This is a genomic window from Mycobacterium sp. NGS34 (assembly GCF_059812845.1).
Map to the genome: position 1 here is coordinate 56,559 of NZ_JCALDM010000008.1, position 113,446 is coordinate 170,004.

At 69.5% G+C, this 113,446-nt stretch carries 109 protein-coding genes (2 of these 109 only partly in view); 37 read left to right on the top strand and 72 right to left on the bottom strand.

The features are described 5' to 3' along the window. The 5 genes in view from AC5Y7V_RS20370 to AC5Y7V_RS20390 are tightly spaced (at most 2 nt apart) and all read right to left on the bottom strand, a layout consistent with a single transcriptional unit that may run on beyond the window. On the bottom strand, positions 1–116 hold the 5' portion of the coding sequence (locus AC5Y7V_RS20370) for a cysteine desulfurase (protein ID WP_499881845.1). 1,120 nt of this gene lie to the left of the window's left edge; only the first 116 of its 1,236 coding nucleotides appear in the window; the start codon lies at positions 114–116; the stop codon falls past the left edge of the window. A gap of 2 nt (positions 117–118) precedes the next feature. After that, a complete protein-coding gene (sufC, locus tag AC5Y7V_RS20375) occupies positions 119–901 on the bottom strand; it encodes a Fe-S cluster assembly ATPase SufC (RefSeq protein WP_499881846.1) in 783 nt (260 codons plus the stop codon). Continuing rightward, entirely contained in the window at positions 898–2,052 is a 1,155-nt protein-coding gene (sufD, locus tag AC5Y7V_RS20380) for a Fe-S cluster assembly protein SufD (RefSeq protein ID WP_499881847.1), read from the bottom strand. The genes sufC and sufD overlap by 4 nt, the downstream gene beginning before the upstream one ends. Beyond that, positions 2,052–3,500: a Fe-S cluster assembly protein SufB gene (gene sufB / locus AC5Y7V_RS20385; protein WP_499881848.1), complete on the bottom strand. Its 1,449-nt coding sequence runs from the start codon at positions 3,498–3,500 to the stop codon at positions 2,052–2,054. Before sufB ends, sufD begins: the two co-directional genes overlap by 1 nt. Then, entirely contained in the window at positions 3,497–4,297 is an 801-nt protein-coding gene (locus AC5Y7V_RS20390) for a helix-turn-helix transcriptional regulator (protein WP_499881849.1), read from the bottom strand. The genes sufB and AC5Y7V_RS20390 overlap by 4 nt, the downstream gene beginning before the upstream one ends. Before the next feature lie 69 nt (positions 4,298–4,366). Between AC5Y7V_RS20390 and mptB the strand changes: the two genes are divergently transcribed. From mptB to AC5Y7V_RS20410, 4 genes are read left to right on the top strand one after another with little or no spacing between them, the layout of a single operon-like run. Next, a complete protein-coding gene (gene mptB, locus AC5Y7V_RS20395) occupies positions 4,367–6,055 on the top strand; it encodes a polyprenol phosphomannose-dependent alpha 1,6 mannosyltransferase MptB (protein WP_499881850.1) in 1,689 nt (562 codons plus the stop codon). Next, positions 6,052–6,996 carry an ABC transporter ATP-binding protein gene (locus AC5Y7V_RS20400; protein ID WP_499881851.1) on the top strand — a complete coding sequence of 315 codons (945 nt, stop codon included), beginning with the start codon at positions 6,052–6,054 and terminating at the stop codon, positions 6,994–6,996. Before mptB ends, AC5Y7V_RS20400 begins: the two co-directional genes overlap by 4 nt. Continuing rightward, a complete protein-coding gene (locus tag AC5Y7V_RS20405; protein ID WP_499881852.1) occupies positions 6,993–7,769 on the top strand; it encodes an ABC transporter permease in 777 nt (258 codons plus the stop codon). Before AC5Y7V_RS20400 ends, AC5Y7V_RS20405 begins: the two co-directional genes overlap by 4 nt. 46 nt (positions 7,770–7,815) lie before the next feature. Then, positions 7,816–8,769, top strand: coding sequence for a COX15/CtaA family protein (locus AC5Y7V_RS20410; RefSeq protein WP_499881853.1), 954 nt, complete (start codon positions 7,816–7,818; stop codon positions 8,767–8,769). On the opposite strand, the gene AC5Y7V_RS20415 is transcribed toward AC5Y7V_RS20410, so the two are convergent. Further along, positions 8,719–9,360, bottom strand: a complete 642-nt coding sequence (locus tag AC5Y7V_RS20415; protein WP_499881854.1) for a DcsG N-terminal domain-containing protein — start codon at positions 9,358–9,360, stop codon at positions 8,719–8,721. The two genes, AC5Y7V_RS20410 and AC5Y7V_RS20415, sit on opposite strands and share 51 nt — an antisense overlap. Before the next feature lie 19 nt (positions 9,361–9,379). Between AC5Y7V_RS20415 and AC5Y7V_RS20420 the strand changes: the two genes are divergently transcribed. After that, positions 9,380–10,357 (top strand): quinone oxidoreductase family protein, encoded by a 978-nt coding sequence (locus AC5Y7V_RS20420; RefSeq protein WP_499881855.1) that lies wholly within the window; start codon positions 9,380–9,382, stop codon positions 10,355–10,357. Positions 10,358–10,361: 4 nt separating this feature from the next. Here the strand turns inward: AC5Y7V_RS20420 and AC5Y7V_RS20425 are convergent, their stop codons facing one another. Then, entirely contained in the window at positions 10,362–11,288 is a 927-nt protein-coding gene (locus AC5Y7V_RS20425) for a heme o synthase (protein ID WP_499881856.1), read from the bottom strand. Between the two features lie 252 nt (positions 11,289–11,540). Here AC5Y7V_RS20425 and tkt point away from each other — a divergent pair, with 252 nt between their 5' ends. The 7 genes from tkt to AC5Y7V_RS20460 are packed head-to-tail and all read left to right on the top strand — an operon-like array spanning position 11,541 to position 19,775. Further along, positions 11,541–13,631, top strand: coding sequence for a transketolase (tkt, locus tag AC5Y7V_RS20430; protein WP_499881857.1), 2,091 nt, complete (start codon positions 11,541–11,543; stop codon positions 13,629–13,631). Positions 13,632–13,646: 15 nt separating this feature from the next. Then, complete coding sequence (gene tal / locus AC5Y7V_RS20435) at positions 13,647–14,765, top strand: transaldolase (RefSeq protein WP_499881858.1); 1,119 nt, start codon at positions 13,647–13,649, stop codon at positions 14,763–14,765. Beyond that, complete coding sequence (zwf, locus tag AC5Y7V_RS20440; RefSeq protein ID WP_499881859.1) at positions 14,762–16,327, top strand: glucose-6-phosphate dehydrogenase; 1,566 nt, start codon at positions 14,762–14,764, stop codon at positions 16,325–16,327. The genes tal and zwf overlap by 4 nt, the downstream gene beginning before the upstream one ends. Before the next feature lie 58 nt (positions 16,328–16,385). After that, positions 16,386–17,297 (top strand): glucose-6-phosphate dehydrogenase assembly protein OpcA, encoded by a 912-nt coding sequence (gene opcA, locus AC5Y7V_RS20445; protein ID WP_499881860.1) that lies wholly within the window; start codon positions 16,386–16,388, stop codon positions 17,295–17,297. Then, complete coding sequence (gene pgl, locus AC5Y7V_RS20450; RefSeq protein ID WP_499881861.1) at positions 17,294–18,037, top strand: 6-phosphogluconolactonase; 744 nt, start codon at positions 17,294–17,296, stop codon at positions 18,035–18,037. The genes opcA and pgl overlap by 4 nt, the downstream gene beginning before the upstream one ends. Before the next feature lie 16 nt (positions 18,038–18,053). After that, positions 18,054–18,452 carry an ATPase gene (locus AC5Y7V_RS20455; RefSeq protein ID WP_499882034.1) on the top strand — a complete coding sequence of 133 codons (399 nt, stop codon included), beginning with the start codon at positions 18,054–18,056 and terminating at the stop codon, positions 18,450–18,452. 21 nt (positions 18,453–18,473) lie between these two features. Next, positions 18,474–19,775, top strand: a complete 1,302-nt coding sequence (locus tag AC5Y7V_RS20460) for a cytochrome P450 family protein (protein WP_499881862.1) — start codon at positions 18,474–18,476, stop codon at positions 19,773–19,775. Here AC5Y7V_RS20460 and AC5Y7V_RS20465 read toward each other — a convergent pair. From AC5Y7V_RS20465 to gap, 7 genes are all read right to left on the bottom strand, one after another. Further along, entirely contained in the window at positions 19,742–20,524 is a 783-nt protein-coding gene (locus AC5Y7V_RS20465; protein ID WP_499881863.1) for a bestrophin-like domain, read from the bottom strand. The genes AC5Y7V_RS20460 and AC5Y7V_RS20465 overlap by 34 nt on opposite strands. A gap of 140 nt (positions 20,525–20,664) precedes the next feature. Then, on the bottom strand, positions 20,665–21,456 hold the full coding sequence (locus tag AC5Y7V_RS20470; RefSeq protein ID WP_499881864.1) for a DUF1206 domain-containing protein: 792 nt from the start codon (positions 21,454–21,456) through the stop codon (positions 20,665–20,667). Positions 21,457–21,472: 16 nt separating this feature from the next. Then, complete coding sequence (ppc, locus tag AC5Y7V_RS20475) at positions 21,473–24,280, bottom strand: phosphoenolpyruvate carboxylase (protein ID WP_499881865.1); 2,808 nt, start codon at positions 24,278–24,280, stop codon at positions 21,473–21,475. A 45-nt stretch (positions 24,281–24,325) separates the two neighbouring features. Beyond that, positions 24,326–24,559 carry a preprotein translocase subunit SecG gene (gene secG / locus AC5Y7V_RS20480; protein ID WP_066929551.1) on the bottom strand — a complete coding sequence of 78 codons (234 nt, stop codon included), beginning with the start codon at positions 24,557–24,559 and terminating at the stop codon, positions 24,326–24,328. 30 nt (positions 24,560–24,589) lie between these two features. Further along, complete coding sequence (tpiA, locus tag AC5Y7V_RS20485) at positions 24,590–25,375, bottom strand: triose-phosphate isomerase (RefSeq protein ID WP_499881866.1); 786 nt, start codon at positions 25,373–25,375, stop codon at positions 24,590–24,592. Continuing rightward, positions 25,372–26,607, bottom strand: a complete 1,236-nt coding sequence (locus AC5Y7V_RS20490) for a phosphoglycerate kinase (RefSeq protein ID WP_499881867.1) — start codon at positions 26,605–26,607, stop codon at positions 25,372–25,374. Before AC5Y7V_RS20490 ends, tpiA begins: the two co-directional genes overlap by 4 nt. A 2-nt stretch (positions 26,608–26,609) precedes the next feature. Then, positions 26,610–27,629: a type I glyceraldehyde-3-phosphate dehydrogenase gene (gap, locus tag AC5Y7V_RS20495; protein ID WP_499881868.1), complete on the bottom strand. Its 1,020-nt coding sequence runs from the start codon at positions 27,627–27,629 to the stop codon at positions 26,610–26,612. A 243-nt stretch (positions 27,630–27,872) separates the two neighbouring features. Here gap and AC5Y7V_RS20500 point away from each other — a divergent pair, with 243 nt between their 5' ends. Then, entirely contained in the window at positions 27,873–28,619 is a 747-nt protein-coding gene (locus tag AC5Y7V_RS20500) for a beta-xylosidase (protein WP_499881869.1), read from the top strand. Between the two features lie 76 nt (positions 28,620–28,695). Here the strand turns inward: AC5Y7V_RS20500 and AC5Y7V_RS20505 are convergent, their stop codons facing one another. The 3 genes from AC5Y7V_RS20505 to AC5Y7V_RS20515 form a co-directional block, all read right to left on the bottom strand. Further along, positions 28,696–29,571: a L,D-transpeptidase gene (locus AC5Y7V_RS20505; RefSeq protein WP_499881870.1), complete on the bottom strand. Its 876-nt coding sequence runs from the start codon at positions 29,569–29,571 to the stop codon at positions 28,696–28,698. Positions 29,572–29,673: 102 nt separating this feature from the next. Then, positions 29,674–31,401 carry a DUF3556 domain-containing protein gene (locus AC5Y7V_RS20510; protein ID WP_499881871.1) on the bottom strand — a complete coding sequence of 576 codons (1,728 nt, stop codon included), beginning with the start codon at positions 31,399–31,401 and terminating at the stop codon, positions 29,674–29,676. 65 nt (positions 31,402–31,466) lie between these two features. Then, positions 31,467–31,886: a hypothetical protein gene (locus AC5Y7V_RS20515; RefSeq protein WP_499881872.1), complete on the bottom strand. Its 420-nt coding sequence runs from the start codon at positions 31,884–31,886 to the stop codon at positions 31,467–31,469. Between the two features lie 191 nt (positions 31,887–32,077). Between AC5Y7V_RS20515 and AC5Y7V_RS20520 the strand changes: the two genes are divergently transcribed. From AC5Y7V_RS20520 to AC5Y7V_RS20535, 4 genes are all read left to right on the top strand, one after another. Beyond that, complete coding sequence (locus AC5Y7V_RS20520) at positions 32,078–32,887, top strand: 1-acyl-sn-glycerol-3-phosphate acyltransferase (RefSeq protein WP_499881873.1); 810 nt, start codon at positions 32,078–32,080, stop codon at positions 32,885–32,887. 3 nt (positions 32,888–32,890) lie between these two features. Next, positions 32,891–34,510: an acyl-CoA ligase FadD12 gene (fadD12, locus tag AC5Y7V_RS20525; protein ID WP_499881874.1), complete on the top strand. Its 1,620-nt coding sequence runs from the start codon at positions 32,891–32,893 to the stop codon at positions 34,508–34,510. After that, a complete protein-coding gene (locus AC5Y7V_RS20530; protein ID WP_499881875.1) occupies positions 34,510–35,790 on the top strand; it encodes an alpha/beta hydrolase in 1,281 nt (426 codons plus the stop codon). Before fadD12 ends, AC5Y7V_RS20530 begins: the two co-directional genes overlap by 1 nt. A gap of 112 nt (positions 35,791–35,902) precedes the next feature. Further along, positions 35,903–37,063: a 3-ketosteroid-9-alpha-monooxygenase, oxygenase component gene (locus AC5Y7V_RS20535; RefSeq protein WP_499881876.1), complete on the top strand. Its 1,161-nt coding sequence runs from the start codon at positions 35,903–35,905 to the stop codon at positions 37,061–37,063. On the opposite strand, the gene AC5Y7V_RS20540 is transcribed toward AC5Y7V_RS20535, so the two are convergent. The 3 genes from AC5Y7V_RS20540 to AC5Y7V_RS20550 all read right to left on the bottom strand — a co-directional run bounded on the left by AC5Y7V_RS20540 (position 37,026) and on the right by AC5Y7V_RS20550 (position 41,040). After that, positions 37,026–38,264, bottom strand: coding sequence for a cytochrome P450 (locus tag AC5Y7V_RS20540; RefSeq protein ID WP_499881877.1), 1,239 nt, complete (start codon positions 38,262–38,264; stop codon positions 37,026–37,028). The two genes, AC5Y7V_RS20535 and AC5Y7V_RS20540, sit on opposite strands and share 38 nt — an antisense overlap. Positions 38,265–38,282: 18 nt before the next feature. After that, a complete protein-coding gene (gene hsaA / locus AC5Y7V_RS20545) occupies positions 38,283–39,467 on the bottom strand; it encodes a 3-hydroxy-9,10-secoandrosta-1,3,5(10)-triene-9,17-dione monooxygenase oxygenase subunit (RefSeq protein WP_499881878.1) in 1,185 nt (394 codons plus the stop codon). Positions 39,468–39,651: 184 nt separating this feature from the next. Next, a complete protein-coding gene (locus AC5Y7V_RS20550) occupies positions 39,652–41,040 on the bottom strand; it encodes a WS/DGAT/MGAT family O-acyltransferase (protein ID WP_499881879.1) in 1,389 nt (462 codons plus the stop codon). A gap of 441 nt (positions 41,041–41,481) precedes the next feature. Here AC5Y7V_RS20550 and AC5Y7V_RS20555 point away from each other — a divergent pair, with 441 nt between their 5' ends. Continuing rightward, entirely contained in the window at positions 41,482–41,676 is a 195-nt protein-coding gene (locus tag AC5Y7V_RS20555) for a hypothetical protein (protein ID WP_499881880.1), read from the top strand. Position 41,677: 1 nt separating this feature from the next. On the opposite strand, the gene whiA is transcribed toward AC5Y7V_RS20555, so the two are convergent. From whiA to uvrC, 4 genes are read right to left on the bottom strand one after another with little or no spacing between them, the layout of a single operon-like run. Next, the gene (whiA, locus tag AC5Y7V_RS20560) at positions 41,678–42,655 is read right to left on the bottom strand and encodes a DNA-binding protein WhiA (protein ID WP_067014582.1); all 978 of its coding nucleotides are present in this window, start codon (positions 42,653–42,655) and stop codon (positions 41,678–41,680) included. Then, on the bottom strand, positions 42,652–43,677 hold the full coding sequence (locus AC5Y7V_RS20565; RefSeq protein ID WP_499881881.1) for a YvcK family protein: 1,026 nt from the start codon (positions 43,675–43,677) through the stop codon (positions 42,652–42,654). Before AC5Y7V_RS20565 ends, whiA begins: the two co-directional genes overlap by 4 nt. Beyond that, positions 43,674–44,549 carry an RNase adapter RapZ gene (rapZ, locus tag AC5Y7V_RS20570; protein WP_499881882.1) on the bottom strand — a complete coding sequence of 292 codons (876 nt, stop codon included), beginning with the start codon at positions 44,547–44,549 and terminating at the stop codon, positions 43,674–43,676. The genes AC5Y7V_RS20565 and rapZ overlap by 4 nt, the downstream gene beginning before the upstream one ends. Then, entirely contained in the window at positions 44,546–46,489 is a 1,944-nt protein-coding gene (gene uvrC, locus AC5Y7V_RS20575; RefSeq protein WP_499881883.1) for an excinuclease ABC subunit UvrC, read from the bottom strand. Before uvrC ends, rapZ begins: the two co-directional genes overlap by 4 nt. Before the next feature lie 98 nt (positions 46,490–46,587). On the opposite strand from uvrC, the gene AC5Y7V_RS20580 reads away from it, so the two are divergent. Continuing rightward, on the top strand, positions 46,588–47,373 hold the full coding sequence (locus AC5Y7V_RS20580) for an alpha/beta hydrolase (protein WP_499881884.1): 786 nt from the start codon (positions 46,588–46,590) through the stop codon (positions 47,371–47,373). Positions 47,374–47,401: 28 nt separating this feature from the next. Here AC5Y7V_RS20580 and AC5Y7V_RS20585 read toward each other — a convergent pair whose 3' ends face one another. Genes AC5Y7V_RS20585 through AC5Y7V_RS20605 form a run of 5 tightly spaced genes read right to left on the bottom strand, consistent with a single transcriptional unit; the run spans position 47,402 to position 51,864 of the window. Continuing rightward, positions 47,402–48,916, bottom strand: a complete 1,515-nt coding sequence (locus AC5Y7V_RS20585; protein WP_499881885.1) for an HNH endonuclease signature motif containing protein — start codon at positions 48,914–48,916, stop codon at positions 47,402–47,404. A 43-nt stretch (positions 48,917–48,959) separates the two neighbouring features. Continuing rightward, positions 48,960–49,628 carry a hypothetical protein gene (locus tag AC5Y7V_RS20590; protein WP_499881886.1) on the bottom strand — a complete coding sequence of 223 codons (669 nt, stop codon included), beginning with the start codon at positions 49,626–49,628 and terminating at the stop codon, positions 48,960–48,962. Positions 49,629–49,646: 18 nt separating this feature from the next. Further along, the gene (locus tag AC5Y7V_RS20595) at positions 49,647–50,057 is read right to left on the bottom strand and encodes a PH domain-containing protein (RefSeq protein ID WP_499882035.1); all 411 of its coding nucleotides are present in this window, start codon (positions 50,055–50,057) and stop codon (positions 49,647–49,649) included. Positions 50,058–50,107: 50 nt separating this feature from the next. Then, on the bottom strand, positions 50,108–50,590 hold the full coding sequence (gene ribH, locus AC5Y7V_RS20600) for a 6,7-dimethyl-8-ribityllumazine synthase (RefSeq protein ID WP_499881887.1): 483 nt from the start codon (positions 50,588–50,590) through the stop codon (positions 50,108–50,110). Beyond that, entirely contained in the window at positions 50,587–51,864 is a 1,278-nt protein-coding gene (locus AC5Y7V_RS20605) for a bifunctional 3,4-dihydroxy-2-butanone-4-phosphate synthase/GTP cyclohydrolase II (RefSeq protein ID WP_499881888.1), read from the bottom strand. Before AC5Y7V_RS20605 ends, ribH begins: the two co-directional genes overlap by 4 nt. Before the next feature lie 370 nt (positions 51,865–52,234). On the opposite strand from AC5Y7V_RS20605, the gene AC5Y7V_RS20610 reads away from it, so the two are divergent. Next, positions 52,235–52,603 (top strand): Mtp family mycobacterial-type pilin, encoded by a 369-nt coding sequence (locus AC5Y7V_RS20610; RefSeq protein ID WP_499881889.1) that lies wholly within the window; start codon positions 52,235–52,237, stop codon positions 52,601–52,603. 50 nt (positions 52,604–52,653) lie between these two features. Here the strand turns inward: AC5Y7V_RS20610 and AC5Y7V_RS20615 are convergent, their stop codons facing one another. Beyond that, positions 52,654–53,259 (bottom strand): riboflavin synthase, encoded by a 606-nt coding sequence (locus AC5Y7V_RS20615; RefSeq protein ID WP_499881890.1) that lies wholly within the window; start codon positions 53,257–53,259, stop codon positions 52,654–52,656. An 84-nt stretch (positions 53,260–53,343) separates the two neighbouring features. Here AC5Y7V_RS20615 and AC5Y7V_RS20620 point away from each other — a divergent pair, with 84 nt between their 5' ends. Further along, positions 53,344–54,051 (top strand): LppX_LprAFG lipoprotein, encoded by a 708-nt coding sequence (locus tag AC5Y7V_RS20620; protein WP_499881891.1) that lies wholly within the window; start codon positions 53,344–53,346, stop codon positions 54,049–54,051. Beyond that, positions 54,048–55,610 (top strand): MFS transporter, encoded by a 1,563-nt coding sequence (locus tag AC5Y7V_RS20625; protein WP_499881892.1) that lies wholly within the window; start codon positions 54,048–54,050, stop codon positions 55,608–55,610. Before AC5Y7V_RS20620 ends, AC5Y7V_RS20625 begins: the two co-directional genes overlap by 4 nt. A gap of 3 nt (positions 55,611–55,613) precedes the next feature. Here AC5Y7V_RS20625 and ribD read toward each other — a convergent pair whose 3' ends face one another. The 7 genes from ribD to AC5Y7V_RS20660 form a co-directional block, all read right to left on the bottom strand. Further along, positions 55,614–56,642, bottom strand: a complete 1,029-nt coding sequence (ribD, locus tag AC5Y7V_RS20630) for a bifunctional diaminohydroxyphosphoribosylaminopyrimidine deaminase/5-amino-6-(5-phosphoribosylamino)uracil reductase RibD (protein WP_499881893.1) — start codon at positions 56,640–56,642, stop codon at positions 55,614–55,616. Next, positions 56,639–57,328 (bottom strand): ribulose-phosphate 3-epimerase, encoded by a 690-nt coding sequence (gene rpe / locus AC5Y7V_RS20635; protein ID WP_499881894.1) that lies wholly within the window; start codon positions 57,326–57,328, stop codon positions 56,639–56,641. The genes ribD and rpe overlap by 4 nt, the downstream gene beginning before the upstream one ends. Positions 57,329–57,418: 90 nt before the next feature. Further along, complete coding sequence (locus AC5Y7V_RS20640) at positions 57,419–58,789, bottom strand: RsmB/NOP family class I SAM-dependent RNA methyltransferase (protein ID WP_499881895.1); 1,371 nt, start codon at positions 58,787–58,789, stop codon at positions 57,419–57,421. Beyond that, the gene (fmt, locus tag AC5Y7V_RS20645; protein ID WP_499881896.1) at positions 58,786–59,715 is read right to left on the bottom strand and encodes a methionyl-tRNA formyltransferase; all 930 of its coding nucleotides are present in this window, start codon (positions 59,713–59,715) and stop codon (positions 58,786–58,788) included. Before fmt ends, AC5Y7V_RS20640 begins: the two co-directional genes overlap by 4 nt. A 23-nt stretch (positions 59,716–59,738) precedes the next feature. Then, positions 59,739–60,227, bottom strand: a complete 489-nt coding sequence (locus tag AC5Y7V_RS20650; protein ID WP_499881897.1) for a MarR family transcriptional regulator — start codon at positions 60,225–60,227, stop codon at positions 59,739–59,741. 134 nt (positions 60,228–60,361) lie between these two features. Then, positions 60,362–62,314, bottom strand: a complete 1,953-nt coding sequence (locus tag AC5Y7V_RS20655; RefSeq protein WP_499882036.1) for a primosomal protein N' — start codon at positions 62,312–62,314, stop codon at positions 60,362–60,364. Positions 62,315–62,377: 63 nt separating this feature from the next. Beyond that, complete coding sequence (locus AC5Y7V_RS20660) at positions 62,378–63,148, bottom strand: lysoplasmalogenase (protein WP_499881898.1); 771 nt, start codon at positions 63,146–63,148, stop codon at positions 62,378–62,380. Here AC5Y7V_RS20660 and lipI point away from each other — a divergent pair. After that, positions 63,147–64,100 carry an esterase LipI gene (gene lipI, locus AC5Y7V_RS20665; RefSeq protein ID WP_499881899.1) on the top strand — a complete coding sequence of 318 codons (954 nt, stop codon included), beginning with the start codon at positions 63,147–63,149 and terminating at the stop codon, positions 64,098–64,100. The two genes, AC5Y7V_RS20660 and lipI, sit on opposite strands and share 2 nt — an antisense overlap. Before the next feature lie 25 nt (positions 64,101–64,125). Further along, entirely contained in the window at positions 64,126–65,088 is a 963-nt protein-coding gene (locus AC5Y7V_RS20670; protein ID WP_499881900.1) for an alpha/beta hydrolase, read from the top strand. 52 nt (positions 65,089–65,140) lie between these two features. Here AC5Y7V_RS20670 and AC5Y7V_RS20675 read toward each other — a convergent pair whose 3' ends face one another. Further along, the gene (locus tag AC5Y7V_RS20675) at positions 65,141–66,166 is read right to left on the bottom strand and encodes an AraC family transcriptional regulator (RefSeq protein ID WP_499881901.1); all 1,026 of its coding nucleotides are present in this window, start codon (positions 66,164–66,166) and stop codon (positions 65,141–65,143) included. Positions 66,167–66,241: 75 nt separating this feature from the next. On the opposite strand from AC5Y7V_RS20675, the gene AC5Y7V_RS20680 reads away from it, so the two are divergent. Together AC5Y7V_RS20680 and AC5Y7V_RS20685 are read left to right on the top strand one after the other, a co-directional pair. Further along, positions 66,242–67,627: a cytochrome P450 gene (locus AC5Y7V_RS20680; protein ID WP_499881902.1), complete on the top strand. Its 1,386-nt coding sequence runs from the start codon at positions 66,242–66,244 to the stop codon at positions 67,625–67,627. Further along, positions 67,624–69,102, top strand: a complete 1,479-nt coding sequence (locus tag AC5Y7V_RS20685; protein ID WP_499881903.1) for a flavin-containing monooxygenase — start codon at positions 67,624–67,626, stop codon at positions 69,100–69,102. Before AC5Y7V_RS20680 ends, AC5Y7V_RS20685 begins: the two co-directional genes overlap by 4 nt. On the opposite strand, the gene AC5Y7V_RS20690 is transcribed toward AC5Y7V_RS20685, so the two are convergent. Beyond that, positions 69,099–70,724 carry a GMC oxidoreductase gene (locus AC5Y7V_RS20690; RefSeq protein WP_499881904.1) on the bottom strand — a complete coding sequence of 542 codons (1,626 nt, stop codon included), beginning with the start codon at positions 70,722–70,724 and terminating at the stop codon, positions 69,099–69,101. The two genes, AC5Y7V_RS20685 and AC5Y7V_RS20690, sit on opposite strands and share 4 nt — an antisense overlap. Positions 70,725–70,830: 106 nt before the next feature. Between AC5Y7V_RS20690 and AC5Y7V_RS20695 the strand changes: the two genes are divergently transcribed. Genes AC5Y7V_RS20695 through AC5Y7V_RS20705 form a run of 3 tightly spaced genes read left to right on the top strand, consistent with a single transcriptional unit; the run spans position 70,831 to position 74,336 of the window. Then, a complete protein-coding gene (locus AC5Y7V_RS20695) occupies positions 70,831–72,072 on the top strand; it encodes an alkane 1-monooxygenase (protein ID WP_499881905.1) in 1,242 nt (413 codons plus the stop codon). Further along, positions 72,036–72,602 (top strand): pyridoxamine 5'-phosphate oxidase family protein, encoded by a 567-nt coding sequence (locus AC5Y7V_RS20700; protein WP_499881906.1) that lies wholly within the window; start codon positions 72,036–72,038, stop codon positions 72,600–72,602. The genes AC5Y7V_RS20695 and AC5Y7V_RS20700 overlap by 37 nt, the downstream gene beginning before the upstream one ends. Before the next feature lie 57 nt (positions 72,603–72,659). Then, positions 72,660–74,336: a PE domain-containing protein gene (locus AC5Y7V_RS20705; protein ID WP_499881907.1), complete on the top strand. Its 1,677-nt coding sequence runs from the start codon at positions 72,660–72,662 to the stop codon at positions 74,334–74,336. On the opposite strand, the gene metK is transcribed toward AC5Y7V_RS20705, so the two are convergent. From metK to mihF, 5 genes are all read right to left on the bottom strand, one after another. Beyond that, complete coding sequence (metK, locus tag AC5Y7V_RS20710) at positions 74,333–75,544, bottom strand: methionine adenosyltransferase (RefSeq protein WP_067008355.1); 1,212 nt, start codon at positions 75,542–75,544, stop codon at positions 74,333–74,335. The genes AC5Y7V_RS20705 and metK overlap by 4 nt on opposite strands. Positions 75,545–75,635: 91 nt before the next feature. Next, entirely contained in the window at positions 75,636–76,883 is a 1,248-nt protein-coding gene (gene coaBC, locus AC5Y7V_RS20715) for a bifunctional phosphopantothenoylcysteine decarboxylase/phosphopantothenate--cysteine ligase CoaBC (protein ID WP_499881908.1), read from the bottom strand. Between the two features lie 19 nt (positions 76,884–76,902). Then, positions 76,903–77,226: a DNA-directed RNA polymerase subunit omega gene (rpoZ, locus tag AC5Y7V_RS20720; RefSeq protein ID WP_067114083.1), complete on the bottom strand. Its 324-nt coding sequence runs from the start codon at positions 77,224–77,226 to the stop codon at positions 76,903–76,905. Positions 77,227–77,306: 80 nt separating this feature from the next. After that, positions 77,307–77,933, bottom strand: coding sequence for a guanylate kinase (gene gmk / locus AC5Y7V_RS20725; RefSeq protein WP_499881909.1), 627 nt, complete (start codon positions 77,931–77,933; stop codon positions 77,307–77,309). Positions 77,934–77,947: 14 nt separating this feature from the next. After that, the gene (gene mihF, locus AC5Y7V_RS20730) at positions 77,948–78,262 is read right to left on the bottom strand and encodes an integration host factor, actinobacterial type (protein ID WP_036355303.1); all 315 of its coding nucleotides are present in this window, start codon (positions 78,260–78,262) and stop codon (positions 77,948–77,950) included. Positions 78,263–78,720: 458 nt separating this feature from the next. On the opposite strand from mihF, the gene AC5Y7V_RS20735 reads away from it, so the two are divergent. Next, a complete protein-coding gene (locus tag AC5Y7V_RS20735) occupies positions 78,721–79,143 on the top strand; it encodes a TOBE domain-containing protein (RefSeq protein ID WP_499881910.1) in 423 nt (140 codons plus the stop codon). Between the two features lie 7 nt (positions 79,144–79,150). Here AC5Y7V_RS20735 and pyrF read toward each other — a convergent pair whose 3' ends face one another. The 8 genes from pyrF to AC5Y7V_RS20775 all read right to left on the bottom strand — a co-directional run bounded on the left by pyrF (position 79,151) and on the right by AC5Y7V_RS20775 (position 88,111). Beyond that, the gene (pyrF, locus tag AC5Y7V_RS20740) at positions 79,151–79,978 is read right to left on the bottom strand and encodes an orotidine-5'-phosphate decarboxylase (RefSeq protein ID WP_499881911.1); all 828 of its coding nucleotides are present in this window, start codon (positions 79,976–79,978) and stop codon (positions 79,151–79,153) included. Further along, entirely contained in the window at positions 79,975–83,328 is a 3,354-nt protein-coding gene (gene carB, locus AC5Y7V_RS20745) for a carbamoyl-phosphate synthase large subunit (protein WP_499881912.1), read from the bottom strand. The genes pyrF and carB overlap by 4 nt, the downstream gene beginning before the upstream one ends. Further along, complete coding sequence (gene carA, locus AC5Y7V_RS20750) at positions 83,328–84,461, bottom strand: glutamine-hydrolyzing carbamoyl-phosphate synthase small subunit (protein ID WP_499881913.1); 1,134 nt, start codon at positions 84,459–84,461, stop codon at positions 83,328–83,330. Before carA ends, carB begins: the two co-directional genes overlap by 1 nt. Continuing rightward, positions 84,458–84,955, bottom strand: a complete 498-nt coding sequence (locus tag AC5Y7V_RS20755) for a PH-like domain-containing protein (RefSeq protein ID WP_499881914.1) — start codon at positions 84,953–84,955, stop codon at positions 84,458–84,460. The genes carA and AC5Y7V_RS20755 overlap by 4 nt, the downstream gene beginning before the upstream one ends. Next, positions 84,952–86,244 carry a dihydroorotase gene (locus AC5Y7V_RS20760; RefSeq protein WP_499881915.1) on the bottom strand — a complete coding sequence of 431 codons (1,293 nt, stop codon included), beginning with the start codon at positions 86,242–86,244 and terminating at the stop codon, positions 84,952–84,954. Before AC5Y7V_RS20760 ends, AC5Y7V_RS20755 begins: the two co-directional genes overlap by 4 nt. After that, positions 86,241–87,185, bottom strand: coding sequence for an aspartate carbamoyltransferase catalytic subunit (locus AC5Y7V_RS20765; RefSeq protein ID WP_499881916.1), 945 nt, complete (start codon positions 87,183–87,185; stop codon positions 86,241–86,243). The genes AC5Y7V_RS20760 and AC5Y7V_RS20765 overlap by 4 nt, the downstream gene beginning before the upstream one ends. Continuing rightward, positions 87,182–87,739: a bifunctional pyr operon transcriptional regulator/uracil phosphoribosyltransferase PyrR gene (gene pyrR, locus AC5Y7V_RS20770; protein WP_499881917.1), complete on the bottom strand. Its 558-nt coding sequence runs from the start codon at positions 87,737–87,739 to the stop codon at positions 87,182–87,184. The genes AC5Y7V_RS20765 and pyrR overlap by 4 nt, the downstream gene beginning before the upstream one ends. A gap of 135 nt (positions 87,740–87,874) precedes the next feature. Further along, complete coding sequence (locus tag AC5Y7V_RS20775) at positions 87,875–88,111, bottom strand: hypothetical protein (protein ID WP_499881918.1); 237 nt, start codon at positions 88,109–88,111, stop codon at positions 87,875–87,877. A gap of 145 nt (positions 88,112–88,256) precedes the next feature. On the opposite strand from AC5Y7V_RS20775, the gene AC5Y7V_RS20780 reads away from it, so the two are divergent. The 4 genes from AC5Y7V_RS20780 to AC5Y7V_RS20795 all read left to right on the top strand — a co-directional run bounded on the left by AC5Y7V_RS20780 (position 88,257) and on the right by AC5Y7V_RS20795 (position 92,086). Then, the gene (locus AC5Y7V_RS20780) at positions 88,257–89,462 is read left to right on the top strand and encodes a serine hydrolase domain-containing protein (RefSeq protein WP_499881919.1); all 1,206 of its coding nucleotides are present in this window, start codon (positions 88,257–88,259) and stop codon (positions 89,460–89,462) included. 4 nt (positions 89,463–89,466) lie between these two features. Next, a complete protein-coding gene (locus AC5Y7V_RS20785; RefSeq protein WP_499881920.1) occupies positions 89,467–90,006 on the top strand; it encodes a GNAT family N-acetyltransferase in 540 nt (179 codons plus the stop codon). 105 nt (positions 90,007–90,111) lie between these two features. Continuing rightward, positions 90,112–91,074: an IS481 family transposase gene (locus AC5Y7V_RS20790; RefSeq protein ID WP_499881921.1), complete on the top strand. Its 963-nt coding sequence runs from the start codon at positions 90,112–90,114 to the stop codon at positions 91,072–91,074. A 127-nt stretch (positions 91,075–91,201) separates the two neighbouring features. Beyond that, positions 91,202–92,086: a S1C family serine protease gene (locus tag AC5Y7V_RS20795; protein ID WP_499881922.1), complete on the top strand. Its 885-nt coding sequence runs from the start codon at positions 91,202–91,204 to the stop codon at positions 92,084–92,086. A 7-nt stretch (positions 92,087–92,093) separates the two neighbouring features. Here AC5Y7V_RS20795 and AC5Y7V_RS20800 read toward each other — a convergent pair whose 3' ends face one another. From AC5Y7V_RS20800 to AC5Y7V_RS20830, 7 genes are all read right to left on the bottom strand, one after another. Continuing rightward, on the bottom strand, positions 92,094–94,775 hold the full coding sequence (locus AC5Y7V_RS20800) for a fumarate reductase/succinate dehydrogenase flavoprotein subunit (RefSeq protein ID WP_499881923.1): 2,682 nt from the start codon (positions 94,773–94,775) through the stop codon (positions 92,094–92,096). Further along, entirely contained in the window at positions 94,775–95,515 is a 741-nt protein-coding gene (locus tag AC5Y7V_RS20805; protein ID WP_499881924.1) for an ABC transporter ATP-binding protein, read from the bottom strand. The genes AC5Y7V_RS20800 and AC5Y7V_RS20805 overlap by 1 nt, the downstream gene beginning before the upstream one ends. Further along, the gene (locus tag AC5Y7V_RS20810; RefSeq protein WP_499881925.1) at positions 95,512–96,357 is read right to left on the bottom strand and encodes an ABC transporter permease; all 846 of its coding nucleotides are present in this window, start codon (positions 96,355–96,357) and stop codon (positions 95,512–95,514) included. The genes AC5Y7V_RS20805 and AC5Y7V_RS20810 overlap by 4 nt, the downstream gene beginning before the upstream one ends. Then, a complete protein-coding gene (locus AC5Y7V_RS20815; RefSeq protein WP_499881926.1) occupies positions 96,354–97,742 on the bottom strand; it encodes an ABC transporter substrate-binding protein in 1,389 nt (462 codons plus the stop codon). Before AC5Y7V_RS20815 ends, AC5Y7V_RS20810 begins: the two co-directional genes overlap by 4 nt. Further along, positions 97,742–97,969, bottom strand: coding sequence for a 4Fe-4S dicluster domain-containing protein (locus AC5Y7V_RS20820; RefSeq protein WP_076064768.1), 228 nt, complete (start codon positions 97,967–97,969; stop codon positions 97,742–97,744). Before AC5Y7V_RS20820 ends, AC5Y7V_RS20815 begins: the two co-directional genes overlap by 1 nt. Continuing rightward, on the bottom strand, positions 97,966–98,703 hold the full coding sequence (locus AC5Y7V_RS20825) for a GntR family transcriptional regulator (RefSeq protein WP_499881927.1): 738 nt from the start codon (positions 98,701–98,703) through the stop codon (positions 97,966–97,968). The genes AC5Y7V_RS20820 and AC5Y7V_RS20825 overlap by 4 nt, the downstream gene beginning before the upstream one ends. A gap of 176 nt (positions 98,704–98,879) precedes the next feature. Next, positions 98,880–100,088 carry an MFS transporter gene (locus tag AC5Y7V_RS20830; RefSeq protein ID WP_499881928.1) on the bottom strand — a complete coding sequence of 403 codons (1,209 nt, stop codon included), beginning with the start codon at positions 100,086–100,088 and terminating at the stop codon, positions 98,880–98,882. A gap of 151 nt (positions 100,089–100,239) precedes the next feature. Here AC5Y7V_RS20830 and AC5Y7V_RS20835 point away from each other — a divergent pair, with 151 nt between their 5' ends. Together AC5Y7V_RS20835 and AC5Y7V_RS20840 are read left to right on the top strand one after the other, a co-directional pair. Next, positions 100,240–101,034 (top strand): COG4705 family protein, encoded by a 795-nt coding sequence (locus AC5Y7V_RS20835; RefSeq protein WP_499881929.1) that lies wholly within the window; start codon positions 100,240–100,242, stop codon positions 101,032–101,034. 54 nt (positions 101,035–101,088) lie between these two features. Then, on the top strand, positions 101,089–101,313 hold the full coding sequence (locus AC5Y7V_RS20840; protein ID WP_499881930.1) for a hypothetical protein: 225 nt from the start codon (positions 101,089–101,091) through the stop codon (positions 101,311–101,313). 6 nt (positions 101,314–101,319) lie between these two features. Here the strand turns inward: AC5Y7V_RS20840 and AC5Y7V_RS20845 are convergent, their stop codons facing one another. The 9 genes from AC5Y7V_RS20845 to AC5Y7V_RS20885 form a co-directional block, all read right to left on the bottom strand. Then, positions 101,320–104,151, bottom strand: coding sequence for an aminotransferase class I/II-fold pyridoxal phosphate-dependent enzyme (locus AC5Y7V_RS20845; protein WP_499881931.1), 2,832 nt, complete (start codon positions 104,149–104,151; stop codon positions 101,320–101,322). A 136-nt stretch (positions 104,152–104,287) separates the two neighbouring features. After that, the gene (locus AC5Y7V_RS20850; protein ID WP_499881932.1) at positions 104,288–104,749 is read right to left on the bottom strand and encodes a GreA/GreB family elongation factor; all 462 of its coding nucleotides are present in this window, start codon (positions 104,747–104,749) and stop codon (positions 104,288–104,290) included. An 85-nt stretch (positions 104,750–104,834) separates the two neighbouring features. Further along, positions 104,835–105,437 (bottom strand): Rv1733c family protein, encoded by a 603-nt coding sequence (locus AC5Y7V_RS20855; RefSeq protein ID WP_499881933.1) that lies wholly within the window; start codon positions 105,435–105,437, stop codon positions 104,835–104,837. Between the two features lie 121 nt (positions 105,438–105,558). After that, positions 105,559–107,082 carry a PucR family transcriptional regulator gene (locus AC5Y7V_RS20860; protein ID WP_499881934.1) on the bottom strand — a complete coding sequence of 508 codons (1,524 nt, stop codon included), beginning with the start codon at positions 107,080–107,082 and terminating at the stop codon, positions 105,559–105,561. A gap of 15 nt (positions 107,083–107,097) precedes the next feature. Continuing rightward, complete coding sequence (locus tag AC5Y7V_RS20865) at positions 107,098–107,493, bottom strand: antitermination protein NusB (protein WP_499881935.1); 396 nt, start codon at positions 107,491–107,493, stop codon at positions 107,098–107,100. Then, positions 107,490–107,948, bottom strand: coding sequence for a transcription antitermination factor NusB (gene nusB, locus AC5Y7V_RS20870; RefSeq protein ID WP_499881936.1), 459 nt, complete (start codon positions 107,946–107,948; stop codon positions 107,490–107,492). Before nusB ends, AC5Y7V_RS20865 begins: the two co-directional genes overlap by 4 nt. Positions 107,949–107,957: 9 nt before the next feature. Beyond that, the gene (efp, locus tag AC5Y7V_RS20875) at positions 107,958–108,521 is read right to left on the bottom strand and encodes an elongation factor P (protein WP_066929672.1); all 564 of its coding nucleotides are present in this window, start codon (positions 108,519–108,521) and stop codon (positions 107,958–107,960) included. A 123-nt stretch (positions 108,522–108,644) separates the two neighbouring features. Further along, positions 108,645–109,169 (bottom strand): PE family protein, encoded by a 525-nt coding sequence (locus AC5Y7V_RS20880; protein ID WP_499881937.1) that lies wholly within the window; start codon positions 109,167–109,169, stop codon positions 108,645–108,647. Positions 109,170–109,277: 108 nt separating this feature from the next. Beyond that, positions 109,278–110,396, bottom strand: coding sequence for a M24 family metallopeptidase (locus AC5Y7V_RS20885; protein WP_499881938.1), 1,119 nt, complete (start codon positions 110,394–110,396; stop codon positions 109,278–109,280). Between the two features lie 33 nt (positions 110,397–110,429). Between AC5Y7V_RS20885 and AC5Y7V_RS20890 the strand changes: the two genes are divergently transcribed. Beyond that, positions 110,430–111,137 carry a B-4DMT family transporter gene (locus AC5Y7V_RS20890; protein ID WP_499881939.1) on the top strand — a complete coding sequence of 236 codons (708 nt, stop codon included), beginning with the start codon at positions 110,430–110,432 and terminating at the stop codon, positions 111,135–111,137. On the opposite strand, the gene aroQ is transcribed toward AC5Y7V_RS20890, so the two are convergent. The 4 genes in view from aroQ to aroC are tightly spaced (each overlapping or abutting the next) and all read right to left on the bottom strand, a layout consistent with a single transcriptional unit that may run on beyond the window. Further along, positions 111,134–111,574: a type II 3-dehydroquinate dehydratase gene (gene aroQ / locus AC5Y7V_RS20895; protein ID WP_499881940.1), complete on the bottom strand. Its 441-nt coding sequence runs from the start codon at positions 111,572–111,574 to the stop codon at positions 111,134–111,136. The genes AC5Y7V_RS20890 and aroQ overlap by 4 nt on opposite strands. Beyond that, entirely contained in the window at positions 111,571–112,653 is a 1,083-nt protein-coding gene (gene aroB, locus AC5Y7V_RS20900; RefSeq protein WP_499881941.1) for a 3-dehydroquinate synthase, read from the bottom strand. The genes aroQ and aroB overlap by 4 nt, the downstream gene beginning before the upstream one ends. Next, positions 112,650–113,174, bottom strand: coding sequence for a shikimate kinase (locus AC5Y7V_RS20905; protein WP_499881942.1), 525 nt, complete (start codon positions 113,172–113,174; stop codon positions 112,650–112,652). Before AC5Y7V_RS20905 ends, aroB begins: the two co-directional genes overlap by 4 nt. Next, positions 113,174–113,446: the 3' end of a chorismate synthase gene (gene aroC / locus AC5Y7V_RS20910; protein WP_499881943.1), read on the bottom strand. 933 nt of this gene lie beyond the right edge of the window; only the last 273 of its 1,206 coding nucleotides appear in the window; its start codon lies beyond the right edge, outside the window; the stop codon is at positions 113,174–113,176. Before aroC ends, AC5Y7V_RS20905 begins: the two co-directional genes overlap by 1 nt.

Consider the following 113,446-nt stretch of genomic DNA (forward strand, 5'->3'; position numbering starts at 1 on the left):
ACCTGCAGCGGACGCTGCGAGGTCGCGCCGGAATCCAAGTACGCCAACTGGTTTCCCCCGCGCATGATGCGCTTGAGGATCGGGAAGTCGGCACGGATGGCCGCGACGTCCAACATGCTCAGGCCCCGGTGGCCGCCGCTTGCGAGAAGCGCACGTACCCGTTCTGCTCCAGCTCGTCGGCGAGCTCCGGGCCACCGGACTCGGCGATGCGGCCGCCGACGAACACGTGCACGTACTCCGGATGGATGTAGCGCAGGATGCGGGTGTAGTGCGTGATCAACAGGATGCCGCCGTGTTCGGTTTCGGCGTAGCGGTTCACGCCCTCGCTGACCACCCGAAGCGCGTCGACGTCCAACCCGGAGTCGGTCTCGTCGAGGATCGCGATCTTGGGCTTGAGCAGTTCCAGCTGCAGGATCTCGTGGCGCTTCTTCTCCCCGCCGGAGAAACCCTCGTTGACGCTGCGCTCGGCGAAGACCGGGTCGATCTCGAGGGCCGTCATCGCCCCCTTGACCTCTTTGACCCAGTGGCGCAGCTTCGGGGCCTCGCCGCGCACGGCCGTGGCCGCCGAGCGCAGGAAGTTCGACACCGAGACGCCTGGCACCTCGACGGGGTACTGCATCGCCAGGAATATCCCGGCACGCGCGCGCTCGTCGACGCTCATCGCCAGCACGTCCTCGCCGTCCAGCGTGATCGACCCCGACGTGACCCGGTACTTGGGGTGACCGGCGATCGCGTAGGACAGCGTCGACTTGCCGGACCCGTTGGGGCCCATCAGGGCATGCGTCTCACCGGATTTCACGGTGAGGTCCACGCCCTTGAGGATCGGGATCTCGCGCTCCCCCTCGGGGGCGTTCGGGTCGTCGACGCTGACGTGCAGGTCTTTGATTTCGAGGGTCGTCATGAGGTCGTTGTCTTCTCCGTGATGGCCAGTTCGTGTTCAATGGCTGCGGTCAGGCGTTCGCGCACCTCGGGCACCGCGATCTGCGAGATGAGCTCCCCGAAGAACCCGCGGATTACCAGGCGGCGGGCCTGCTCCTCCGGGATGCCGCGCGAGCGCAGGTAAAACAGCTGTTCGTCGTCGAAACGCCCGGTGGCGCTGGCATGCCCGGCGCCGGCGATCTCCCCGGTCTCGATCTCGAGGTTGGGCACCGAGTCGGCGCGCGCCCCGTCGGTCAGCACGAGGTTGCGGTTCACCTCGAAGGTGTCGGTGCCGGTGGCCTCGGCGCGGATCAGCACGTCGCCCACCCAGACCGTGTGGGCGTCGGGCAGCGCCGAATCCGGATCCCCTTGCAGGGCACCCTTGTACAGCACGTTCGAGCGGCAGTCGGGGCGCGCGTGGTCCACCAGCAGCCGCGACTCGAGGTGCTGGCCGTCGTCGGCGAAGTACAGGCCCAGCAACTCGGCGTCCCCGCCGGGGCCGAAGAACCGCACGTTGGCCGACATCCGCACGACCTCGCCGCCCAGTGTGACGGCGACGTGGCGCAGCACCGCGTCCTTGCCCAGCCTGGCGTGATGCGCGCTCACGTGCACCATGTCGTCGGCCCAGTCGGCGATCCACACGACCGTCAGCCGGGCGGCGTCGTCGACGACGAATTCGAGGTTGTCGGCATAGGTTCCGCCGCCGCGCTGGTCGATGACCACCACCGCCTCGCCGAGCTCCTCGACGCGGATCTGCAGGTGCCCGTAGGCCACCGCGCCCTCGCCGGGCCCGGTGACGGTGACGTTGATCGGCTCGGCGATCCGGGTATCCCGGGCGACGGTGACCAAGGTCGCGGAGTTGAACGACGAAAACGCCTGGGCGGCAACCCGATCGGCGGGGGCACCGGCCTCACCGAGCCGCTCGTCGCCACGCCGGACGGTCTCGACCCGCACGCCGGTCCGCTCGGCCACCTCGATACCCGCCCGGCCGGTGGCCGTTGCGGAACCGTCGTGCAGCCCGCGCAGCCGGCGCAGCGGGGTGAACCGCCACAGCTCGTCGCGCCCGTGCGGCACCTCGAACGCGTCAACGTCAAAGGAGGCGAACAGCTCTCCCTTATTCAGAGCGGCAGTCACTACCCGACCGCGCCTTCCATCTGCAGCTCGATCAGCCGGTTGAGCTCCAGCGCGTATTCCATCGGCAACTCTTTGGCGATCGGCTCGACGAAGCCGCGCACCACCATCGCCATCGCCTCGTCCTCGGTCAGGCCGCGGCTCATCAGGTAGAACAGCTGGTTGTCGCTGACCTTCGAGACGGTGGCCTCGTGGCCCATCGTGACGTCGTCCTCGCGGATGTCGACGTAGGGGTAGGTGTCGCTGCGGCTGATCGTATCGACCAGCAGCGCATCGCATTTCACGCTCGAGCGCGACCCGTGCGCGCCCTTGTTCACCTGCACCAGGCCGCGGTAGGAGGTGCGGCCGCCGCCGCGGGCCACCGACTTGGACACGATGTTGCTCGACGTGTTGGGCGCCAGGTGCAGCATCTTGGCGCCGGTGTCCTGGTGCTGGTCTACGCCTGCGAACGCCACCGAGAGCACCTCGCCCTTGGCGTGCTCGCCGGTCATCCAGACCGCCGGGTACTTCATGGTCACCTTCGAGCCGATGTTGCCGTCGACCCACTCCATGGTGGCGCCGGCCTCGGCCCGCGCCCGCTTGGTGACCAGGTTGTAGACGTTGCCCGACCAGTTCTGGATGGTCGTGTAGCGAACGCGCGCATTGGGTTTCACGATTATCTCGACCACCGCCGAGTGCAGCGAGTCCGACTTGTAGATCGGGGCCGTGCAGCCCTCGACGTAGTGCACATAGGAGCCCTCGTCGGCGATGATCAGGGTCCGCTCGAACTGGCCCATGTTCTCGGTGTTGATCCGGAAGTAGGCCTGCAGCGGGATGTCGACGTGCACGCCCGGCGGCACGTAGATGAACGACCCGCCGCTCCACACCGCGGTGTTCAGCGCGGAGAACTTGTTGTCCCCCGCCGGGATCACGGTGCCGAAGTACTGCTTGAAGATGTCCGGATGCTCACGCAGCGCCGTGTCCGTGTCCAGGAAGATGACGCCCAACTTCTCCAGATCCTCACGGATGGAGTGGTAGACGACCTCCGACTCGTACTGCGCGGCGACACCGGAGACCAGCCGCTGCTTCTCGGCTTCCGGGATGCCCAGCCTGTCGTAAGTGTTCTTGATGTCTGCCGGCAGATCGTCCCAGGTCGCTGCCTGCTTCTCACTGGAGCGCACGAAGTATTTGATGTTGTCGAAGTCGATGCCCCCGAGGTTGGAGCCCCAGTTCGGCATCGGCTTGCGCTCGAAGATGCGCAGCGCCTTGAGCCGGGTCTGCAGCATCCACTCGGGCTCGTTCTTCTTGGCCGAGATGTCGCGCACCACCGCCTCGGACAGCCCGCGCTGCGCGCTGGCGCCCGCGACGTCGGAGTCGGACCAGCCGTAGCCGTACCGGCCCAGCGAGGCGATGGCCTCCTCCTGGGTCAACGGCGCGACTGCAGTCTTGCTGGCCTCGGGCGTGAGGGTCATAACGACGCTCCTTCGATGCTTGTCGTATCGCGGCGCGGGCTGGGCGCCTTGGAAACCGGAACAGTGAGTGGCACGTGGGTGGTGCAGGCGCAGTTTCCGTTGACGATGGTCGCCAACCGCTGCACGTGGGTTCCGAGCACCTCGGCCATGGCCTGCTGCTCGGCTTCACACAACTCGGGGAACTCCTCGGCGACGTGGGACACCGGGCAGTGGTGCTGGCAGATCTGCACCCCGTGGATCGGCCCGCCGACCCGGGTCGTGGTCGCGACGTAGCCGGCCTTGGTCAGCGCGCCGGCGACCCGCTCGGCCGCCGCCTCGACCGCGGCGTCGTCGGGGCTGTCGGCCGCCTCGACGCCGGCCAGGATCGTGTCGATGCGCCGCCGGGCGAAGGTGCGGACGGCGTCCTCGCCGCCGATCTCACGCAGCTGGCGCATGGCCGCCGCGGCCAGGTCGTCGTAGGCGTGGTCGAGCTTGGCCCGGCCGGCCCCGGTCAGCCGGAAGCGCTTGGCGGGCCGCCCACGACCCACCTGCTGCCACGGCTCGGCGGCCACCGACTCGGCGTCGCCCGCCTCGATCAGCGCGTCGAGGTGGCGCCGCACGCCGGCCGGAGTCAGGCCGAGCCGGTCCCCGACCTCGACCGCGGTGATCGATCCGGATTCCAGCAGCAGGCGCACGATGGCGCGGCGGGTGTGACCATCCGGCACCGCGGCGCCGACGGGAGCCGCGGGCGCCTCATCGAGGCGGGTTCGGATTTTCACAACACCAGTGTGACGCAATTCCGGGGATCGGTCTACCAAGGGTCCCCTCTATACGCGTTGCGCTGGTCACACCCGCGAGTCAGCCGGAGCGGCGGCTACGCTGCTCTGATGGCAGCCCGCCACCACACGCTGAGCTCGTCGATCGCCAGCCTGCACGGCGACGAGCAAGCAGTGGGTTCGCCGCTGAACGATACCGAGCTCACCGCGCTGCAGCGCACCCGCCTGTTCGGCGCCACCGGCACCGTCCTGATGGCGATCGGCGCGCTGGGCGCCGGGGCGCGGCCCGTCGTGCAGGACCCGACCTTCGGGGTCCGGCTGCTCAACCTGCCGTCGCGCATCCAGACGGTCTCGCTGACGATGACGACGACGGGCGCGGTGATGATGGCGCTGGCCTGGCTGATGCTGGGCCGGTTCGCGCTTGGCAATCGGCGGATGTCGCGCGGCGACCTGGACCGCACCCTGCTGCTGTGGACGCTGCCGCTGCTGATCGCGCCGCCGATGTACAGCAAGGACGTCTACTCCTACCTGGCGCAGAGCCAGATCTCGCTGGAGGGGCTCGACCCGTACAAGGTGGGCCCGGCGTCCGGGCTGGGTCTCGGCCACGTGTTCACGCTGTCGGTGCCCACCCTGTGGCGCGAGACCCCGGCGCCCTACGGCCCGTTGTTCCTGTGGATCGGGCGCGGCATCTCGGCGCTGACGGGCGAGAACATCGTCGCCGCCGTGCTGTGCCACCGGCTGGTGGTGCTAATCGGTGTGGGCCTGATCGTGTGGGCCACCCCGCGGCTGGCCCGGCGCTGCGGCGTCGCCGAGGTGAGCGCGCTGTGGCTGGGGGCCGCAAATCCGCTGCTGATCATGCACCTGGTCGCCGGCGTCCACAACGAGGCGCTGATGCTCGGGCTGATGCTGGCCGGCGCCGAGTTCGCGCTGCGCGGCATCGACTCTCCGCGACTGCTGCCCACCTCCTGGCGGCCGGGCGCGGATTGGGAACCGCTGGGGATGCTGCTCGCGGGCGCGATCCTGATCACCCTGTCTTCGCAGGTGAAGCTGCCGTCGCTGCTGGCACTGGGCTTCGTCACGATGGCGCTGGCCTACCGCTGCGGGGGCAACCTGCGCGCCCTGCTGCTGGCGGGCGGTGGGATGGCGGCACTGGCGCTGGCCGTGATGGCCCTCGTCGGCTGGGCCAGCGGGCTCGGGTTCGGGTGGATCTACACGTTGGGCACCGCCAACGTCGTGCGCAGCTGGATGTCGCCGCCGACGCTGCTGGCCCTCGGGACCGGCCAGGTCGGCATCCTGCTGGGCCTGGGCGATCACACCACCGCGGTGCTGGCGCTGACCCGTGGCATCGGCGTGCTGATCATCATGGTGTTGGTGGCCTGGTTGCTGGTGGCCGTGTTCCGCGGCCGGCTGCACCCGATCGGCGGCCTGGGCGTCGCGCTGGGTATCTGCGTGCTGCTGTTCCCGGTGGTGCAGCCGTGGTATCTGCTGTGGGCCATCATCCCGCTGGCCGCCTGGGCGACGCGCCCGGGCTTCCGGGTGGCGGTGATCGTCATCACCCTGGTCGTCGGCATCTTCGGCCCGACGGCCAACGGCGACCGCTTCGCCCTGTTCCAGATCGTGGACGCCACGCTGGCCAGCAGCCTCATCGTGGCGGTGCTCATCGCGGTGACCTACACCCGGTTGCCGTGGCGCCAACTGCGGCCGAACGGCCCAGAAGCCAACGGCGAGGCGGTGATCAAGCTGCCCGCCCCGGCTCCCGCCGAGACCCCGAAGCCCGACGCCTACGCTGATTCCACGTGAGCCGCGCCGTCCCCGATACGCCCGACACTGTCGTTCGGCTGCGCGGGGTCACCAAGCAATACGGCTCCACCACCGCGGTCTCGGATCTCGATCTGGAGGTGCACGCCGCCGAGGTGCTGGCCCTGCTCGGGCCCAACGGCGCCGGTAAGACCACGACGGTCGAGATGTGCGAGGGCTTCGTGCGCCCCGACGCCGGCACCATCCAGGTGCTCGGCCTGGACCCCATCGCAGACAACGCCCGCCTGCGCGCGCGCATCGGGGTGATGCTGCAGGGCGGCGGCGGCTATCCCGCGGCGCGGGCGGGCGAAATGCTCAACCTGGTGGCCGCCTACTCCGCCGACCCGCTCGACCCCGCGTGGCTGCTGGACACCCTCGGCCTCACCGACGCCGCCCGCACCACCTACCGGCGGCTCTCCGGCGGCCAGCAGCAGCGGCTCGCGCTGGCCTGCGCGCTGGTCGGCCGGCCCGAGCTGGTGTTCCTGGACGAGCCCACCGCCGGCATGGACGCCCACGCGCGGCTGCTGGTGTGGGAGCTGATCGACGCGCTGCGCCGCGACGGCGTGACCGTGGTGCTGACCACCCACCAACTCAAGGAGGCCGAGGAACTCGCCGATCGGCTGGTGATCATCGACCACGGGGTGACGGTGGCCTCGGGCACCCCGACCGAACTGATGCGGGCCGGCGCCAAGGACCAGCTGCGGTTCACCGCGCCCCCACGCCTCGACCTGTCGCTGCTGGCCGCCGCGCTGCCGGAGGACTACAAGGCCACCGAGGTGACGCCCGGCGAGTACCTGGTAGAGGGCCCCGTCGACCCGCAGGTGCTGGCGACCGTCACCGCGTGGTGCGCGCAGATCGACGTGCTGGCCACCGACATGCGCGTCGAGCAACGCAGCCTCGAGGACGTCTTCCTCGACCTCACCGGCAGGAAGCTACGGCCATGACCGAGTCGGTGTTCCCCGCGGGGACATTCACACCCGATCCGCGCCCCAGCGCCGTGCCGCGGATGCTCGCCGCGCAGTTCGGGCTGGAATTGAAGCTGCTGCTGCGCAACGGCGAGCAATTGCTGCTGACCATGTTCATCCCGATCACGCTGCTGGTCGGGCTGACGCTGCTGCCCTTCGGCGACTTCGGCCGCAACCGCGCCGCCACTTTCGTCCCGGTCATCATGGCCCTGGCGGTCATCTCGACGGCCTTCACCGGGCAGGCGATCGCCGTCGCGTTCGATCGCCGCTACGGCGCGCTCAAACGGCTCGGGGCCACCCCGCTGCCGGTCTGGGGCATCATCGCCGGAAAGTCCCTGGCCGTGGTCACGGTGGTGTTCCTGCAGGCAATCCTGTTGGGCGCCATCGGTTTTGCGCTGGGCTGGCGACCCGCGCCCGCGGCATTGCTGTTGGGCGCGGCGGTCATCGCGCTGGGGACGGCGGGCTTCGCGGCGCTGGGGCTGTTGCTCGGCGGGACGCTGCGCGCCGAGATCGTGCTCGCGGTCGCCAACCTGATGTGGTTCGTCTTCGCCGGCCTCGGCGCGCTGACCGTGGAGATGAAGGTGATCCCGACGGCGGTCAAGTGGGCGGCGCGGCTGACCCCGTCGGGCGCGCTGACCGAGGCGCTGTCGCAGGCGATGACGCTGTCGGTCGACTGGTTCGGGCTCGTCGTGCTGGCGGTGTGGGGCGCGCTGGCCGCGCTGGCCGCGCTGCGCTGGTTCCGCTTCACCTGACGAGGCCGCTTCTACTACGCGGCGTAGGAGCCCTTACGATCGGGCGGTGCTACGACGAACGCTGCGGCGGTTGGTGGACCTGCTCCCCGACCCCAGCCTGCGCGCCCAGCGGGCCGTCGCGGCGCTCGTCATCCTCACCCAGGGCGGCATCGCCGTCACCGGCGCGATCGTGCGCGTCACGGCCTCGGGCCTGGGCTGTCCCACCTGGCCGCAGTGCTTCCCCGGCAGCTTCACCCCGGTCGCGGTGGCCGAGGTGCCGCGGATCCACCAGGCCGTGGAGTTCGGGAACCGGATGATCACCTTCGCGGTGGTGATCGCCGCCGCGCTGGCGGTGCTGGTCGTCACCCGCGCGCGCCGGCGCACCGAGGTCCTGGTGTACGCGTGGCTGATGCCGGTGTCGACGGTTGTGCAGGCGGTGATCGGCGGCGTCACCGTGCGCACCGGGCTGCTGTGGTGGACCGTCGCGGTCCACCTGCTGACGTCGATGACGATGGTGTGGCTGTCGGTGTTGCTCTACGTCAAGGTCGGCGAGCCGGACGACGGCGTGGTCCACGACCGGGTGCCGCGGCCGCTGCGCGCGCTGACGGCGCTGAGTGCGGTGAACCTGGCGGCGGTGCTGGTCACCGGCACGCTGGTGACGGCCGCCGGCCCGCACGCGGGCGACCGCAGCCCCAGCCGGACGGTGCCCCGGCTGAAAGTCGAGATCACCACGCTGGTGCACGCGCATTCGTCGCTGCTGGTCTCGTACCTGACGCTGCTGGTCGGGCTGGGCTTCGGGCTGCTGGCCGCCGGTGCCGGCCGGGCGATCCGGCTGCGGCTGGGCGTGCTGGTGGCCCTCGTGTGCGCCCAGGCCGCCGTCGGCACCGCGCAGTACTACACCGGGGTGCCCGCCGCCCTGGTCGCGGTGCACGTGGCCGGCGCGGCGGCCTGCACGGCGGCGACGGCGGCGCTATGGGCGTCGATGCGAGAACGGACCGAGCCCCAGCCGCTCGCAGGCTGACTCCACCGCGAGAGCGAACTCGCGCTGGGCGCGCGCCCGGGTGTCGGCGTCAAGGTGCGACCAGCCCAGCGACGGCGCCACTAGGTCGAGCCCCACCAGCCGGTCCCCCGCCAGGTCGGCGCGCGCGTAAAGCAGGTCGCGCGAACCGATTCCGGCGCGTCCGGCGGCCGACGCGATGGCGGCGTAGCCGAGGTCCCACGCCTCGAACTCCGGCTCGACCGGCCAGGCGTGCGACCGTTCCCCGCCGAGAAAGATCAGCGCCGACTGCGCCGTCGCGCCCGCCGCCACGGGTACCCCGTCGTCCTCCAGGTCGCGCAGGTACCGCTCGCCGAGATTCCACTCGACGGCCTCCGGCGCGTTGAGCAGGTGGCGCACGCGGCGCATCCAGGCGAGGAAGTCGTCGCTGCGGTCTGGGGCGTCGCGCAGGATCACGAGGTCAGCCGCGACGGTTTGCGGGTCGTCCCAGGGCAGCCAGCTCGCGTGCAGCCCACGGGTTCGCAGCGCGGGCACCAGCCCCGCATCGTCGGGGTGCCGCGGACCTCCCGCCAGCAGGATGCGCGGATGGAAGACGTCCGGCCGGGCCAGCTTCATGCCCGGGCATGATATCGGCATGCACGCAATCGAAGTCAGCGAAACCGGTGGTCCCGAAGTCCTGCGCTACGTCGACGTCCCCGAGCCGACGCCCGGTCCCGGCGAGGTCCTGATCAAGGCCGAGGCAATCGGCGTCAACTACATCGACACCTACTTCCGCTCCGGGCAGTACCCGCGCAAGGTCCCGTTCGTCCTCGGCCAGGAGACGTCCGGCACCGTCGTCGCCGCGGGCGACGGCGTCGACGGGTTAAGCGCGGGCGACCGGGTGGGCACCGCCGCGGCGACATCCGGTGCATACGCCGAATTCGCCACCGCCCCAGCGGCTTTGACCGCGAAGGTGCCCGACGACGTGACGTCCGAGGTGGCGGCCTCGGTGATGCTGAAGGGCCTGACCGCGCACTACCTGCTCAAGTCGGTGTATCCGGTCAAGAGCGGCGACACCGTGCTGGTGCATGCGGGCGCCGGCGGCGTCGGGCTCATCCTGACGCAGTGGGCCACACTGCTCGGCGCGCGGGTGATCACCACGGTCTCCACGCCGGAGAAGGCGCGGCTGTCCAAGGACGCCGGCGCCGTCGAGGTGCTCTCCTACCCCGAGGACGCAGGCGAATTCGGCCAACAGATCCGCGAATTGACGGGGGGCGACGGGGTGGCCGCGGTGTACGACGGCGTGGGCGCGACGACCTTCGACGCCAGCCTCGCCAGCCTGGCCGTGCGCGGGACCCTGGCGCTGTTCGGGGCCGCCAGCGGCCCCGTCCCGCCGTTCGACCCGCAGCGCCTCAACGCGGCCGGGTCGGTGTTCCTGACCCGGCCGTCGCTGGCGCACTTCATCCGCACCGGCGACGAGTTCCATTGGCGCGCGGGCGAACTGTTCGACGCGATCGCCGGCGGCGGCATCACCATCGAGGTCGGCGGCCGCTACCCGCTCGCCGAAGCGGCGAGCGCGCACCGGGACCTGCAGGGCCGCAAGACGACGGGCTCGATCGTGCTGCTGCCGTGAGCGGCTAGAGCAGCGTCGGCAGCGCGATCACCGAGTCGACCGCCAGCGCGCAGAACACCACCGCCAGGTAGTTGTTCGACTGCAGGAACAGCCGCAGCGGCTTGACCGGCTCGCCGGCGCGCACGCCGGCGTACAGCTGATGGGCCATCGCCAGGAACCACACCCCGGCCAGCAGGGCGACCGCCGCGTACAGCCAGCCGGTGGCCAGCGCCAGCGCCAGCGTCGCGAGCACGGTCAGCCACGTGTAGATCAGGATCTGCTTGGTGACCTGACGCTCGGTCGCCACCGCGGGCAGCATCGGGACGCCGGCCGCCTTGTAGTCGTCCTTGTAACGCATCGCCAGGGCCCAGGTGTGCGGCGGCGTCCAGAAGAAGATGATCGCGAACATCACCAGCGCCGGCCAGCCGATGGTGCCGGTGATCGCGGACCAGCCGATCATCACCGGCATGCAGCCGGCCGCCCCGCCCCACACCACGTTCTGTGACGTGCGGCGCTTGAGGAACAGCGTGTAGACGAACACGTAGAACGCGACGGTCGCCATGGCCAGCAGCCCGGACAGCAGGTTCGTCGTCCACCAGAGCCAGAAGTACGAGGCGGCGGTGAGCACCAGCCCGAATACCAGGGCGTTGCGCGTTGGCACCGCGGCGCGGGCCAGCGGCCTGCGCGCGGTGCGCTTCATCACCTTGTCGATGTCGGCGTCGGCCACGCAGTTGAGCGTGTTGGCGCCCCCGGCGGCCAGCATCCCGCCGATCAGCGTGTTCAGGATCAGCAGCGGGTTCACGGTGCCACGGTGGGCCAGCAGCATCGCCGGTATCGCGGTGACCAGCAGCAGTTCGATCACCCGTGGCTTGGTGAGCGCCAGGTACGCCAAGACCGTGCCTTCTACCCGGCTCGGTACTCGACTCGGCGCGACGCGCCCGCGAACGCTCACGCAATAACTCCTCGGGTCGCAGCAGCGCGCAGCATCTACTACGCACGATGGTAGACCGCGGGCCGGCGGCCGCCTGCCCGGAGGGTCCGAAAGGGATTCTTCCGAGAATTCCGAACTGAATGCAAAGCCCAGGCAACGAGGGCGTAATTTTCACTGCGGCCGGCGTTGGGTACCCGAAACTCTGCACTGCAGGAGCCGGCACTCCCGCATTAGGGTAGGCAATATCAGCTTGATGACCCAAGGACTGAGGCTGTGACGACACTCGAAGAGATCTCCACGCTGACCCAACCGCACCTCCCCGACGACTGGACCGAGATCGATTCGGCTGCGGTCGACACGATCCGGGTGCTGGCCGCCGACGCGGTCCAAAAAGTCGGCAACGGCCATCCCGGAACGGCCATGAGCCTGGCCCCGCTGGCCTACACCCTGTTCCAGCGAGCGATGCGCCACGACCCCAGCGACACCTTCTGGCTGGGTCGCGACCGGTTCGTGCTGTCGGCCGGTCACAGCAGCCTGACGCTGTACCTGCAGCTGTACCTCGGCGGGTTCGGCCTGGAGCTCTCCGACATCGAGTCCTTGCGCACGTGGGGATCCAAGACGCCCGGGCACCCGGAGTTCCGGCACACCAAGGGCGTTGAGATCACCACCGGCCCGCTCGGCCAGGGCCTGGCCTCGTCGGTCGGGATGGCGATGGCGTCGCGCTACGAGCGCGGCCTGTTCGATCCGGACGCCGAGCCGGGCACCAGCCCGTTCGACCACTTCATTTTCGTGATCGCCTCCGACGGCGACATCGAGGAGGGCGTGACCTCCGAGGCGTCGTCGCTGGCCGCCGTGCAGCAGCTCGGCAACCTCATCGTGTTCTACGACCACAACCAGATCTCCATCGAGGACGACACCAACATCGCGCTGTGCGAGGACACCGCCGCGCGCTATGAGGCCTACGGCTGGCACGTGCAACGGGTGGAGGGCGGCGAGAACGTCGCCGGCATCGAGGAGGCCATCGCCAACGCCAAGGCCGTCACCGACCGGCCGTCGTTCATCGAGCTGCGCACCATCATCGGCTACCCGGCGCCCAAGCTGATGAACACCGGCAAGGCACACGGGGCGGCCCTCGGCGACGAGGAGGTCGCGGCCGTCAAGAAGATCCTGGGGTTCGATCCCGACAAGAACTTCGAGGTGCGCGACGAGGTCATCGCCCACACCCGCAAGCTGGTGGACCGTGGCAAAGAGGCGCACGAGAAGTGGCAGGCGGAGTTCGACGCGTGGGCGCAACGCGAACCCGACCGCAAGGCGCTGCTGGACCGGCTGACCGCGGAGAAGCTGCCCGACGGCTGGGACGCCGACGTCCCGACCTGGACAACGGAAGACAAGCCGCTGGCGACCCGCGCGGCGTCCGGCAAGGTGCTCAACGCGGTCGGCCCGAAGCTGCCCGAGCTGTGGGGCGGCTCGGCCGACCTGGCGGGCAGCAACAACACCACCATGGACAACGTCAAATCGTTTGGGCCCCCGTCGATTTCGACGAAGGACTACACCGCCGACTGGTACGGGCGCACGCTGCACTTCGGCGTCCGCGAACACGCGATGGGCGCCATCCTGTCCGGCATCGTGCTGCACGGGCCGACCCGCGCCTACGGCGGCACGTTCCTGCAGTTCTCCGATTACATGCGCGGGGCGGTGCGCCTGGCGTCGCTGATGAACATCGACACCATCTACGTGTGGACGCACGATTCGATCGGGCTGGGCGAGGACGGTCCGACGCACCAGCCGATTGAGCACCTGGCGGCGCTGCGGGCTATCCCCCACCTGTCGGTGGTGCGCCCGGCCGACGCCAACGAGACCGCCTACGCCTGGCGCACGGTCCTGGCCCGCGGCAACGGCAGCGGCCCGGTCGGCCTGATCCTGACCCGCCAGGGAGTGCCGATCCTGGAGGGCACCAGCTTCGAGGGCGTGGGCCGCGGCGGCTACATCCTCGGCGATGACGGCGGTGACGAGCCCGACGTCGTGCTGATCGCCACGGGCTCCGAGGTTCAGCTCGCCGTCGAGGCACGAAACCTGTTGGCGGACTCCGACATCGTCGCGCGAGTGGTGTCGATGCCGTGCGTGGAGTGGTTCGAGTCGCAGCCGGAGGAGTATCGCGACAGCGTGCTGCCGCCGTCCGTGTCGGCGCGGGTGGCCGTCGAGGCCGGGGTCGCGCAGTCCTGGCACAAGCTGGTCGGCGACACCGGCCGGATCGTGTCGATCGAGCACTACGGCGAATCCGCCGATTACAAGACTTTGTTCCGTGAGTTCGGCTTTACCGCCGAAGCCGTCGCGGCGGCAGCGGAGCAGGTAGTCGATAACTGAGAAAGGGTGATTCATATGGCCAGTCAGAACCCCAACCTCGCGGCGTTGAGCGCCGCCGGGGTGTCCGTTTGGCTGGATGACTTGTCGCGCGAGCGGCTGCAGTCGGGCAATCTGCAGGAGCTGATCGACACCAAAAGCGTTGTCGGCGTGACCACCAACCCCTCGATCTTCCAGAAGGCGTTCGCCGACAGCGACACGTACAACGGCCAGATCGCCGAGCTGGCCGAGCGCGGCGCCGACGTGGACGCCACCATTCGCACCGTCACCACCGACGACGTGCGCAACGCGTGCGACGTGCTGCGCCCGCAGTGGGAAGCCTCCGACGGCGTCGACGGCCGGGTCTCCATCGAGGTCGACCCGCGGCTGGCCGCCGAGACCGACAAGACCACCGCGCAGGCGGTCGAGTTGTGGAAGATCGTCGACCGGCCCAACTTGTTCATCAAGATCCCAGCGACCAAGGCCGGTATTCCTGCCATCACTTCCGTTCTGGCGGAAGGGATTTCGGTGAACGTCACGCTGATCTTCTCCGTCGAGCGGCACCGCGAGGTGATGGACGCCTACCTGGCCGGGCTTCAGAAGGCCCGCGAGGCCGGCCACGACCTGTCGAAGATCCATTCCGTCGCTTCGTTCTTCGTCTCCCGGGTCGACACCGAGGTCGACAAGCGGCTGGAAAAGATCGGCTCCGCCGACGCGCTCGGGTTGCGCGGCAAGGCCGGCGTCGCCAACGCCCGGCTAGCCTACGCCGCCTACGAGGAGGTCTTCGGCGGCGATCGCTACGAGGCGCTGAAGTCGGACGGCGCCCGGGTGCAGCGCCCGCTGTGGGCGTCGACGGGGGTCAAGAACCCCGACTACCCCGACACGCTCTACGTCACCGAGCTGGTCGCCCCGAACACGGTGAACACCATGCCGGAGAAGACGATTGACGCCGTCGCCGATCACGGCGATGTCAAGGGCGACACCGTCAGCGGCACTGCGTCGTCCGCCCAGGAGGTGTTCGACAAGCTGGCCGCGGTCGGCGTCGACCTCACCGACGTCTTCGTGGTGCTGGAAGAAGAGGGCGTGGACAAGTTCGTGGAGTCCTGGACCGAGCTGTTGGAAGAGACGCAGAAGCAACTCGATTCCCTCGGCAAATGAGCCCGTCGGGCTCCAAGGTGAGCTCCCGCGGCGGCGCCGCGCAATGGCGAAATCCGTTGCGGGACAAGCAGGACAAGCGGCTGCCCCGGATCGCCGGGCCGTGCGGCATGGTGATTTTCGGCGTCACCGGCGACCTGGCCCGCAAGAAGGTGATGCCGGCCATCTACGACCTGGCCAATCGCGGGCTGCTGCCGCCCACCTTCTCGCTGGTGGGCTTCGCCCGCCGGGACTGGCAGACGCAGGATTTCCGCAAGGTGGTCTATCAGGCCGTCAAGGAGCACTGCCGCACCCCGTTCCGGGAGGAGAACTGGGAGCGGCTGGCCGAGGGATTCCGCTTCGTGCCGGGCGCTTTCGATGACGACCAGGCGTTCGCCCGGCTGGCCGAGACCCTGGAGAAGCTCGACGCCGAGCGCGGCACCGGCGGCAACCATGCCTTCTACCTGGCGATCCCACCGAACGCGTTTCCGGTGGTGTGCGAGCAGCTGCACAAGTCCGGACTGGCCCGCCCGCAGGGCGACCGGTGGAGCCGGGTGGTCATCGAGAAACCCTTCGGGCACGACCTGCAAAGCGCCCGCGAGCTGAACAAAACCGTCAACGCCGTCTTCCCCGAGGAGGCGGTGTTCCGGATCGACCACTACCTCGGCAAGGAGACGGTCCGCAACATCCTGGCGCTGCGATTCGCCAACCAGTTGTTCGACCCGATCTGGAACGCCCACTACGTCGACCACGTGCAGATCACCATGGCCGAGGACATCGGGCTGGGCGGGCGGGCCGGCTATTACGACGGCATCGGCGCCGCCCGCGACGTCATCCAGAACCATCTCATGCAGCTGCTGGCGCTGACCGCGATGGAGGAACCGATCAGCTTCAATCCGGCGGCGCTGCAGACCGAGAAGATCAAGGTGCTCTCGGCGACACAGCTCGCCGAACCGCTCGACGAGACCACCAGCCGCGGCCAGTACGCCGGCGGCTGGCAGGGCGGCGAGAAGGTCGTCGGCCTGCTCGACGAGGAGGGGTTCGCCAAGGACTCCACCACCGAGACGTTCGCCGCCATCACGCTCGAGGTCGACACCCGCCGCTGGGCCGGTGTGCCGTTCTACCTGCGGACCGGTAAACGCCTGGGCCGCAGGGTGACCGAGATCGCCCTGGTCTTCAAGCGCGCACCGTTTCTGCCGTTCGACGCCACCATGACCGACGAGCTTGGCGCCAACGCGATGGTCATCCGGGTGCAGCCCGACGAGGGCATCACGCTGCGGTTCGGCTCCAAGGTGCCCGGCACCGCGATGGAGGTCCGCGACGTCAACATGGACTTCTCCTACGGGTCGGCGTTCGCCGAGGAATCGCCGGAGGCCTACGAAGCGCTCATCCTCGACGTGCTGCTCGGCGAGCCGTCCCTGTTCCCGGTCAACGAGGAGGTCGAATTGGCCTGGGAGATCCTCGATCCCGTCCTGGACAACTGGGCGGCACACGGTAAGCCCGACCCGTACGAGGCCGGCACCTGGGGTCCGGAGTCGGCATTCGAGATGCTGCGCCGCACCGGCCGGGAATGGCGGCGGCCATGATCCGCGCCGGCGACGATATGGCGCGTAGTGCCACAACTGGCGGAGCGGAGCGGCGCCAATGATCGTCGACCTACCCGACACGACCACCACCGCGGTCAACAAGAAACTCGACGAGCTGCGCGAGAAGACGGGCGCCGTAACCATGGGCCGGGTGCTGACGCTGCTCATCGCGCCCGACAACGAAGACGTGCTGGAGGAATCGCTCAAGGCCGCCAACGACGCCAGCCACGAGCACCCCAGCCGGATCATCGTGACGATGCGGGGCGACCCCTACGCCGACGAACCGCGCCTGGACGCGCAGCTGCACTCCGGCGGCGACACCGGCGCCGGCGAGGTGGTGATCCTGAAGCTGTCCGGGCCGCTGGCCGGCCACGCCGCCAGCGTGGTCGTTCCGTTTCTGCTGCCCGACATCCCGGTCGTGGCGTGGTGGCCCGACGTCGCCCCGGAGACGCCGGCGCAGGACCCGTTGGGCAAGTTGGCAATCCGGCGCATCACGGACGCCACCAACGGCATCGACCCGTTGTCGGCGATCAAGGGCCGCCTGCCCGGGTACACCGCCGGCGACACCGATCTGTGCTGGGCGCGCATCACCTACTGGCGGGCGCTGTTGACCTCCGCGGTCGACCAGCCGCCGCACGAACCTATCGAGTCGGCGGTGGTGTCCGGCCTGCAGACCGAGCCGGCCCTGGACATCCTGGCGGGCTGGCTGGCCAGCCGGATCGACGGTCCGGTGCGCCGGGCCGTCGGCGACCTCAAGGTCGAGCTGGCGCGCCAGAGCGAGACCATCGTCTTGAGCCGCCCGCAGGACGGCAGGACGGCCACGCTGAGCCGCACCGCCAAACCCGACGCGCTGGTTCCGTTGGCGCGCAGGGAAACCGGCGAATGCCTGGCCGAGGACTTGCGGCGGCTGGACGCCGACGAGATCTACCGAACGGCGCTGGAGGGCATCAAGAAGGTGCAGTACGTATGAGCCCCATCGTCGAAGTTTTCGAAGACGGCGACGCCCTCGTCGAGGCCGCGGGCGGACGGCTGATCAAGACCATCCAGGACGCCACCGCGGCCCGGGGCCGGGCGCTGATCGTGCTGACCGGCGGCGGCAACGGCATCGGGCTGCTGCGCTACCTCGGCAGCCGGCGTGAGCAGATCGAGTGGTCCAAGGTGCACCTGTTCTGGGGCGACGAGCGCTACGTCCCCGAGGACGACGCCGAGCGCAACGACAAACAGGCGCGGGAGGCGCTGCTCGATCACGTCGACATCCCGTCGAGCCAGGTGCACACGATGCCGGCCAGCGACGGCGAATTCGGTGCGGACCTCGCCGCCGCGGCGCTGGCCTACGAGCAGCTGCTGGCGGCCAACGCCGAGCCCGGCCAGCCGGCGCCGAATTTCGACGTCCACCTGCTGGGAATGGGGCCGGAGGGCCACATCAACTCCCTGTTCCCCGACACCCCCGCCGTGCTCGAGACCAGCCGCCTGGTGGTCGCCGTCGACGACTCCCCCAAGCCGCCGCCGCAGCGAATCACGTTGACGCTGCCCGCGATCCGGCGTTCCCGCGAGGTGTGGCTGATGGTGGCCGGGGCGGGCAAGGCCGAGGCGGCGGCCGCCGCCATCGGTGGCGCCTCGCCGGCGTCGGTGCCGGCCGCCGGGGCCGTCGGGCTCGAGACCACGTTGTGGCTGCTGGACCGAGAGGCCGCATCCAAGCTTCCCGCCTGACCGGTCCGAAGTCATAATTGCCGTCATGGCAGACAGAACCGCGCGCGGGGGGCCCGAGCGAAGCCGGATCAAGACCCTCACCCAGGCCGCGCTGAACGCCGACAAGACCGTCGAGCAGGTCGAGGACGTGCTCGACGGCCTGAGCACCACGATGAGGGAGCTGAACAGCTCGCTGACCAACCTGAACGCCACGGTCGAACGGATGGAGGCCGGGCTGGATCACCTGGACGGCACCCTGGGCAGCCTCGACGACCTGGCCAAGCGCCTGATCGTGCTGGTGGAGCCGGTGGAGGCCATCGTCGCGCGGATCGACGACCTGGTGAAGGTGGGCGAGACGATGATGTCGCCGCTGTCGGTCACCGAGCATGCCGTGCGCGGCGTGCTGGACCGGCTGCGCAACCGGACCGCGCACTAGCAGGTGCCCGGCGCCGGCCCGGTGCCCACTCCGCCGTACGCGGAGGGAACGGGCCTGCCCTGGGACGTGTCCGTCGACGACGCCGTCGCGACCATCGCCGCGGCCCGGGCACGATACGGCGACACGTTCGCCGTGCACAGCGGGCCGGACCGCTACCTGTTCACCTTCTCCCCCGTCGGGGTCGAGTCGTTCTACGCGCTCACCGAGGACACGGCCAGCAAGGGGGTCGCCGATTACCTGATGCTGCGGCGCAAACTTCCCGACGACATCTTCATCGGGCGTAAGACCTTGCCCAGCAACCTGTTTCGCCGCGACGATGTGGCCTCCTACCTCGCCAACCTGGAGCGGGCGCTCGAGCGGACCGGCGCGGAGCTGGGACCGGCCGGCCGGGTCGACGTCTTCGATCTCGCGCGACGGCTCGGCCACCGCATGGGGCTGGCCTCGTGGGCGGGTCCCGGGTCGGCCGACGGCCAGGCCTTCGAGCGCCTGGTGGGCGCCCTCGACACGCTCGACGGCTCCGAGGCGTTCGTCCACCCCGACCGGATGGCGGCGGTGGCGGCGACGGGCAAACGCGCCGAACGGGACGCGCTGGACGAGGTCGCCGACATCGTCGCCGCCGCGGTGCGCAGGTACGACGCCGGCGACGACGCCCTCAGGGGCGACCACGGCCTGTTCGGCAGGATCGTGGCCGAGTGGTCCACCGAGGCGCCGCAGCCCCGGCTGCGCGGCATCGCGCTCGACGTCGCGCTCATCCACATCGCGTCCATGTCGAACCTGGCGGCCGCGCTCGGCTGGGCGATGGTGGACCTGCTCGAGCACCCGGCCGAGCTGGCGCGGGTTCGCTCCGGCGACAACGACTTTGCGCAGCGGTGCGCGCTGGAATCGACGCGCCTGGCGCAGCGCTCGATCATGACCCGCGCCGTGCTTTCCCCGGTGCGCTTCGACACCGGGGACGTCACCTACGAGGTGCCGCCGGGCTGGACGATCGCCACGCTGCTGCCCTTACTCAACACGTCGGCGGCGCCGGGGCTGAGCGAGTGGGATCCCGATCGATGGAACCGCCACCGCCTGGTCGGACAGGAATCCCTGCCGTCGCCGATGCTGGTGACCGCTTTCGGGCACGGCCGGCATTCGTGCCCGGCCCAGCCGTTTTCGCTGGCCGCGATGACGACGGCCACCACGCGCCTGCTCGGCGAGTACGAGATGACGCCTTGCTGGGCCACGCATCCCGTACCGGTGCCGGCGCAGATCGGGGGCGTCGCGCGCGCCGACGGGCCGTGTCCGGTCGACTACTTCTCCAGGTCGATCGCGTCGAAAACCTGAAGCGCGTGCTGAAATGGCTCGGGTGTGATCCCCCGCTCACTGCCAAACGGATGGTCGAGCGAGAAGATGATGCACAACAGCAGGCCGAGTAGTACCGCGATCGTGCCGGACACCATGATGTGGCCGACGGTACTGCCAATGCGCAGGAATCCCGTGAGCGTCACCAGCACCGCCCCGCCGAAGATCAGCGCCGCGAAGAGCAGCGGCGGTATGCGCGGTTTGGCGTCGATCATTCGCGTCGCGCGGTCGGAGGCCAACGCGCTCAACTGGTTGAGGAATGCCCCGTTGATCGGGCTCGACGCCACGTCGGCCGGCTGACTACCGATGACCCGGTACATCCCGGTGATCGCGTTTCGTCCGCCGTCACCGGTGCCGCCGCCACCTTCCTTGTCCCATTCAGGACCGGTCACCGCGGTGGCGTACTGCCGGAGCAGCTGCCGCATCTGCGTCCGCTCTTGCTCCGGCATGGCGACGGTCTGCCCATACAGCGTCGTCAGCCTGGACGACTCGTCGGCGACAATCGTTGCCGCGGAGGAGAACTGCTGCCACGAGACGACCACGGTGAATCCGAGCAGGGCGCCGTAAACAAGCCCGACCACGGTGATGAACGGCGAAACCGCCGAATTGTGTTCTTTGCCGGCCGAGTCCAAGATCCGATTTGCCACCAATATGCTGCCCACCGCGACCAGAATCGCGACGGCGACGGCGAGAAATACAAGTAGCCAGAGCGGCATTCCGGACCCACCCACCGCGTTACCCGCTGTTGCGCAGCGCGCTGGTCAGACCGTTCATCGTCAGCAGGATACCGCGCTGCACCAATTCGTCGTCGTCGCCCGAGCGGTGGCCGAGCTGCTGATCGTGCTATCGACGACCTGGTGGAGGGCTAGCCCTACATTTTGGTCGATCGGGCCATCACGAAGCTGTACAGGCCGTATGTGATGATCCCCGCGCCGGCCGCGACCAACAGCGCCGGCCCGTAGGACTGGGCCCCTAGGGTTTTGAGCGCCCCGTCGAGTCCGGTGGCCTTCTTCGGTTCCGAGCGGCACGCGGCGACGACGACCAGCGCCCCGGTGCCGGCGATCACGACGCCCTTCGCCACATAGCCGGCGGCGCCGAGGCGCCGCACCAGACGACCCGCCTTGCCCTTGAGGTCGCCGACGAAATTGCGGCTGGCGCCCTTGTAGATGTGGTAGCCGCCCACGGCGACGATGACGACGCCGCAGGCGATGAGCGCGACGGTCCCGGCGGTCGTCTGCATCAGGCGGGCGCTGATGCTCGAATTCTGTTGATCGGCGGGTCTTCCGGCGCCCAGGGCGTATCCGAACGCCGAGTAGGCGAAGGCGAGATATACCGCCGCCAATCCGAAAGCTTTCGCCCGGTCCCACACTCCCGGCGACGAGCGCTCGGGTTCGCGGTCACTCGACCGGCCGAGGGCCGTTTCGACCAGCCGCCACAGGCCCATCGCCAGCAGGGCGGCCGCGGCGACCCAGAGCACCACGGGGCCGCCCGGTTTGCCCGCCAACGTCGCCAGTGCGCCGGTCTGATCGGCGGTACCACCGTCGCCGAAAGCGACACGGAAGGCGAGGTAGCCGACGATCAGGTGCAGCAACCCGTTCACCACGTACCCGGCGCGGGCGATTCGTTCGAAGACGCCGTTCTGGGCCACTTGTGCCGGTTCCATGGCACAGGGATGCCCGTCAGCCGCTGTTACGTAACGCGCTCGCCAGTCCGTTCATCGTCAGCAGGATTCCGCGCTGCACCAACTCGTCGTCGTCGCCCGAGCGGTAGCGGCGCAGCAACTCCACCTGCAGGTGGTTGAGCGGCTCCAGGTACGGGAAGCGATTGAACACCGAGCGGGCCAGCGCCGGGTTGTCGGCGAGCAGGTCGTCGTGACCGGTGATGAGCTTGTGCATGGCGATGGTGCGCTTGTGCTCGTCGACGATCTTGTCGAACACCCTGTGCCGCAACGATTCGTCGGCCACCAGCTCGGCGTAGTGCGCTGCCAGGCCGAGGTCGCTCTTGGACAGCACCTGGGCCATGTTCGAGAGCACGCTGGCAAAGAACGGCCACCGCTCGTACAGGTCGTGCAGGATCGCGACGCGCTCGGTTTCGCTCTGGGGGCCCGCCGCGATCCACTGCTCGAAGGCCGCGCCGGTGCCATACCACCCCGGCAGCATCACCCGCGACTGGCTCCACGCCAGCACCCACGGGATGGCGCGCAGGTCGGAGATGGATTCGGTGGGCTTGCGCGAGGTCGGGCGGCTGCCGATGTTCAGCGACCCGATCTCGCTGACCGGTGTGGACGCCTTGAAGTACTCGACGAAACCCGGTGTCTCGTGCACCAATTCGGCATACGCGCGGTGTGCCAGCGCGGCCACCTCGTCGAGCACTGCGTAGGCCGGTTCCGCGGCGTCGCCCAGCCCCTCCACGTCGAGCAGCGTCGACTCGACGGTGGCGGCCACCAAGCTCTCCAGGTTGCGCCGGGCCAGTTCGGGCTCGGCGTATTTGGCGGCGATCACCTCGCCCTGCTCGGTGAGGCGCAGCGAGCCGTTCACCGCGCCCGGCGGTTGCGCCAGGATCGCCTGGTAGCTGGGGCCGCCGCCGCGCCCCACGGTGCCGCCGCGACCGTGGAAGAGCCGCAACCGGATTCCGGTCTTGCGGGCCACCTCGACGAGGGTGAGCTCGGCCCGGTACACGGCCCAGTTGGCGGCCAGGTACCCGCCGTCCTTGTTGGAGTCGGAGTAGCCCAGCATCACCTCCTGGCATCCGCCTCGGGCGTCGACCAGCGCCCGGTAGATGGGCAGGTCGAGCATCGCCTGCAGGATCGACGCGCCGTTGTGCAGGTCGTCGATCGTCTCGAACAGCGGCGAAATGCCCAGGGGGCAATAGGGTTCCGGCCCGGACGCGTCCAGCAGGCCGGCCTCCTTCAACAGGATCGCGGCCTCCAGCACGTCCGACACCGACTGGCACATCGAGATGATGTAGTTGGGCACCGCCGCCGGGCCGTACAGTTCGACGGCGCGGGCACCGGCCGTGACGACGCCCAGCTCGCTGCGGGCCAAATCGGACAGTTGCGCGCGGTCGCCCACTAGCGGCCGGCGGGTGCTCAACTCCCCCGCCAGCAGCGCGACCCGCTCGCCTTCGGCCAGCGAGGCGTAGTCCGGGTGCACCCCGGCCCAGGCCAGCAGCTCGGCGACCACCTCCTCGTGCACGTCGGAGTTCTGCCGCATGTCCAGGCCGGACAGGTGAAAACCGAAGGTGTGCACGCTTTCTCGCAGCCGGGCCAACCGATCGTCGGCCAACAGCTCGGCGCCGTGCGTGCGCAGCGACGCGTCGATCACGTCCAGGTCGGCCCGCAGTTCCGCCGGGGCGGAGTACGGCGGCAGGCCGAGGTCGAGCTCGTGCTGAGGTCGGCGGTCCAGGATCTCGGTGCCCGTGGCGGTGAGCCGGGCCCGGATCACCCGCACCGCCCGCCGGTAGGGCTCGTCGGCGCGGGAGCTCTCGTCGCCGCCGTCGGCCAGCGCGGTCAATTCGGGGGTGACGGTGATCAGCCGCGCCGACATCGACAGCTCCTGCTCGAGCTCGGTCAGCTCGGCCAGGTAGTGCGCCAGGGCGGTGAACGCGGCGCTGCCGGTGGCCCGCCGCACGACGTCGGCGGTCACGTTCGGGTTGCCGTCGCGGTCCCCGCCGATCCAGGACCCGGGTTGCAGGATGGGCGCCGAAAGCAGGTCGGCGTCGGGCCAGCGGGCGCGCAGCGCCTCCCGCACCTCGGCGTTGACCTGCGGGATCACCGTGAACAACGCGGCCGGGTAGTACCGCAGGCCCACCTCGATCTCGTCGGTGATCTGCAGTCGGGACAGCCGGATCAGCGCGGTCTGCCACAGCGTGAGGACCTGGCGGCGCAGCTCGAGCTCGATGTTGCGGCCGTGGTCGGTCTCGGTGTGACCGGCCGCGCGCAGCCGCATCAATTCGGTGATGCGGTGCTGGGTGACGAACACGGTGCGTCGGCGGGTCTCGGTGGGATGGGCGGTGATCACCGGGGACACCAGGGCGCCGCGCAGGGCGTCGGCCACCGTGCCCGAATCGAGCTCTGCCCGATCGAGTTTCGCGTAAGTCGCGGCAAGGCTGCTGTGCTGCGGCGGCTCGCCGGCAGCCACGTGGACGTCCCGTCGGCGCTCCCGGTGGATGTCTTCGGCGACGTTGGCCAGCAGCGCGAAGTGGCTGAACGCCCGGATGATCGGGATGGCCTGGTGAATGTCGATCCGAGAGAATATCCGCGCCATGTCGGCCCGGTCGATCTCGGAGCGCCGCACCCGGAACGACTCCACCCGCGCGCGCTCCACGAGCTCGAAGACCTCGTCGCCGTTCTGCTCGCGCACGGTGTCGCCGAGGATGGTGCCCAGCAGCCGGATGTCGGCGCGCATCGGCTCGGTCGCCTCGCGGCCGACCCGGGTGCGTTGGACGGCACCGATCGGTTCGAGCGCGGTGTCGGAAGCCTCAGCCATGCGTCCCAGTATCGAGGCGGATCGCGTGCTGCGCCCGTCGAGCGGTCAGCGGTACTTGATCAGCAGGGCCATGCCGATGATGCACACCAGCCAGATGCCGACGATGAACACCGTCAGCCGGTCGAGGTTCTTCTCCACGACCGTCGACCCGGACAGGCTCGACTGCACGCCGCCGCCGAACAGCGTCGACAGGCCGCCGCCCTTGGCGCGGTGCAGCAGCACCAGCAGCACCACCAGGATGCTGGTGACGACCAGGGTGATCTGCAGGGCCAATTGCATGATGTGCAGCTTACCGGCGGCGCGCCGATGTCACGGCAGGGGCCCGCCGGCCGCGATGGCCGCCAGAGTGGCGAACTGCTCACCGTCCAGCGACGCGCCCCCGACCAGCCCACCGTCGACGTCCTCCTGAGCGACGAGCTCGCCGACGTTCTTGGCGTTCATCGAACCGCCGTAGAGCACCCGGACGCCGTCGGCGACCTTCGCCGAGGCGAGGGACGCCAACTCTTTCCGGATCGCCGCGCACACCTCCTGGGCGTCGGCGGAGCTGGCCACGCGGCCGGTGCCGATCGCCCAGACCGGCTCGTAGGCGATCACCACGTTGGCGATCTGCTCGGCCGACAGCCCGGCCAGCGAGCCGCGCAGCTGGTTTTCGCAGTAACTGACGTGCTCGCCGGCCTCCCGGGTCTCGAGATGCTCGCCGACGCACACGATCGGGGTGAGCTCGTGCTTGAGCGCGGCGGCGGCCTTGGCGGCCACCAGCGCGTCGTCCTCATGGTGGTAGGTGCGGCGCTCGGAGTGGCCGACGACGACGAACTGGCAGCCCAGCTTGGCCAGGAACGCGCCGCTGATGTCGCCGGTGTAGGCGCCCGAGTCTTGCGGGGACAGGTCCTGGGCGCCGTAGGTCAGCCGCAGCTTGTCGCCGTCGACCAGGGTCTGCACGCTGCGCAGGTCGGTGAACGGCGGGAGCACCGTGACGTCGACCTTGTCGTAGTACTTGTCCGGCAGCGCGAACGCGATCTTTTGCACCAGCGCGATCGCCTCGAAGTGATTGAGGTTCATCTTCCAGTTGCCGGCGATCAGTGGTTTACGGCTCACGCGTCGTCCTCACTTGGTTGCTCGCGGCCGAGAACCTCGATACCCGGCAGCGTTTTGCCCTCAAGGTATTCCAGCGATGCGCCGCCGCCGGTGGAGATGTGTGAGAAGGCGTCCTCCGGGATTTTCAGCGCGCGGACCGCCGCGGCGGAGTCGCCGCCGCCGACGACGCTGAACGCGCCCTTCAGGGTCGCCGCAACAATCGCCTCGGCGACACCCCGGGTGCCGGCCGCATAGGCAGGAAACTCGAATACGCCCATCGGGCCGTTCCAGAAAATGGTCCTGGCGTTGGACAGCAGCGTGCCGAACCGCTTGACCGAACCAGGGCCGATGTCCAGGCCAATCAGATCAGCGGGAATCGCGTTGGCGGCCACGAACTGTGGCGGCGAGTCGGCGGCGAAGCTTTCGGTCACCACGATGTCCCCGGGCAGCCGCAACACATCGGCGTAGGTGTCCAGCAGGTTGCGGCAGGTTTCGATCATGTCTTCCTCAAGCAGCGATTTGCCCACCGAATATCCCTGCGCGGCAAGGAAGGTGAAGCACATGCCGCCCCCGATGACGATGCTGTCGGCCTTGGTTGCCAGCGACTCGATCACCCCGAGCTTGTCGGACACCTTCGATCCTCCGAGCACAACGGCATAGGGCCGCTCCGTGGAGCTGGTCAACTGCTCCAGCACCTTTATCTCGTCAGCGACCAAGGTGCCCGCGTAGTGCGGCAACAGCTCGGCGACGTCGTACACCGAGGCCTGCTTGCGGTGCACCACCCCGAATCCGTCGGAAACGAAAGCGCCTCCCGGAGAGACCAATTCGGCCAGCTGGCGGGCCAGGGCGCGTCGCTCGCCGTCGTCCTTGCTGGTCTCGCGCGGGTCGAAGCGGATGTTCTCCAGCAGCAGGATGTCGCCGTCGGTCAGGCCCTCGGCCCGGGCCAGCGCGTCGGCGCCGACGACATCGCCGGCCAGCTGCACGTGCCGGCCGAGCTGGTCGCCGAGCGCGGCCGCGACCGGCGCCAGCGACAGCTTCGGGTCGGCGCCGCCCTTGGGACGGCCCAGGTGCGCGGTGACCACGACCTTGGCGCCGGCCTCGAGCAGCGCCTTCAGCGTCGGCACCGACGCGGTGATGCGGCCGGCGTCGGTGATGGTCCCGTCGTCGAGGGGGACGTTCAGGTCGGAGCGCACCAGCACGCCGCGACCCGAAACCCCCGCGGCCAGAAGGTCTTCGAGAGTCGGGATGCTCACGGCTAGAGCGACTTGCCGACCAGTGCGACGAGGTCGATGAGGCGGTTGGAGTAGCCCCACTCGTTGTCGTACCAGGACACCACCTTGGCCTGGTCGTCGATGACCTTGGTCAGCCCGGAATCGAAGATCGAGCTGTGCGGGTCGGTGACGATGTCGCTCGACACGATCGGGGCGTCGTAGTACTTCAGGATGCCCTTGAGCCGGCCCTCGGCCGCGGCCTTGAACGCGGCGTTGATGTCCTCGGCACTGGCGGCCTTGGACAGCTCGACGGTCAGGTCGGTCACCGAGCCGGTCGGGATCGGCACCCGCAGCGCATACCCGTCCAGCTTGCCCTTGAGCTCGGGCATCACCAGCCCGATCGCCTTGGCCGCCCCGGTGGAGGTCGGCACAATGTTCAGCGCCGCCGCGCGCGCCCGGCGCAGGTCCTTGTGCGGACCGTCCTGCAGGTTCTGGTCCTGGGTGTAGGCGTGGATGGTGGTCATCAGCCCCTTGACGATGCCGAACTCGTCCTGCAGCACCTTGGTCACCGGCGCCAGGCAGTTCGTCGTGCACGAGGCGTTTGAGATGATGTTCTGGCTGCCGTCGTACTTGTCGTCGTTGACCCCCAACACGATCGTGATGTCGGGGTCGGTGGCCGGCGCGGAGATGATCACCTTCTTGGCGCCGGCGTCCAGGTGGCCCTTGGCCTTGGCGGCGTTGGTGAAGATGCCGGTGGACTCCACCACGACGTCGACGCCCAGGTCACCCCAGGGCAGTGCCGCCGGGCCTTCCTTGACCTCCAGCGCCTTGATCTTGTGGGTGCCCACCACGATGGTGTCGTCGCCCTCCAGGCTGACGTCGTAGGGCAGCCGGCCCAGGATCGAGTCGAATTTCAGCAGGTGCGCCAGGCTGGCGTTGTCGGTCAGGTCGTTGACCGCCACCACCTCGATGTCCGCGGTGCCCTGCTCCTGCTGGGCCAGCAGGGCCCGATAGAAGTTGCGGCCGATTCGGCCGAAGCCGTTGATACCTACCCGGACCGTCACTTGTCTTCTCCCTAGTCTGATTAAGCGTTCGCCGTCAGCCTAGATCAGTGACGGGCACCACTGCTTGCTGCGGGGGCAATCGCCTGCGGTAACCGGAGCGTGTCTGGTTTGTATCGGTTCGATAAGGCCCGGAATCGTCGCGTGTGCAATAGCAAGAACGAGTCATACATTCGACTCGGCTGCGGGACAGCTATGCGGTTCTGCTGCCGCATTTGATTGCGAATGCTTAAGGAGTCGACGTTGATGACGGGCTTTGATCGGTTCAACATCACAGTTGGTGCCATCGCTGGGCTGTGCGGGGCCGCCATAGCGTTGAGCCCGGATGCGGCAGCCATCCCGCTGAAGACGGGCGGCTACGCGTGCATCCAGGGGCAGTCCGGCGAGGCCGGCGCCCCGGCGGCCGGCGGGCCGGCGGGCGCCGCCGGACCATTGGCCGCGGGCGCGCCGCTGGCGGGCGCGCCGGAAGCCAGCGGCACGCCGGTGAGCGGGCCGGGAGGCGGTTCACCGGGACCCGGCGGACCCGCACCGGCCGCCACCGTCTGCACGTCCAGCGCCCCGCTCACCGACATGTCGGGCGTCCCGATAGTCGCGCCCGGCCCGGTCCCGGTGGTGCCAGCGGGTGCCCCGCTGATCGCTCTCGGGCCGCCGGTGCCCGTCGGTGCGCCGGTTCCGGTCGGTGCGCCGGTTCCGGTCGGCGCGCCGGTTCCGGTCGGTGCCCCGGTGCCGGTGGGCGCGCCGATCCCCGTGGGCGCGCCGATCCCCGTGGGCGCGCCGATCCCGGTGGGCGCGCCGATCCCAATCGGCGCCCCGGTGCCGGTGGTGCCGATCGGCGCTCCGCTGATCGCGCTCGCCGGCGGTCCCCTGGATGTCGCGGCGCCGGCCGCCCCGATCATCGACATGTCCGGGACCGGCAAGGGCGCCCCGACCGGTCCCGCTCCGGCCGGCGGCCCGGCGCCCGGTCAGCCGACCGCACCCGGGCCCGCGCGCTGACGCGGATCCTCAGCACTTACGCGAAAAACCCGCCGGGCCAAGCCCGGCGGGTTTTTCGTAGCTCAGCTGGTGTAGTTCAGCTGGGCGGCGCCTCCCACAGCAGCGGCGGCTGCGGCCGTGGCTGCGGTTGCGGCTGTGGCCGCGGCGAGTCCTGCACGATCACCGGGTCGCCGACGTGGACCGTGTTGAAGTACCACTCCGCGTCCTCGGGGCTCAGGCTGATGCAGCCGTGGCTGACATTCTCCAGCCCCATCGCGTTGACGGCCCACGGGGCCGAATGGACGAAGAGGCCGTGGCCGGTGATGCGGACGGCGTAATCAACCGGGATCCGGTATCCGTCGGGGTCGTCGACGGGGATGCCGACGCTGCTCGAATCCATGATCACCGTGCGTTCTTTGGACAGCACGGTGTAGGAGCCCACCGGCGTCGGGTACTCGGGCCTGCCCATCGAGGCCGGCAGCACGCCCGCTTCTCCCCAGTGGGGCCGGTGGTGCGGCGCGGGCAGCGTGGGCGGCGGGCCCGACTCGACCCCGTCGATGGTCACCGTGAAGGTGTGGTCCGGGATGTTGGCAACCCCGACGACGGCGGGACCCGTGGCGAATTCCGTGGCCAGGCCGCCCACCGCGAGCGCCACCGTGCTGTGCGCCGGCCAGTAGTGGTCGGGAACCCATTGCATGACTTCGTTGTCGAGCCATTCGTACTTGCCGGTCATCGGGGGCTCCGTCGTGACCCGGGCGGCACGCTCGGCGGCGCGCCGGTTGGTGACGGGCGCGCCGAACCGCACCACCACCGGGTGCGCCACGCCCACCACCTCGCCGCGCGTGGGTAGCACCGACGCGACGTCGGATCCGTACGGCTGGGTGAGCGCGGCCAGGCGTATGTCGGTCGGCGCGGCAACCACGCTCGCAGCCACAGCGCTCACCGCAAGAACACACCGAACGACCGCCCGCATGGCTCCAGTCCCTGTTTAACTGACGTGGTTGTAATAGCCATGGTACGGGCGGCGTGAAGAGCGGAAGTGCAAGGGCGCGTTAGCGATTCGATCAAGCCTGGGTCACGTTTCGGCCACGGCGTGCGAGGTGACATGGACCGGGAACTCGTCGCCGGGCTCGGGCCACGGCTGGCGGGTCAGCATGTCCGCTACCTCGACGTAGCCGGCCTCGATCACCCCGGTCTTGGCGTCGAGGATGCGGTACCACTGCTTTTGGATGTGGATCGGTTGGCCCTCGAGCACGATGACGCGGACGTCGCCCTCCTCGAACTGGCAGCGCCGTTGCACCGCCTCCAGCAGCTGCTCGTTGTGCAGGTGGCCCTCACCGAAGTTCCACCCGACCAGCGGACCGGCGACCACTTCGCCCTCCCGGATGCTGTAGTCGGCCTCGTTGGCCGCTCCCCCCAGAGCGCGGGGCAGCAAGCCGTTGAGCGCGCGGCCGTGCGTGTGCATCGCCCGGAACGCCGCCACCTTGTCGGACATCACTTCGGCGGTCCCGGCGCCGTAGAGCTTGGCCAGCTGATTCACCACGAGCGCAGAACTTTTCACGATGTCGGCCTCGATCTTGTCCTCGGCGCCCGCGCGGAAGCACCACACGCTGGTGGCCCAGTTGCCCGCGTAGTAGCGCATCGCGGGCAGGAACGAAATCTTTTCGGGGAACATGTTTCCCGCGATCACGATGGCCACCGCGACCAGGATGAGTGCGAACAGCAAGGGGGAGCGAAGGTCCGTGGCGCGGATCGCGCCGTAGTGCCCGAACAGATAGAACAGCGAGAAGATGAAGAACACGTTCCACTCCAACGGGACCCCCATCGGGAGGTTGGAAATGATGTTGAGGTGGAAGATCACCATGAACCCGATCAGGAACCATCGCCATGGCTGATCGCCGGCGACGAACACCAGGATCGTGGGAACCAGGAATTCCGCGGTGGTTCCGCCCACGTGGGCCATCACCTTCGGCAACCACGAGGGTCGCAGGTCGTTGACGTGATCGAGGTACATCGCGCGCTTGAAGGGACCGAACAGCTTGGGCCGCAGCAGCGCGTTGTTGCTCGTCATCACCGACACGACGTACGGGAAGTGGTGGTTGAGCTTGGAGGTCGCCGCTCCCCACCACAGGCACAGCATGATGATCTTGTAAGCGGAGATCTGGTCGGTGAACGGGAAGAAGAACACGAACAGTTTCAGCCAGTAGTGTTCGCCACGGGCCGCGAGAAAGATGGTCTTGTCGCGCAGACCCAGCACCGCCAGCGCCACGATCGTCGGCACCACCCGGACGGGATCGATCAGCGGGCCCGGCGCCAACAGCGCCCACACCCCGCCGGCCAGCACGACGGCATACAGCGCGACGTCGGCGACGGTGCGGGTGTCGCCGCTCGTCAGCGGCACCTTGTCCGGCCAGGCGGGCAACCGAATCGTGTTGGGCCGCAACCAATATAGAAACCCGCCGACCGGCGGCATGAACCGCCCGGTCAGCGGGCCGGAACCGCAGCCGAGGCCCAGGACCTCGAACAGCAGCGTGAACACGATGAACTTCTGGTACACGATCGGCTGCGTCCACCACTCGGCGATGTGGCCCAGCCCGCCCAGGCCGGGGGTCAGCGAGATGATCGCGGCCGGGACCGCGACGTACAACGCGATCTTGAACAGGTATAGCAGGTACACCGCATACGGGGTCCCGAAGCCGTGTTCCGCCCAGTGCCGGGTCACGATCTGCAGTCGCGTCGCCCGTGGCTGCGCCCGCCACGTGTCGGGGTCGACGTCCGGAAGCTCCGGTGACATGAATCCCATGGCGGCCTCATTCCCCTCGCAGGTGAAACCAGCTGGCACGCAGCCTAATTGAACCTTCGCAGCTCCTACCGGACCCCGGCCCCGTTGCGGGGCGGAAATCGGCGCTGCAGCTTTTCGATCAGCCCGTCGAGAGTCTCGCGTTCCTGCTGCTCGACGCGCGCCATCCGGCGAAGGCTCACGGCGCCTTCGGCGTCGCCGGCGGCTTCCGCGGCCGCGATCGCCTTCTGGTACTCGGCGAGCCGGTGGTCGAGGTGGCGACGGTTCTGGATCAGCACCCGCCGGAAGTAGTCGGCCTGGCGGCGGTCCGCCGTCGCGGCCGCCGCGGCCGGCGGCTCCACCCGGGCGGCCGTTTGCCGGACATTGACCGGACCGGGACGGACCACGCTGCTGCGGGGCCGGCGCCCGCGGCGGTCGCGAACGCTATTGGAACCGTGCCCAGCGACCGAGCGAATACCGCGCTCGTCGGACAAACCGGCGACGTCCATCTTCGCCTCTTTTCGCTGGGCAGGGTCATTGGCGGACGTAACAATACCCCCCGATCCGACCGGCGCCATAGGCTTCGACAATTGGGTACCTCGCTCGCGGGTTGGCTCGAACGCTCGTCGGGGTATCCGGTCGCTACCATCATGGGACTCGACGCGGCAATGCGGCCCCGCCGGCACCTCAAGGGAGGACTGTGACCGACACCGACAGCGCAGACATCGAGGACATCGACAAGTTCGATCCCGGTCTGACCCAGCGCGTGATGGGCGTGATGCGCCCGTTTTTGAAGACCTATTTCCGCTCCGAGGTGCACGGCTTGAATTCATTCCCGCCCGGCGGGGCGCTGGTGGTCGGCAACCACTCCGGCGGCATGTTCCCAATGGACGTACCGATTTTCAGCGTCCACTTCTACGAAAAGTTCGGCTACGACCGGCCGGTCTACACGCTGAGCCACGACATCCTGATGACCGGCCCCACGGGGCAATTCTTCCGGCGCACCGGCTACATCCGCGCCAATCGGGAGAACGCGGCCAAGGCCCTGCGGTCCGGCGGCGTGGTGGTCGTTTTCCCCGGCGGCGACTACGACGCCTACCGGCCGACGCTCGCGGAGAACGTCATCGACTTCAACGGCCGCAAGGGATATGTCAGCACGGCGATCGAGGCCGGCGTCCCCATCGTCCCGGCCGTGTCCATCGGCGGACAGGAAACCCAGCTGTACCTGTCGCGCGGCACGTGGCTGGCCGAGCGGCTGGGGGTCAAGCGCCTGCTGCGCAGCGCCATCCTGCCGCTGTCGTTCGGATTCCCGTTCGGGTTCAGCGCCGTGATCCCGCCCAATGTGCCGCTGCCCACCAAGATCGTGACGCAGGTGCTCGAACCGATCGACATCGCCGCGCAGTTCGGCGACGACCCGGACGTCGACGAGGTTGACGAGCACGTGCGTTCGGTGATGCAGCAGGCCCTGCGCGACCTCGCCGCCAAGCGCCGTTTCCCGATCCTGGGCTGAGCCATGGCATCCCGAATCGACCAGGCCCTCGGCGTTTTTGGGACGTTGCGGCGCGCGGGGATGATCGCGCCGATGCGGCCCGACCGCTATTGGAAGATCGCCGCGGCCATGCGCCGCGAGGGCATGGGCATGACGGTGGGATTCGCCGGCGCGGCGCAGCGCTGCCCCGACCGCCCCGGGCTGATCGACGAGCTCGGCACGCTGACCTGGCGGGAGCTCGACGAGCGGATCAACGCGCTGGCGGCCGCGCTGCAGGGCTTGCCCTCGGGGGCCCCCAAGGTGGTCGGCATCATGTGCCGCAATCACCGCGGTTTCGTCGAGTCGGTGGTGGCCGTCAACCGGATCGGCTCCGACGTGGTGCTGCTCAACACGTCCTTCGCCGGGCCGGCACTGGCCGAGGTGGTCGGCCGCGAAGGCGTCGACGCCGTCATCTACGACGAGGAGTTCACCGAGACGGTGGACCGCGCGCTGGCCGACCGGCCCGACGCCACCCGCATCCTGGCGTGGACCGGCGGGCAGCACGAATTGACGGTCGAGAAACTCATCACCGACCACGCCGGCCGGCGGCCGCAGCGCACCGGCCGCAAGGGCAGGATGATCCTGCTCACCTCCGGTACCACCGGAACGCCCAAGGGCGCCAACCAAACCGGCGGCAACGCCGGGATCGGCACGCTCAAGGCCATCCTGGACCGCACGCCATGGCGGGCCGAGGAGAACGTCGTGATCGTGGCGCCGATGTTCCACGCCTGGGGGTTCTCGCAACTGGTGTTCGCCGCGTCGATGGCCTGCACGGTGATCACCCGGCGCAAGTTCGACCCGGAGGCCACCCTGGATCTCGTCGACCGGCATCAGGCGACCGGCCTGGCGGTGGTGCCGGTGATGTTCGACCGGATCATGGAGCTGCCACCCGAGGTGCGAAACCGCTACAGCTGCAAGTCATTACGCTTCGCCGCGGCCTCCGGCTCGCGGATGCGCCCCGACGTCGTCACCGCGTTCATGGACCAGTTCGGCGACGTCATCTACAACAACTACAACGCGACCGAGGCCGGCATGATCGCCACCGCCACCCCGGCCGACCTGCGGGCGGCCCCCGACACCGCCGGCCGGCCGGCGGGCGGAACCGAAATCCGGATCCTGGATGCCGAATTCAACGAACTGCCCACCGGCGAGGTAGGCACCATCTACGTCCGCAACGACACCCAGTTCGAGGGCTACACGTCGGGCACGACGAAAGATTTCCACGCCGGGTTCATGTCGTCCGGCGACGTCGGTTACCTCGACGGCGCCGGGCGCCTGTTCGTCGTCGGGCGCGACGACGAGATGATCGTCTCCGGCGGCGAGAACGTCTACCCGATCGAGGTGGAGAAGACGCTCGCGGCCCATCCCGAGGTCGCCGAGGCGGCGGTCATCGGCGTGGACGACGAGCAATACGGCCAGCGGCTGGCGGCCTTCGTGGTGCTGACCCCGGGCGGGTCCGCCACGGTCGACACGCTCAAGCAACACGTGCGCGACAACCTGGCCAACTACAAGGTGCCCCGCGAGATCGCCGTCCTCGACGAGCTTCCCCGCGGCAGCACCGGCAAGATCCTGCGCAACGAACTGCTGTCCCGGGTCAACGGCTGATGCGGCTCGCGCGGACACTGAGAAAGCCGCGGCCGTTGGCGCGCGCCGCGGTCGAACTCGCCAACGCCGCCAACGGATTACGGCCGCTGGCCCGCAAGGGCTACGGCACCGTCCTGGTGTTCTGGTTCGGCTGGCCGACCTCGGAGGTCCCGGGACTCTACGCCGCCGCCTCCATGCTGGATGCGATCCGCCGCGGCCGCCGGGGGGATTTCGCCGGACAAAAAGGAAAGCTGGCGCTGGCCCTCACCGTCGCGTCCTGGCCGATCCTGGGAATGATCGGCTACCGCAGCGCGACGACCCCCGGCCCGGTCCTGGAAACCGGACTCGAGCAAGAGCTCGGATCCGACTACGCCGAGGAACTGGCCAAGCTGCCCGCGGCGGCGACCGGCCAAAAGGGCAGGGGCCGGCGCAATCCGCCGCTGCGCACCACGGTGGCCCGGCGGCGGTTCGTCGACAAAGAAAACATCGTGTCCTACGGCCCGCACGGGCGCGCAAACCTGGCCGACATCTGGCGGCGCAGCGACCTGCCGCGCGATGGCAAGGCGCCGGTGCTGTTGCAGGTGCCCGGCGGCGCGTGGATGATCGGCTGGCGCCGCCCCCAGGCGTATCCGTTGATGAGCCACCTGGTTTCGCGCGGCTGGGTGTGCGTGTCGATGAACTACCGCGTTTCGCCGTGGCACACGTGGCCCGACCACATCGTCGACGTCAAGCGCGCGCTGGCGTGGGTCAAGGAGAACATCGCGGCCTACGGCGGGGACCCGAATTTCGTTGCGATCAGCGGCGGGTCGGCCGGCGGTCATCTGTCCGCGCTCGCGGCCCTGACCGCCAACGACCCCAAGTTCCAGCCCGGCTTCGAGGAGGCCGACACGTCGGTGGTGGCGGCCGTGCCGTACTACGGGCGCTACGACTGGTATTCCACCGAGGCCGACGGGCGCGCCGAGTTCGTGGAGGTGCTCGAAAAGCTGGTGGTCAAACACAAACTCAGCACCCACCGGCACATCTACCTCGACGCCTCGCCGATCCAATACGTGCGCCCGGACGCACCACCGTTTTTCGTGCTGCACGGCAGTGACGATTCCCTGATCCCGGTCGTCGAGGCGCAGGAGTTCGTCGCCGAACTCCGGGCGGTGTCGAAGTCCCCCGTGGTCTACGCCGAATTGCCTAACGCGCAGCACGCTTTCGACATCTTCGGTTCGCCGCGCGCGCACAAATCCGCCGAGGCGGTGGCCCGGTTCTTGTCCTGGGTCTACGCGACCACTTATCTCGACCGCGGCGCCTGACTAGGGCCATAAGTCACTTATGTAGTGGCTTTAGCCTGCATGTATACCCGCCGACTAGAGACCAAACTATAACGTGTTCTAGTTCTGGCCGGTTGGCGAGTGGAGGTCCGAAGTGAGTATCGATACCGCTGGGGTCGGCGTCCGGGAAATCGACGTCGGGGCGTTGCCGACCCGGTTTGCCCGCGGCTGGCACTGCCTGGGCGTGGCCAAGGACTTCCTCGACGGCCGGCCGCACCCGGTCCACATATTCGGCACCAAGCTGGTCGTCTTCGCCGACGCCGCAGGCAATCTGCGGGTGCTCGACGCGTACTGCCGGCACATGGGCGGGGACCTGTCGCAGGGCACGATCAAGGGCGACACCGTCGCGTGCCCGTTCCACGACTGGCGGTGGGGCGGCGACGGCAGGTGCAAGGAGGTGCCGTATGCCAAGCGCACCCCGCGCATGGCACGCACCCGCACCTGGCCCACCGAGGTCCACAACGGTCTGCTGTTCGTCTGGCACGACCACGAGGGCAACCCGCCGTCACCGGAACTGCAGATCCCCGACATCCCCGAGGCCGCCAGCGCCGACTGGACCGGCTGGCGCTGGCGCAGTCAGCTCATCGAGGGTTCTAACTGCCGCGAGATCGTCGACAACATCGTCGACATGGCCCACTTTTTCTACATCCACTACGGCTTCCCGACGTACTTCAAGAACGTCTTCGAGGGCCACATCGCGTCGCAGTACCTCAGCACGGTGGGCCGGCCCGACGTGCTGCTCGGCGGATCGCATTACACCGGTGAACAATTGCTCGATTCCGAGGCTTCCTACTTCGGCCCGTCGTTCATGATCAACTGGCTGCACAACAGCTACGGCGGCTACAAAGTCGAGTCGGTCCTCGTCAACTGCCACTACCCCGTCACGCAGGACTCCTTCATGCTGCAGTGGGGCGTCATCGTGCGGAAGCCCGAGGGCATGGACGACGCCGCCACCGAGAAGCTGTCCAAGGCGTTCGCCGACGGCGTCAGCATGGGCTTCCTGCAGGACGTCGAGATCTGGAAGCACAAGACCAGAATCGAAAACCCGTTGCTGGTGGAGGAGGACGGCCCGGTCTATCAGCTGCGCCGCTGGTATCAGCAGTTCTACGTCGATGCCGCCGACGTGACGCCGCAGATGACCGACCGCTTCGAGTACGAGGTCGACACCGCCGCGGCGAACAAGCACTGGCACGCCGAGGTGGAGGAGAACCTGCGGCCTAGCACTGACCGGTGTAGTCGACCTGCCAGTGTTTGATGCCGTTGAGCCAGCCCGACCGAATCCGCTCCGGTTGCGAGACGGGAACGAGGTCGGGCATGTGGTCCGCAATGGCGTTGAACATGAGGTTGATCGTCAGCTTGGCCAGGTTGGCGCCGATGCAGTAGTGCTCGCCGGTGCCGCCAAATCCGACGTGCGGGTTGGGGTTACGCATGACGTCGAACGAGAACGGGTCGGTGAAGACGTCCTCGTCGAAGTTGGCCGAACGGTAGAACATCAGCACCCGCTGGCCCTTCTTGATCGCCACCCCGGCTAGTTCGGTGTCCGCCTTGGCCGTGCGCTGGAACGCGGTAACCGGTGTGGCCCAACGGACTATCTCGTCCGCCGCGGTCTCCGGGCGTTCCCTCTTGTAGCGCTCCCACTGGTCGGGGAAGTCGGCGAACGCCATCATGCCCTGGGTGATCGAGTTGCGCGTGGTCTCGTTGCCGGCGACCGCGAGCATCATCACGAAAAACCCGAACTCCTCCTCCGAGAGCTTCTCGCCGTCGATGTCCGCCTCGATCAGCGTGGTCACGATGTCGTCGCCGGGGTTCTCGGCCTTGGCCTCGGCCATCTTCATCGCGTAGGCCAGCACCTCCGCCGACGAGGCCTTGGGATCGACGTGCGCATACTCGGGATCCTCGGCGCCGGTCATCTCGTTCGACCACCGGAACAGCTTGCTGCGGTCCTCCTGCGGCACCCCGAGCAGCCCGGCGATGGCCTGCAGCGGCAGTTCGCACGCCACCTGTTCGACGAAATCGCCGGCAGCCTCGGCGGCGGCCGCCTTGGCGATGGCCTGCGCGCGCTCGTTGAGTTCGTCGCGCAGCCGGCCGATCGCGCGCGGCGTGAACCCGCGGGAGATGATCCTGCGCAGCCGGGTGTGGTGCGGGGGGTCCATGTTGAGCAGGACGAACCGCTGCAGGTCGATGTCTTCGCGCGCCATGTCGTCGCCGAACCGCGGGATGGCGCCGTTGAGCCAGCTGGAGAAGACGTCGTTGCGCAGCGAAACCTCTTTGACGTCCTTGTGCTTGGTGACCACCCAGAAGCCGCCGTCGTTGAAGCCACCCTTGCCGACGGGCTGGTCACACCACCAGATCGGCGCGTTGTGACGCAGCTCGGTGAGCTCCTCGACGGGTAAGCGCTCCGCGTAGATGTCCGGGTCGGTCGGGTCGAAGCCGGACGGAAGGTGAGGGCAGGGCATCAATCGCTCCTTTTGGGATCAGACCATCGTGTCGCCGGGCGGCAGCCCGAATTCGTGGTTGCCGAAGATCATGTAAGCCCGTTCGGGATCGTTGGCGGCGTGCACGCGGCCGGCGTGCGCATCGCGCCAAAACCGTTGAATCGAACCGTTACTCGCCAACGCGGTGGCGCCCGAGGCGTCGAACAGGCGGTCTATCGAGGCGACCGCGCGGGCGGTCGCGCGCACCTGGTCACGACGGGCCCTGGTGCGCAGCTCGAACGGGACCTCCCGCCCCGCAAGCAGACACGAGTACTCGTCGCCGACGTTGCCCATCAGCTGTCGCCAGGCGGCGTCGATGTCGCTGGCCGCCTCTGCGATGCGCACCTTGGCGAAGGGGTCGTCTTTGGACTTCTCGCCCGCGAACGCCGCGCGCACCCGCTGGCCCTGATGCTCGACGTGGGATTCATAGGCGCCGTAGGCCATGCCGACGATGGGCGCGGTGATAGTGGTGGGATGCATTGTGCCCCAAGGCATCCGATAGACCGGATCGGTGTTGGTCGCCAACCCGGCGGCGGTGTGGTCGTTCATCGACTTGTAGGACAGGAACCGGTGCCGGGGCACGAACACGTCCTTGATCACCAGGGTATTGCTGCCGGTGCCCTTCAGGCCGACGACATGCCAGACGTCGTCGATGCGGTAGTCGCCGATGGGGATCAGGAAGCTGCCGAAGTCGACCGGCTGGCCGTCCTTGATCACCGGGCCGCCGACGAAGGTCCACGTGGCGTGGTCGCACCCCGACGACCAGTTCCACGAGCCGTTGACCAGATAACCGCCGTCGACCACCTGACCGGCGCCCATCGGGGCATACGACGAAGAGATCCGGACGCCTGCGTTGTCGCCCCACACGTCCTGCTGGGCCTGCTGGTCGAACTGCGCGGCGTGCCAGTTGTGCACGCCGAGGATCGATGCCACCCATCCGGTGGACCCACACGCACTGGCCAGGCGGCGGACGGCCTCGAAGAACACCGTCGGATCACACTGCATGCCGCCCCACTGCCCCGGCTGCAGCAGCCGGAAGAAGCCGATTTCCTGGAGCTCGCTGACGGTGGCGTCCGGCAGCCGCCGCAGTTCCTCGGTCTCCTGGGCCCGCTGCCGCAGCTTGGGCAACAGATCGTCGATGCCGACCAGAACGGACTGGGCATCGCGTTGTTGAATCGATGTCACCGACCTACCTCCAGATGTGCGCACTGATGACTAGAGTGAGTTGCAACCATGGCTGAGCATTTTGTTGTTTCCGCTGTACAAGGCCATAAATCAAGACTTGTAACTTGTTCTAATTATGGCCGGACGGAAACCCGCGACTAGGGCAGAAAGTCCCACAAAAGACCGGGCTGGCCGATCAGTACCGCTACCTGAGCCCGGCCGCGACCTCGAGCTCGGTCAGCGCCGGCTCGATGGCGCGGGCCATCTCGTGGATGTCATTGGCGACCTCTGGGGTGGTGACAAAGCCGAAGTCCAAGTATTTCTCGTAGGAGAAGCAAGTGATGTTCAGGGCGATGTCCATGACGGGCGGGCCGAGCGGCACCAGCGATTCCAATTTGGCGCCCGCCATGTACAGCGGCATCGGCGGGCCGGGGACATTGGACACGACCAGATTGAGCGGGGCCAGGTTGCGCGAGAGCCCGGTAGCGGTATAGGCGCGGGCGGCCAGCTGCAGCAATCCCGGCGGCGTGGTCTCGGTAAGGCCCATGATCTGGTGTGCCGACAGCGCCTTGGCCATTTCTTTGGCGCTCTGGGTGCTTTCGTGGATGGCCTTCAGCCGATCAGCGGGGTCTTCGATGTCGGTGGCCAGCGACGCGGTCATCGAGCTGATCTTGTTGCCGACGTCGCTCTTGCTTTCGTCGGTGCGCGTGGAGACCGGGATCTGCGCGATGAGCGGTTTGGCCGGCAATTCATCGTGCTTCAGCAAGTACGTTCGGGCGGCCCCGGCCACGAGCGCCAGCACCACGTCGTTGAGCTTGACGCCGTAGGCGTCCTTGACGGCCTTGGCACGGTCCAGCTCGACGCGGCAGCCGGTGATCCGCCGGTGCGGAGACACCGGTGCGTTGAAGCGGGTCTTGGGCGCCTCGAAGTAGCGCGGCGGCTTGCTGCTGACGCCCAGCGCGGCGACCTGCTGACGCAGCGTCTGCTCCACCAGCCGGGCGATGCGGAAGGGCGTCTTGACGCCGACGTTGATCAGCGCGCCGATCGCGCGCCGCTCCAGCCCCGGAAGCTGGAATCCCACCAACGACCCGACCGTCTCCTTCTGCGGCGGACGGGGTTCGGGCGTGACGTCGAGCAGGATTTCGCCGAGCCCGGCGCCCGAGACTCCGTCGACAATCGCGTGGTGCATCTTGGTCAGCGTCGCGACCCGGTTGCCCTTGACGTTCTCGATGACCCAGAGCTCCCACAACGGTCGGGAACGGTCCAGCTTGTAGGACATCAGTCGACCCACCAGCTCGTCGACCTCGCGCCGGCCGCCCGGGGCCGGAACGGCGATGCGGCGGATGTGGAAGTCGATATCGAGCTCTTCGTCCTCGACGAACCACGGCCGGTCCAGCCCGAGGGGCGCGCCGGTGACCCGCCAACGCAGCTGGGGCAGCTCGGGCAGCCGCTCGATGATCAGTTCGCGGACGCGTTCAAAGCTGTATTCGGGCGCATCGGTGAGATCGCAGATCGCCAGCGCGCCCACATGCATATGCCAGCCCGCGGTTTCCGCAGACCAAAACGCCGCATCGACACTCGAAAGCCGCTTCATGCGATGACCGTAGTCCTCCCCGACCGCCACGCCCAGCAATTTGCTGGACAGGTTATCCGGCACAAATTGTTGCTCCCCGGGCAAGTAGTTTAGGGGTCACCTTCCCAGGAGGCATCGAATGTGTCGGATATCGGGTCCACAGCGGAACTCAACGCCGATGACATCCCCGTGGCCCACACCCCGCCCGGAGGTTACGGCGATGAATTCCCGCCACTGATACTGGCCGGCTGCACCGAGCCTCTAGTCGATGGAGCGCCTGACCTGAGGGGTATTTGGAGAGTCATCTCGGCCACCCGCGGAGGTGCGCCGGTGCCGGATGGCGACCCTTTATTGGGATATACCGAGCGGATTGAACAGTGCGGTAACCGAATCGTCGACTGCGGTGGCGGGACCATAGCCGATGCCCGCGCGGACGGAACCGCAGAACACGGTGTCCACGACGTGTCGGTGTTCGACTTCACGACACCCATACACGTAGTCGCCTCCTACGAGAACGGAGTGTTCGTGCTGCGACCGGTCGGCCTGCCCGGCATCGAGGTCACCCGGCGCCTAACCGAGGATGGGCACATGATCTGGACGCGACCCGACATGGGTGGCGTGCGAGTCGTGCTGGAACGGATCAGCACCGCGCGCTGAATTAAGCATCCTCCAGCAAATCGGGCGTCACCGCCGACTCGGTGTCGGGGATGCCTTCGACCTTCGCCTTGCGGTCGGCCATCGACAACAGGCGCCGAATGCGCCCGGCCACAGCGTCTTTCGTCATCGGCGGGTCGGCCAGGCGGCCGAGCTCCTCCAGCGACGCCTGCCGGTGCTCGACGCGCAGCCGCCCCGCCGACGCCAAATGGTCCGGGACCGTGTCGCCAAGGATCTCCAGCGCCCGCTCCACCCGGGCGGCCGCCGCGACCGCGGCCCGCGCCGACCGGCGCAGGTTGGCGTCGTCGAAGTTGGCCAGGCGGTTGGCCGTCGCGCGGACCTCGCGGCGCATCCGGCGCTCCTCCCAGACCAGCCGGGTGTCCTGGGCGCCCATCCGGGTCAGCAGGGCGCCGATCGCCTCGCCGTCGCGCACCACCACCCGGTCCGCGCCGCGCACCTCGCGCGCCTTCGCGCTGACCCCGAGCCGGCGGGCGGCGCCGACCAGCGCCAGCGCGGCCTCCGGGCCGGGGCAGCTGACCTCCAGGGCCGACGAACGTCCCGGCTCGGTCAGCGACCCGTGCGCCAAAAAGGCCCCCCGCCACGCCGCCTCGGCGTCGGCGACGCTGCCGCCGACGACCTGGGCCGGCAGGCCGCGCACCGGACGCCCCCGCATGTCGAGCAGGCCGGTCTGACGCGCCAGCGCCTCGCCGTCGTTGGCCACCCGCAGCACGTACCGGGTGCTCTTGCGAATCCCGCTGGCGGACAACACATGTACGACGGCGTTGTAGCCGTACAGCTCGAAGATGTCCTTGCGCAGCCGGCGCGCGACGTTGCCGAGGTCCACCTCGGCCTCGACGACCACCCTGCCGCCCACGATGTGGAGCCCGCCGGCGAACCTCAGCAGGGACGTGACCTCCGCGCGCCGCGCGCTGACCGATTTCACAACCAGGCGGCTCAGCTCGTCCTTGACTTCGGTCGTCATCGCCACGCGTCGTCACCCCTCGTCTCAACGTCGACCGGCAGCTGCGCGGTGGTCCGATCCAAAGGGGCTCCTCGACCTTTGTGACCCGCTCGGACCCCGTCCAGCGCCGCCGCGAGCTTGCCCGGGTCATGTAAAGGTGTACCAGGTCGGGCCACGTCAGCGAAGTGGACCTCGGCTTCTAGCAGCGTCGCGGTGCGGCGCAGTTGCTCGCGCTCGCGTTCGCTGGGCACCCGTTCGGAGTCGATGATCATGTCGTGCACGGTGAACCCGGGTGCGTGCTGGGCCAGTACGTGCAGATGGCGCTCCACCGAGAAGCCGGCCGTCTCCCCCGGCTCCGCCACCAGGTTGAGCACCAGTGCGCGCCGGGCGGTGGTGGCGCGCAGCGCCGTCGCCAGCCCCGGGACCAGCACGTGCGGGATGACGCTGGTGAACCACGAGCCGGGGCCCAGCACCACCAGGTCCGCGGCCATGATCGCGTCGACGGCCTGCCGGGTCGCCGGCGGGTCGGGCGGCAGCAGCCGCACCCGCCGCACCTTGCCGGGCGTGGTCGCGATCGCCACCTGGCCGCGGATCAGCCGGAACATCCGTGGGTCGGCCTCCAGGCCGGACACGTCGGCCTCGATCTGCAGCGCGATCGGGCACATCGGCAACACCCGGCCCTTGACGCCGAGGATGCGGCCAAGCTCGTCGAGGGCGGCGACGGGATCGGCCAGCACCTCGTTGAGTCCGGCCAGCAGCAGGTTGCCGATCGGGTGCCCGGCCAGGGCGCCGGTGCCGCCGAATCGGTGCTGCAGGATGGTCGCCCACAGCCGCCCGTACGGGCTGTCAGATGCCAACGCCGCCAAGGCCATTCGCAGATCGCCGGGCGGGATCACGTCCAGTTCGCTGCGCAGCCGGCCCGACGAGCCGCCGTCGTCGGCGACCGTCACCACGGCGGTGACGTAGGGCGTCAGCCGGCGCGCCGCGGACAGCGTCGCGTACAGGCCGTGTCCGCCCCCCAGCGCAACGATGCCTTCACTCATTCGCGACCCAGATCCCGGTGCAGCACCCGCACCGTCAGCTGCGGGTTACCCCCCAATCGCTGCATCAATGCCTCGGCGATCGCGACGCTGCGATGCTTGCCGCCGGTGCAGCCGATGGCGACCGTCATGTAGCGCTTGCCCTCCCGGCGGTAGCCCTCGACGACCAGATTTAGCAATCGATGGTAAGCGTCGAGGAACTCCCCCGCGCCGGGCTGGCCCAATACGTAGTCGCGCACCGCGGGGTCCTGGCCGGTGAGTGGGCGCAAGTCGTCGACCCAGTGCGGGTTGGGCAGGAACCGGACGTCCATCACCATGTCGGCGTCCATCGGCAGCCCGTACTTGAAGCCGAAGGACTCGAAGGTGACGCTGGTGGTTCCGGCGCCGTTGCCGCCGAACGCGCGCTCGATGCTCTCCCGCAGGCCCCGCACCGACAGCGTGGACGTGTCGATGATCAGGTCGGCGGTGGCGCGGACCGGGGCCAGCATCCTGCGCTCGGCGGCGATGCCCTCGGCCAGGGTCTGGTCGCCCTGCAGTGGGTGGCTGCGCCGGTTCTGCTCATAGCGACGCACCAGCATGTCGTCCGATGCCTCCATGAACACCACGCGCGGGGTGATGTTGCGGGTGGCCAACTCGTTGCGCACCTCGTCGAGGTCGCCGGTGAAGCCGCGCGACCGCACGTCCATCACCACCGCCAGCTGGGTGATGCGCGAACCGGCGGCCAGCCCGAAATCGACCATGCGCGTGATCAGCTGGGGCGGCAGGTTGTCGGCGACGTACCAGCCGAGGTCCTCGAGCACCTTGGCCGCGGTGCCCCGCCCGGCCCCGGACAGCCCCGTCACCAGGACGACGTCGATGCCCGCCTCGCCCGTCATTGCGGGTCCCCGGGTTGTTCGGGTCGCAGCGCCTCGAGGACGGCCGTGGCCGTGGCCACGCCGATGCCCGGCACGGCGGTGATCTGGTCGACGGTGGCCTCCTTGAGGCGGGCTATCGATCCGAAATGCGTTACCAGCGCCTTGCGGCGATGTTCTCCCAATCCTGGCACCGAATCGAGCGCCGAGGCGGTCATTCGCTTGGATCGCTTGCTGCGATGGTAGGCGATGGCGAACCGGTGCGCCTCGTCGCGCACGCGCTGCAGCAGGTAGAGGCCCTCGCTGTTGCGCGGCATGATGATCGGGTCCGGCTCCGAGGGCACCCAGATCTCTTCCAGCCGCTTGGCCAGTCCGATCACCGCGACGTCCGCGATGCCGAGCTCGTCGAGCACGGCGCTGGCCGCATTGACCTGTGGCGCGCCGCCGTCGACGACGTACAGGTTGGGCGGGTAGGCGAAGCGGCGCGATTTCCCTTCCGGGGAAAGCATATTGGGGTCCTGCTGCTCGCTGAGGTGGCGCGCGAAGCGGCGGCGGGTCACCTCGGCGATGGAGGCGACGTCGTCCGAGCGGCCCTGCCCCGCGGCCTCCCGGATCCCGAAGTGGCGGTAGTCCGACTTGCGGGGCAGGCCGTCCTCGAACACCACCAGCGAGCCCACCACGTCGGTGCCCTGCACGTGGCTGATGTCGACGCATTCGATGCGCAGCGGCGCGTCGGCCAGGCCCAGCGCGTCCTGAATGTTCTGCAGCGCGGCGGATCTCGCGTTGAAGTCGCCGGCGCGCTTCAGCTTGTGTTGTTGCAGGGCCTCTTTCGCGTTGCGCTGCACGGTTTCGGCCAGCGCGCGCTTGTCGCCGCGCCGCGGCACCCGCAAGTTGACACGCGAGCCGCGCAGGCCGGACAGCCAGCTGGTGAGCTCCTCGGAGTTGGACGGCAGGCACGGGACCAGCACCTCGCGGGGAACCGGGTTGGCCGCCTCGTCGGCGGAGCCGCCCAGCTCGGCCTGCTCGCCGTAGAACTGCGTGAGGAACTGCTCGACCAGCCGCTCCTCGCCGGATTCGCCTGGATCACCGGACTTTTCGACGATCCAGCCGCGCTGGCCGCGGACCCGCCCGCCGCGCACGTGGAACACCTGCACCGCCGCTTCCAGCTCGTCGTCGGCGAACGCGACCACGTCGGCGTCGGTGCCGTCGCCTAGCACCACGGCCTGCTTCTCCATGGCCCGCTTGAGCGCGCCCAGGTCGTCGCGAAGACGCGCCGCCCGTTCGAAGTCGAGCCGCTCGGCCGCGGCGTTCATCTCGTGCTCCAGGTCGCGGGCGAACCGGTCGGTCTTGCCGGACAGGAAGTCGCAGAAGTCCTCCACGATCTGGCGGTGCTGCTCGGCGCTGACCCTGCCGACGCACGGTGCCGAGCACTTGTCGATGTAGCCGAGCAGGCACGGGCGGTCGATCTGCCTGTGCCGCTTGAACACTCCGGCCGAGCAGGTGCGCGCCGGGAAGACGCGGGTGAGCAGGTCCAGCGTTTCGCGGATGGCCCACGCGTGCGAGTAGGGCCCGAAGTAGCGCACCCCCTTGCGCCGCGGGCCGCGGTACACCATCAGCCGCGGGAACTCCTCGTTGAGGGTGACCGCCAGCACCGGGTACGACTTGTCGTCGCGGTAGCGGACGTTGAAGCGCGGATCGAATTCCTTGATCCAGTTGTATTCCAGCTGCAACGCCTCGACTTCGGTGTTGACCACCGTCCACTCGACCTTGGCCGCGGTGGTCACCATCTGGCGGGTTCGCGGGTGCAGGCCGGCGACGTCGGCGAAGTAGGACGTCAGCCTGCTGCGCAGGCTCTTGGCCTTGCCGACGTAGATGACGCGCCCGTGCACGTCCCGGAACCGGTAGACGCCGGGCTCGACCGGGATGGACCCGGGCGCGGGGCGATACGTGGCGGGATCTGGCACGTAACCAGGCTAGTAGGCGGGTAGGACGGCGGAGGTCATCCCCACTCGTGCCGTCGAACGGGACACTTTGGGACACCCAAACTGTCATCCTTAATTGCATGTCCGGTGCTAAGCACGTCGTTTTGATCCATGGCGCATGGTCCCGTGGCGAGTCGTGGGCTTCCGCCCGCAGCGCCCTCGAAGGGCGCGGCTACACCACTCATACCCCGACGCTGCGCCATCACGAGCTGCCCTTCCGCGAGGGCGCCCTGAAGGTCGCGTCACTGAGCCTTCGGGACTACACGGACGACCTAGTGGCATTCGTGAATTCGCTGGATCGTCCACCGCTGTTGATAGGCCACTCGATGGGCGGGCTGCTGGCGCAGTTGGTGGCCGCGCGCACGCGCCACGCCGGCTTGGTGGCGGCATGCCCCGCCCCCGCGGCGGGCATCGTGGGGACGAGCGCTACCAACGTGCGCATGTCCCTGCCGCACTTGCTACAGCCACGGGCCTGGACCAAGCCGTGGCGGCCACCGACGTTCGAACAATTTCGACGCTGGATCGCCAACGCCCAGACCGAGGACGTCGCCCGCGAGATCTACGACGGTTTGGTCTGCGAATCCGGGCGCTTTGCCTGGGAGATGTTCCTCGCGGTTCCACGGCTTTCGAAGACCGCGGTCGTCGACTTCGCCGCAATCCCGACTCCAGTGCTGGCGATAAGCGCGGAATTCGACCGCATCGTGCCAGCCGGAGTCGCGCGCCGAACCGCGGCCCGCTACCAGCGCGGCACCTACGTCGAGATTCCCCGTTCCGACCACATGGTGTTCTCGGAGGCGGCGCTGCCCCTCACGATTGACCGTATCGACGACTGGATCGCCAGGAACCGCGTGCTCGCGACGGCCTAGCCGAAGATTTCCGTGCCATCGGGCACCGTCAAAATGGGGGCGGATCGTCGTCGTCGTCGGCGGGTGGGGCGGGCAGGGTGTAGCTCCAGGCCTCGGCCCGGCGGGCGGTGCGGGCGTCGCGGTTGTGGCGGCGTTCGGCGGCCACGCGGTAGGCGCGGTCTTGGGCGCGGGTGCGCCGGCGTTTGGGCATCATCGCGGTGCGCTCGCCGCAGTAATCCGGGTTCGGGTCGGCCTCGGGCGTCGGCATCCCGCCCACCGCATAACACAAGCTGGGGAACAGCAGCGCGCTGCCCGGGGTCGTCACGTAGGTGTGCCCGGCCGGGGAAGTCAGGATCAGCGTCCCGTCGGCGAGTTGCTGTTCGGTCCAGCCGAAGAAGGTTTTGATCAAATGATGAGTTCTGCAGTAGCACTTCAGATTTGACGCGTGCGTGGCCCCGCCCTGGGCATAGGGGATCGTATGATCCAGGTCGCAGCCGATGGCCGGGGCATCACAGCCCGGCCAGCGACACGTCAGATCCCGGCAGCGCACGAAATCGGCCAACGCCTTCGACGGCACATAGCCGTCCTCGGGCGGCGTGTCGCCGGGGTGAACCAACGGCACCCGCTTGGCCGACTTCGCCAACTCCTGGATCAATTCGGGCGGAATCAGCCCATCGGCACCCACCTCCGAGCCCGGCGCCGAGCCCCGCCCGTCGAGGGCGGCCTGCTCGGCGATCACATGAATCACCACCGGACCCGCCGCCGGGCGCTTCCCCGCCGCGCAATCGGTTCTTCCGCACCGACACCCCAACCGATCCGCGCCCGCGGCCAGCGCCCCCAACGCATCAGCGCGACGCTGCTCACGGCTACGCGGATCATGCACACACACGGTCGCCGCCAACCCGTTCAGCCGCTTCTCCAACGCGTGCGCATCGGGGCTCAACAGGACACCACCGAACTCCGCGCGCCCATCCTGATCCGGGCCGACCCACACCTCCCGATCCCGCTGAGCCTTGGCGCGCCGACGCACCGCATCCACATCGGCCTTGGCGACAATCTTGTCCACCTGGGCACTTAGCCGGCCCCGGCTCATCGAGGGCCAGCGCGCCACATTGGCCGCCAACCGCGCATCCACGCCCGCCAACACCTCGCGATCCTCAATCAGATCCGTGCGATACACGATCGTCTGAAACAACCGGTAATCGATATCCCCGGCGGCAAACACCTCCCCCACCTGCGGCAGCCGCTCGCGCATGGCACGGGCGTAGCGCACCCGGCTCGCCGCCAGCCCCTGGCTGATCCGCAACGCCGCCGCAATCTCGGCCGCCACCGCCTCCATCGTGTCGATCGCCCACTCCTCGGTCTCCGCACACCGCGACAACCGATAAGCAAACAACTCACCAACCGCGACCAGCTGCGCGGCCGCCGCCCGATTCTCCGCCCGCGACGCCGCGCAGATCCGATCCACCAACGCGGCCGACTCCGCCGTCTTCGACGGATAACACCGCTCAATCATCTCGTCGAACCGGGCAATCACCTCGGCACGAGCGGCTTTATCGAACATGTGTTCGAGTATAGCGCAGACCGGCGACAACCCACGCCGCTCGTCAGGCGGTCCGTCGGTCGAGCTGTGCCTTGCGTTTCGACGCCCAGTCCCGCATGGGGAATCCCGGCTTGCTGTCACAGGCCGAAAGCATCAGGGCGACCCGCGCAAGCACCGCCAGCCCGTAATCGCAGGTCCAATCGGAACGTGTCATGGTCCAGACGAGGATGCCGTCGTCGGTGGTGCCGAAGAAGCTGAGTCGCATCGGGCGAAACGCCCCGGCGGGCGACATCCCGACGGCTTCGCCATGGCACTTGGCGATGGCGGCAAAGCCCTTCGACACCACGTCGTGGGCCTTCACCGCTTTGTCGTAGACGTCGACCGACTCGGCGTATTGCGCCGCGCCGCCGACACGGTAGGCCGACTCGGCGTGCTCCGCCGAGCCGGGCGGCAACAGCGGGGAACCCTTGAACAGCAGCGCCGCCGAGCATTCCGGTGGCCGCGCGCTGGTGAAGTAGTTGTCGCCCAACGGATTAGCGGTGGCCGGGCCGAAAGGCGTGGTGTCCCCATCGGGCAAGAGCAGCTCGCGCGCCGGGATCGCCAGGTGCGCATTCGCGGGGATCCCCGGCAGACCGGGGGCCCGCACCGCTCGACCCGCCACCGAGGTTGCGCAGGAGCTCACCAGCACCGCGGCGACGACCAGCGCGGCAGCCGCCCGCGTGGTACGTGCCATCGGGCGATGGTACAGCGCTCAGCGGGCGTCGGGGCGATATCGCGCCAGCAGCGACCGCACGGTGTCCATCGCATCCACGGCGCGCTCCTTGTCGACGGCCTGGATCGCCATCAGGGGAACGTACTCGTCATCGGGCAGGTCGATGCGCGCCCACCGCCGGCCGGCCGGAAACGACACGCCGACGACGTCTGTCCAGGGAATCAGCTTGTACCCGAGAAGGTTTCGCACCGAAAGCCCGGCCGGTCCGACCCGCAGCCGCGGGCGCGCGAACAACAGCACCCCGCCGGCGATCACCAGACCCAGGGCGGCCACCGCCACCTGATCGGAAGTGTGAAAGATCACTCCGCTGGACTGGATCTTGAGCAGCAGGCCCACCATGATGTGCGCCGCGGCGATCAGAAACGCGGCGATGTAAACGAATAACGGCATGCGGTGGGGACGCAGTTCGACATCCCAGACCTCGCGGCTCGTCGGCGACGTCACGACCGGGCGCGCAGGTCACGCAACGTCAGCGCGGTGGCGAGGGCCGCCCCCGTGGCCTGGGCGCCCTTGTCCTCGGCCGATTCCGGAAGGCCGGCCCGGTCCAGGGCCTGCTCCTCGGTGTCGGTGGTCAGCACCCCGTTGGCTATCGGGGTCGAAGCGTCCAGCGAAACCCTGGTCAGCCCCTGCGTAACGGCGTCACACACGTAGTCGAAATGCGGTGTCTGGCCGCGGATTACGACGCCCAGAGCGACGACGGCGTCGTGGTTGCGGGCCAGCTCCTGCGCGATCACCGGGATCTCGATCGCGCCGATCACCCGGACCACCGTCGGGTCGTCGATGCCGGACTCGGATGCCACCTTGCGGGCACCGTCCAGCAGCGCGTCGCAGATTTCGGCGTGCCAGGTGCTGGCCACGATGGCCAGCCGCAGGCCGGACGCCTGCAGCGGCGGCACGTCCGGGATGCCGGCGCCACCGCTCACAAAGCACCGCCGAATTCGCCCGGCAGATGGACGGATTCGTGGAAGTCGTCGAGCCCGGCCAGGTCGTGCCCCATCTTGTCGCGCTTGGTCATCAGGTAGCGGATGTTCTCGGCGTTGGCCCGAACCGGAAGCGGCACCCGCTCGATGATGTGCAGCCCGTACCCGTCCAGCCCGACCCGCTTGGCCGGGTTGTTGGTCAGCAGCCGCATCGAGCGCACGCCGAGGTCGACCAAGATCTGCGCGCCGATCCCGTAATCCCTTGCGTCGGCGGGCAATCCGAGCTTGAGGTTGGCGTCGACGGTGTCGTCCCCGGCGTCCTGCAGCTGGTAGGCCTGCAGCTTGTGCATCAGCCCGATGCCGCGGCCCTCGTGGCCGCGCATGTACAACACGACGCCGCGCCCCTCGCGCGCGACCATCGCCATCGCCGCGTCCAGCTGCGGCCCGCAGTCGCAGCGGCGCGAGCCGAATACGTCGCCGGTCAGGCATTCGGAGTGCACGCGGACCAGCACGTCGTCGCCGTCGGCGTTGGGCCCGGCGATCTCGCCCCGGACCAGCGCCACATGCTCGACGTCCTCGTAGATGCTGGAGTAGCCGATGGCGCGAAACTCCCCGTGCCGGGTCGGGATCCGCGCTTCGGCGATGCGCTCGATGTGCTTCTCGTGCTTGCGCCGCCACTCGATGAGGTCGGCGATGGTGATCAGCGCGAGGTCGTGCTCGTCGGCGAAGACCCGCAACTCGTCGGTCTGGGCCATCGAGCCCTCGTCCTTCTGGCTGACGATCTCGCAGATCGCGCCCGCGGGTTGCAGCCCCGCCAGCCGGGCGAGATCGACGGCGGCCTCGGTGTGGCCGGGCCGGCGCAACACGCCACCGTCCTTGGCGCGCAACGGAACTACGTGGCCGGGACGGGTGAAATCGTCAGCGGCGCTGGCGGGATCGGCCAGCAGCCGCATGGTGGTGGCCCGGTCGGATGCCGAAATCCCGGTTCCCACACCGTTTCTCGCATCGACGGTAACGGTGTAGGCGGTGCCGTGCTTGTCCTGGTTCACCGCGTACATCGGCAGCAGCCCGAGCCGGTCGCAGATCGAGCCGTCCAGCGGTACGCAAAGGTATCCCGAGGTGTAGCGGACCATGAAGGCCACCATCTCCGGCGTCGCCTTCTCGGCCGCGAAGATCAGGTCGCCTTCGTTCTCGCGCTCCTCGTCATCGATGACGACGACGGCTTTACCTGCCGCAATGTCGGCAACCGCCCTCTCGACGGAGTCCAACCTCGTCATCTGTGCTGCCTTGCTTTCGTAGGGGCCCGGGCGAGCGGCCCAAGTGTTGCATCCAGTATGAACCACCGCGGCGCGGCGGTTATTGCCACGGCTTATCCAGCGGGACGCCGGACCCGGCGCCTCGGCGAGCACCATCGGTCGACCCCACGCAAGAAGCCCAGGCGTTGCATTTAAAAATGACGCACGCGTCGAATTGTTTGGACAACAATGCGCGGCGATCCGGGCATCGACGCGTTGATTGACGTGGGCAAACGATCCCAGTCGAGTTCACGCATTAGTCACGGATAAGCCCGAGCTGGGCGCAGCCTTTGAATTCAAAACTACGCCGTGGTGCGTTTTGGGCAGATTCCCAAAGGGGAAATCTGAGGCCATGAACACAAACACGCAAACCAAGACATGGCGTCGCTGGTGCACCGGCGCGCTCGCCGCCGGCGGCATGGCCGCGGCCGCGCTCGGACTGACTTCCGGCACCGCGCAGGCGGCGCCTCCTCCCGCACCCGTGAATCACCATCACTGGTGCCCCGGCCAGCAATGGGACTCGGGTTGGGGGCCCTACCAGAACTGGAACAACTGCCGTGACTGGGACGACAACTATGGGCCGGCCGGCTACGGCGCCCCGCCGCCGTGGGCACGGCCGATGCCCCCGCCGCCGCCGTGGGCGCCGTGGGCCCAGGTCGTCTGGAACGCCCAGTTCAACGACTGGGGCTACTGGGACGGCCCCGTCTGGCGCGGGCTGTAACCAGCTCCTGATCCAAAGCGGGCCGCTGCAGGGGTGCCACACCGCCGCTGCTAGCGGCCCGCTTTCATCAGCCGCTCGACGTACTTGGCGATGACGTCGACTTCGAGGTTGACCTGCGTCCCGACCGGGGCGCGGCCGAGGGTGGTCAGTTCCCGCGTCGTCGGGATCAGTGAGACCTCGAACCAGTCCCGCGGCTCCGCGCCCAGCCCGGACACCGTCAGGGAGATCCCGTCGACGGTGATCGACCCCTTCTCGACGACGTAGCGGGCCACCGGGGCGGGCACCTCGATCCGCACGACCTCCCAATGCTCGGAGGGTGCGCGGGACACCACCTGGCCGGTGCCGTCCACGTGCCCCTGCACGATGTGTCCGCCGAGCCGGCTGTTGACGGCCGCGGCGCGCTCGAGATTGACCCGGCTGCCGACCTGCAACTCGCCCAGGTTCGACCGGCTCAGGGTCTCGCCCATCACGTCGGCGGTGAACCGGCCGTCCGGCAGCAGCTCGGCGACCGTGAGGCACACACCGTTGACGGCGATCGAATCGCCATGCCCGGCATCGCCGGTCACCATCGGCCCGCGGATGGTCAACCGCGCGGCGTCGGCGAGCATCTCGCGGCCGGTCACCTCTCCGAGCTCCTCGACAATTCCGGTGAACATTGCACCAGGTTATCGGGCGAAACAGCGGGCAAGCGCGCCCCGTGTTCGAAGAGCCGGTCACGGGCACCCTCTACGATGCAGGGTATGCCGACTCGCCACCGTCTACTGGCCGTCCTCGCTTCCCTGACCCTCGCCTCCGCCCTGATCGCCGGATGCTCGTCGGGCCCGAAGGTGAGCGGCGGGCCGCTCCCCGACGCCACGAACCTGGTCAAGCAATCCGCCGCCTCGACCAAGAACGTCAAGAGCGCCCACCTCGTTATAAAGGTGAACGGCAAGATTCCGGGGTTGCCCATCAAGGTGCTGACGGGTGACCTCACGAACGCACCGGCCACCGCGGCGTCCGGAAACGCCACGCTCACTGTCGGGGGGGCAGACATTCAAGCCGACTTCGTCGTCGTCGACGGCGACCTGTACGCCACGCTCACGCCGAACAAGTGGAGTGATTTCGGCAAGGCCTCCGACATCTACGACGTCTCCGTGATCCTGAACCCGGACACCGGGCTGGCCAACGCGCTGAACAACTTCACCGATGCCAAGGCCGAGGGGCGCGACAACATCAACGGGCAGGAAGCGGTCAAGATCAGCGGGAAGTTCTCCGCGGACGCGGTGAACAAGCTCGTTCCGCAGTTCACCGCGTCGGGGCAGGTGCCGGGCACGGTGTGGATCCAGGAGAACGGCGACCACCAGCTGGTGCAGGCCAGCCTGGAGAAGAGTTCGGGCAATTCCCTGCAGATGAACATGTCCAACTGGGGCGCGCCGGTCAACGTCACCAAGCCCCCGGTGATCTCGTGAGCACTCAGTCGGGACGCCGCGTCGCGATCAGCGCCGGCAGCCTTGCGGTGCTGCTGGGGGCCCTCGACACCTACGTCGTGGTCACCATCATGCGCGACATCATGTCCGACGTCGGCATCCCGGTTAACCAGCTGCAACGGATCACCTGGATCGTCACGATGTACCTGCTCGGCTACATCGCGGCCATGCCGCTACTGGGCCGGGCGTCCGACCGGTTCGGCCGCAAGCTGCTGCTGCAGGCCGCCCTCGGCCTGTTCATCGTCGGGTCGGTGGTCACCGCGCTGGCCGGTCAATTCGGCGACTTCCACATGCTGATCGCCGGCCGAACCATCCAGGGCGTGGCCAGCGGCGCGCTGTTGCCGGTCACCCTCGCGCTCGGCGCCGACCTCTGGTCGCAGCGCAACCGCGCCGGCGTGCTGGGCGGCATCGGCGCCGCGCAGGAGCTGGGCAGCGTGCTGGGCCCGCTGTACGGCATCTTCATCGTCTGGTTGTTCCACGACTGGCGATACGTGTTCTGGATCAACGTGCCGCTGACGCTGATCGCGATGGTGATGATCCAGTTCAGCCTGCCCTCGCGGGACCGCACCGAGGCGCCGGAACGGATCGACCTGGTCGGTGGCCTGCTGCTGGCCGTCGCGCTGGGGCTCGCGGTGATCGGCCTGTACAACCCCAACCCCGACGGCAAGCAGGTGCTGCCGAGCTACGGGTTGCCGCTGGTGATCGGCGCGATCGTCGCCGCGGTGGCCTTCGTGGTGTGGGAGCGGTTCTCCCGCACCCGGCTGATCGACCCGGCCGGCGTGCGCTTCCGCCCCTTCCTCGCGGCGCTGGGCGCCTCGTTGGCCGCGGGCGCGGCGCTGATGGTGACGCTGGTGGACGTGGAGCTGTTCGGGCAGGGCGTGCTGCAGATGAACCAGAACCAGGCGGCCGGGCTGCTGCTGTGGTTCCTGATCGCCCTGCCGATCGGCGCGGTGCTGGGCGGCTGGATCGCCACCCGCATCGGCGACCGGATCATGATCTTCGTCGGGCTGCTCATCGCCGCCTACGGGTACTGGCTGATTCACTACTGGCGCGAAGACATCCTGGGGCACAAGGTCGACGTCTTCGGGTTGTTCAGCGTGCCGACGATCCACGCCAACCTGTTGGTGGCCGGCCTCGGCCTCGGCCTGGTGATCGGGCCGCTGTCGTCGGCGGCCCTGCGGGTGGTCCCGGCCGCGCAACACGGCATCGCCTCGGCGGCGGTGGTGGTGGCCCGCATGACGGGCATGCTCATCGGCGTGGCCGCGCTGACGGCGTGGGGCTTCTACCGGTTCAACCAGATCGTGGCCGGGCTGACCGCGGCGATCCCGCCGGACGCCACCCTGCTGGAACGCGTGCTCGCCCAGGGCACGATGTACATCAAGGCCTTCGCGGCGATGTACGGCGACATCTTCATGGTCACCGTCGGCATCTGTGTGGCCGGGGCGCTGCTGGGTCTATTGGTCAGCGGCCGCAAGGAACACGCCGAGGAACCCGAAGTCACCGAGGAACCGGCCGAGATCAACCCGGCGCCAACCCCCTGAGCGCTATCCGCCCTGCGGCACCAGGCTGAGCACCAGATCCGGGCCCGCCCGGTCGACCCCGTCGAACTGCCAGCGCAGCGCCCGCGCGATGGTGGGCACCCCCACGTCGTCGACGGCCGTGATCGGCCCGCCCACCAGCATGGGCGCCATGTAGGCCAGGATCCGGTTGACCGCCCCGGCGCGCAGGAAGGCTCCGGCGAGGGTGGGGCCGCCTTCGAGCAGGACGTCGGTGCGGTCCGACAGCGCCTTGATGACCTCCATCGGATCGTGGGTGCGAATCACCATGGTGCGCGAATCGTCGTTGAGAACCTTTGCCTCCGGCGGTATTTCGCGCATGCCCACCACCACTCGCAACGGTTGGCGGTTGGCCAGCGAGCCGTCGCCCAGCCGCGCGGTGAGCGCGGGGTCGTCGGCCAGCACGGTGCCGGTGCCGACCACGATCGCGTCGGCGATGGCGCGCCGGCGATGCAGGTCCAACCGGGAAGCCTCGCTGGAGATCCACTGGCTGGTGCCGTCGGCGGCGGCGCTGCGGCCGTCCACGCTGCTGGCGTACTTCCACGTCACGTGCGGCAGCCCGGTCCGCACCTTGTGCAGCCACTCGCGCAGCGGCCCGGCGGCCACCTGATCCGCCAGCACCCCCGACCGCACCTGCACACCGGCGGCCTGCAGCCGGCCCGCGCCGCCGCCCGCGATCCCGTTCGGGTCGCCGACGGCGTAGACGACCGTGCCCACCCGGGCCTCGATCAGCGCGTTGACGCACGGCGGCGTCTTGCCGTAGTGATTGCACGGCTCGAGGGTGACGAACGCGATGCCGCCCGCGGCCAGGCCGCCGGCCCGCCGCAACGCCAGCACCTCGGCGTGGTCGCCGCCGGCGGGCTCGGTGGCGCCGACGCCGACGACGTGGCCCTCGGGGTCGACGATCACGCAGCCGACCGGCGGATTCGGGTAGGTGGCGCCCTTGACCTGGTAGGAGTGTTCGATCGCCAGCCGCATGGCCGCGTCGAGGCTGTCGACCGACTGGGGCTGGTTCATGCGCGCAGGTGCGCTGACGCGGCCGCGGCCTGTCGCCGCAACGCCTCGACCGCGGCCTCCGGGTCGGCCGCCCCGTACACCGCCGACCCCGCGACGAAGCAGTCGACGCCGGCCTCGGCGGCCTGCTCGATGGTGTCCTCGTTGATGCCGCCGTCGATCTCGACCAGGATCGTCAACTCCCCCGCCTCGATCAGCTTGCGCGCGGCCCGGACCTTCGAGAGCACCTCCGGGATGAAGCTCTGTCCGCCGAAGCCGGGCTCGACCGACATGATCAGCAGGGTGTCGAAGTTCGGCAGGATTTCGAGGTAGGGCTCCAGCGGGGTGCCCGGCTTCACGCTGATCCCGGCCTTGGCGCCGGCGGCGCGGATGTCGCGGGCCACCCCAACGGGGTTGTCGGTGGCCTCGGCGTGGAAGGTGACGTTGTAGGCGCCCGCCTCGGCGTAGGGCGGCGCCCACCGGTCCGGTTCCTCGATCATCAGATGGCAATCCATCGGGATGCTGGTGGTTTTCAGCATGGCCTCGACCACGGGCAGCCCGATGGTCAGGTTCGGCACGAAGTGGTTGTCCATCACGTCGACGTGCAACCAGTCGGCGCCGCGCACGGCGGCGGCTTCGTCGGCGAGTCGGGCGAAATCGGCGGCCAGGATCGACGGGGCGATCAGCGCTTTACCGCTATTGCCAGGCATGTGCGCCACATTACTGAGCCGAACGGCCATCATCACTTCAGGCGCGGCGCAGCGCGGCGGGGGCCGTGTCTTTTTTTTGTCGCCGCGGCGCTACCCCGCTACGCGGCGCAGCGCCGCGGCGAACATCGCGTCGGTGCCGTGCCGGTGCGGCCACAGCTGCACCGAACCTCCCTCCCCCAGATCGGTGACGGGCTCGAACAGCGGCCGGGTGTCCAGCTCGGACACCGGATGACGGCGCAGCGCGTCGCCCACCACGCCGACGGTTTCCGCGAGGTGCGGCGAGCAGGTCGCGTACAGCACCACGCCGCCGGGCCGGGTCAGCGCGATCGCGGCGGCCAGCAGCTCGCGTTGCAGCTTGGCCAGCGCCGGCACGTCGGCCGGCCGGCGCCGCCACCGGGCCTCGGGCCGGCGGCGCAACGCGCCCAGCCCGGTGCAGGGCGCGTCCACGAGCACCCGGTCGAAGCCCGGCTCGAGACCGCTCTGGCGCCCGTCGACCCGCAGCACGTCGACGGGCAGCCCGCGGGCGTTCTGCTCGACCATCTCGGCGCGATGCGGGGACGGCTCCACCGCCGTGACACGGGCCCCGGACTCCGAGCCCAGCGCCGCCAGCAGCGCGGTCTTGCCGCCCGGCCCGGCGCACAGGTCCAGCCACCGCCCGGTGTCGCCGTCGACCGGCGCCAGCGTGAGCGCGCGGGCCACCAGCTGGCTGCCCTCGTCCTGGACCAGGGCGGCACCGTCGCGCACCGGCGCCAGCCGCCCCGGATCCCCGCCCGGCAGGTACACCGCGTACGGCGAGTACCGGCCGACGGTGCCGCCCACCGCGTCGGCCAGTTCGGCGGCGGTCAGCGTCCCGGGGCGCGCCGCCAGGTGCACCTGAGGCCGGGCGTCGTCGCTGGCCAGCACCGCGTCGAGTTCGGTGGCGGCCGCGCCGAGCGCGTCGGCGAAGGCCTGGGCGACCCAGCGCGGGTGCGCGTGCACGAACGCGGCGTGCCCGACCGGGTCCCGCGACGGGTCGGGGGCCAGCTCGTCGACCCAGGACTTCTCGTCCCGGGCGGCGATGGTGCGCAGCACGCCGTTGACGAATCCCGCTCGGGCCGAATCGAATTCGATGCCGGCCTGATCGACCGTGGTGGAAAGTGCGGCGTGCGCGTCGACCCGGGTGCGCAGCAGTTGATAGGCGCCGAGCCGGAGCAGGTCGAGCAGCACCGGGTCGATGGCCTCCGGCGGTCGCCCGGCGGCCGCGCCGATGACCGCGTCGAGCAGGCCCCGGGAGCGGCAGGTGCCGTAGGTGAGCTCCGTGGCGAAAGCCGCGTCGCGACCGGTGATTCCGCGTTGCCGCAGCAGCGCGGGCAGGGCCAGGTTGGCGTAGGCGTCGCGCTCGCTGACGGCCCGAAGCACCTCGAACGCGGCGGCGCGCGCCGGGTCCAGCGGCCGGCGCGACTTGCGCGGTTTGCCGCTCACGACGCCCGCGCGGCGGCGTCGAGGCGGGCGCCGCGCGCCCAGTCGACGGCGTTCATCAACTTCTTGCCGGGCGGCTGAATCTGGCCCAGCCGCACTGGTTCCGAGCCGGTGCCGATCCACACGTTCTTGCGGTCGGCGTGAATGACACCGGGCTCCAACGGCATTGGGGCCGCTTCGATCGCCACGGGCCCGACCTTGACCCGCAGGTCCCCGATGAGCGTCCAGGCGCCGGGGTTGGGCGTGACGGCGCGGATCCGGCGCTCCACCACCGGCGCCGGCAGCTCCCAGCGGACCCGCGCCGCTTCCACGCTGATCTTCGGCGCCATGCTGATCCCGTCGGCGGGTTGGGGCCGCGGCGTCAGCGTCCCGTCGGCGATGCCGTCCAGCGTGGCCGACAACAGCGCCGCCCCCGAAAGGGCAAGGCGCTCAAGCAGATCGCCGGCGGTGTCGGTGGGCCGGATCGTCTCGGTGACGACCCCGTACACCGGTCCCGAATCCAGGCTCGGCTCGATGCGGAACGTGGTCGCGCCGGTGATGGCGTCGCCCGCGGCGATCGCGGCCTGGACCGGGGCGGCGCCGCGCCAGGCCGGCAGCAGCGAGAAGTGCAGGTTGATCCACCCGTTCGGGGGAATCGCGAGCAGGTCGTCGCGCAGCAGCGCGCCGTAGGCCACCACCGGGCAGCAGTCCGGCGCCAGCTCCGAGAGCTCGGCGACGAATTCCGGCGAATTGGGCCGCGCCGGGCGCAGCACCGGGATGCCGCGGTCGAGCGCCTCGCGGGCCACCGGCGAGGGCTGCGGCTTGCCGTGCCGGCCGGCGGCGGCGTCGGGCCGGGTCAGCACCGCCACCACCTCGTGCCGGGGTGACTCGACGAGGCGGCGCAGCGAAGGCAGCGCGGGTTCGGGGGTGCCGGCGAAGACGAGGCGCACGCGCCCAAGTCTAGGAAGCGCGGCTACAAGTCGAGCTCGGCGTCCAGGTGGACGTCGGGCTCGCCGCCGGCGACCGTGAACGCCGTCAGCGCCCGCACCAGGCCGTGGCGCTCCGGCGGCGGCATCTTCTCCACGATGGCGGCGATCTCGGCGCGCCGGTAGGCGGTGACCCGGCGGACGACCTCGCGCCCGCGCTTGGTCAGCGCGGCGAGCAGCTCGCGTCGGGAAGTGGGGTGCGGGAGGCGGTCGATCAGCCCGGCGGCGACCAGCCGGTCGACCATCCGGCCGGTGGCCGAGGGTTGCACACCCAGCAGGCTGGCCAGCGTCGCCAGGTTCACCGGGCCCCGGTTGGACAGGATCACCAGGGTCCGGAACTGCGGAATGGTGATGGTCTCGTCCACCTGGCTGATCGAGCGCGCCGAGATGGCCACCAGCAGGCGGGATGCCGTGAGCAACGCGTCCGTGATCACGTCCAATGACTCGTCCGCTTCCGTCGCGTTGTCCGCCGCCATTGCGCCCCTTTCCGGGCCTCCCCGAGCATCCGCGGGCCAAAGAGTAGGAAGTGTAACAGCCTTCTAATATCGAGGTCAGGCATTATTTCCCACACATACTATCGCCGCAGCGGAGCGTTTGCCTACGCCCGTGGCTACCCGATGTGCAGCGGATCGATCTGCACCCGCGCCGGCTCGTGGTTCTGCCGAGCGCTGAGCACGCCGACGCCGCTGCGCAAGGCGGCGGCGAGCGCCAGACCCTGCGCGCGCGGGACCCGCACCAGCATGCGGGTGACGGGCGCGCCGGCGGGGGTACCGGCCGGGCGGCGCACGCCCGCCGGCAGGTCGACGGGGCCGAGCAGCTCCGCTCCCTCGGGCAGGCGGACCTGGTCGAGCAGCGCCGCGACGGCGCCGGCCGTCCCGTCGATGGCCGCCATGTGCACGCTGGGCGGCAGCCCCACCTCGGCACGCGCCGTCAAATCGGCCTCCGCGTGGCCCACCGGGTCCCAGCGGATCAGCGACTGCACTGTGGGAATGGACGATTCGGCGACCACCATCACCACGCCGCCGTCGCCGCGGGCCCGCACCAGCGCGACGGCGCTCATCCAGCGCCACAACGCGTCCTCGGCGGCGCGCAGGTCTTGGCGGCCCAGCAGCGCCCAGGTGTCCAAGAGCAGCGCCGCCCCGTAGCCGTCCGCGGCGTGGGGTTCGGCGCCGGGAGTAGCGACCACCAGGGCCGGGCGCGCGGCGACCTCCGCCACGATGGCGTCGCCCGCCGAGGTGACGACCGGCGTGCCGGCGAACGCGCGGCCGAGTTCCTCGGCGGTGCGGCGGGCCCCGACGACGACGGCGCGCACCGCGTCCGATCCGCACCGCGCGCACCGCAACGCCGGTTCGGCGCGGCCGCACCAGCGGCACACCGCCCCCGGGCCGCGCTCCTGCAGCGCCAGCGGGCCCGTGCATTGCCGGCATCGGGCGATGGCCCGGCAGCGACCGCAGGCCAGCGACGGGACGTACCCGCGCCGCGGCACCTGCACCAGCACCGGCGCGCCGGCCTCGAGCGACGAGCGGGCGGCGCGCAGCGCGATGGACGGGACGCGCGCGGTGCGCGCCGCCGGGTCGCGTTCGTCGGCGTAACCCGTGTCGTCCAGGGCGATCACCCGCGGGGTGCGGGCGCGGACCACCGGCCGCGCGGCGACGATGTCGTGCGCCCACCCGCTGCGCACCAGCGCGTGGGCCTCGGCGGTCCGCGCGTAGCCACCGATCAGCGCCGCGCAGCGGGCCTGATGCGCCCGCAGCATCGCCACCTCCCGGGCGTGCGGGTACGGCGCCCGCGGCTCGGCCAGGCTGTCGTCCGCGTCGGCCCACACCATGACCAGGCCCAGGTCGCTCATCGGCGCGAACACCGCGCTGCGGGTGCCGATCACCAGGCGCGCCGAGCCGCGCAGCGCGGCCAGCCAGCGCCGGTATCGGGCGGCCGGGCCCAGCCCCGCCGACAGCGCCACCACGCACTCCTTGTCGATCCGGGTCGTCGCGGCCGCCCACAGGGTGTCCAGGTCGCGCTGGTCGGGCACGATCGCCAGCACCGCCCGTCCGGTCCGGACGGTCTGGGCGGCGGCCTCGGCGAACCGGTCCGCCCAGGGCTCGCCGGGCAGGGCCTGCCAGACGGCCCGCGCGGCGCGGGATTCGGCGAGCGCCCCCAGGAACTGCCCGCCGCGGCCGTAGGCCTCCCACGCCGCGGGGTCGACGGGCGCGGGCACCGGCGGCGCGGGCAACGGGAGCGTCGCCGCGGGCTCGCGCTCCACCCGCGCGTGGCGGGCCGGCACGGCCAGGCGCAGCACGTCGGGCCGGGTCCCGGCGTAGCGCGCGGCCACCGCGTCGACCAGGCGCCGGATCTCCGTCGTCAGCACCGGTTCGGCCGACACCACCCGGTCCAGCCAGCCCAGCTTGCCGGTGTGATCGGTGTCGTTGCGGCGCTCCAGCAAGAACCCGTCGACCAGCCGGCCGTGGAACCGCACCCGCACCCGGACCCCCGGCTGCGCGTCGTCGGACTGCTCGGCCGACACCAGGTAGTCGAACTCGCGGTCCAGGTGCGGCACCGAAAGCATGGGCAGCACTCGGGCGATCGGCTCGACCTCGGGAGTTGCCTTGCCAGCCAACGGGATCGACAACTAGCCTTCGTCGGGCTCGGGCTCGTAGTCGGTCTCGTACTCGTAGTCCGTCTCGTAGTCCGTTTCGTAATCCGGTTCCTCGCGACCGAAGAAGAACCCGGCCGTGATCAAGACCTGGGCGGCGGCGTACAACCACCAGATCGGGACCGCGAGCGCGTCGTTGTACAAGATGAACCGGCCGATGGCGATCATCGTGTCCGACGCGGCAAAACACACCGCCCCCACCGCGGTCCAGATCGTCGGCAGCTCGGCCAACAGCGCCATGCAGACCATCGCGGTCAGCGCGACCATGTACAGCGTCACCGGAATGGTCAGCTTGTCGCGGCCCAGGTGCGGCCAGAACCACGCCAGCAACGACACCGAGACCAGGCACATGAAAGCGACGGCGGCGAGGCGCACCCGGGAGGCGTGGGCCAGCGGAATGAGGGCCCCCAGGAAACACAAGTGCGCCAACAGGAATGCCGCCAGCCCCAACCCGAACGACATGGTCCACCACGGGATCGCCAACAGCCAGTCGCCGACGGCCGACATCAGCAGCGCGGGCATCAGCCAGCGCCGCTCGCGGACGATGGGGTGCGCCACCGCGGCGACGGTGAGCAGCAACGCCATCGACGCCTTGAACGGCGGCTGCAGCACCCAGTGCCCGGTCAAAGCCGTTCCCGGCGGCGACCGCAACGCGACCACCGTCAGGTAAACGCCGTAGGCGAGGCCCGCCCAGCCGGCCACCACCCAGCCGCCGGACACCAGGCGGGGTGCGTACGGTACTTCCATGCCCAGCTTGGAAACCGCCGACGAGAACCCTGGTATCGACCCCATCCTGCTGAAGGTACTGGATGCGGTTCCGTTCCGGTTAACAACCGACGATGGTGTCGCGGCGGCGCGGCAGCGGTTCCGCGACCTGCCGCGGCGGCCGCTGCATCCCGAGTTGCGGGTCGAGGACCGCGCCATTCCGGGTCCGGGTGGCGCGATCGGCATCCGGATCTATTGGCCCTCAGCCGATCCGGGCGGGGATGCGCCGGTGGTGCTGTTCTTCCACGGCGGCGGCTGGGTCGTGGGCGACCTCGATACCTACGACGGCACGGCTCGCCAGCACGCGGTGGGCGCCGAAGCGATCGTGGTGTCCGTCGACTACCGGCTGGCGCCCGAGCACCGCTACCCCGCCGCCGTCGAAGACGCTTGGGCCGCAACGCTGTGGGTGGCCGAGCACGGCGGCGAGCTCGGCGCCGACACCGCGCGGATGGCGGTCGCCGGGGATTCCGCCGGCGGAAACATGTCCGCGGTTATCGCGCAACGAGCCCGGGACGAGGCCGGCCCGCCGATCGCGTTCCAGCTGTTGTGGTATCCCGCGACGATGTGGGATGCGTCGCTGCCGTCCTTCGCCGAAAACGCCGCCGCACCGATCCTCGACGCCAGGGGCGTCGCCGTGTTCTCGCGTTGGTACGCAGGCGAAGTCGACCTGTCCGACCCGCCCCCTGACATGGCGCCCGGACGGGCGAAGAACCTGGCCGGCCTGCCCCCGGCCTACATCGGCGTCGCCGGTCACGACCCGCTGCGCGACGACGGCATCCGCTACGGCGAGCTGCTGGCCGCCGCCGGGGTGCCGGTCGAGGTGCACAACGCGGAGACGATGGTGCACGGCTTCCTGGGCTACGCGGGCGTGGTGCCCGCGGCCACCGCCGCGCTGGACAAAGGGCTCACGGCGCTGCGGAATGCCCTGCATTAACGGCCCGGAAGCGTACGGTGAACGGATGATTGAGCCGATCACCACCCGACCGAGCATCGACCCGACGTTGAAGATGTTGCTCGACGCCTTCACGGTCACTTTCAATGCCGCCGACGGTGTGGAGGTCGCGCGCTCGCGGCTCCGTCAGCTCAAGGTGCCGCCCGAGCTGCTGCCGGACCTGCGGACCGAGGAGCGGACGATCGGTTACGGCGAGCTGACCGACATTCCGGTTCGGATCTACTGGCCGCCCGGCGACGGCGAGGCCCGGCCCGTCGTCGTCTTCTATCACGGCGGCGGATTCTCGCTCGGCGACTTGGAGACCCACGATCCCGTCGCCCGCGCCCACGCCGTCGGCGCCGAGGCCATCGTGGTGTCGGTCGACTACCGGCTCGCCCCCGAGCACCCCTTCCCCGCCGGCGTGGACGACTGCTGGGCCGCGCTGCAGTGGGTGGCCGAGAACGCCGCCGAGCTGGGCGGCGACCCGGATCGCATTGCCGTGGCCGGGGATTCGGCCGGCGGCAACCTTGCCGCGGTGATGGCGCACCTGGCGCGCGAGAACGCGGGGCCGGCGCTCAAGTTCCAGTTGCTGTGGTACCCGACGGTCACCGCCGACCTGTCGCTGCCGTCGCACACCGAGAATGCCTACGCGCCCATCCTGGACCGCGACGTCATCGAGGCCTTCCTGTCCTGGTACCTGCCCGACCTCGACATCAGCGACCCGACGGCGCTGCCGATCACGCTGGCGCCGGCCAACGCCGAGGACCTGTCCGGTCTGCCGCCGGCCTTCATCGGTACGGCCGAGCACGATCCCCTGCGCGACGACGGCGCCCGCTACGCCGAGCTGCTCAACGCCGCGGGCGTGCCCGTCGAACACAGCAACGAGCCCGACATGGTGCACGGGTACGCCAGTTTCTCCCTGGTCATCCCCGCGGCGGCCAAGGCCACCAACCGGGGGTTGACGGCGCTGCGCAAGGCGCTGCACCCCTAGCGCCGATGGCGGCGACCCGCTTCGCCCGGCTCCGCCGCCCTCGCGATCGCCGCTAGCGCTCGCGGGAATACTCGCTGGGCGCAACGCCGTACCAGCGCCTGAAGGCGTGCGAGAACGTCGAGACCTCGGTGTAGCCCAGCCGCGTCGACACCTCCTCGACGGTCAGCCCGACGTTGCGCAGCAGGTCCACGGCCACCGTGGAGCGCGCCTCGTTCAGCAGCGCCCGAAATGACGTGCCCTCGTCGGCGAGCCGGCGTCGCAGCGTCCGCGGGTGGATGTCGAGTTCGGCGGCGATGTCGGGAAGCGTCGGGAACACACCGGAATCGCGGAACAGCTTGCTGCGCACCAGCGCCGTGATGCCGCGGCGGCTCTCGCTGCTCTGCATCAGCACGTCGCACTGCGCCATGCACATCTCCAGCGTGTGGCGGTCCGCCTGCGGCAGCGGCTCGTCGAACATGGCGCGCGGGAAGTGCAACCGGGTGTGCGCCCGGCCGAACCGGACGTCGTGGACGGGCACCAGTTCGAGCAGCGGCCGCAGCGGCTCCTCGTCGACGGCCAGGTCGGCCGTCACCTCGTCCGCGTATTTCGTCGCCACGGGTAACGCGAAACTCATTGTGGTCGTGATGATTCCGGCGATATCACGCTCGATGAAGAACCCCCGCACGTCGGCGGGCAGGTGGCTGGCGTCGACTTCGATCACGCAGTCCGTCGCGGTTTCGAACAGCGTGAGGCGGATGTGCATCGTGGTCAGCGCGAAGTAGCGCATCGCGATGGAAAACAGTTCACGAAGGGTGCCGCACGACATCACCGCGAACCCGAACAACCCCAGGTGGGTGAGCGTGGACCGGCTGCCGACGTCCACGCCGACGCCGGCCTCGGACGGAAGCCGCGCCAGCAGCCGGCGCACCGCCGCGATCTCGTCGACCGCGCTGACCATGGCGTCCGGCTTGTCGAGATCGGCCGGATCGATCGCGGTGCCCGCCAACACGTCGGCCGTCGAAACCCCACGTTCGTTGGCCACCTCGCACAACACCCGGGTGGCGTGCACCGGGTGACTCAGCGTCGGAGGGTGTCCCATGGCGTGTCCTAAAATCCCAACTCCCTGTCCGATAATCTCATTACCGGCCGCCCGCGTCATCCATACAGTGGAGTCATGGCGACCCTGAGCGCTGAGCGCCCCGCCGCGGGACCGGCCACCCGGCTGAACTCCTGGACCATGACCCGCGAGGCCCTCACCATCGGATTCGACGTGAGCAACGGGTTCATGGGCCGGGTACGCGGCAGCGATATCGCCCGATTCCGTTGCGCCGGAAGGCGTTTCGTCTCGATCAGCCACCCCGATTACGTCGATCACGTGCTGCACGGCGCCCGCCTGAAATACGTCAAGTCGAACGAATACGAGCCGATCCGGGCCACGGCGGGCATCAACCTGCTCACCGACGAGGGCGATTCCTGGGCCGCCCATCGCGGCGTGCTGAACCCGACCTTCGCCCGGCGCCATCTCAACGGCATCGTCGACCTGATGATCGACCCGATCATGGGCGTCACCGACGCGCTGGAGGCCGGCGCGCGATTCGACATCCACGAGACGATGGTCGAGGCGACCCTGCGCGTGGTGGCCAACTCGCTGTTCAGCCAGGACTTCGGGCCGTTGGTGGCCAGCATGAACGACCTCGCGACGCGCGGGTTGCGCCACGCCGAGCGGCTGCAGCGACTCGGGCTGTGGGGCCTGATGCCGCCCGCGGTGTACGACGTGCTGCACCGGTTGGCCTTCTCGGGCGTGCGCATGCCACCGCCGTTGCGCGACATGCAGGACATCACGCTGACCCTCGACCGCGCGGTCAACGACGTGATCGATCACCGGCTGCGGCACCCGACCGACTCCCCCGACCTGCTCAACGTGCTGCTGGGCGCCGACGGCGGAAGTTGGCCGCGCCAGCGGGTGCGCGACGAGGCGCTGACGTTCATGCTCGCCGGGCACGAAACCACCGCGAACGCGATGTCGTGGTTCTGGTACCTGATGGCCCTGCACCCGGGAGCCCGGGACCGGATGCTGGGCGAGATCGACGAGGTGCTGGGCGCCCGGCGCCCCGAAGCCGATGACCTGGGCCGGCTGCCGTGGACCACCGCGTGCCTGCAGGAATCGCAGCGCTACTTCTCGGCGGTGTGGATCATCGCGCGCCGGGCCGTCGAGGACGACGTCATCGCGGGGCATCGCATCCGGCGCGGCACCACCGTCGTCATCCCCATCCACCACATCCACCACGACCCGCGCTGGTGGCCCGAACCCGAAACCTTCGACCCCGACCGGTTTTACTTACCGGCGGAGCGACCCCGCTCCGCGTATCTGCCGTTCGGCGGCGGCCGCCGCATCTGCATCGGGCAGAGCTTCGCCCTGATGGAGATGGTGCTGATGGCGGCAATCGTGAGCCAGCGCTTCACCTTTGACCTGGCGCCCGGCGCCGAGATAGACCTCGAGGCAACGCTGACCCTGCGGCCCAAGAGCGGGGTACCCGTCATCGGAAGCGAGCGCGGATGAACCCCGACTACGAAACCCTGATCGTCGGCGCCGGATTCTCCGGCATCGGCTCCGCGATCAAGCTGGACAAGGCGGGGCTGTCCAACTACCTCGTGATCGAGGCCGCCGACGGGGTCGGCGGCACCTGGCACTGGAACACCTATCCCGGTATCGCCGTGGACATTCCGTCGTTTTCCTATCAGTACTCGTTCGAGCAGAGCCCACGCTGGTCGCGCACCTACGCGCCCGGCGGCGAGCTCAAGGCGTACGCCGAGCACTGCGTCGACAAATACGGCCTCCGGTCGCGAATCCGGTTGAACACCAAGGTGCTTTCCGCCGAGTTCGACGACGAAAACCACCTGTGGCGGGTGCAGACCGACCCGGGCGGCGAACTCACGGCCCGGTTCCTGATCAGCGCCAGCGGCGTGCTGACCGTGCCGAAGCCGCCCGACATCGACGGGGTGGACTCCTTCGCCGGCATCACCATGCACACCGCGCGCTGGGACCACGACCAGGACCTCACCGGCAAGCGCGTCGCGATCATCGGCACCGGCGCCTCGGCCGTACAGGTCATCCCCGAGATCGCGCCGATCGTCTCCCACCTCACGGTGTTTCAGCGCACACCGATCTGGTGCTTCCCCAAGTTCGACGTTCCGCTGCCCAAAGCTGCCCGGTGGGCGATGCGGATTCCGGGCGGCAAGGTGCTGCAGCGGCTGCTCAGCCAGGCCTTCGTCGAGCTCGGCTTCACGATCGCGGCGCAGTACTTCACGGTGTTTCCGTTCGCCAAACGGATGGCGGAGGCGGGTCGCGGCTATCTGCGCCAACAGGTCGAGGACCCGGTGGTGCGCGAAAAGCTCACCCCGCGTTACGCCGTCGGCTGCAAGCGGCCCGGCTTCCACAACGACTACCTGGCCACGTTCAACCGCGACAACGTGCGGCTGGTCACCGAGCCGATCGACAAGGTCACCCCCGCGGCGGTGGCCACCACCGACGGCGAGGCGCACGAGATCGACGTGCTGATCCTGGCCACCGGCTTCAGGGTGATGGACACCGACAACGTCCCCACCTTCTCCGTCACCGGGAGCGCCGGGGTGTCCCTGAGCCGGTTCTGGGACGAGAACCGGCTGCAGGCCTACGAGGGCGTCAGTGTCCCCGGATTCCCCAACATGTTCAGCGTTTTCGGCCCGTACGGCTACGTCGGCTCGTCGTACTTCGCACTCATCGAGACGCAGACGCACCACATCGTGCGGTGCCTCAAGCGGGCGCGCCGCGACGGCGCGACCCGCGTCGAGGTGACCGCGGAGGCCAACGACCGCTACTTCGCCGAGATGATGCGCAAGCGGCACCGGCAGATCTTCTGGCAGGACAGCTGCAAGCTGGCCAACAGCTACTACTTCGACAAGAACGGCGACGTGCCGCTGCGCCCGGCGACCACGCTGGAGACCTACTGGCGCAGCCGGCGGTTCGACCTCGACGACTATCGCTTCACCGCTTAGTGGCGGCCCTGCAGGATCCCCTCGATGTTGCGCTCGGCCAGCGCGGTGATCGACATGAACGGGTTGCAGCCCAGGTAGCCGGGCAGCAGCGACGCGTCGTTGACGTACAGCTTGTCGTAGCCCTTCACCCGGCCGTAGCCGTCGGTGGCCCGGCCCCGGACCACCCCGCCCATCGGGTGAACGGTGTTGGGCGCGAACGCCGTTCCCTCGAAGAGGTCGTCTCGGTACTCGACGCCGTTGGCCTGGGTGACCTTGTCGAACACGAACTGGGCCTTCTCGCGCAGGTGGTCCGTGTGGCCCTCCGGCCAGTCGATGGTGATCGAGTCCTTCGTCCGGTCGTAGCTGATCTCCGCGCGGTCGCCGGTGCGCACCATGACGTAGTAGCCCAGCGCGAGGGTCTCCACGGGAAGCGGTAGCGAGAACATGCTGGCGTACACCGGGTTGTCCGGGTCGTCGCGGCCGTCGAGGTTGATCATCCCAAGCAGCGACTGCTGGGTGCCCGCCGGATCGTCTGGCGACAGCATGTGCGAGACCATGATGTCCCCGTTGTTGCCGTATCCGCGGCCGACCTCGTCGCTCAGGTGGGGCAGCGTGCCCTTCTCGCGGGCGCGCAGCAGCAGCTCGGTGGTGCCCAACACGCCGGCGCCCAGATGCAGCTCGTCGCAGCCGATTTCGGCGCGCGCGCGCTCCTTGCCGAAGCGGTCGATCTCGCGGGTGGACACCACGTATTCGCCCGAGCGCTCGCGCCGGATGCCGGTCACCTCGGTGAGCGGTCGCAGCGTGGCCTTGCCCGTCGCCAGCGCGGCGGCTATGTAGGTCGCATCGACGCTGCCAACCCTGCCGTAGTTGTTGCCGTACTGCTGCTCGAAGTCCAACGCCGAGCGCGGAACCAGTTCCGCCTCTTCCTGTTTCATGTAGTCGAACGAATAGGCGCTGCCGTTGTAGTCCACCTTGTAGCCGGCCGCCTCCGCGTACTGCCGGCCCACCCTGGCGTACTGGAACCACGGGGTCTGCTCGAACCAGTCCATGTCGCGGTAGCTGATGTTCAGCATGGACTTGGCGCGTTCGATGTACGTCCCCAGGAAGGCGTCGGGGTCGATGTCCGGGAAGGCGGTGCGGACCTGGTCCGGCGTCGGGATCGCGGCGATCGCGGCGTTGACCATCGAGCCCCCGCCGACGGCGGTGCCGCGGAACACCGTGTGCGCGCCGTGCACCACCTTGTCGCAGATTCCGGCCTGGACCGGTTGCGTGGACGGCGAGTGCTTGGCCACCTGGGCGATCGACACGCCGCGGTACGACGGCACCAGGCTGGGCGGGACCGACGTGAACCAGCCCGCCCGGTTGTCCGCCGGCACCATCCGCGAGAAGCGCTTGCCGTCCGCGTCGGGGGTGTTCCACCACCTGCCCTTCTCGAGGATCAGCGTCTGGACGCCGGCCTGCGCGAGCCGCAGCGCCGAAACCCCGCCGCCGTACCCACTACCGACCACAATGGCCTGGTAGTGGGGCCGCAGCGCGGCGGTTGCGCAGGCGTTCCGGCTGCCGGACTCCACCGCCGCCGCGCCGAGCGCGCCCGCCGCGACACCCGCGGCGGCACCCAGGAAACGTCTCCGCGAGAAAGCCATTACCTGAGACGCCTCTCCGATCTTGCGGGTTTATAACGAACTGTGATTTAACTAACTCGTGTCTAAGCATACCTTAGGTACGCTAAGTGCGCTACTGTACTCATCCATGACAGGTTTTCCGTTGCGAATTGGACTTCCTGCATGTTCTGGGACGGGCGTACCATTCCGCGCCGTCGGCTGGAAGCGACCCAAGCGATACCTCTGGCTGCTCGCTGCGGCCGTCCCGGCACTAATCTTCCCGTCCTGGCTGGCGGTGCGGGCGACCGGGCTCGGCGCGTTCTGGTGGACCGTTCCCATCTTGGCGTTCGTGATCATCCCCATCGTCGATCACCTGGTCGGGCCCGACTCGCAGACACCCGGCGAGAGCGTGCTCGCCTGGCTGGCGACCGACCGGTTTTACCGCTGGGCCACCTACCTCTACCTGCCCAACCAGTACCTGTCGCTGGTGTTCGCCTGCTGGCTGTGGAGTGGCGGCGGCTGGGTCACAATCGGTTTCGTCGACAAGGTGGGGGTGATGGCGGCCGTCGGCCTGATCGGCGGCCTGGCCATCAACGCCGCGCACGAATTGGGCCACACCCGCGAGCGGTCCGAACGGCTGCTCAGCAAGGTCGCGCTGGCACAGACCTGCTACGGGCATTTCTACGTCGAGCACAACCGCGGACACCACGTCCGGGTGGCGACCGCCGAGGACCCCGCCAGCGCCCGATTCGGCGAGGGCCTCTACGCCTTCCTGCCGCGGTCGGTGACCGGCGGCCTGCGCTCCGCGTGGCGGCTCGAGGCGACCCGGTTGGCCGGACTGGGCAAATCCCGCTGGAGCCTGCACAACGACATATTGAACGCGTGGCTAATCAGCGCGGCGCTATTCGCCGTACTTTCGGTATGGTTCGGTGCCGGCGTGCTGCCGTGGCTGATCGTCCAGGCGATCGTGGGCTTCGGCCTGCTCGAGACGGTCAACTACATGGAGCATTACGGCCTGCGGCGCCAGCAGCTGCCCAACGGCCGCTACGAGCGGGTCCGGCCGGCACACAGCTGGAACAGCAGCACGGTGATCACCAACGTCCTGCTCTTCCACCTGCAGCGGCACTCCGACCATCACGCGAATCCGCTGCGCCCCTACCAGGTGCTGCGCCACGTCGACGACGCGCCGCAGCTGCCCAGCGGCTACAGCGCAATGTTGTTGGTGGCGTTGGTCCCGCCGCTGTGGCGCCGCGTGATGGACCCGCGGGTGCTCGACTTCTACGGCGGCGACGTCTCTTTGGCCGCGCTAAAACCGCGCGACAGCGCGGGGCCGGCGACGCTACGCTCTGGCGCGTGGCCAAAGAGTTTTCGCGCATCGATGAGTCGCTGACCGAATTCATTTCGGATCAGGCCGTTTTCTTCGTGGCCACCGCCCCGTCGGAGGGCGGCCGAATCAACCTCTCCCCCAAGGGCTATCGCGACACCTTCGCGGTGCTGGACGAGCACACCGTCGCGTACCTCGATCTGTTCGGCAGCGGGGTGGAAACCATCGCGCACCTGCGCGACAACGGCCGCATCACCATCATGTTCTGCTCGTTCACCCGCAACTCGCGGATCCTGCGGCTGTTCGGCACCGGCCGCGTCGTGCGCCCCGACGACGCCGAATTCCCGGGCTTGTCAGCGCGTTTCGGCGACCAGCACGACGGCGTGCGGGCCGTCATCGTCGTCACGCTCGAACGGATCGCCGACGCCTGCGGATTCGCGGTGCCCTATTACGAGCTGGTCGGCGAACGGCCGGTGCTCGACGCCCATCACGCGCAGGCCTCCGACGAGAAGTTCGCGCACCTGGCCGCGCGCAACCGGCGCAGCATCGACGGGCTGCCCGCCCTGGACGCCGACCACCCGCCGCCCCGACCGTAACGCTTCGCCCGCTCCGACCGATGGTTAGCGAGCGGGGGTGACGGAAAGGGACCGGCGATGTCGTTTGTGTTCGTCACACCGGAGCTCATGACCGCGGCGGCAACGGACCTAGCCGACGTCGGCTCGACGATCACCGCCGCCAACGCCGCCGCGGCCGCGCCGACCACCCGGGTGCTGGCCGCCGCCGCCGACCAGGTGTCCGCGGCCGTCGCGGCGCTGTTTTCCGGTCATGCCGAGGAGTATCAGGCCGTCAGCGCCCAGGCGGCGGCGTTTCACCAGGGGTTCGTGCAGAACCTGGCCGCCGCCTCGGCCGCGTACGCCGGCGGCGAGGCGCAGAGCCTGCTGGGGCTCGGGGACAAGGGCGCTGCCAACGTCGGGCTCGGCAACAACGGCAACAGCAACCTGGGCGGCGGCAACGTCGGCGACGGCAACCTGGGCGCCGGCAACCTCGGCTTCGGCAACGTCGGCAACGGCAACTGGGGCAACTCGAACCTGGGCATGGGGAACCTGGGCAACAACAACCTCGGTGTGGGCAACAACGGCAACAACAACATCGGCGTCGGTCTCAATGGCAACAACCTGGTCGGCATCGGCGGCCTGAACGCCAACGGCAGCCTCGGCAATCTGGGCTGGGGCAACACCGGCAACAACAACATCGGCTTCGGGCTGACCGGCAACAACCAAATCGGCATCGGCAGCACCTATTTCGACACCGCGACGGGTCGCTTCAGCCTCGGCGCGTTCAACTCCGGCAGCGGAAACATCGGCTTCGGCAACTCCGGCTCCGACAACGTCGGCCTGTTCAACAGCGGCTCCCACAACTGGGGCCTGTTCAACTCGGGCCACGGCAACACCGGCGTCGGGAACACGGGCAACACCAACACCGGACTGTGGAACGCCGGCTACTCCAACGCCGGCATCTTCAACTCCGGCCTGCAGAACGTCGGCGTCGGCAACCCCGGCGACAGCAACGTGGGCTCGTGGAACGCCGGTCAAAACAACATCGGCGATCTCAACGGGTCAAACGGCAGCATCGGCTACCTCAACGGCGGCTACAACAACATCGGCGTCGGCAACTCCGGCGCGTACAACATGGGCAGCTTCAACAGTGGCGACCAGAACGTCGGCGACTTCAACGCGGGCTGCGACAACACCGGATCGTTCAACGCGGGCAACACCAACACCGGGTTCTTCAACTCGGGCAACACCAACACCGGCCTGTTCAACGCCGGCAACCTGGACACGGGCTGGGGCCGCACCGAGGACCTGACCGGCGTGGTGAGCAACTCGGGCTTCGGCAACACCGGCACGGGCAATTCGGGCTTCTTCAACACCAGCGATTACAACTCGGGCTTCTACAACACGGCCAGCGGCGGCCTCAACTCGGGCTTCGGCAACAGCGGCACGGGCGGCAACGACATGGGCTTCTTCAACTCCGGCAGCGGTCAATTCGCCGTGGGCTTCCAAAATTCGGGCAGCGGCAGCTTCTACACCGGCATCGGCAACACCGGCACGGGCGACTACAACACCGGCATCGGCAATTCCGGCGTCAACGGCAACCACACCGGCTTCTGGAACACCGACTCGGGCGTCGGCGGCAACACGGGGTTCTTCAACTCGGGCCTGGGCAACAACACCGGCTTCTTCAACACCGGCGGGGGCTACCCCTTCGACCTGGGAAACTCGGGCTTTGCCAACACGGGCACCGGCGAGGCCGGCTTCTTCCAGCTTTAGATCGCGCGCTTGAGCTCGTCGACCATGTTGAGCTGCTCCCACGGCAGCTCGATGTCGGTGCGGCCGAAGTGCCCGTAGGCGGCGGTCGGCGCGTAGATGGGGCGCAGCAGGTCCAGGTCGCGGATGATGGCGCCGGGGCGCAGGTCGAACACCTCGGGGACGATCTTCTCGATCTTGACCGGGTCGACGGTCGCGGTGCCGAACGTCTCGATGAACAGCCCGACCGGGGCGGCCTTGCCGATGGCGTAGGCCACCTGCACCTCGACCCGCTCGGCCAGCCCGGCGGCGACGATGTTCTTGGCCACCCAGCGCATCGCGTACGCCGCCGAGCGGTCCACCTTGGACGGATCCTTGCCGGAGAAGGCGCCGCCGCCGTGGCGGGCCCAGCCGCCGTAGGTGTCGACGATGATCTTGCGGCCGGTCAGGCCCGCGTCGCCCATCGGCCCGCCGACGACGAACTTGCCGGTCGGGTTGACCAGCACCCGGGTCGCCGACGAGTCCAGGGTGTCGTGGGCCAGCTCGTCCAGCACGGTCTGCAGCACGTGCGTGCGGATGTCGGGGTCCAGCGTGTTCTCCAGGTCGATGCCGTCGGCGTGCTGGGTGGAGACGACCACGGTGTCCAGCCGCACCGGGACGTCGTCCTCGTAGGCGATGGTGACCTGGGTCTTGCCGTCGGGGCGCAGGTATCCCAGGGTGCCGTTCTTGCGGACCTCGGTCAGCTTGCGCGACAGGCGGTGCGCCAGCGCGATGGGCAGCGGCATCAGTTCCGGGGTGTCGTTGATCGCGTAGCCGAACATCAGGCCCTGGTCGCCGGCGCCCTGTGAGTCCAGCGGGTCCGCGGCGCCCTCGACGCGCGTCTCGTGCGCGGTGTCGACGCCCTGGGCGATGTCGGGCGACTGACGGCCGATGCCGATGTTCACCCCGCACGACGCCCCGTCGAAGCCCTTGTCCGACGAGTCGTAGCCGATGTCGAGGATGCGGGCGCGCACGGTGTTGGTGATGTCGGCGAACGCCTCCTTGGCCGACGTCGTCACCTCGCCCACCACGTGCACCTGCCCGGTGGTCACGAGCGTCTCGACCGCCACCCGTGAGCGGGGGTCGCCGGCGAGCAGCGCGTCGAGGACCGAGTCGCTGATCGCGTCACAGATCTTGTCGGGATGCCCTTCGGTCACCGACTCACTGGTAAACAGACGACCCTTTTCGCTCACAGTCCCGATCCCTTCCAATAATTAGTTAGTCGAATTATATCTTCTGGCGTCATCCGGCACCCGTGCGGGCGCCGTAGCGAAGTAAACCCTGCTACCCGCTGTGGCCGTGCAGGAACGCGACGATTGCATCCACGATACGACTGGCCATCAGCGTCTTCGAGCCGTGCGGCAGCGCCGACTCGGTGCCGTCGGACGCCAAGAGCCAGCCGTCGTTGCTGTCCACCTCGAACGCCTTGTTGTCGCCGACCGCGTTGACGACCAAGAGGTCACAACCCTTGCGCCGCAGCTTTTCTCGCGCGTGGAACAACACGTCGCCGTTGGCGTCGCCGGTCTCGGCGGCAAATCCCACGATGGCCCGCATGTTGGGCAGCTGCCCGTGCGCGCGGGCCCGGACCGCGCCGGCGAGCACGTCGTCGTTGCGGACCAGCTCGATCGTCGGCTCCTCGGCGACGTCGGGGCCTTTTTTGATCTTGGCGGTGGAAACCTGCGCGGGCCGGAAGTCGGCGACGGCCGCGGCCATGACCAGCACGTCAGCCCCGGGGGCGTGCTTGGACACCGCCTCGCCGAGCTGCTCGGCCGAGCTGACGTGCACCACGTTGACGCCGGCGGGGTCGATCAGCCCGGCGGTGTGCCCGGCGATCAGCGTGACCTCGGCGCCGCGCTGCGCGGCGACCCGCGCCACCGCGTAGCCCTGCTTGCCGGAGCTGCGGTTGCCGATGAAGCGCACCGGGTCGATCGGTTCGCGGGTGCCGCCGGCGGTGACCAGCACCCGGCGGCCGGCGAGGTCGTAGGGCAGCGCGTCGTGGCGCTCGAGCAGCAGCTGGGCCAGCGTGGTGATCTCCTCGGCCTCCGGCAGCCGTCCCGCGCCGCTGTCGGCGCCCGTGAGCCGTCCGTAGGCGGGTTCGAGCACCACGGCCCCGCGGCGCCGCAGCGTGGCCACGTTGTCGACGGTGGCCGGGTGCAACCACATCTCGGTGTGCATCGCCGGCGCGAACAGCACCGGGCACCGCGCGGTCAGCAGGGTCGCGGTGAGCAGGTCGTCGGCCCGGCCGGAGACGGCCCTGGCCAGCAGGTCGGCGGTGGCCGGCGCCACGACGACCAGGTCGGCCTCCTTGCCGAGCTGGACGTGCGGCACCTCGGGCACGTCGTCGAAGACGCCGGTGCGCACCGCCTGGCCCGACAGCGCCTCGAAGGTGGCGGCGCCGACGAAGCGCAGCGCGGATTCGGTGGGGATGACGCGGACCTGGTGGCCGGCCTCGGCGAGCTGACGGACGACGGTGCATGCCTTGTAGGCGGCGATGCCCCCGGAAACGCCTATGACGATCCGCTTGCTGTCCACAGCGCGCCCGGCCCGCCCGTTACTCGCCCTCGGTGTGCTCGAGCAGGTCGGCGTGGATCTCACGCAACGCGATGGACAACGGCTTTTCCTGCAGCCCCGGCTCGACGAGCGGGCCCACGTACTCGAGGATGCCCTCCCCGAGCTGGTTGTAGTAGTCGTTGATCTGACGGGCCCGCTTGGCCGCGTAGATGACCAGGGCGTACTTGCTGGACACGCGGTCCAGCAGCTCGTCGATGGGCGGGTTGGTGATGCCCAGCGGGGTGTCGTAGGCGCCCTGGCCGCCTGCCGACGGGTCGAACTGGTCCACGGCGGTCAGCGACGCGTCGGACTGGGGAATGCTCACGTAGGTCAGTCTCCTGGCGGATAGAGCCGTGCGGGACGGCTAAAGAACTTCGATGCTTGAATCTGGTCTGGTCAGGCGGTTCATGCCGGGCCCGGCGCAGTTCCCACCAGCAAGGATACCAATTCGGCGCACGCAGACTCCAATCGACTGTTGACCACGATCTCGTCGAAGTCGTTTTGGGCCGCCATTTCGGTGCGGGCGGTGTCCAGACGGCGCCGGATGGCCTCCGGCGTCTCGGTGCCCCGGCCCACCAGCCTGGTTTCCAGGTCCTCCCAGCTGGGCGGGGCCAGGAACACCGTCAGCGCCTCGGGCATCGCCTTCTTGACCGCCCTGGCGCCGGCCAGGTCGACCTCGATCAGCACGGGAAGCCCGGACGCGGTGGCGGCCCGCACCGGCTCGGCCAGCGTGCCCGACCGGTGCAGCCCGCCGTGGATCTCGGCCCACTCCAGCAGGGCGCCCTCGTCGATCAGCTGCTGGAAGCGGGCGGGCGTGACGAAGTGGTAGTCGACGCCGTCGACCTCGCCGGGCCGCGGGGCCCGGGTGGTGGCCGAAACGCTGAACTGCAGGTTGGGGATCCGCTCCCGCAGGCACCGGACCACCGTCGACTTGCCGACCGCGGAGGGGCCGGACAGCACGACCACACGCCCCCTGCCCGATGGCTCGGGACGTGCCCCCCGTGCGACGTCCGGCCCCCCGCCGGCGCTCACCGGCGCTCCGGGGTTTAGGAGCCGAACTTTTCCAGCAGGGCCTTGCGCTGCCGGTCCCCGAGGCCGCGCAGGCGGCGGGTGGGGGCGATTTCCAGCTCGGTCATGATCTCCTGCGCCTTGACCTTGCCAACCTTCGGCAAGGCCTCGAGCAGCGCAGACACCTTCATCTTGCCGAGGACTTCATCGCTTTCGGCGTCCTTGAGCACCTGGGTGAGGTTGGTGCCACCGCGCTTGAGGCGATCCTTGAGCTCTGCTCGCGCTCGACGTGCGGCGGCCGCCTTCTCCAACGCGGCCGCGCGCTGCTCGTCGGTCAACTGGGGAAGGGCCACGATTCCTCCGTATCTGATCAATGGGTAATCGATCTCGTTTTGTCTCTGCCGGGTACTTCAGCCAGCCGAAATGACCGTACTCAGCCTTCCTGACGAAATCTAACCCGCCCCCCTCGTTAATTGCGCAAATGTGCAGCGTGGGCGGCCCGGACGCGCCCGGCCGGGCAGCGCCGAGACGGGCCGCACGCCGCCCCGATCCGGTGGCGACGACGCCACCGCGGGGCCCCAAATATGGCATTCTAGCTGCGGTTTTGCGGTTTCACGCCGGCCCGGGGCGGGACGGCCGCGACCGGGGCGGACCGGGGTGGCGGACGGCCGCGGGCCCGGGTGCGGGGGATCACGAGATTTTTCGTCGCGCGTCGCGCGTGTCGCGGCCTCGGTCGCGCCCGCGGTCCTGCGGCGGCTACGCAGCGATGTGCCAGCTAACACCCAGCGAAATATCAGTTACGATCGAAATCGTGCCGAACCTGCGCATCCGTCAGGCGGCTGAACTGCTGGGAGTCAGCGACGACACCGTCCGCCGCTGGATCAACCAGGGCACGTTGTCGGTCACCCTCGACGCGGCGGGACGCAAGGTCATCGCCAGCGAGGATCTGGCCGAATTTTCCCGGGCAAACGCGCCCGCCCCGCCGCCGGACCCGCTCAGCATCGGCAGCTCGGCGCGCAACCGGTTCGTCGGCCTGGTCACGAGGGTGGTCAGCGACACCGTGATGACCCAGGTCGAGATGCAGTGCGGCCCCCACACCGTGGTCTCGCTGATGAGCACCGCGGCGGCCGAGGAGCTCAAGTTGCGGCCTGGCAGCGTCGCGGTGGCCGTCGTCAAGGCCACCACCGTCATCGTGGAGACCGCCAGGCCCAGCTCGGCCGCGGCGTTGGACTAGCGGCCGCCTACAGCGCGGACAGGTACGCGACGGCGTCGCGCATCCGCTCGCCGGCCGCGCGCAGGTCGGCCACGCTGGGACCGGCCCGCAGCACCTCCCGCGCCACCGCGGGCAGCAGCTGACCCGGTAGGGCCCCGCCCAGCCCGGCGAGCGCCTCGGGCCGCCCGCCTTGCGCCCCGACGCCGGGAACCAGCACCGGTCCGCCCAGCTCGCTGACGTCGGGCGCCTCGAACACGGTCGCGCCGAGGACCACGCCGACGTAGCCGGGCTCGGTCGGGTTGGCCGTGCGGTTGACCACCGCAGCCTGGTCGATGATCAGCTGCGACACCGTGCGGCCGTCGAATTCGGCGCGCTGCACGGTGCCGCCCTCCGGGTTGGACGTCGCCGCGAGCACGAACACCCCGCGGTCGTGGGCCGCCGCGGCCTCCAGCAGCGGGCGCAACGAGCCGAACCCGAGGTAGGGCGAGGCGGTCACCGCGTCGGCGGCCAGCGGCGAGTCGCCGGCCCACGCCGCGGCGTAGGCCGCCATCGTCGTGCCGATGTCGCCCCGCTTGGCGTCGGCCAGCACCAGCACCCCGGCCGAACGCAGCGCGGCGATGGTGCGCTCCAGGACCGCGTATCCCGCGGAGCCGTAGGCCTCGAAGAACGCCACCTGGGGCTTGACCACCGCGAACCCGGCGAACGCCTCGATGCACACGTCGCAGAACGCGGCCAGGCCGTCGGCGGTGGTGGGCAGATCCCAGGCCCGCAGCAGCTCGGGGTGCGGGTCGATGCCCAGGCACAGCGGGCCGCGCCTGTCCTTCGCCTCGGCCAAGCGGGCGCCGAACCCGGTCACCGGGAACTGCCCGCGGGCCCGATCGCGCTGTGCAGCTCCTGCAGCGATCGCACGCCGATGTCGCCGCGGATTCCCGCCTCGATGCCCTGCACGGCGGCGGACGCGCCCTGCACCGTGGTGACGCAGGGGATGTTGACCGAGACCGCGGCCGAGCGGATTTCGTAGCCGTCGATGCGCGGGCCGGAGTTGCCGAACGGCGTGTTGATCACCATGTCGACCTCGCCGGCCTTGATCGCGTCGACGGCCGACATCGCGGGGCGGCCGGGCTGCGGCGGCTCGAAGTGCTTGCGGACCTCGTCGCAGGGAATCCCGTTGCGGCGCAACATCTCCGCCGTCCCCTCGGTGGCCAGCACCCGGAAGCCCAGGTCGGCCAGCCGCTTGACCGGGAACACCAGCGACCGCTTGTCCCGGTTGGCCACCGACACGAATATCGTCCCCTGCGCCGGCAGCGACCCGTAGGCGGCGGTCTGACTCTTGGCGAAGGCGCTGCCGAAGTCGCGGTCGATGCCCATCACCTCGCCGGTCGACTTCATCTCCGGTCCGAGCAGCGAATCGATGGCCGCCCCGTCGGTGCGGCGGAAGCGGTGGAACGGCAGCACGGCCTCCTTGACCGCGATCGGGGCCTGCGGCGGCGCGTGGGCGCCGTCGCCGGTCGCGGCCAGCAGGCCCTCACCGCGAAGCTGGGCGATGTTGGCGCCCAACATGATTCGGGCGCACGCCTTGGCGAGCGGGATCGCGGTCGCCTTGGACACGAACGGCACCGTGCGGCTCGCCCTCGGGTTGGCCTCCAGGACGTAGAGCACATCGTCCTTGAGGGCGTACTGGACGTTGAGCAGCCCGACCACGCCGATGCCGTGGGCGATGGCCTCGGTGGCGTGGCGCACCTTCTCGATGTCGCTGCGGCCCAGCGTGACCGGGGGCAGCGCGCACGCCGAGTCGCCGGAGTGGATGCCGGCCTCCTCGATGTGTTCCATGATGCCGCCGATGTAGACCTCGGAGCCGTCACAGAGGGCGTCGACGTCGATCTCCACCGCGTCCTCGAGGAAGCGGTCGACGAGCACCGGGTGCTCGGGCGAGAGCGCGGTGGCGCGGGTGATGTAGCCCTCCAGCGTCTCCTCGTCGTAGACGATCTCCATGCCGCGGCCGCCCAGCACGTACGACGGCCGCACCAGCACCGGGTAGCCGATGTCCTCGGCGATCCGGCGGGCCTGCGCGAAAGTGGTTGCCATGCCGTATTTCGGCGCCGGCAGCCCGGCGGCGGCCAGCACGTCGCCGAAGGCGCCGCGGTCCTCGGCCAGGTCGATGGCCTCCGGCGGCGTGCCCACGATCGGGACCCCGGCGTCGAACAGCCGTTGCGCCAGCCCCAGCGGCGTCTGACCGCCGAGCTGCACGATCACCCCGACCACGCCGGGCCCGCCGCTGCCCGACTGCGTTTCGGCGTGGAACACCTCGAGCACGTCCTCGAACGTCAGCGGCTCGAAATACAGCCGGTCGGCGGTGTCGTAGTCGGTGGACACCGTCTCCGGGTTGCAGTTGACCATCACGGTCTCGAAACCGGCCTGGCTCAACGTCGTTGCCGCATGCACGCAGCTGTAGTCAAATTCGATGCCCTGGCCGATGCGGTTGGGGCCGGAGCCCAGGATCAGCACCTTGGGCTTGTCGGTCTGCGGGGCCACCTCGGTCTCGGCGGCGGGGTCCAGCTCGTAGCTGCTGTAGTGGTACGGCGTCTTGGCCTCGAACTCGGCCGCGCAGGTGTCCACCGTCTTGTACACCGGGTGGATGCCGAGGCGCTCGCGCAGCGAGCGCACCCCGTTCTCCCCCGCCAATTCCGGCCGCAGCGCGGCGATCTGGCGGTCCGAGAGCCCGCTGTGTTTCGCCCTGCGCAGCAGTTCGGCGTCCAGCACCGCCGCGTCCACCAGCTCGGCGCGCAACGTTTCCAGCTCACCGATCTGCGCGACGAACCACGGGTCGACGCCGCTGGCCTCGGCGACCCGCTCGACCGAGGCGCCCAGGCGCAGCGCGAGCTCGATGTCGTAGAGCCGGCCCTCGGTCGGGGTCCGCAGCCGGGTCAGCACCTCGTCGACGTCGCCGCACGCGTCCGGCTTGGTCCAGAAGCCGGCGCGGTCGGTCTCCAGGGAGCGCATCACCTTGCCGAGTGCCTCGATGAAGTTGCGGCCCAACGACATCGCCTCGCCGACGGACTTCATGGTGGTGGTCAGGGTGGGGTCGGCGCCGGGGAACTTCTCGAACGCGAACCGCGGCGCCTTGACCACGACGTAGTCCAGCGTCGGCTCGAAGCAGGCGGGCGTCTCCTTGGTGATGTCGTTGAGGATCTCGTCCAGGGTGTAGCCGATGGCCAGCTTGGCGGCGATCTTGGCGATCGGGAAGCCGGTGGCCTTGGACGCGAGCGCGCTGGACCGCGACACCCGCGGGTTCATCTCGACGACGATCAGCCGGCCGTCGCGCGGGTTGACCGCGAACTGGATGTTGCAGCCGCCGGTGTCGACGCCGACCTCGCGCAGGATCGCGATGCCCAGGTCGCGCATCCGCTGGTACTCCCGGTCGGTGAGCGTCATGGCCGGCGCGACGGTGACCGAGTCGCCGGTGTGCACGCCCATCGGGTCGACGTTCTCGATGGAGCACACCACGACCACGTTGTCGTGGCCGTCGCGCATCAGCTCGAGCTCGAATTCCTTCCAGCCGTAGATCGATTCCTCGATGAGCACGTTGGCGCTGGGCGAGGCGGCCAGCCCGGCGCCGGCCATCCGGTCGACCTCCTCGGCGGAGTGCGCCATGCCCGAGCCCAGGCCGCCCATGGTGAAGCTGGGCCGCACCACCACCGGCAGGCCGACCTCCTCGACGGTCTCGCGGACCTCGTCCATGGTGAAACACACTCGGCTGCGGGCGGATTCGCCGCCGACCTTGGCGACGATGTCCTTGAACCGCTGCCGGTCCTCGCCGCGCTGGATGGCGTCGAAGTCGGCGCCGATCAGCTCGACGCCGTAGCGCTCCAGCGCCCCGTTCTCGTACAGCGCCACCGCGGTGTTCAGCGCCGTCTGCCCGCCGAGGGTGGCCAGCAGGGCGTCGATCTTGTTGCCGCGCTCGGCCTGCTGGGCGATCACCCGCTCGACGAACGCCGGCGTGATCGGCTCGACGTAGGTGTGGTCGGCGAACTCGGGGTCGGTCATGATGGTGGCCGGGTTGGAGTTGACCAGGCTGACCTGCAGGCCCTCGGCGCGCAGCACCCGGCAGGCCTGGGTACCCGAGTAGTCGAACTCGCAGGCCTGCCCGATCACGATCGGCCCCGAGCCGATCACCAGCACGTGGTTGAGGTCGGTGCGACGCGGCACTAGCGGCCCCTTCCGGTTTCGTGGGAAGCCATCAGATCGACGAATTGGTCGAACAGATACTCGGCGTCGTGCGGACCGGCGGCGGCCTCGGGGTGGTACTGCACCGAAAACGCCTTGCCGTCGGCGAGTTTGACGCCCTCCACCACCCCGTCGTTCGCGCAGGTGTGGCTGACGATCGCCGGGCCGAACGGCGTGTCGAAGGACTGGCCCGCCTCGCCTTCCAGCGCGAAGCCGTGGTTCTGCGCGGTCACCGCGACCCGCCCGGTGGCGTGGTCGATGACCGGGACGTTGATGCCGCGGTGGCCGAAGACCATCTTGTAGGTGGACAGGCCCAGCGCCCGGCCAAGGATCTGGTTGCCGAAACAGATGCCGAACAACGGGATTCCGGCGCCCAGCACCTCGCGGGTGAGCGCGACGACGTGGTCGGCGGTGGCGGGGTCGCCGGGGCCGTTGGACAGGAACACGCCGTCGGGCGCGATGTCGGCGATCTGCTCGAAGGTCGCCGACGCCGGCAGCACGTGGCTGCGGATGCCGCGCCTCGAGAAGTTGCGGGGGGTATTCGTCTTGATCCCCAGGTCGAGGGCGGCCACCGTGAACCGGTGCGGCCCTTCGGGTTCCACGATGTAGGCGCCGTCGGTGCTGACCTCGCCGGCCAGGTCGGCGCCCAGCATCGACTGCTGCCCGCGGACCCGATCCAGCAACTCGGCCGGCTCGGCCAGCGCGTCGCCGGAGAACACCCCCGCCTTCATCGAGCCGCGGCTGCGCAGGTGCCGCACCACCGCCCGGGTGTCGATGCCGGCGATCCCGACGATGCCCTGGCGGGCCAGCTCGTCTTCCAGCGTGCCGGTGGCGCGCCAGTTCGAGGCGCACGGCGACGGATCGCGCACCGCGTAGCCGGCGACCCAGATCTTGTCGCCGCGGCTCTCGGCGTCCTCGTCGTTCCAGCCGGTGTTGCCGATCTGCGGCGCGGTGGCCACGACGATCTGGCGGTGGTAGCTGGGATCGGTCAGCGTCTCCTGGTAGCCGGACATGCCGGTGGAGAACACGGCCTCCCCGAGCGTCTGGCCGACCTTGCCGAACGGCGTTCCGGTGAAGACGCGCCCGTCCTCGAGAACCAATTGGGCCTTACTCACGCAGCCTCCTCCAGCCAGGCGTCGTAGTCGTCGCGGTGGTTCGCGCGAAACCCGGTGTCGATCTCGACACCGGACGGCAGGCGCCACCGGATCGCCAGGATCCCGATCCGATGCGCGACCCTGCCCGCCATTCGGCGCTCGATGCGGATGCCTTCGATCAAGGATTGCGGAATCCAAATCGGTTGGGCCCGAATCCTTTCCACCAAGATCCCCTCGTGATAGCGGGTCAGCACCGCCTTGCTGCGGAAGCCCAGGTCGCCGGCGGCGACCCGCTCGCTCCAGTCGGGGGCGATCATCGAACCGCAATAGTGGCCGCGGGTGGTGATGGTCGCGGCCCCCACCTGGTCGGGCAGGTCGGGCAGCTCACCGATCAACTCCTGCTGGCGCCGCGCGCGGCGGCGCCAGGAGCGCATCATCAGCTGGATGAGCACCGTGATCACGGTCACCAGCACGGCCGCGAAGATCAGCGACCCCACCACCGTGCCCGAAGTCATGCCGGGCTCTTCCCGTCCCGCGCGGTGACCTTGCCGCGCAGCAGGGTCGCGGTCACGGTGGCGGGCAACGTCATCGACTCGTACGGCGTGTTGGCCGACCGGCTGGCCAGGTCCGACCCGGCGACCGTCCAGGTGGCGTCCGGGTCCACCACGGTGAGGTTGGCCGGCTCCCCCACCTCCAGCGGGCGGCCGTGGTCGGGCAGCCCGACGATGCGCGCCGGGTTCTCGCTCATCACCCGCGCGACGTCGCGCCACGTCAGCAGCCCCGGCGCCACCATCGTCTGCACCACCACCGACAGCGCGGTCTGCAGGCCCAGCATGCCGGGGCGCGCGGCCGAGAACTCGACGCACTTCTCGTGCTCGGCGTGGGGGGCGTGGTCGGTGGCCACACAGTCGATTACCCCGTCTGCCAGCGCCTGACGCAGGGCGACGGCGTCGGCGGCCTCGCGCAGCGGCGGGTTGACCCGGTTCACCCCGTCGTAGGAGGCGAGACGGCCGTCGTCGAGCAGCAGGTGGTGCGGGGTGACCTCGGCGGTTATCGAAATACCTTGTTCCTTCGCCCATTTCACGATCTCGACGGTGCCCGCGGTGGAGGCGTGGCAGATGTGCACCCGGGCGCCGGCGTCGCGGGCCAGCAGCGCGTCGCGGGCGACGATGGATTCCTCGGCGGCGCGGGGCCACCCCGCGAGGCCCAGCCGCGCGGCCGTCGGGCCCTCGTGGGCGACGGCGCCGACGGTCAGCCTCGGCTCCTCGGCGTGCTGGGCGATCAGTACCCCCAGGCCGGTGGCGTACTCCAGGGCGCGGCGCATGATCAGCGGGTCGTGCACGCAGATGCCGTCGTCGGAGAACATCCGCACCTGCGCGGCGCCGGCGGCCATCATGCCCATCTCGGTGAGCTCGGCCCCGGCCAGCCCGACCGTGACGGCGCCGACGGGGTGAACGTCGACGAGCCCGACCTGCTGGCCGCGATGCCAGACGTGGTCGGTGACCACCGGGCTGTCGGCGACGGGGTTGGTGTTGGCCATCGCGAACACCGCCGTGTAGCCGCCCAAAGCCGCCGCCGCCGAACCGGTTTCGATGTCCTCGGCGTATTCGCGGCCCGGCTCGCGCAGGTGGGTGTGCAGGTCGACGAACCCGGGCAGCAGTACCTGGCCCGTGGCGTCGATGACGTCGGCCGTATCGGGGATCTCGAGTTTCGGCCCGATCTCGGCGATCTGACCGTCATCGACGAGGACGTCGACCCGGTCGCCTTCACCGTAGAGCCGCACGCCGCGGATCAGCACGCTCATGCCGCGATGTCCTCCGCTCCGACCAGCACATGGAACAGCACTGCCATCCGCACGTGCACTCCGTTCGAAACCTGTTGCAGCACAGCCGATTGCGACGAGTCCGCCACCGAGGACGAGATCTCCATGCCGCGCACCATCGGCCCGGGGTGCAGCACCACCGCGTGGCCGGGCAGCATCGCCTGGCGCCGTTCGGAAAGGCCGTAGCGGACCGAGTATTCGCGCACCGACGGGAAGAACCCGCCGTTCATCCGCTCGGCCTGCACGCGCAGCATCAGCACCGCGTCGGCGGCGGGCAGCTCGGCGTCGAAGTCGTAGGAGACGGTGGCCGGCCAGCCGTCGACCCCGACCGGCAGCAGCGTCGGCGGCGCGACCAGCACGACCTCGGCGCCGAGGGTGGCCAGCAGCATGACGTTGGAGCGGGCCACCCGGCTGTGCAGGATGTCGCCGACGATCACGACGCGCCGGCCCTCGATGCTCCCGAGCCGCTGGCGGATGGTCAGCGCGTCCAGCAGCGCCTGCGTCGGGTGCTCGTGGGTGCCGTCGCCGGCGTTGATCACCGACGGGCCGTCGTCGTTGGTCCCGGTCCATTCGGCCAGCAGGTGCGCGGCGCCGGAGGCGGGATGGCGGATGATCAGCGCGTCGGCCCCGGCCGCGCGCAGCGTCAGCGCAGTGTCGCGCAGCGACTCCCCCTTGCCCACCGACGATCCGGCGGCGCTGACGTTGATCACGTCGGCGCTCATCCACTTGCCGGCCACCTCGAAGGAGACCCGGGTGCGGGTGGAGTTCTCGTAGAACATCGTGACGACGGTGCGGCCGCGCAGCGTCGGCAGCTTCTTGATCTCGCGGCCGACCAGCGCCTGCGCGAACCGGTCCGCGTCGTCGAGGATCGCGGTGGCGTCGTCGCGGCTCAGGTCGCCGGCGGCCAGCAGGTGGCGCGTCATCGCGAGATCACCACCCCGTCGCGGCCGTCGTGCTCGGCGAGCAGCACGTGCACGCTCTCGGCGCGCGAGGTGGGCACGTTCTTGCCGACGTAGTCGGCGCGCAGCGGCAGTTCGCGGTGGCCGCGGTCGACCAGCACCGCGAGTTGCACCGCCCGCGGCCGGCCCACGTCGCGCAGCGCGTCCAGGGCGGAGCGCACCGAGCGGCCCGAGTAGAGCACATCGTCGATGAGGATCACCAGCGCGTCGTCGACGCCGCCGGCCGGGATGGAGGTGGCCGCCAGCGGTCGCGGCGGCTTTTGCATCAGGTCGTCGCGGTAGAGGGTGATGTCGAGGGCGCCGTGCGCGACGTCGACGCCGCTGAACTCGGCGATGTTGGTGGCCAGGCGTTCGGCGAGGAGGACGCCGCGGGTCGGGATGCCCAGCAGCACCACTCGCGGCGCGTCGGGACCGTCTAACGCGGTCTTTTCGATGATCTGATGCGCGATTCGGGAGATGGTGCGACCGACGTCGGCCGCCGACATCAATTCGCGGCCGGCGTCATCCGCGGCACACATACGAGACTGACCTCCTTCTCCGCCTCTCTGGACGGATCGTTAAAGGATGTCGACTGCCAGGCAGCGTAGCACTTCCGCCGAGCGCGCCGGCGTGCGGCGTGCGGCGGCGCGCTCGGTATCAGGCGCCCGGGAGGCCTACGGCGGCGGTGGGGGCGGCGGCGGCGCTGGCAAGGTCCGTTGGGGGCGGATGGGCCCGCAGTTCAGGCCGATCTTGCAGTTCCAGTTGGCCGACGCTTGGGGTTGGGGCGAGTCGCAGCACTGGTCATCCGGTGATCCGGGCGTCGGGGCCACGGTCGTCGGAGGGTCCGCGATGGTCTTGGTGACAACGGCGTCGCCGACTTCGCCGACACCGCCGAGCGCCAGGGCCAGCACGGCAGCACCACCGCAAACCGCGACTATTGCCCTAGCTGGTTTATTTGGCATGAGCCTAAGTCTTGACTTACGCGCGCGGAATGTAGAGGGGCGCAAACGCGCCACTGGTACCTGCGCGCCCAGCGCTGCTAGCTACCCTGAATCGGTGAATCTCGACGTCAATCAGGCCTCCATCCGCGAGGTGTGCGACGCGGGCCTGCTCGCGGGCGCGCTGACGATGGTCTGGCAGCGCGGAGAACTGCTGCAGGTCAACGAGATCGGCTACCGCGACATCGACGCAGGCCTGCCGATGCAGCGGGACACGGTGTTCCGCATCGCGTCGATGACCAAGCCGGTCACCGTCGCGGCGGTGATGAGCCTGGTCGACGAGGGCAAGCTGACGCTGAAGGACCCGATCGTGCGCTGGGCGCCCGAGCTGGCGGACGTGCGGGTGCTCGACGACCCGCACGGCCCGCTGGAGCGGACGCACCCGCTGGGTCGCGCCATCCTGATCGAGGACCTGCTCACCCACACCAGCGGCCTGGCGTATGGCTTCTCGGTGTCCGGTCCGATCGCCAAGGCCTACGTGCGGCTGCCCTTCAACCAGGGCCCGGACGCCTGGCTGGCCGAGCTGGCCAAGCTGCCGCTGGTCCATCAGCCCGGTGACCGATTGACCTACAGCCATTCCATAGACCTCCTGGGCGTCATCGCTTCTCGCATCGAGGGCAAGCCGTTCAACGAGGTCCTCGACGAACGGGTCCTGGGTCCGGTGGGCATGCCCGACACCGCGTTCTTCGTCTCCCCGGAAGGGCGCCGCCGAGCCGCGACCATGTATCGGCTCGACGGGCAGGGCCGGCTGCACCATGACGCGATGGGGCCGCCGCACATCAAGCCACCGTCCTTCTGCAATGCCGGCGGCGGGTTGTGGTCGACGGCCGATGACTACCTTCGGTTCGTGCGGATGCTGCTGGGCGACGGGTCGATCGACGGCGTGCGGGTGCTCTCCCCCGAGTCCGCCCGGCTGATGCGGACCGACCGGCTGACCGACGAGCAGAAGCGGCACTACTTCCTGGGGGCGCCGTACTGGGTCGGCCGCGGCTTCGGACTGAACCTGTCGGTGGTGACCGATCCCGCGAAGTCAGCGCAGCTGTTCGGGCCGGGCGGTGTGGGAACGTTCAGCTGGCCCGGCGCGTACGGCACGTGGTGGCAGGCCGACCCGACCGCCGATCTGGTGCTGCTGTATCTGGTCCAGAACCTGCCCGACATGTCCGCGGACGTGGCCGCGGCCGTCGCGGGCAACACGTCGTTGTCGAAACTTCAATCGGCGCAACCGAAATTCGTCCGCCGCACCTATCAGGCGCTCGGGCTCTAACGCCATGGTCGACTACCCGCCCGTCCGCATCACCGGGCAACGGCTGGTGTTGCGCCCGCCGATGCTGGACGACGCGGGCGCGCTGTTCCAGCGGATCGCCCGCGATCCCGAGGTCACCAAGTATCTGCTGTGGGCGCCCCACCCCGACGTGGCGGCGACGCGGCGGGTCATCACCGAAAAGCTCAACGTCAGCGACGAAGAGCGGACCTGGGCGATCGCGCTGAAACACAGCGGCGAACTCATCGGGCTGACCAGCTGCCGGCGCCCCGTGCCGCACTCGGTCGAGATCGGTTACTGCATGGGACGGCGGTGGTGGGGCAAGGGCTACATGTCCGAGGTGCTCGACCTGTTGCTGACCGCGCTTCAGGCCGATCGCGGGGTGTATCGAGTCTGGGCATCGTGCAGCGTCGAAAACGAGCGCTCGGCACGGCTGTTGGAGCGCGCGGGTTTCGTCCTGGAGGGCCGGCTCGGCCGCTACGCCGTCTTCCCCACCATGGGCCCCGAGCCGCAGGACAGCCTGCTGTACGCCAAGATCCTGCGCTAGCTGTACTCGGCCAGGACGTTGGTAGCAGGCGTGTCGGCTTGATGTGAGGAGAACCCCCGGGTGGGGTGTGGCTTGTCTAAGGCCCATCACCGTCCGGAGGTTCTCGTGTCTCACCGTAATGCCCGTACGACGTTTCAGGGTCGACTGCTGATCGTGCAGCGGCATAAGGCCGGGTGGAAGCAGGCCCATATCGCCCAGGCGATGGGGATCTCTCGCAAGTGCGTGCACACCTGGATCAGCCGTTTTGCCGCTGAAGGAAATTCTGGGCTTTGGGATCGGTCTTCGCGTCCGCATTGTTGTCCGCGCCGCGCGGCGCCCCAGGTGGAGCAGCAGGTTGTGGCCGCTCGCCGCGTTCATCGCCGGGGCCAGGACTGGCTGGGACCTGAGCTGGGGATCCCGGCGCGCACGGTGGGACGCATCCTGCGCCGCCACGGCGAACCCTATCTGCGCGACTGTGATCCGATGACCGGAGTACTGATCAAAGCGTCGAAAACTACTGCAGTGCGCTATGAGCGAGACCGTCCCGGCGAGCTGGTCCACGTCGACGTGAAAAAGCTCGGTCGCATCCCCGATGGAGGAGGGTGGCGTGCCCATGGGCGCCGCGAGGAGGTCCGCGACCGCGGGATCGGCTATGACTACGTGCACTCGATGGTCGATGACCATAGCCGGCTGGCGTACTCAGAAATTCTGGCCGACGAGAAGGGACTCACATGTGCTGGGTTCATCGAACGAGCCGCTGACTACTTTGCAACGCAAGGCATTTCCCATATTGAAGGCGTCATAACCGACAACCACTTCAGCTACCGGCGCTCCGCCGCCGTGGCCCACGTCATTGCCCGCATCGGCGCCAAACACATCTTCATCAAGCCGCACTGCCCCTGGCAAAACGGCAAGGTCGAAAGGTTCAACCGCACCCTGCAAACCGAATGGGCCTACCGACAGGTCTTTGACTCCAACACCGAGCGGGCCCGCGCCCTTGCACCCTGGCTCGAGCTCTACAACACTCGACGACCCCACAGCGCGCTTGCGGGACTCCCACCGATCAGCCGACTGCGACCAACCTCATGACCGAGTACAGCTAGCGCGACGCGACTCGCCGGCGATGTTTCCCGGAACGGTGAGTGGGAATTCGATCTGGTACACGGGTGCGTCGGGGCACACACGCGAGTAGCCACAGGGAGAAGGTGCCCTACCGATGACCACTGCCTTCCTGCCCTCCCACGGCCGGGGACGCCACGAATTGCCCGGCCGCCGCCACGAACTTCTGCGAGCCCGGTTCGGAATCGTGCTCTGCGCCGCCGCGCTTGCGCTGCTATCGGGTGCCGCGGGCGCCCTCGGCGCCGTCGAACTTCGCCCGGCCGCAACCGTCAGCGGTCCGACGAGCCCGCCGGTCCTTACCCAGCCCGCCGCGAACATCGAGCAGGCCGCGGCCAGAGCGATACCCAGTGTGGTCAAACTCGAGACTGCGGCCGCCACCCAGTCCGACGAGGGCTCGGGAGTGGTGCTGAGCGCCGACGGGCTGATCCTCACCAACAATCACGTCGTATCGATGGCGGGCCCGGCGGCGCACACCGTGGCGACGCTTGCCGACGGACGCGCCGCCCCGTTCACCATCGTGGGCGTCGACCCGGTCGCCGACATCGCGGTCGTTCGCGTGCAAGGGATTTCGGGCCTGCACCCGATGACCATGGGCACGTCGGGCGGCCTGCGTGTGGGCCAAAACGTGGTGGCCATCGGCGCGCCCCTCGGGTTGGACAGCACGGTGACCACCGGGGTGATCAGCGCGTTGCACCGCCCGGTGTCGGGCATCACCGGCCCCGCCGGCAGCAGCGCCGCGTTCGACGCCATCCAGACGGACGCCACGATGAGTCCCGGCAGCTCCGGCGGCGCGTTGGTCAACGCGGCCGGTGAAATGATCGGGCTCAATTCGGCCATCGCGACGATGGGAGCCGTTTACCCGGGCGGCCCGGCCGGCTGGGTCGGCGTGGGCTTCGCCATCCCCGTCGACCAGGTCAAGCGCGTCGCCAACCAGTTGATCGCCAGCGCCAACGCGACGAACGCGTCGCTGGGCCACCGGTGAACCGCGGCTAAGTGTCCCGGTCCAGTGCCCGCCGCGCGTAGGCGCGCACGTCGGCGTCGCCGTCCTTGAGCGCGATGCCCAGCGCGTCGCGGGCGGGGGGCTCGGCGGCCCAGCGGGTAAGGCTCAGCACCGCCGCCTTGCGCACGTCGAGGTGCGCGTCGGACAGCGCCTCGGACAGCAGCGGCACCGCGACGGCCGCCGCCGCGCCGGCCAGCGCCCGCGCCGCGCCCTCGCGCACCTGCCAGGCCGGCGCCCGCAACGCCTTGTCGACGGCGCCCAGATCTGTCTCACCGCAGCCCAATTCGCCCAGGGCGGCGAGCGCGGCCGCGCGCACCAGCGGGTCGGGATCGGCCACCAGCTCGCTCACCGCCTGCGCGCCGTCGCGCAGCGTCGCCAGGCCCCCGGCCGCCGCGATGCGGACCTCCCGGCTCTCGTCCCCGGTGGCCGTGACGACGCCGGCCACGTCGTCGACCGACACCAGCGCCCGCACCGCCTCGATGCGCACCCGGTGGTCGGGATCGTCCAGCGCGCGGCGGTATTGGCCCGCATCACCGGTCCGGCGCGCGGCGAGGAGATAGACCGCGGCCGCGCGTACCACCGAATCCCCGGACAGCAGATGCGGTTCGGCGCCGGCCGGGTCGGGCAGCACCTCCACCAGTTCCCGGATCCCCTCGGCGGCGCTGCGACGCACCGCGGCGTCGGCGTCGTCGAGGGCCGCGAACAGGGCGGGCGCGTATCCGTCGGGGATGTGCTCGGTCAGGGTGGCCACCGCGGTGCGGCGCACCCCGGGATCGGTGTCGGCCAGATACGGCGCCAGCTCGGCGACGGTGGGCTCCTCCAGCGCGAGAACCTCGGCGATGCGGGGCGACGGGGGTTCGAACGCCGTTGCGGGCGAAACGATCCGGGACGCCACGGTGGCCGGGGCCCGGCCGCCGATCAGCGGTGGCTGCTCCACCTCGCGCACGGTCTGGTCCACCGGCGGCAGGCCGTCCAGCTCGGGGACGGGCACGACGTACGGCGCGACGGGCCGCTTGAGGAACGCGATCTCGCCGTCGGGGCCCTTGCGCAGGTTCAGGTGATAGCCCCATTGGTTGTCGTCGCGGCCGGGCAGGTCGGCGCGGTCGTGGTAGAGGCCCCAGCGGGATTCGGTCCGGGTCAGCGAGGAGCGGGCGGCCATCTCGGCGCAGTCCCGGATGAACGACACTTCGACGGCGCGCATCAGCTCGTGCGGGTTGCGGGCGCCCATCCCGGCGATCTCGTCGCGCATCCGGTCGAAGGTGCGCACCGCGATGGACAGCTTGGCCGCCGTCTTCGGCGGCGCCACATAGTCGTTGACGAACCGGCGCAGCTTGTACTCGACCTGCGGTTGCGGCGGGCCGTCCGGGTGCCGCAGCGGCCGGTAGATCAGCTCGTGGGCGGCGCGCAACTGGTCGTCCGGGAGCGCCTGCGGGGCAACGACATCGGCCAGCGAAGCGGCGGCGTCGGTGCCGGCGAGGTCGCCGAAGACGAACGCCCCGATCATGTAGTTGTGCGGGACGCAGGCCAGGTCGCCCGCGGCGTACAGGCCCGGCACCGTGGTGCGGGCGTGCTCGTCGACCCACACCCCGGAGGCGGAATGGCCGCTGCACAGGCCGATCTCGGAGATGTGCATCTCGACGTCGTGGGTGCGGTAGTCGTGGCCGCGGTTGGCGTGGAACGTGCCGCGGGTCGGGCGTTCGGTGGTGTGCAGGATGTTCTCCAGCGCCGTCAGCGTCTCGTCGGACAGGTGCGACACCTTGAGGTAAATCGGGCCGCGGGCCGAGTCGATCTCGCTTTTCACCTCGGCCATCATCTGCCCGGACCAGTAGTCGGAGTCCACGAACCGCTCGCCGTGCGCGTTGACCTGGTAGCCGCCGAACGGGTTTGCCACGTAGGCACACGCCGGTCCGTTGTAGTCCTTGATCAGCGGATTGACCTGGAAACACTCGATTCCCGACAGCTCCGCGCCAGCGTGGTAGGCCATCGCGTACCCGTCGCCGGCGTTGGTCGGGTTCTCGTAGGTGCCGTAGAGGTATCCCGACGCGGGCAGGCCGAGGCGCCCGCACGCACCGGTGGCCAGGATGACCGCCTTGGCGCCGACGGCGACGAACTCGCCGGTGCGCGTGTGCAATGCGGCCGCGCCCACCGCCCGCCCACCGGACGTCAGCACCCGCACCGGCATCAGCCGGTTCTCGATGCGGATCCTCTCCCGCATGGACTTTTGCCGCAGCACCCGGTACAGCGCCTTCTTGACGTCCTTGCCCTCCGGCATGGGCAGCACGTAGGAGCCCGATCGGTGCACCCGGCGCACCGCGTACTCGCCGTGCTCGTCCTTCTCGAACTTCACGCCGTAGCGCTCCAACCGCTGCACCATCGCGAAGCCGCGGGAGGCGGTCTGATAAACAGTGCGCTGGTTGACGATTCCGTCGTTGGCGCGAGTGATCTCCGCGACGTAGTCCTCGGGTTCGGCCTTCCCGGGGATGACGGCGTTGTTGACGCCGTCCATGCCCATCGCCAGCGCCCCGGAGTGCCGGACGTGGGCCTTCTCTAGCAGCAGCACCTGTGCGCCGTGCTCGGCGGCGGACAGGGCCGCCATGGTGCCGGCGGTGCCACCGCCGATGACCAGCACGTCGCAGTCGAGGCGGAGCGGGGCCAGGTCGGGAATCCGCATCACGCTGCCACCGAATGATCCAGCGCAGCAATGATTTCGGCGCGCAGTTCCGGACGCGGTCGGTCGATGCGCGGATCCGGCACGTCGAGCACCGCGCGCACCGGTTCGCCAGCTTTGCCCAGCACGACGATGCGGTCCCCCAGCGTCAGCGCCTCGTCGACGTCGTGGGTGACGAACACGATCGTCGTCGGATGGGTGCGCCAGGTGTCGATGAGCAGCCGCTGCATGGCGGCGCGGGTCTGGGTGTCCAGCGCCCCGAACGGCTCGTCCATCATCACCGCGCGCGGCGCCCCGGCCAGGCCGCGGGCCAGCTGGACGCGCTGGCGCATCCCGCCGGACAAGCTCTTGGGCAGGTAGTTGCCGAAGCCGGTGAGGCCGAGTTCGTCGATCCAACGCTCGGCCGCCGCGCGGCGCGTCGCGCGGGGCTCCCCTCGCAGCCGCAGCGCCAGCTCGATGTTGGACCGCACGGTGCGCCACGGCAGCAGCGCGTTGTCCTGGAAGACCATGCCGCGGTCGCCCGAGGTGGTGGTCACGGGCACGCCGTCGGCCAGCACCCGGCCGTCGTCGGGCGCCAGCAGCCCGGCCAGCGCCCGCAGCACCGTCGACTTGCCGCAGCCCGACGGCCCGGTGAGCACCAGGATCGCCCCCGGCCGCACCGCCAGGCTCAACCCGTTGATGACCGGGGAACCAGTGTAGGACAACGTGACTCGATCCAGCTCGAGGCGAATTCCGGCGGTCACTTGGCACCCTCCTGCGCGCGCGGCAGCCACCGCGTCACCCGGCGGCCCACGAGTTCGACGGCGGCCGCGGTCACGAAGCCGAGCACGCCGATGGTGATGATGCCGACGAAGACCTGCGGGTAGTTCAGCACCGTGTAGTCCTGCCAGGTGCGGTAGCCGATCCCGAGCCGGCCGGAGATCATCTCGGCGGAGATCACGCAGATCCACGCCACCCCCATGCCGACCGAGAGCCCGCCGAACACGCCCGGCAGGATGCCCGGCAGCACCACCTGGCTCAGCACCTCCCACCGGCGCCCGCCGAGGGTGCGCACCGAGTCCTCCCACAGGGTCGGCAGCGCCCGCACCGCGTGCCGGGTGCTGACCATGATCGGGAAGTAGGCCGCGAGGAAGGTAATGAACACGATCCCCGCCTCGTCGGTCGGGAACAGCAGGATCGCCACCGGCACCAGCGCGATGGCCGGAATGGGCCGCGCCAGCTCCGTCAGCGGGCCGAAGACGTCGGCGAAAAGCCTTGAGCGGCCGAGTAGCACCCCGGTCGCCACCCCGACCACGGCGGCCAGCCCGAACCCGGTGAGGATCCGCAGCAGCGACTGGGCCAGGTCGAGCCAGTACTCGTAGGCGCCCAGCCGACGCTGCAGCGCGGTCACGATCTGGGTCACCGTCGGCAGGGTGTCGAACCGCAGCAACAACCGCACCTTGCCGGCAGTGAGCAGCTGCCACAGCCCGACGGCGGCGGCCACCGACGCCACCCGCACCAGCCACGACCGCCACGGCCACGCAACTCGTCGCGGCGCGCCGAAGACGGGCGGCGGTATGGCGTGATCAATCGCCGTCGCGGTCATACCGAACCTCCCAGTGCTTGTTGGTAATTCACGGCGACGCTGCCGGGATGGGCGGCGGTGTAGCGACGGGCCCCGGCGACGGTGCCGAAGGGCAGGTAGGTCTGGCCGTCCCGAACCCACATCGCCTTGTCGGCGAACCACCGCGTGCCCAGCTCCGCGTCGGGAACGTAGGCCGCGCGGACCCTGGCGCCGCGGGCGGCGGCATCCCTGATCGCCTGCAGCAGGCCGGTGGGATTGGCGACGGTCTGGGTCGTCTCGGAGCCGTCCAGCCACAGCTCGCTCGCCAGCGCGGGGTCGCCGGTGAGCAGCGACGGGTTGGCGGTGCGGCCCCGCGCCGCGTCGTAGTCGAGCCCACGGGCGGCGAACACCGCGCGCAGCGGCTCGTCGACGACGAACTTTCCGACGTCGAGGTCGGCGAAGTCACCGATCGACTTCAGGTACGGCACATCGCTTTTCAGCGCGCCGCCCAGCGACGGTTTCAGCGTGGTGTCGAACGAGGTGCCGCCGGGGCCGTTGTAGAGGTACACCACCTCCTGCGGCAACCCGCTGCCCTGCGCGACGATGCGCGCGGCCTCCAGCGGCTTGGAGTTGAGGAAGTCGGTTGCGTCCAGTTGCGCCTGCAGGAACGCCGCCAGCACCTCCGGGTGGGCCGATGCGTACGAGCGGCGCACCACCACGCCGTGCAGGGTGGGCAGGTTCAGCTCGGCGCCGTCGTAGAGCAGCTTGGCCTTGCCCTGGTAGACCAGCAGGCCCGGCCACGCGACGAACTGCGACAGCGCCTGCACCTGGCCGGATTCCAGCGCGGACGCGCCGATCTGCGGCTGCTGGTTGAGCACCTCCACACCGCCGACGCCGGCCTTTGCCAGGGCGCGCACCAGCGTGCCGTGGCCCGCCGATCCCACGCTCGCGGACACCTTGGCTCCCGCGAGGTCGGCCAGCGTGGTAGCCGGCGAATCCGGCGCCACCACAACCATGTTCAGCGCCCCCCGCGGGTTATAGCCGGTGACGGACACCATCTCGGTGCGCGCCAGCGGGTTGCTCTGCGTCTTCGAGCCGTTGATCAACATCGGGTAGTCGCCCATCGAGCCGATGTCGATCTTCTCGGCCAGCATCTGCGCGGTGATCGGGGCGCCGGTGTCGTAGTCCTGCCAGCGCACCGCGTATCTGGTCCCGGTGCGGGTGGTGATGTCGGCGAGCCGGCGCTCCAGGTAGCCCTGCGCGCGCAGCAGCGTGCCCGCGGTGACGGTGTTGATGGTCTTGGACTGGTATCCGACCACGACGTTAACCACACCGGAGGACTGCGAGAGGGACTCCAGCGAGCAGCCGGAGACGACGGCGACGATGACGGCTGCCATCGAGATCAGCCGTGTGGCTTGGCGTTTCATCAGCGCAGGAGATAGGGCATGTTGACGGTGACGGCGCCGGTGGGGCAGCGGGCCGCGCAGGGGCCGCAGTACCAGCACTCGTCGACATGCATGAAGGCCTTGCCGGTGTCCGGGTTAATGGCCAGCGCGTCCAGCGGGCAGACCTCGACACACAGAGTGCAGCCGTCGATGCACAGCGACTCGTCGATCGTGACCGGCACGTCCGCGCGGTGGTTGACAAGAGTCATGGCTTGCTCCTAATCAGGCTGCCGTGCATGGTGATTCGATCGCCGCGCATCCGGATGTACTCCAGGTCGACGGGTCTGCCGTCGTCGAGGCTGGTGAGCCGCTCCAGCATGAGCAGCGCCGCCCCGTCGGGCACCTGCAGCGTGGCCGCCGAGTGCGCGTCGGCGGGGATTGCCTCCAACGCCAGCGTCGCCGAACCGAGCCGCTGCCCGCTGACCTGCTCGATGAGCGCGAAGATGTCGTTGGTCTCCAGCGGGTGCTCCAGGATCCGGGTTCCGATGTCCGGAGCCAGGTAGGTCAGGTCGAGGCTGAGCGGCAGGTCGCCGAGGTAACGCAGCCGCTCCACGAACACCGCCTGCGCGCCCGGCTGCAGCCCCAGCCGCCGCGCCACCGACGGCGGGGCGGTGACCGGCATGGCGGCGCGGACCTCGTTGCGCACCTCGCCGAGGTGTTTGAACGTTTCCTTGAGCCCCAGCAGCGCGTCCAGCCCGTGCGAATACTTGCGCTGGGCGACGTGCGTGCCGACCTTGGGGCCGCGCTCGATCAGTCCCTCGTTCTTCAGGACCGTCAGCGCCTCGCGAACGGTGTTGCGCGACACCGCGAATTCGGCCGCCAGCTCGTGCTCGGCCGGCAGCGCGCCGGGGTAGGCGTCGGCGTGGATCTGCTGGCGCAACACGTCGGCGACCCGGCGGGCCCGGTCGGCCCGCGGACCGTGAATCGGTACTGGTTGCGCCACGTCGTCACGCTAACGCGGCCCGGCGCGCCGTCCGGGACGCCCAGACGCGGCCCCCGGAACCGGCTCGCGGCATTGCGCCGGGCCGGATTCGGCGGCGACCAGCCAAAAACCGCACCCACCGCCCTATTGCGCCACCCGCGCAACGGGGACGTCTTTGCGATCCCGCTGAGCAAAAATTACGGTCGGGAGGCGCCAACCATTTCTCGGCTGCTTTCCGGCGGTGGCCCCTCTTCGATTTCGTGGGTGGGCACCAGGGGCGCCGCCGCCAGCGGGAACAAGCCGCACAGTGCCCACGCCACCGGATATTCGGCCGCCGCGATCAACGCGCCGAACAGCGGCGGGCCGGCCGCGGCCATCAGCCGCTGGGTGGTGTTCTGCAGGCCCAGCGCGCGTCCGCTCCAGAACGGCCCGGCGAACTCCGTGATCGCGGTGGCCTCCAACCCGTTGTCGAGGACGGCGAGCACCGAGACGGCGAGCATCAGCAACACGTCGTATCCCGAACCCGTGGCGTCGGTGAGGGCGAGCACGAACAGGGCCACGGCGCCGGCGATGGCGATGGTGCGGACCGGGCGCATTCGCGAGCCGACGCGATCGGACCACCGGCCCACCGCGATTCGGCCCGCGGCGCCCAGCACCTGGGAGAGGGTGACCAGGCCGCCGGCGGCCGCCACCGACCAACCATGGCGATCCATCAGCCACACCAGCATGAACGTCACGGTCACCGTCTGCGGGATCATCAGCAGGCCGGCCACCGCGTGGATCCGCCACAACACGAACGAGCCGCGATACGGGCTGGCCAGTTCCTCCGCGGCCGCCGCCTTGCGGGATTTCCTTGGCGGATCGGCGATTCCGATCACGCTGGCCACGGCCGCCACCGTGCACATCACCGCGAGGAACATCAGTCCCCGGTGCGGGCCGCTTTCGGCCAGTTCGGGAATGACCAATGCCCCCAAGGCGATTCCCAACGGCTGCGCGGTTTGGCGGATGCCCATCGCCAGGCCGCGTTGCCGCGGCGGGAACCAGGCCGACACCAGCCGGCCGCCGGCGGTGTTGCAGCTCGCCGCGGCCATCCCGCCGATGAACAAGAAGACACCGATCATCAGCACCGAATGGGCCGACGCGGCCGCGTAGGCCGCGGCCGCGGTGAGCACCGATCCCGCCGTCAGCACGGTGCGCTCGCCGACCCGGTCCAGCACGTAGCCCCAGAAGACCAGCGTGACCACCATGCCCCAACTGGGCATCGACGACAGCAGGACGGCCACGGTCAGCGACATGCCGCGGCGCACCTCGAACGAGGGAATCAGGAACGCCACACCGTTGATGAAAAGAAACGAACTGGCCGTCACCCCCAACGAGACGGCCATGATCGACCACCGCGCACCCATTCAACAATGTTGCCACAGCGTTTGGCGGGCACCGGAAATCGCGGCGGCCGAAACTTATTGATCTTTAAGGTAATTCATAACCGTTATCTAATCTCGACGCGGAATTCATAGGGTATGCATAGTCATCTCGATCCGTGGGAGGATCAACTACGTGACTGATGACGCGGCCAAACACGCTTTGACCAAGGTGCCTGCGGTCACCCTGGGCTTCTGGGTGATCAAGATCCTGGCGACGACCCTGGGCGAGACGGGCGGCGACACCGTCACGATGACGCTGAACTGGGGCTACGCCGCAGGCGTCACGCTGTTCGGCGTCGCGCTCGTCGCGCTGGTCGCGGCGCAGATCTTCGCCAAGCAATTCCACGCGAGCCTGTACTGGGCCACCATCGTGGCGTCGACGACGTTCGGCACGACCCTGGCCGACTTCGCCGACCGGCAACTGGGGATCGGCTACACGGGCGGAACGCTGCTGCTGTTGGGTCTCCTGCTGACGACCCTGGGGCTGTGGCGCTGGACGCAGGGAACCGTGTCGGTGAGCACCGTCTCGACACCGAAGGTCGAAGCGTTCTACTGGGCCACCATCACGTTTTCGCAGACGCTCGGCACCGCGCTCGGCGACTGGCTCGCCGACACCCGCGGATTCGGCTACGAACGCGGCGCGCTGGTGTTCGGCGCGGCCCTGCTCGTGGTCGTGGCCCTCTACTACTGGACCGGGATCTCCCGCGTCGCCCTGTTCTGGGTGGCCTTCATCCTCACCAGGCCGCTAGGCGCGACCGTCGGCGACTTCATCGACAAGCCGGTCGCCGACGGCGGCCTCGCGCTGAGCCGCCCCCTGGCGTCGGCGGTGATCGCCGCGATCGTCGTCGCGTTGGTCGTCGTGTTGCCGCAGCGTCCGGGACGCCACCCGGGTCACCCGGAAGAGCGCGCGGCGGCGGAAACCCCCTGATTCCCAAGCCTTCCCAGCAGATTCCCAGCGACCCGCGCCTACGCTGGAAGTGTCATGGGAAAGTTGACGAAATTGACCAGCAAAATCCTTATCGGCGTTGCCATTTGCGTGGGGGCCAGCGTCGCCGGATCGGCCACGGCCGGCGCCGACCCCAGCGTCTTCAGCACTTTGAGCTGCAGCTGCCAACGGGCGGCACCCACCGGCAGCCCGGCCCGGCAGGACGCGATAGCCCGGGGAATCCGGCAGGGCCTGTCCGACTTGCCGGCCGTGTCCGGCTAGAACCGCTCAGCCGCCGGTCACCGGCTGCGCGACGCTGTCGCCGTTGCGCGCCGACGCGTCGGCCGGCAGCTCGAAGACGGGGTACGCCGAACCGACCGCGGCCGTCGCCGCGTTGCGCTGGGCCTCCATTCGCGCCAGCGCGGCGTCGGTGAACACCGACAGCCCCAGGTCGGGGTTGTAGCCGTGGATCTCCTTGACGTCGAGCTGGGCCAGGAAATAGACGATCTCCTTGGACACCACCTGGCCCGGGACCAGCACGGGGAAGCCGGGCGGGTAGGGCACCACGAACGTGGTGGACACCAGCGTCCGGCCCTCCGCGAGCCGCCGGCCCGCCATGCCGATCAGCACGTGCTCGCGGTCGGCCTCCTCGTATCCCGCGTAGAAGGCCGACCGCATGTCGCCGAACATGCAGGCGTCGACCGGGCGGAACGCCATGTCGAATTCGCTGAAATCCGGCAGGTGCGGCAGGTCCTCGGTGATCTCCTCGACCCGGCGCTGCTGCAGGGCGCGGTCGTCCTTGCCGCCGATGCTCTGCCTCCGATCGAAGTCGGTCGCGATGCGGCGCAGCACGTCGAGCAGGTAGTGCACGCTCGACCAGGTGACCCCGATGGTGAAGATCAGCAGCACGCTGTTGATGGAGGTCTTGTTGATCTGAATGCCGAACCGCTCCATCAGGATCTTCTCGCGGAAGTCGTAGCCGTTCATGCCGGTCTTGCCGATGAACAGGGTGACCCGCGTCGCGTCCAGCACGAACTGGTCCGACCGCCACGCCTCGTTCCACTCGGCCAGGGCGCCCTGGCGAACCTCGCGGTACGAGCTGACGCACGACGCGCGGAACTCGTCGGGCACCAGGTCGGACTCGTCGAGGATGCGGAACCACTTGCCGATCAGCCGGTCCTTGCGGACGCGGTGCCGGAAAACCAGCGCCATGTTGTAGACGTTGCGGACCAACTCGAAGCCCTCGATGTCGACCTGGCGGCGCGCCAGGTCCAGCGACGCCAACAGCTGCTGGTTCGGCGACGTCGAGGTGTGGGTCAAAAAGGCCTCGACGAACGAGTCGCGGGTGAGCGCCTTGAAGTCCTGGTCGCGGACGTGGACCATGGACGCCTGCCGAAACGCCGACAGCGACTTGTGCGTGGAGTGCGTCGCATAAACCCGGACCCGCGCGCGGGCGGGGTCGGGAAGCAGCCGGCGATCGACCCACTCCGAGCGGTCCACCCCCTCCATCGATGCGGCCCAATCCCGGTATTCCGCAGCGTATTCCGGCGACGCCAGCATCTGCTCGAGGCGTTCCGCCGACACCATCGCGGTGCGCTGCCGCGCCCACGGCACCGCCGTCGCGAACGCGTACCACGCCTCGTCCCACAAGAAGCAGATGTCCGGCTTGATCGCCAGCACCTCCTCCATCACGCGGCGCGGGTTGTAGACGACGCCGTCGAAGGTGCAGTTGGTGAGCAACAGCATTCGGACCCGGTGCAGCTGGCCGGCCGCCTCGAGGTCCAGCAGCGCCTTCTTGATGGTGTGCAGCGACACGGCCCCGTAGATCGCGTACTCGGGCAGCGGGTAGGCGTCCAGGTACAGCGGGTAGGCCCCGGCGAGCACCAGGCCGTAGTGATGCGACTTGTGGCAGTTGCGGTCGATCAGCACGATGTCGCCCGGGCGCGTCAGGGCCTGCACGACAATCTTGTTGGCGGTGGACGTCCCGTTGGTGACGAAGTAGGTGTGGTTGGCGTTCCACGTCACCGCGGCCTTGTCCATCGCCTTCTTGATGTTGCCGTGCGGGTCCAGCAGCGAGTCCAGGCCGCCGGAGGTGCTCGAGGTCTCGGCCATGAAGATGTTGCGGCCGTAGAACTCGCCCATGTCCTGCAGGGACTTCGAGTTGAAGATGCTGGCGCCCCGCGCGACGGGCAGCGCGTGGAACTGGCCGACCGGCGCCCCCGCGTAGGCGCACAGGGCGTCGAAAAACGGTGTGGCGAAACGGTTTCGCAGGCCCGCGAGCACGGTGCTGTTCAGGTCGGTGACGTCGTTGAGCCGGTAGAACGTCCGGTCGTAGACGTCGGGTTCGTCCTCTGTCTCCGCGGCGATCGACTCGTCGGTGAGCAGGTACAGGTCGATGTGCGGCCGCAGCTCCCGCATCCATTCGGCGCATTCGACCCAGTCCTGGGTCTCCGTCGTCACCACCTCGTCGCAGGCCGCCCCCAGCAGCGTGTTCATCAGCGGCACCCGGTCGTGGGAGCGCAGCGGCAGGTCGTGGCGGATGATCGCGGCCTGGATCTCGCCGTTCAGCGCGACCGCGGTGATGGCGTCCTCGATGCTGCCCACCACGAGCAGCTCGTACTGCACGTCGTCGGACGTGTTGCGCAGCGCCCGCAGGCACTCGGCCAGGCTGTCGCGGGCCGTCGACAGGGCGTCGTCGGCGAGCAGCACGGTGTAGAACTGCTGCTGCTTGGCCTGGGCCACCAGCTCCTGCTCGGCCAGCGACGCGGTGGTGTCGAAGAGCCCGGCGCGGTCGCCGTATTCGCTCAGCAGGCGGACCGCCAGCGACACCTCCTCGCTGAGGCGCACCGTCGAAAGGCCCTCGAGGTGCGCGCGAAACGTCGCGAGGTTGGCCGCGCCGGGGTACAACCAATACCGCTCGTAGGCGGCGATGCGGTCCATCAGGCGCTTCACCCGAGCGATGTCGTGGGTCTTGTCCAGCCCGGCGAGGTCGACGTCGCGCAGGTGACGGCACGCGTCGTCGAGCAGGTTCCACGTGTCGACGCGCGTGTACGACGGGTTGGCGACCGCCGCGAGCGCGGACACACGAAGTCGTCGTGGCCGGGCAGTTTCTGGGCTCATCTGGTCATTGTGGCCCGGCATCGGCGCGTGCGGAACGATTATCGGCGGTCCGATTTGCCGTACGCGAGGGCCACGAGGAGCCCGGCCGCCGCCATCAAGAGAAACAGCACGGCCAGGGGGTCGACCAGCTCGAGAATCATGCGACCACGGCGACGTCGGGCACCACACTGATCAGCGTCACCACCAGGTCGGCGCCGTCGGGAATCGAGTAGACCCGCCGTTCCCCGGGACGCGCACCGGCAATCGCGCGGCCCATGGGAGACAGCGTCGAGTACACCTTGATGCCGGGGTCTTTGGCACCGTACCGGCCCAGCCGAAAGGTTTCGGTCTCGCCGCTGTCCTCGTAGCGGATGGTGACGATCGTGCCCGGCTGCGCGGTGTTGCGCGCGGTGTCCTCGACCACGATCGCGCGAGCCAGCAGATCCTCGAGCTCGCGGATTCGCGCCCGGCGCGCCGAGTAGCGCGCGATCCGGTTGGCGTCGTGATCCATGAAGTCGTCCGGCACCTCGATGCTGCGCCGAGAGCGCAGGGCCGTAAGCTCGCCCAGCAGGCGGCCGTATTCTTGTCCGGTCAGCCAAATACCTTGCGTGTCATGCATATTCGTTGCTCTCTTTCATTTTTGTGAAGTGTTGTCGTCAGGGACGGGCCGCGGCGGGGCAACCGCCCCTGACGACTCGCAGGGGCTATCCGGCGGCGCGGTCGCCGACCATGCGGTCGAAGTCGCGCTGCCAGCCGGCATGGCGCTTGCGGTCGATGACGATGCGCGCCACCCCGAACAACGCCGCCGCCCCGATGACGACGCCGAACCAGATGGCCGTTCCGGTCGCCACGGCTTCGTCCAATGCCGAAAACACCGGCTTGTCGACCGGCAGGCCTTGCTCATCCACCCAAATGTCCACGCGGTCACCGGGTTTGGCGGTCCGCTCGACGACAACCAGGCCGGTGTGCTCGGTTCCCGCGGCGACCCACCGCGCCGGCGCGGCGACGGTCGCGCTGGCGAGATTGCGGCCGGCCTGGCCCTCCCCCGTGATTGTCGCGGTGACGTTCTGGTGGGTCTGCGCCTGCGCGGCATAGAGGCGGCTGCGGGAGTCGTGGACCGCGGTCCCGATGGCGGCCGCGACGGGCAGTGCGACGATCGACACCACGAACGCGAACACCAGAAGCAACGCTTCGACGCGGTCGACGTTGCGCACCAACGGATTCAGGCCGAACAGCCGGACGAACAGGCTCCGCGGCACGGGCACCGTGAAGGTGTCCATTGCGGGGTCGGGGCACTGAGTTGTCATTTGATCGGTCACCTCGGGAATTGGTTGCAACTCCAGGGTGGCGCCGATTTCGGCCGCTGGCTTGCCCCCGTCGGACAACTCGGCGGCCGCGCTTTGTCGCGTTCCGACAGTGCGCGGGGCGTCAGTCGGTGTCGGTGGCCGCCAGCTCGATCGTCATCGCCAGCCGCTTCTTGGCATCGTCCAGCCGCAGGTTGGTGATTTCGGCCATCTTGCGCAGCCGGTAGCGCACGGTGTTCTCGTGCACCCCCAGCCGCTCACCCGCGCCCACCGGGTCGCCCTGGGCCTCCAGCCAGGCCCGCAGCGTGGCGACGTAGTCCGTCGAGTTCGCCCGGTCGTGGCGGCGCAGGTCGGCGACCGGCCCACGGTCCGGCAGACGACCGGCGTGCGCCGCGGTGCGCAGCCGCTGCAGGAGGATCTCGTCCCACGCCTCGTCGTACGCGGGCGGCGCCCCACCCGCGGACGACTCGTGCAGCGCCAGACACTCGTCGGCTTCCCGCCGCGCGGCCACGAGGTCCGCCACGTCGGCCGGCCCGCTGATGCCGGCCGCAACCCCCACCCCTTCGGGCATGGCCGCCGTGAGATCGCTCACCCAGCGCCGCGCCGCGTCCGCCGGCTCGCCGGGAAGGACGGTGTAGACGGTGTTTCCGGCCAGCGCGCTGCGACCGGGCCGGGACCAGCCGAACCCGGCGGTGGCGCGCTCGAACGCCAGCAGCAGGGCGGCGTCGCGGTCGCCGTCGATGGACGCCTGCAGCGCGATCACCCGCAGCGGCCCGCGCGGCAGGCCCAGCCGGCTGGCCAGCGTCGCTGCTTCGAAGGTGCCCTCCAACAACCGGATCACCAGCTCGGATTCGACCTGCCGCTCCAGGTCCGCGCTGGCTCGGGAGCGGAGCAGGTGCAGGGCCACCGTGTGGGCGCCGTCGGCCAGCGCGGCGCGCTCGGCGCCGTCCAGCGGGGCCGGGCAGGCCACCCACACCGAGCCCAGCAACTCCCGTCCAGACCGCACCGCGACCACCATGCGGCCGCCCAGGCCGTGTTCGGAGTCCGCGCCGACGTATAACGGGTCGTCGGAGGCGGCCAGGTGTGCGAACACGCCCCGCGCCTCGAGCAGCGCGCGCAGCCGCTCGGGCGTCTGGCGGTCCAGGATGGTCTCGATGCGCGCCGGGTCGGCGTGCTGCTGCGGACGCGAATACGCCAGCACCCGCAGCAGCCGGTCCTCGATCGTCACGGCACCGCCGATGGACTCGGCCAGGCTGTCGGCCAGCGCGAACATATCCGTTGGGCCGCGGCCGGATTCGGTCTCGCGGCCCTCCAGCACCAGCCCGTAGACCACCGCGGCGACCGCGCTCCACGCGACCGACGGGTCGAGCACCATCACCGCCCCGGGCTCGCCACCGTCGTCGGAGGGCGTCGGCTCCCCGTCGCCTCGCGTCAGGAGCACGACCGCGCGGGCCGACGCCGCCCACCCGAGCGCTTCGGCAAGGGAGCGCGCTCCGATCGCCAGCAGGACGTCGCCGACCGGGGGATGCTCGGCCGCCGACTCGTGAATCACCACGCTGCGCAATTCGGTGGACCTGGGCACCGAAGACCACCGCAGCCGGACCCCGTAACCCCCCAGCACGTTCACCAAGCGGTCCAAAGTGATCACGAGCCGCTCCCCGGGTCAGCCGTCCAGTTCGTCGTCGCTGTCGTCCGCGTCCAGGATGCGCCGATTCGCCCGGCTGTCCATCCAGCGCAGCACCGGAAGCTCCCGGCTGCGCGCCGGCAGTTCGGTGACGTCGGTCAGCGAGCGCACCACGGCCTGCGTCAGGCCCATGATGGCGGCCATCACCGGCAGCAGCGGCTGCAGCGGCCGGGCCGCCGACCGGACGGTGCTGATGCGGCGGGCCACGATCAGGCGTTCGATCGAGTGATACAGCCAGGCGCCCACGCCCAGCGCGTAGATCGCCAGCGCCGAGGCGACGACGGTCCACCCGTAGGCGGCGCATACCACGGCGCCCAGCACCACCGTCGCGGCCAGGAAGGCGGCGACGGCGACCCGCAGCTCCAACCGGGTCATGGTTCCTTCCGGACCGCCTTGGCCGCCGCGCGGATCTGCGGGGTCACCAGCATGACCTGGCCGAGCACCCCGTTGACGAAGCCCGGCGACTCGTCGGTGGACAGCTCCTTGGCCAGCTGCACGGCCTCGTCGACGGCGACGGGCTCGGGGACGTCGTCGGCGTAGAGCAGCTCCCACACCGCGACCCGCAGGATGGCCCGGTCCACCGCGGGCAGCCGGTCCAGCGTCCAGCCCTGCAGGTGCGAGCTGATCAGGTCGTCGATGTGGGCGAGGTGCTCGCCGACCCCCCGGGCCGCGGCGGCCGCGTAGGGGTACAGCGCCGACACGTCGGGGTTCGCCTCGGCCAGCGCGGTTCGGACGTCGACGACCTCCACCGGGGTCAGCCCCCGGGCCTCGGCCTCGAACAGCAGGTCGACGGCGCGCTTGCGCGCCTGATGGCGTCCCCTAACAGCCATGGGGCCGGCTCACGCGTTGACGCGGCCCAGGTAGCTGCCGTCGCGGGTGTCCACCTTGAGCTTGTCCCCGGTGTTGATGAACAGGGGCACCTGGATCTCCGCGCCGGTTTCGACGGTGGCGGGCTTGGTGCCCGCGCTGGACCGGTCGCCCTGCAGGCCGGGCTCGGTGTGGGTGACCTCCAGCTCGACGGACACCGGCAGCTCGAGGTACAGCGGCGCCCCGTTGTGGAACGCCACCTGCACGGGCAGGCTCTCGAGGAGGAACCGGGCGGCGTCGCCGACCAGGGACTCCGGCAGGTGGTGCTGCTCGTAGTCCTGGCTGTCCATGAACACGAAGTCCGAGCCGTCGCGGTACAGGTACGTGGTGTCGCGCCGGTCGACGGTGGCGGTTTCCACCTTGACGCCGGCGTTGTACGTCTTGTCGACCACCTTGCCGGACAGCACGTTCTTCAGCTTCGTGCGCACGAAGGCCGGCCCCTTGCCGGGTTTGACGTGCTGGAACTCGACGATCTGCCATAGCTGGCCGTCGATCTCCAGCACCAGTCCGTTCTTGAAGTCGGCAGTCGATGCCACGGCGGTGTGTCTCCTCAGGGATGGCAGTTCACGCGAACTTCGCTGTCGGTTCGCCCCATGCAGATTACCCGCGCCGCGGCGCCGGCCCGTACCGCGCGCCCGTGATCGCGCACACCCCTGCCCCTAGAGGGCGACCAGGATATTCAGCGCAATGTCGATCGTCGGCAGCACGAAAACGAAGAAGAATGCGGTCGAAAAGGCGATGGCTTGGCGAATCAGCGGAAGCAGAAATCCCGCTAATTGATTGAGCATCTGCTCGAATGTGGTGAGGGCGCCGGCGAAGAAATTCTGGACATCGCCCCAAAGGGCGGAGATCGCGCCGGTGATCGATTCCGCGCCCGCGGCCGCGGGCGGCAGCAGCGCGGCGTTGGCGGCCTCGGCCGCCGCATAGGAGCCCGCGCCTTTCGCCAACTGCTGCACGAACTGCTCCTGGGCCGCCGCGGCCTGCCCGGCCTGCGCCTGGTAGTGCTCGGCGTGGCGAGAGAAGAAGTTCGCGATGGTCACCGACACCTCGTCGCCGGCCGCGGGCAGCACCGCGAGGGTCGGCGCCGCCGCCGCAACGTGGGCGGCACCGAGGTTCGAGCCGATGCCTGCCAAATCAGTTGCGGCAGAAGCGATTATCTCCGGCGTCGCGATCAGATATGTCATGTCGGCTCTCGCATCCGGTCAGCCTAGCCCGCGGGTAGGCGCGCGGAAACTTAACAAAGAACCAACTTTGGGCGTCGCGTTACTCGGCGCCCAGCCCCCCGGCGCCAGCTAAGCCAGGACGGCCAGCTCCTTGGGGAAACGGGTCAGCAGCTCCGGGGTCTCCCCCGCGGTGTGCGACGTCCCGTCGGCAACCACCAGCGTGTCCTCGATACGGACACCGCCGCGGCCGGGCAGGTAAACGCCGGGCTCGACGGTGACCACCGACCCCGCCAGCAGCGTGCCGGCGGACGTGGCCCCGATTCCCGGCGCCTCGTGGATCTGCAGACCCACGCCGTGCCCCAGGCCGTGGCCGAACTGCTCGCCGTACCCGGCGTCGGCGATCAGCCGGCGCGCCGCGCCGTCCACCTCGCGCAGGTTGGCGCCCGGCTTCAGGGCCTCGCGGCCGGCCCGCTGCGCGTCGGCGACCAGCTGGTAGATCTCCAGCTGCCAATCGGCGGCCTTGCCCAGCACGAAGGTGCGGGTCATGTCGGAGTGGTAGCCGGCGACCAGCGCGCCGAAATCGATCTTGACGAAGTCGCCCTCGGCCAGCACCGCGTCGGTCGGGCGGTGGTGCGGGATCGCCGAATTCGGCCCGGCGGCCACGATCGTCTCGAACGAGATCGCGTCCGCGCCGTGGTCGAGCATCAGCGACTCCAGCTCGCGGCTCACCTCGCGCTCGGTCCGGCCGGGCCGCAGGCCGCCGCGCGTCACCAGGTCGGCCAGTGCGGCGTCGGCCGCCTCGCAGGCCAGGCGCAGCAGCGCGACCTCCCCGGCGTCCTTGACCTCGCGCAACGCCTCGACGGTCCCGGCGGCCCGCACCAACTCGGTGGACGCCTTGTGCTCCTCGATCTCGCCGGTCAGCGCGTCGAAGCCGTCGACGGTGACCACGTTGCTCTCGAAGCCCAGCTTGCCGACGGCGGCGTCGGCGGCCCGGCCCGCCAGGTAACGCCCGACCGCGCGCTCGATCGCGACCTCGAGGTCGGGCGCCTGCGCGGCGGCCTGGGTGCGGTACCGGCCGTCGGTGGCCAGCACGGGGTCGCGGTCGTCGGCAAACACCAGCAACGCGCCGTTCGATCCGGAGAAACCGGACAGATACCGCACGTTGACCAGGTCCGTGACCAGCATCGCGTCCAGCCCGCTGGCCCCGATCTGCGCTTTCAGGTTGTCTCGGCGCTGGGAATGTGTCACGACCCTTGACGGTACTCGCTAGGCTTTCCCTTCATGAGGAACTGGATCCTGCGCGGATTGGTGTTCGCCGCCGCGATGGTCGTCGTCCGTTTGATACAAGGTGCGTTGATCAACGCGTGGCAAACACAGGCCGGGTTGATCAGCATCGTGCTGCTGCTCCTGTTCGTGATCGGCGTCGCCGTCTGGGGAGTGCTCGACGGTCGGGCGGACGCCAAGGCGCAGCCTGACCCGGACCGCCGCCAGGACCTGGCGATGACGTGGCTGCTGGCCGGCCTGCTGGCCGGCATCCTCAGCGGCGCCGTCGCCTGGCTCATCGCGCTGGCCTACACGGGGCTCTACACCGGGGGCCTGATCAACGAGGTGACGACGTTCGCGGCGTTCACCGCGCTGCTCGTGTTCCTGCCCGGGATCATCGGTGTGGCGGTGGGCCGCTGGCGGATCGACCGGCAGACGGAGAAGGCGCCCGATCAGCACCACGGCCTCGGCGGTAAGAAGCAGGAGCGGGACGGCGACACCGACGTGTTCTCCGCCGTTCGCGGCGACGAGACGCCGACCGGCGAGATACCCGCGCAGACGGTCCCCGGCGCCCGGGCCGAGGAACGCACCGGGTCGGTCGCGACCGCCGAGCGCGACGCGCCCACGGAAACCATCCCCACGAGCGCGGACGACGCCAAGACCGAGGTGATCCGCACCGACGACGCGAGGCACACCAAGCCGGGCTCGGAGCCGGAAAAGGGTTAACCCACCTCGGCCAGGTAGCGCAGGGCGAGCAGGTAGCCCTGGATGCCCAGCCCGACGATCACCCCGGTCGCGACCGGGCTGATGTAGGAGTGGCGCCGAAACTCTTCGCGGGCATGCACATTGGAGATGTGCACCTCGATCAGCGGCGCGCTCAGCTCGGCGCACGCGTCGCGCAGCGCCACCGACGTGTGGGTCAGGCCGCCGGCGTTGAGGATCACCGGCTCGCCGGCATCGGCCGCCAGGTGGATCCAGTCCAGCAGCTGCGCTTCGTTATCGCTTTGCCGCACAACGACTTTGAGCCCGAGGGCGGCGGCTTCGCGCTCGATCAGCTCCGCCAGCTGCTCGTGCGTGGTGTCGCCGTACACGTCGGGCTCGCGGCGGCCCAGCCGGCCCAGGTTCGGGCCATTGATAACCTGCACGTTCACGTTCACCGTCATGACGCCCCCAACCCGGAGTAGGCCGCCGCCAGCAGCGACGGGTCCGGTCCCGTGAGCCGGCCCGGCTTCCCGAGCCCGTCGAGGACCACGAACCGAAGCACGCCGGCGCGGGTTTTCTTGTCGCCGGCCATGTATTCCAGCAACTGCGGCAACGCGTCGGCGTCGTAGGTGACCGGCAGGCCGAGCGAGGTCAGGATGCTGCGGTGGCGCTCCGCGGTGTCGTCGTCCAGCCGGCCGGCGAGGCGGGCCAGCTCCGCGGCGAACACCAGGCCCACCGACACCGCGGCACCGTGGCGCCACCGGTAGCGCTCCCGGCGCTCGATCGCGTGCGCCAAAGTGTGTCCGTAGTTGAGGATTTCGCGCAGCTCCGACTCCTTCTCGTCGGCGGCGACCACCTCCGCCTTGACGGCGATCGCGCGGCGGATGAGCTCCGGCAGCACGTCGCCCGCGGGGTCCAGCGCGGCCTGCGGGTCGGCCTCGATGAGGTCCAGGATCACCGGGTCGGCGATGAACCCCGCCTTCACCACCTCGGCCATCCCGGCGACGAGTTCGTTGTGCGGCAACGTCTTCAGCGTCTCCAGGTCCACCAAAACGGCCAGCGGCTGATGAAACGCGCCGACCAGGTTCTTGCCGGCGTCGGTGTTGATGCCGGTCTTGCCACCGACGGCCGCGTCGACCATGCCGAGCAAGGTGGTGGGGACGTGGACGATGTCGACGCCGCGCAGCCAGGTCGCCGCCGCGAAACCGGCGACGTCGGTGGCCGCGCCGCCGCCGAGGCTGACCAGGGCGTCCTTGCGGCCGATTCCGATGCGGCCCAACACCTCCCAGATGAATCCCACGACGGGCAGGTCCTTGCCCGCCTCGGCGTCCGGGATCTCGATGCGGTGCGCGTCAATCCCCTTGTCGGCCAAGCGGCTTCGGATCTCCTCGGCGGTCTCGCCCAGCACCGGCTGGTGCAGGACGACGACCCGGTGCCGGCCGGACAGCAGGCGCTCCAGCTCGCCGTGCAGCCCGGACCCGATCACCACCGGATACGGTTCGTCGACGGCCACGTGCACGGTGACCGGGGCGGCGGTCATGTGGCGGCCCCGCTCGTCGTCTCCAACCGGCTTAGGATGTTGCGCACCACCGCGCCGGGATTGCGGCGGTTGGTGTCGACCCGGATGGTCGCGACGCGCCGGTACAGCGGGACCCGCTTGGCCATCAGGTCGCGGTATTTCTCGGCGCGGTCCGGCCCGGCCAGCAGCGGGCGCACGGCGGCGCCGCCGGTGCGCCGCACCCCTTCGCGGGCGCCGATCTCCAGGTAGATGACCGTGTGCCCGGCCAGCGCCTCGCACACGCCCGGGCTGGTGACCGCGCCGCCGCCGAGCGACAGAACGCCGTCATGGTCGGCCAGCGCCGCGCGCACCACCTGTTCCTCGATGCGGCGGAACTCCTGTTCCCCGTCGGTGGCGAAGATCTCGGCGATAGTGCGCTGGGTCTGCTGCTCGATGGCCGCGTCGGTGTCGAGCAGGCCGACCCCGAGCGCCTTGGCCAGCCGGCGCCCGATGGTGGACTTGCCGGAGCCCGGCAGCCCCACGAGCACCGCCTTGGGGGCCATCACGCGGTACCGCGCGCGGCGGGCGATTCCCGATCGGCGACCGCGCGCTGGTAGGACTCGACGTTGCGGCGGGTCTCGGTCAGCGAGTCGCCGCCGAACTTCTCCAGCGCCGCGCGGGCCAGCACCAGCGCGACCATGGTCTCGACCACGACGCCGGCGGCCGGCACCGCGCACACGTCCGAGCGCTGATGGATCGCGACGGCCTCGTCGCCGGTCGCCATGTCGACGGTGGCCAGCGCCCGCGGGACGGTGGAGATGGGCTTCATCGCGGC

Excerpts from the sequence above, each read along its gene's own strand:
- rapZ (WP_499881882.1), bottom strand. The coding sequence starts at position 44,549 with ATGACGGGCGAGGCGGGCATCGACGTCGTCCTGGTGACGGGGCTGTCC.
- AC5Y7V_RS20605 (WP_499881888.1), bottom strand. The coding sequence starts at position 51,864 with ATGACGAGGTTGGACTCCGTCGAGAGGGCGGTTGCCGACATTGCGGCA.
- AC5Y7V_RS20695 (WP_499881905.1), top strand. The coding sequence starts at position 70,831 with ATGACAGGTTTTCCGTTGCGAATTGGACTTCCTGCATGTTCTGGGACG.
- AC5Y7V_RS20705 (WP_499881907.1), top strand. The coding sequence starts at position 72,660 with ATGTCGTTTGTGTTCGTCACACCGGAGCTCATGACCGCGGCGGCAACG.
- AC5Y7V_RS20580 (WP_499881884.1), top strand. The coding sequence starts at position 46,588 with ATGTCCGGTGCTAAGCACGTCGTTTTGATCCATGGCGCATGGTCCCGT.
- AC5Y7V_RS20670 (WP_499881900.1), top strand. The coding sequence starts at position 64,126 with ATGATTGAGCCGATCACCACCCGACCGAGCATCGACCCGACGTTGAAG.
- AC5Y7V_RS20795 (WP_499881922.1), top strand. The coding sequence starts at position 91,202 with ATGACCACTGCCTTCCTGCCCTCCCACGGCCGGGGACGCCACGAATTG.
- nusB (WP_499881936.1), bottom strand. The coding sequence starts at position 107,948 with ATGGCTGTTAGGGGACGCCATCAGGCGCGCAAGCGCGCCGTCGACCTG.
- AC5Y7V_RS20830 (WP_499881928.1), bottom strand. The coding sequence starts at position 100,088 with ATGGGTGCGCGGTGGTCGATCATGGCCGTCTCGTTGGGGGTGACGGCC.
- AC5Y7V_RS20590 (WP_499881886.1), bottom strand. The coding sequence starts at position 49,628 with ATGGCACGTACCACGCGGGCGGCTGCCGCGCTGGTCGTCGCCGCGGTG.
- AC5Y7V_RS20880 (WP_499881937.1), bottom strand. The coding sequence starts at position 109,169 with ATGACATATCTGATCGCGACGCCGGAGATAATCGCTTCTGCCGCAACT.
- AC5Y7V_RS20615 (WP_499881890.1), bottom strand. The coding sequence starts at position 53,259 with ATGTTCACCGGAATTGTCGAGGAGCTCGGAGAGGTGACCGGCCGCGAG.
- mptB (WP_499881850.1), top strand. The coding sequence starts at position 4,367 with ATGGCAGCCCGCCACCACACGCTGAGCTCGTCGATCGCCAGCCTGCAC.
- aroQ (WP_499881940.1), bottom strand. The coding sequence starts at position 111,574 with ATGACGGTGAACGTGAACGTGCAGGTTATCAATGGCCCGAACCTGGGC.
- tal (WP_499881858.1), top strand. The coding sequence starts at position 13,647 with ATGGCCAGTCAGAACCCCAACCTCGCGGCGTTGAGCGCCGCCGGGGTG.
- AC5Y7V_RS20680 (WP_499881902.1), top strand. The coding sequence starts at position 66,242 with ATGGCGACCCTGAGCGCTGAGCGCCCCGCCGCGGGACCGGCCACCCGG.
- AC5Y7V_RS20890 (WP_499881939.1), top strand. The coding sequence starts at position 110,430 with ATGAGGAACTGGATCCTGCGCGGATTGGTGTTCGCCGCCGCGATGGTC.
- AC5Y7V_RS20565 (WP_499881881.1), bottom strand. The coding sequence starts at position 43,677 with ATGAGTGAAGGCATCGTTGCGCTGGGGGGCGGACACGGCCTGTACGCG.
- AC5Y7V_RS20755 (WP_499881914.1), bottom strand. The coding sequence starts at position 84,955 with ATGACTTCGGGCACGGTGGTGGGGTCGCTGATCTTCGCGGCCGTGCTG.
- AC5Y7V_RS20660 (WP_499881898.1), bottom strand. The coding sequence starts at position 63,148 with ATGGAAGTACCGTACGCACCCCGCCTGGTGTCCGGCGGCTGGGTGGTG.
- AC5Y7V_RS20800 (WP_499881923.1), bottom strand. The coding sequence starts at position 94,775 with ATGCGGATTCCCGACCTGGCCCCGCTCCGCCTCGACTGCGACGTGCTG.
- pgl (WP_499881861.1), top strand. The coding sequence starts at position 17,294 with ATGAGCCCCATCGTCGAAGTTTTCGAAGACGGCGACGCCCTCGTCGAG.
- AC5Y7V_RS20620 (WP_499881891.1), top strand. The coding sequence starts at position 53,344 with ATGCCGACTCGCCACCGTCTACTGGCCGTCCTCGCTTCCCTGACCCTC.
- AC5Y7V_RS20865 (WP_499881935.1), bottom strand. The coding sequence starts at position 107,493 with ATGACCCGGTTGGAGCTGCGGGTCGCCGTCGCCGCCTTCCTGGCCGCG.
- lipI (WP_499881899.1), top strand. The coding sequence starts at position 63,147 with ATGCCCAGCTTGGAAACCGCCGACGAGAACCCTGGTATCGACCCCATC.
- sufC (WP_499881846.1), bottom strand. The coding sequence starts at position 901 with ATGACGACCCTCGAAATCAAAGACCTGCACGTCAGCGTCGACGACCCG.
- sufB (WP_499881848.1), bottom strand. The coding sequence starts at position 3,500 with ATGACCCTCACGCCCGAGGCCAGCAAGACTGCAGTCGCGCCGTTGACC.
- ppc (WP_499881865.1), bottom strand. The coding sequence starts at position 24,280 with ATGGCTGAGGCTTCCGACACCGCGCTCGAACCGATCGGTGCCGTCCAA.
- AC5Y7V_RS20415 (WP_499881854.1), bottom strand. The coding sequence starts at position 9,360 with ATGAAGCTGGCCCGGCCGGACGTCTTCCATCCGCGCATCCTGCTGGCG.
- AC5Y7V_RS20540 (WP_499881877.1), bottom strand. The coding sequence starts at position 38,264 with ATGCCCTGCCCTCACCTTCCGTCCGGCTTCGACCCGACCGACCCGGAC.
- AC5Y7V_RS20500 (WP_499881869.1), top strand. The coding sequence starts at position 27,873 with ATGACGGGCTTTGATCGGTTCAACATCACAGTTGGTGCCATCGCTGGG.
- AC5Y7V_RS20510 (WP_499881871.1), bottom strand. The coding sequence starts at position 31,401 with ATGGGATTCATGTCACCGGAGCTTCCGGACGTCGACCCCGACACGTGG.
- rpe (WP_499881894.1), bottom strand. The coding sequence starts at position 57,328 with ATGCCTGGCAATAGCGGTAAAGCGCTGATCGCCCCGTCGATCCTGGCC.
- zwf (WP_499881859.1), top strand. The coding sequence starts at position 14,762 with ATGAGCCCGTCGGGCTCCAAGGTGAGCTCCCGCGGCGGCGCCGCGCAA.
- AC5Y7V_RS20405 (WP_499881852.1), top strand. The coding sequence starts at position 6,993 with ATGACCGAGTCGGTGTTCCCCGCGGGGACATTCACACCCGATCCGCGC.
- AC5Y7V_RS20530 (WP_499881875.1), top strand. The coding sequence starts at position 34,510 with ATGCGGCTCGCGCGGACACTGAGAAAGCCGCGGCCGTTGGCGCGCGCC.
- AC5Y7V_RS20785 (WP_499881920.1), top strand. The coding sequence starts at position 89,467 with ATGGTCGACTACCCGCCCGTCCGCATCACCGGGCAACGGCTGGTGTTG.
- AC5Y7V_RS20610 (WP_499881889.1), top strand. The coding sequence starts at position 52,235 with ATGAACACAAACACGCAAACCAAGACATGGCGTCGCTGGTGCACCGGC.
- AC5Y7V_RS20585 (WP_499881885.1), bottom strand. The coding sequence starts at position 48,916 with ATGTTCGATAAAGCCGCTCGTGCCGAGGTGATTGCCCGGTTCGACGAG.
- AC5Y7V_RS20650 (WP_499881897.1), bottom strand. The coding sequence starts at position 60,227 with ATGGCGGCGGACAACGCGACGGAAGCGGACGAGTCATTGGACGTGATC.
- AC5Y7V_RS20470 (WP_499881864.1), bottom strand. The coding sequence starts at position 21,456 with ATGGAACCGGCACAAGTGGCCCAGAACGGCGTCTTCGAACGAATCGCC.
- AC5Y7V_RS20815 (WP_499881926.1), bottom strand. The coding sequence starts at position 97,742 with ATGAAACGCCAAGCCACACGGCTGATCTCGATGGCAGCCGTCATCGTC.
- AC5Y7V_RS20820 (WP_076064768.1), bottom strand. The coding sequence starts at position 97,969 with ATGACTCTTGTCAACCACCGCGCGGACGTGCCGGTCACGATCGACGAG.
- AC5Y7V_RS20905 (WP_499881942.1), bottom strand. The coding sequence starts at position 113,174 with ATGGCCCCCAAGGCGGTGCTCGTGGGGCTGCCGGGCTCCGGCAAGTCC.
- AC5Y7V_RS20765 (WP_499881916.1), bottom strand. The coding sequence starts at position 87,185 with ATGACGCGCCACCTGCTGGCCGCCGGCGACCTGAGCCGCGACGACGCC.
- AC5Y7V_RS20855 (WP_499881933.1), bottom strand. The coding sequence starts at position 105,437 with ATGACAACTCAGTGCCCCGACCCCGCAATGGACACCTTCACGGTGCCC.
- pyrR (WP_499881917.1), bottom strand. The coding sequence starts at position 87,739 with ATGTGTGCCGCGGATGACGCCGGCCGCGAATTGATGTCGGCGGCCGAC.
- AC5Y7V_RS20505 (WP_499881870.1), bottom strand. The coding sequence starts at position 29,571 with ATGCGGGCGGTCGTTCGGTGTGTTCTTGCGGTGAGCGCTGTGGCTGCG.
- secG (WP_066929551.1), bottom strand. The coding sequence starts at position 24,559 with ATGCAATTGGCCCTGCAGATCACCCTGGTCGTCACCAGCATCCTGGTG.
- AC5Y7V_RS20760 (WP_499881915.1), bottom strand. The coding sequence starts at position 86,244 with ATGAGCGTGCTGATCCGCGGCGTGCGGCTCTACGGTGAAGGCGACCGG.
- opcA (WP_499881860.1), top strand. The coding sequence starts at position 16,386 with ATGATCGTCGACCTACCCGACACGACCACCACCGCGGTCAACAAGAAA.
- ribD (WP_499881893.1), bottom strand. The coding sequence starts at position 56,642 with ATGAACCAGCCCCAGTCGGTCGACAGCCTCGACGCGGCCATGCGGCTG.
- whiA (WP_067014582.1), bottom strand. The coding sequence starts at position 42,655 with ATGACGACCGAAGTCAAGGACGAGCTGAGCCGCCTGGTTGTGAAATCG.
- fadD12 (WP_499881874.1), top strand. The coding sequence starts at position 32,891 with ATGGCATCCCGAATCGACCAGGCCCTCGGCGTTTTTGGGACGTTGCGG.
- AC5Y7V_RS20550 (WP_499881879.1), bottom strand. The coding sequence starts at position 41,040 with ATGAAGCGGCTTTCGAGTGTCGATGCGGCGTTTTGGTCTGCGGAAACC.
- AC5Y7V_RS20595 (WP_499882035.1), bottom strand. The coding sequence starts at position 50,057 with ATGCCGTTATTCGTTTACATCGCCGCGTTTCTGATCGCCGCGGCGCAC.
- AC5Y7V_RS20810 (WP_499881925.1), bottom strand. The coding sequence starts at position 96,357 with ATGACCGCGACGGCGATTGATCACGCCATACCGCCGCCCGTCTTCGGC.
- AC5Y7V_RS20690 (WP_499881904.1), bottom strand. The coding sequence starts at position 70,724 with ATGGCTTTCTCGCGGAGACGTTTCCTGGGTGCCGCCGCGGGTGTCGCG.
- aroB (WP_499881941.1), bottom strand. The coding sequence starts at position 112,653 with ATGACCGCCGCCCCGGTCACCGTGCACGTGGCCGTCGACGAACCGTAT.
- AC5Y7V_RS20420 (WP_499881855.1), top strand. The coding sequence starts at position 9,380 with ATGCACGCAATCGAAGTCAGCGAAACCGGTGGTCCCGAAGTCCTGCGC.
- AC5Y7V_RS20685 (WP_499881903.1), top strand. The coding sequence starts at position 67,624 with ATGAACCCCGACTACGAAACCCTGATCGTCGGCGCCGGATTCTCCGGC.
- AC5Y7V_RS20655 (WP_499882036.1), bottom strand. The coding sequence starts at position 62,314 with ATGCTTTCGGTGCCGCACCTGGACCGCGAGTTCGACTACCTGGTGTCG.
- AC5Y7V_RS20845 (WP_499881931.1), bottom strand. The coding sequence starts at position 104,151 with ATGAGCCCAGAAACTGCCCGGCCACGACGACTTCGTGTGTCCGCGCTC.
- AC5Y7V_RS20515 (WP_499881872.1), bottom strand. The coding sequence starts at position 31,886 with ATGGACGTCGCCGGTTTGTCCGACGAGCGCGGTATTCGCTCGGTCGCT.
- AC5Y7V_RS20850 (WP_499881932.1), bottom strand. The coding sequence starts at position 104,749 with ATGCATGACACGCAAGGTATTTGGCTGACCGGACAAGAATACGGCCGC.
- AC5Y7V_RS20675 (WP_499881901.1), bottom strand. The coding sequence starts at position 66,166 with ATGGGACACCCTCCGACGCTGAGTCACCCGGTGCACGCCACCCGGGTG.
- AC5Y7V_RS20840 (WP_499881930.1), top strand. The coding sequence starts at position 101,089 with ATGGGAAAGTTGACGAAATTGACCAGCAAAATCCTTATCGGCGTTGCC.